This window comes from Empedobacter sedimenti, assembly GCF_030005555.1.
Taxonomy (GTDB): Bacteria; Bacteroidota; Bacteroidia; order Flavobacteriales; family Weeksellaceae; genus Empedobacter; species Empedobacter sedimenti.
The window spans coordinates 1-115,343 of record NZ_JASCQG010000006.1 but is presented as its reverse complement, the minus strand read 5'-3'; the positions used below and the strand labels follow the sequence as shown (position 1 = coordinate 115,343).

General features: G+C 31.4%; 107 protein-coding genes and 1 other RNA gene (1 of these 108 running past the window's edge). 63 read left to right on the top strand and 45 right to left on the bottom strand.

The window, feature by feature from the left end; translation table 11 throughout:
• The 8 genes from QHG34_RS07695 to ssrA form a co-directional block, all read right to left on the bottom strand.
• Positions 1-1,877, bottom strand: partial view of an SNF2-related protein gene (locus QHG34_RS07695; protein WP_282629628.1) — the 5' portion only. The gene continues 961 nt to the left of window position 1, outside the view; 1,877 of the gene's 2,838 nt are visible here — the first part of the coding sequence; it begins with the start codon at positions 1,875-1,877; the stop codon falls past the left edge of the window.
• Between the two features lie 52 nt (positions 1,878-1,929).
• Positions 1,930-2,178 (bottom strand): hypothetical protein, encoded by a 249-nt coding sequence (locus tag QHG34_RS07690; protein WP_282629627.1) that lies wholly within the window; start codon positions 2,176-2,178, stop codon positions 1,930-1,932.
• 59 nt (positions 2,179-2,237) lie between these two features.
• A complete protein-coding gene (locus QHG34_RS07685) occupies positions 2,238-2,402 on the bottom strand; it encodes a hypothetical protein (protein ID WP_282629626.1) in 165 nt (54 codons plus the stop codon).
• Positions 2,395-2,982 (bottom strand): hypothetical protein, encoded by a 588-nt coding sequence (locus tag QHG34_RS07680; protein WP_282629625.1) that lies wholly within the window; start codon positions 2,980-2,982, stop codon positions 2,395-2,397. The genes QHG34_RS07685 and QHG34_RS07680 overlap by 8 nt, the downstream gene beginning before the upstream one ends.
• Positions 2,983-3,536: 554 nt before the next feature.
• Positions 3,537-3,812: a helix-turn-helix domain-containing protein gene (locus tag QHG34_RS07675; protein WP_282629624.1), complete on the bottom strand. Its 276-nt coding sequence runs from the start codon at positions 3,810-3,812 to the stop codon at positions 3,537-3,539.
• 59 nt (positions 3,813-3,871) lie between these two features.
• Positions 3,872-4,582, bottom strand: coding sequence for a hypothetical protein (locus QHG34_RS07670; protein WP_282629623.1), 711 nt, complete (start codon positions 4,580-4,582; stop codon positions 3,872-3,874).
• On the bottom strand, positions 4,579-5,811 hold the full coding sequence (locus tag QHG34_RS07665; RefSeq protein WP_282629622.1) for a site-specific integrase: 1,233 nt from the start codon (positions 5,809-5,811) through the stop codon (positions 4,579-4,581). The genes QHG34_RS07670 and QHG34_RS07665 overlap by 4 nt, the downstream gene beginning before the upstream one ends.
• A 148-nt stretch (positions 5,812-5,959) precedes the next feature.
• Positions 5,960-6,357, bottom strand: a transfer-messenger RNA (tmRNA) gene (ssrA, locus tag QHG34_RS07660).
• A 133-nt stretch (positions 6,358-6,490) separates the two neighbouring features.
• On the opposite strand from ssrA, the gene QHG34_RS07655 reads away from it, so the two are divergent.
• Together QHG34_RS07655 and QHG34_RS07650 are read left to right on the top strand one after the other, a co-directional pair.
• The gene (locus QHG34_RS07655; RefSeq protein ID WP_282629621.1) at positions 6,491-7,996 is read left to right on the top strand and encodes an aldehyde dehydrogenase family protein; all 1,506 of its coding nucleotides are present in this window, start codon (positions 6,491-6,493) and stop codon (positions 7,994-7,996) included.
• A gap of 27 nt (positions 7,997-8,023) precedes the next feature.
• Entirely contained in the window at positions 8,024-8,395 is a 372-nt protein-coding gene (locus tag QHG34_RS07650; RefSeq protein WP_282629620.1) for a DUF779 domain-containing protein, read from the top strand.
• Between the two features lie 53 nt (positions 8,396-8,448).
• Here the strand turns inward: QHG34_RS07650 and gltX are convergent, their stop codons facing one another.
• The gene (gene gltX / locus QHG34_RS07645; RefSeq protein ID WP_282629619.1) at positions 8,449-9,957 is read right to left on the bottom strand and encodes a glutamate--tRNA ligase; all 1,509 of its coding nucleotides are present in this window, start codon (positions 9,955-9,957) and stop codon (positions 8,449-8,451) included.
• A 118-nt stretch (positions 9,958-10,075) separates the two neighbouring features.
• Between gltX and QHG34_RS07640 the strand changes: the two genes are divergently transcribed.
• From QHG34_RS07640 to QHG34_RS07625, 4 genes are all read left to right on the top strand, one after another.
• Positions 10,076-10,945 (top strand): MBL fold metallo-hydrolase, encoded by an 870-nt coding sequence (locus QHG34_RS07640; RefSeq protein WP_282629618.1) that lies wholly within the window; start codon positions 10,076-10,078, stop codon positions 10,943-10,945.
• Positions 10,946-11,031: 86 nt separating this feature from the next.
• Positions 11,032-12,684 (top strand): PSP1 domain-containing protein, encoded by a 1,653-nt coding sequence (gene ricT / locus QHG34_RS07635; RefSeq protein ID WP_282629617.1) that lies wholly within the window; start codon positions 11,032-11,034, stop codon positions 12,682-12,684.
• Position 12,685: 1 nt separating this feature from the next.
• Positions 12,686-13,129 carry a gliding motility lipoprotein GldH gene (locus QHG34_RS07630; RefSeq protein WP_282629616.1) on the top strand — a complete coding sequence of 148 codons (444 nt, stop codon included), beginning with the start codon at positions 12,686-12,688 and terminating at the stop codon, positions 13,127-13,129.
• A 6-nt stretch (positions 13,130-13,135) separates the two neighbouring features.
• The gene (locus QHG34_RS07625) at positions 13,136-15,472 is read left to right on the top strand and encodes a transglycosylase domain-containing protein (RefSeq protein WP_282629615.1); all 2,337 of its coding nucleotides are present in this window, start codon (positions 13,136-13,138) and stop codon (positions 15,470-15,472) included.
• 117 nt (positions 15,473-15,589) lie between these two features.
• Here the strand turns inward: QHG34_RS07625 and QHG34_RS07620 are convergent, their stop codons facing one another.
• The gene (locus tag QHG34_RS07620; protein WP_282629614.1) at positions 15,590-18,607 is read right to left on the bottom strand and encodes a leucine--tRNA ligase; all 3,018 of its coding nucleotides are present in this window, start codon (positions 18,605-18,607) and stop codon (positions 15,590-15,592) included.
• 109 nt (positions 18,608-18,716) lie between these two features.
• Between QHG34_RS07620 and QHG34_RS07615 the strand changes: the two genes are divergently transcribed.
• Positions 18,717-19,124 carry a hypothetical protein gene (locus QHG34_RS07615; protein ID WP_282629613.1) on the top strand — a complete coding sequence of 136 codons (408 nt, stop codon included), beginning with the start codon at positions 18,717-18,719 and terminating at the stop codon, positions 19,122-19,124.
• Here the strand turns inward: QHG34_RS07615 and QHG34_RS07610 are convergent.
• On the bottom strand, positions 19,121-19,888 hold the full coding sequence (locus tag QHG34_RS07610; protein WP_282629612.1) for a sensor histidine kinase: 768 nt from the start codon (positions 19,886-19,888) through the stop codon (positions 19,121-19,123). The two genes, QHG34_RS07615 and QHG34_RS07610, sit on opposite strands and share 4 nt — an antisense overlap.
• 270 nt (positions 19,889-20,158) lie before the next feature.
• The gene (locus QHG34_RS07605) at positions 20,159-20,839 is read right to left on the bottom strand and encodes a response regulator transcription factor (protein WP_282629611.1); all 681 of its coding nucleotides are present in this window, start codon (positions 20,837-20,839) and stop codon (positions 20,159-20,161) included.
• Between the two features lie 208 nt (positions 20,840-21,047).
• On the opposite strand from QHG34_RS07605, the gene QHG34_RS07600 reads away from it, so the two are divergent.
• The 5 genes from QHG34_RS07600 (at position 21,048) to QHG34_RS07580 (ending at position 26,953) form a co-directional block, all read left to right on the top strand.
• Positions 21,048-23,795, top strand: coding sequence for a TonB-dependent receptor domain-containing protein (locus QHG34_RS07600; RefSeq protein ID WP_282629610.1), 2,748 nt, complete (start codon positions 21,048-21,050; stop codon positions 23,793-23,795).
• A 33-nt stretch (positions 23,796-23,828) separates the two neighbouring features.
• Positions 23,829-24,998, top strand: coding sequence for a hypothetical protein (locus tag QHG34_RS07595; protein ID WP_282629609.1), 1,170 nt, complete (start codon positions 23,829-23,831; stop codon positions 24,996-24,998).
• Between the two features lie 194 nt (positions 24,999-25,192).
• Positions 25,193-25,519, top strand: coding sequence for a DUF59 domain-containing protein (locus QHG34_RS07590; protein WP_282629608.1), 327 nt, complete (start codon positions 25,193-25,195; stop codon positions 25,517-25,519).
• 57 nt (positions 25,520-25,576) lie between these two features.
• Entirely contained in the window at positions 25,577-26,554 is a 978-nt protein-coding gene (locus tag QHG34_RS07585; protein ID WP_282629607.1) for an SPFH domain-containing protein, read from the top strand.
• 9 nt (positions 26,555-26,563) lie between these two features.
• Positions 26,564-26,953: a hypothetical protein gene (locus tag QHG34_RS07580; RefSeq protein WP_282629606.1), complete on the top strand. Its 390-nt coding sequence runs from the start codon at positions 26,564-26,566 to the stop codon at positions 26,951-26,953.
• A 71-nt stretch (positions 26,954-27,024) separates the two neighbouring features.
• Here the strand turns inward: QHG34_RS07580 and metG are convergent, their stop codons facing one another.
• Positions 27,025-29,061 (bottom strand): methionine--tRNA ligase, encoded by a 2,037-nt coding sequence (metG, locus tag QHG34_RS07575; RefSeq protein ID WP_282629605.1) that lies wholly within the window; start codon positions 29,059-29,061, stop codon positions 27,025-27,027.
• Between the two features lie 85 nt (positions 29,062-29,146).
• On the opposite strand from metG, the gene QHG34_RS07570 reads away from it, so the two are divergent.
• Positions 29,147-29,371 carry a hypothetical protein gene (locus tag QHG34_RS07570; RefSeq protein WP_282629604.1) on the top strand — a complete coding sequence of 75 codons (225 nt, stop codon included), beginning with the start codon at positions 29,147-29,149 and terminating at the stop codon, positions 29,369-29,371.
• Between the two features lie 13 nt (positions 29,372-29,384).
• On the opposite strand, the gene QHG34_RS07565 is transcribed toward QHG34_RS07570, so the two are convergent.
• The 6 genes from QHG34_RS07565 to QHG34_RS07540 all read right to left on the bottom strand — a co-directional run bounded on the left by QHG34_RS07565 (position 29,385) and on the right by QHG34_RS07540 (position 36,545).
• A complete protein-coding gene (locus QHG34_RS07565) occupies positions 29,385-30,089 on the bottom strand; it encodes a tRNA1(Val) (adenine(37)-N6)-methyltransferase (protein ID WP_282629603.1) in 705 nt (234 codons plus the stop codon).
• Positions 30,082-31,530 carry a sensor histidine kinase gene (locus QHG34_RS07560; protein WP_282629602.1) on the bottom strand — a complete coding sequence of 483 codons (1,449 nt, stop codon included), beginning with the start codon at positions 31,528-31,530 and terminating at the stop codon, positions 30,082-30,084. Before QHG34_RS07560 ends, QHG34_RS07565 begins: the two co-directional genes overlap by 8 nt.
• A gap of 1 nt (position 31,531) precedes the next feature.
• Positions 31,532-32,119 carry a riboflavin synthase gene (locus QHG34_RS07555; protein ID WP_282629601.1) on the bottom strand — a complete coding sequence of 196 codons (588 nt, stop codon included), beginning with the start codon at positions 32,117-32,119 and terminating at the stop codon, positions 31,532-31,534.
• A 105-nt stretch (positions 32,120-32,224) separates the two neighbouring features.
• On the bottom strand, positions 32,225-34,072 hold the full coding sequence (glmS, locus tag QHG34_RS07550; RefSeq protein ID WP_282629600.1) for a glutamine--fructose-6-phosphate transaminase (isomerizing): 1,848 nt from the start codon (positions 34,070-34,072) through the stop codon (positions 32,225-32,227).
• Between the two features lie 37 nt (positions 34,073-34,109).
• Positions 34,110-35,717: a DUF4270 domain-containing protein gene (locus QHG34_RS07545; RefSeq protein WP_282629599.1), complete on the bottom strand. Its 1,608-nt coding sequence runs from the start codon at positions 35,715-35,717 to the stop codon at positions 34,110-34,112.
• Between the two features lie 15 nt (positions 35,718-35,732).
• Positions 35,733-36,545 (bottom strand): glycogen/starch synthase, encoded by an 813-nt coding sequence (locus QHG34_RS07540; RefSeq protein WP_282629598.1) that lies wholly within the window; start codon positions 36,543-36,545, stop codon positions 35,733-35,735.
• Between the two features lie 119 nt (positions 36,546-36,664).
• Between QHG34_RS07540 and panC the strand changes: the two genes are divergently transcribed.
• The 4 genes from panC (at position 36,665) to QHG34_RS07520 (ending at position 39,355) form a co-directional block, all read left to right on the top strand.
• Positions 36,665-37,507, top strand: coding sequence for a pantoate--beta-alanine ligase (gene panC / locus QHG34_RS07535; protein ID WP_282629597.1), 843 nt, complete (start codon positions 36,665-36,667; stop codon positions 37,505-37,507).
• Between the two features lie 85 nt (positions 37,508-37,592).
• A complete protein-coding gene (gene panD / locus QHG34_RS07530) occupies positions 37,593-37,940 on the top strand; it encodes an aspartate 1-decarboxylase (RefSeq protein ID WP_125349140.1) in 348 nt (115 codons plus the stop codon).
• Between the two features lie 23 nt (positions 37,941-37,963).
• Positions 37,964-38,983, top strand: a complete 1,020-nt coding sequence (locus QHG34_RS07525) for a lysylphosphatidylglycerol synthase transmembrane domain-containing protein (RefSeq protein ID WP_282629596.1) — start codon at positions 37,964-37,966, stop codon at positions 38,981-38,983.
• 12 nt (positions 38,984-38,995) lie between these two features.
• Complete coding sequence (locus QHG34_RS07520) at positions 38,996-39,355, top strand: hypothetical protein (protein ID WP_282629595.1); 360 nt, start codon at positions 38,996-38,998, stop codon at positions 39,353-39,355.
• A gap of 148 nt (positions 39,356-39,503) precedes the next feature.
• Here QHG34_RS07520 and QHG34_RS07515 read toward each other — a convergent pair whose 3' ends face one another.
• Genes QHG34_RS07515 through QHG34_RS07505 form a run of 3 tightly spaced genes read right to left on the bottom strand, consistent with a single transcriptional unit; the run spans position 39,504 to position 41,860 of the window.
• Entirely contained in the window at positions 39,504-40,280 is a 777-nt protein-coding gene (locus QHG34_RS07515; RefSeq protein WP_282629594.1) for a hypothetical protein, read from the bottom strand.
• Positions 40,273-41,061 carry a hypothetical protein gene (locus QHG34_RS07510; RefSeq protein WP_282629593.1) on the bottom strand — a complete coding sequence of 263 codons (789 nt, stop codon included), beginning with the start codon at positions 41,059-41,061 and terminating at the stop codon, positions 40,273-40,275. The genes QHG34_RS07515 and QHG34_RS07510 overlap by 8 nt, the downstream gene beginning before the upstream one ends.
• On the bottom strand, positions 41,054-41,860 hold the full coding sequence (locus QHG34_RS07505; RefSeq protein WP_282629592.1) for a hypothetical protein: 807 nt from the start codon (positions 41,858-41,860) through the stop codon (positions 41,054-41,056). The genes QHG34_RS07510 and QHG34_RS07505 overlap by 8 nt, the downstream gene beginning before the upstream one ends.
• Positions 41,861-42,058: 198 nt before the next feature.
• Here QHG34_RS07505 and radA point away from each other — a divergent pair, with 198 nt between their 5' ends.
• The 3 genes from radA (at position 42,059) to QHG34_RS07490 (ending at position 44,322) form a co-directional block, all read left to right on the top strand.
• Positions 42,059-43,423, top strand: a complete 1,365-nt coding sequence (radA, locus tag QHG34_RS07500; RefSeq protein ID WP_282629591.1) for a DNA repair protein RadA — start codon at positions 42,059-42,061, stop codon at positions 43,421-43,423.
• Between the two features lie 87 nt (positions 43,424-43,510).
• A complete protein-coding gene (locus QHG34_RS07495; RefSeq protein WP_282629590.1) occupies positions 43,511-43,900 on the top strand; it encodes a CD225/dispanin family protein in 390 nt (129 codons plus the stop codon).
• Positions 43,901-43,911: 11 nt separating this feature from the next.
• The gene (locus QHG34_RS07490) at positions 43,912-44,322 is read left to right on the top strand and encodes a DUF2752 domain-containing protein (protein WP_282629589.1); all 411 of its coding nucleotides are present in this window, start codon (positions 43,912-43,914) and stop codon (positions 44,320-44,322) included.
• A gap of 3 nt (positions 44,323-44,325) precedes the next feature.
• On the opposite strand, the gene QHG34_RS07485 is transcribed toward QHG34_RS07490, so the two are convergent.
• Positions 44,326-46,086, bottom strand: a complete 1,761-nt coding sequence (locus tag QHG34_RS07485; RefSeq protein WP_282629588.1) for an Ig-like domain-containing protein — start codon at positions 46,084-46,086, stop codon at positions 44,326-44,328.
• Positions 46,087-46,113: 27 nt separating this feature from the next.
• Positions 46,114-46,779 (bottom strand): ComF family protein, encoded by a 666-nt coding sequence (locus tag QHG34_RS07480; RefSeq protein ID WP_282629587.1) that lies wholly within the window; start codon positions 46,777-46,779, stop codon positions 46,114-46,116.
• Positions 46,780-46,819: 40 nt separating this feature from the next.
• On the opposite strand from QHG34_RS07480, the gene QHG34_RS07475 reads away from it, so the two are divergent.
• Positions 46,820-47,266: a 6-pyruvoyl trahydropterin synthase family protein gene (locus tag QHG34_RS07475; RefSeq protein ID WP_282629663.1), complete on the top strand. Its 447-nt coding sequence runs from the start codon at positions 46,820-46,822 to the stop codon at positions 47,264-47,266.
• Positions 47,242-48,069, top strand: coding sequence for a UDP-2,3-diacylglucosamine diphosphatase (locus QHG34_RS07470; protein ID WP_282629586.1), 828 nt, complete (start codon positions 47,242-47,244; stop codon positions 48,067-48,069). The genes QHG34_RS07475 and QHG34_RS07470 overlap by 25 nt, the downstream gene beginning before the upstream one ends.
• Here the strand turns inward: QHG34_RS07470 and QHG34_RS07465 are convergent.
• Entirely contained in the window at positions 48,004-48,948 is a 945-nt protein-coding gene (locus QHG34_RS07465) for a DUF6427 family protein (RefSeq protein WP_282629585.1), read from the bottom strand. The genes QHG34_RS07470 and QHG34_RS07465 overlap by 66 nt on opposite strands.
• Positions 48,949-48,988: 40 nt before the next feature.
• On the opposite strand from QHG34_RS07465, the gene QHG34_RS07460 reads away from it, so the two are divergent.
• Positions 48,989-49,177, top strand: coding sequence for a hypothetical protein (locus tag QHG34_RS07460; protein WP_282629584.1), 189 nt, complete (start codon positions 48,989-48,991; stop codon positions 49,175-49,177).
• Positions 49,178-49,254: 77 nt separating this feature from the next.
• On the opposite strand, the gene QHG34_RS07455 is transcribed toward QHG34_RS07460, so the two are convergent.
• Positions 49,255-50,643 carry an exopolysaccharide biosynthesis polyprenyl glycosylphosphotransferase gene (locus QHG34_RS07455; RefSeq protein WP_282629583.1) on the bottom strand — a complete coding sequence of 463 codons (1,389 nt, stop codon included), beginning with the start codon at positions 50,641-50,643 and terminating at the stop codon, positions 49,255-49,257.
• Between the two features lie 149 nt (positions 50,644-50,792).
• On the opposite strand from QHG34_RS07455, the gene QHG34_RS07450 reads away from it, so the two are divergent.
• Positions 50,793-51,905, top strand: coding sequence for a glycosyltransferase (locus tag QHG34_RS07450; RefSeq protein WP_282629582.1), 1,113 nt, complete (start codon positions 50,793-50,795; stop codon positions 51,903-51,905).
• Here QHG34_RS07450 and QHG34_RS07445 read toward each other — a convergent pair.
• The 7 genes from QHG34_RS07445 to QHG34_RS07415 form a co-directional block, all read right to left on the bottom strand.
• Positions 51,847-52,806, bottom strand: coding sequence for an O-antigen ligase family protein (locus tag QHG34_RS07445; RefSeq protein WP_282629581.1), 960 nt, complete (start codon positions 52,804-52,806; stop codon positions 51,847-51,849). The genes QHG34_RS07450 and QHG34_RS07445 overlap by 59 nt on opposite strands.
• Positions 52,807-53,095: 289 nt before the next feature.
• On the bottom strand, positions 53,096-54,145 hold the full coding sequence (locus QHG34_RS07440) for a hypothetical protein (protein WP_282629580.1): 1,050 nt from the start codon (positions 54,143-54,145) through the stop codon (positions 53,096-53,098).
• Positions 54,138-55,136, bottom strand: a complete 999-nt coding sequence (locus QHG34_RS07435; protein ID WP_282629579.1) for a glycosyltransferase family 2 protein — start codon at positions 55,134-55,136, stop codon at positions 54,138-54,140. Before QHG34_RS07435 ends, QHG34_RS07440 begins: the two co-directional genes overlap by 8 nt.
• A 2-nt stretch (positions 55,137-55,138) precedes the next feature.
• A complete protein-coding gene (locus tag QHG34_RS07430) occupies positions 55,139-55,999 on the bottom strand; it encodes a glycosyltransferase family 2 protein (protein ID WP_282629578.1) in 861 nt (286 codons plus the stop codon).
• 15 nt (positions 56,000-56,014) lie between these two features.
• A complete protein-coding gene (locus QHG34_RS07425; protein WP_282629577.1) occupies positions 56,015-56,959 on the bottom strand; it encodes a hypothetical protein in 945 nt (314 codons plus the stop codon).
• Between the two features lie 6 nt (positions 56,960-56,965).
• On the bottom strand, positions 56,966-57,796 hold the full coding sequence (locus QHG34_RS07420; RefSeq protein ID WP_282629576.1) for a glycosyltransferase family 2 protein: 831 nt from the start codon (positions 57,794-57,796) through the stop codon (positions 56,966-56,968).
• Positions 57,797-57,799: 3 nt separating this feature from the next.
• The gene (locus QHG34_RS07415; protein ID WP_282629575.1) at positions 57,800-59,257 is read right to left on the bottom strand and encodes a flippase; all 1,458 of its coding nucleotides are present in this window, start codon (positions 59,255-59,257) and stop codon (positions 57,800-57,802) included.
• 184 nt (positions 59,258-59,441) lie between these two features.
• On the opposite strand from QHG34_RS07415, the gene QHG34_RS07410 reads away from it, so the two are divergent.
• From QHG34_RS07410 to QHG34_RS07375, 8 genes are all read left to right on the top strand, one after another.
• Positions 59,442-60,038, top strand: a complete 597-nt coding sequence (locus tag QHG34_RS07410; RefSeq protein ID WP_282629574.1) for a thymidine kinase — start codon at positions 59,442-59,444, stop codon at positions 60,036-60,038.
• The gene (locus QHG34_RS07405) at positions 60,025-62,490 is read left to right on the top strand and encodes a bifunctional UDP-N-acetylmuramoyl-tripeptide:D-alanyl-D-alanine ligase/alanine racemase (protein ID WP_282629573.1); all 2,466 of its coding nucleotides are present in this window, start codon (positions 60,025-60,027) and stop codon (positions 62,488-62,490) included. The genes QHG34_RS07410 and QHG34_RS07405 overlap by 14 nt, the downstream gene beginning before the upstream one ends.
• Before the next feature lie 123 nt (positions 62,491-62,613).
• Entirely contained in the window at positions 62,614-64,818 is a 2,205-nt protein-coding gene (locus QHG34_RS07400; RefSeq protein ID WP_282629572.1) for a patatin-like phospholipase family protein, read from the top strand.
• Between the two features lie 4 nt (positions 64,819-64,822).
• The gene (gene ybeY / locus QHG34_RS07395) at positions 64,823-65,248 is read left to right on the top strand and encodes an rRNA maturation RNase YbeY (protein WP_282629571.1); all 426 of its coding nucleotides are present in this window, start codon (positions 64,823-64,825) and stop codon (positions 65,246-65,248) included.
• Between the two features lie 54 nt (positions 65,249-65,302).
• Positions 65,303-67,174, top strand: coding sequence for a tRNA uridine-5-carboxymethylaminomethyl(34) synthesis enzyme MnmG (gene mnmG / locus QHG34_RS07390; RefSeq protein ID WP_282629570.1), 1,872 nt, complete (start codon positions 65,303-65,305; stop codon positions 67,172-67,174).
• Between the two features lies 1 nt (position 67,175).
• Complete coding sequence (locus tag QHG34_RS07385; protein WP_282629569.1) at positions 67,176-68,069, top strand: class I SAM-dependent methyltransferase; 894 nt, start codon at positions 67,176-67,178, stop codon at positions 68,067-68,069.
• A 129-nt stretch (positions 68,070-68,198) separates the two neighbouring features.
• Positions 68,199-68,714, top strand: coding sequence for a lipocalin family protein (locus tag QHG34_RS07380; protein WP_282629568.1), 516 nt, complete (start codon positions 68,199-68,201; stop codon positions 68,712-68,714).
• Positions 68,715-68,733: 19 nt separating this feature from the next.
• On the top strand, positions 68,734-69,432 hold the full coding sequence (locus QHG34_RS07375) for an OmpA family protein (protein WP_282629567.1): 699 nt from the start codon (positions 68,734-68,736) through the stop codon (positions 69,430-69,432).
• Positions 69,433-69,505: 73 nt separating this feature from the next.
• Here the strand turns inward: QHG34_RS07375 and QHG34_RS07370 are convergent, their stop codons facing one another.
• The 4 genes from QHG34_RS07370 to QHG34_RS07355 form a co-directional block, all read right to left on the bottom strand.
• Entirely contained in the window at positions 69,506-70,600 is a 1,095-nt protein-coding gene (locus QHG34_RS07370) for a hypothetical protein (protein ID WP_282629566.1), read from the bottom strand.
• 164 nt (positions 70,601-70,764) lie between these two features.
• Positions 70,765-71,478 carry a pirin family protein gene (locus tag QHG34_RS07365; protein ID WP_282629565.1) on the bottom strand — a complete coding sequence of 238 codons (714 nt, stop codon included), beginning with the start codon at positions 71,476-71,478 and terminating at the stop codon, positions 70,765-70,767.
• A gap of 331 nt (positions 71,479-71,809) precedes the next feature.
• Positions 71,810-72,763 carry a 2-hydroxyacid dehydrogenase gene (locus QHG34_RS07360; RefSeq protein WP_282629564.1) on the bottom strand — a complete coding sequence of 318 codons (954 nt, stop codon included), beginning with the start codon at positions 72,761-72,763 and terminating at the stop codon, positions 71,810-71,812.
• A gap of 137 nt (positions 72,764-72,900) precedes the next feature.
• Positions 72,901-73,773 (bottom strand): diacylglycerol/lipid kinase family protein, encoded by an 873-nt coding sequence (locus QHG34_RS07355; protein ID WP_282629563.1) that lies wholly within the window; start codon positions 73,771-73,773, stop codon positions 72,901-72,903.
• A 111-nt stretch (positions 73,774-73,884) separates the two neighbouring features.
• Here QHG34_RS07355 and QHG34_RS07350 point away from each other — a divergent pair, with 111 nt between their 5' ends.
• From QHG34_RS07350 to QHG34_RS07335, 4 genes are read left to right on the top strand one after another with little or no spacing between them, the layout of a single operon-like run.
• On the top strand, positions 73,885-74,313 hold the full coding sequence (locus QHG34_RS07350) for a SufE family protein (RefSeq protein WP_282629562.1): 429 nt from the start codon (positions 73,885-73,887) through the stop codon (positions 74,311-74,313).
• 30 nt (positions 74,314-74,343) lie between these two features.
• The gene (locus QHG34_RS07345; protein ID WP_282629561.1) at positions 74,344-76,191 is read left to right on the top strand and encodes a monovalent cation:proton antiporter-2 (CPA2) family protein; all 1,848 of its coding nucleotides are present in this window, start codon (positions 74,344-74,346) and stop codon (positions 76,189-76,191) included.
• Positions 76,175-77,179, top strand: coding sequence for a glycosyltransferase family 9 protein (locus QHG34_RS07340; RefSeq protein ID WP_282629560.1), 1,005 nt, complete (start codon positions 76,175-76,177; stop codon positions 77,177-77,179). Before QHG34_RS07345 ends, QHG34_RS07340 begins: the two co-directional genes overlap by 17 nt.
• Before the next feature lie 54 nt (positions 77,180-77,233).
• Entirely contained in the window at positions 77,234-78,289 is a 1,056-nt protein-coding gene (locus QHG34_RS07335; RefSeq protein WP_282629559.1) for an alkaline phosphatase family protein, read from the top strand.
• Positions 78,290-78,566: 277 nt separating this feature from the next.
• Here the strand turns inward: QHG34_RS07335 and QHG34_RS07330 are convergent, their stop codons facing one another.
• Positions 78,567-79,250: a LysE family translocator gene (locus tag QHG34_RS07330; RefSeq protein ID WP_282629558.1), complete on the bottom strand. Its 684-nt coding sequence runs from the start codon at positions 79,248-79,250 to the stop codon at positions 78,567-78,569.
• 41 nt (positions 79,251-79,291) lie between these two features.
• Positions 79,292-81,451, bottom strand: a complete 2,160-nt coding sequence (gene rnr, locus QHG34_RS07325) for a ribonuclease R (RefSeq protein ID WP_282629557.1) — start codon at positions 81,449-81,451, stop codon at positions 79,292-79,294.
• 313 nt (positions 81,452-81,764) lie between these two features.
• On the opposite strand from rnr, the gene QHG34_RS07320 reads away from it, so the two are divergent.
• Positions 81,765-82,562: a glycosyltransferase family 25 protein gene (locus QHG34_RS07320; RefSeq protein ID WP_282629556.1), complete on the top strand. Its 798-nt coding sequence runs from the start codon at positions 81,765-81,767 to the stop codon at positions 82,560-82,562.
• A gap of 135 nt (positions 82,563-82,697) precedes the next feature.
• Here the strand turns inward: QHG34_RS07320 and asnA are convergent, their stop codons facing one another.
• Positions 82,698-83,702, bottom strand: coding sequence for an aspartate--ammonia ligase (asnA, locus tag QHG34_RS07315; RefSeq protein ID WP_282629555.1), 1,005 nt, complete (start codon positions 83,700-83,702; stop codon positions 82,698-82,700).
• A gap of 232 nt (positions 83,703-83,934) precedes the next feature.
• Positions 83,935-84,375, bottom strand: a complete 441-nt coding sequence (rpiB, locus tag QHG34_RS07310; protein ID WP_180905532.1) for a ribose 5-phosphate isomerase B — start codon at positions 84,373-84,375, stop codon at positions 83,935-83,937.
• A gap of 540 nt (positions 84,376-84,915) precedes the next feature.
• Between rpiB and QHG34_RS07305 the strand changes: the two genes are divergently transcribed.
• The 3 genes from QHG34_RS07305 to QHG34_RS07295 all read left to right on the top strand — a co-directional run bounded on the left by QHG34_RS07305 (position 84,916) and on the right by QHG34_RS07295 (position 89,487).
• Positions 84,916-86,106, top strand: coding sequence for a phosphoglycerate kinase (locus QHG34_RS07305; RefSeq protein ID WP_282629554.1), 1,191 nt, complete (start codon positions 84,916-84,918; stop codon positions 86,104-86,106).
• A gap of 477 nt (positions 86,107-86,583) precedes the next feature.
• Entirely contained in the window at positions 86,584-87,735 is a 1,152-nt protein-coding gene (locus tag QHG34_RS07300) for an ABC transporter ATP-binding protein (RefSeq protein ID WP_282629553.1), read from the top strand.
• Between the two features lie 12 nt (positions 87,736-87,747).
• Positions 87,748-89,487 (top strand): hypothetical protein, encoded by a 1,740-nt coding sequence (locus QHG34_RS07295; RefSeq protein ID WP_282629552.1) that lies wholly within the window; start codon positions 87,748-87,750, stop codon positions 89,485-89,487.
• A gap of 35 nt (positions 89,488-89,522) precedes the next feature.
• Here QHG34_RS07295 and QHG34_RS07290 read toward each other — a convergent pair whose 3' ends face one another.
• Positions 89,523-90,113: a hypothetical protein gene (locus tag QHG34_RS07290; protein WP_282629551.1), complete on the bottom strand. Its 591-nt coding sequence runs from the start codon at positions 90,111-90,113 to the stop codon at positions 89,523-89,525.
• Positions 90,114-90,329: 216 nt separating this feature from the next.
• Here QHG34_RS07290 and QHG34_RS07285 point away from each other — a divergent pair, with 216 nt between their 5' ends.
• Genes QHG34_RS07285 through QHG34_RS07255 form a run of 7 tightly spaced genes read left to right on the top strand, consistent with a single transcriptional unit; the run spans position 90,330 to position 97,879 of the window.
• A complete protein-coding gene (locus QHG34_RS07285) occupies positions 90,330-91,313 on the top strand; it encodes an AAA family ATPase (protein WP_282629550.1) in 984 nt (327 codons plus the stop codon).
• Positions 91,314-91,338: 25 nt separating this feature from the next.
• Complete coding sequence (locus QHG34_RS07280) at positions 91,339-92,211, top strand: DUF58 domain-containing protein (protein ID WP_282629549.1); 873 nt, start codon at positions 91,339-91,341, stop codon at positions 92,209-92,211.
• Positions 92,211-93,176: a BatD family protein gene (locus tag QHG34_RS07275; protein ID WP_282629548.1), complete on the top strand. Its 966-nt coding sequence runs from the start codon at positions 92,211-92,213 to the stop codon at positions 93,174-93,176. The genes QHG34_RS07280 and QHG34_RS07275 overlap by 1 nt, the downstream gene beginning before the upstream one ends.
• Positions 93,177-93,178: 2 nt before the next feature.
• Positions 93,179-94,195 carry a vWA domain-containing protein gene (locus QHG34_RS07270; protein ID WP_282629547.1) on the top strand — a complete coding sequence of 339 codons (1,017 nt, stop codon included), beginning with the start codon at positions 93,179-93,181 and terminating at the stop codon, positions 94,193-94,195.
• Entirely contained in the window at positions 94,195-95,205 is a 1,011-nt protein-coding gene (locus QHG34_RS07265) for a vWA domain-containing protein (RefSeq protein WP_282629546.1), read from the top strand. Before QHG34_RS07270 ends, QHG34_RS07265 begins: the two co-directional genes overlap by 1 nt.
• 17 nt (positions 95,206-95,222) lie before the next feature.
• Positions 95,223-96,074: a tetratricopeptide repeat protein gene (locus QHG34_RS07260; protein ID WP_282629545.1), complete on the top strand. Its 852-nt coding sequence runs from the start codon at positions 95,223-95,225 to the stop codon at positions 96,072-96,074.
• Positions 96,074-97,879, top strand: coding sequence for a BatD family protein (locus tag QHG34_RS07255; protein WP_282629544.1), 1,806 nt, complete (start codon positions 96,074-96,076; stop codon positions 97,877-97,879). Before QHG34_RS07260 ends, QHG34_RS07255 begins: the two co-directional genes overlap by 1 nt.
• Positions 97,880-97,937: 58 nt before the next feature.
• Here the strand turns inward: QHG34_RS07255 and QHG34_RS07250 are convergent, their stop codons facing one another.
• Positions 97,938-98,468, bottom strand: a complete 531-nt coding sequence (locus tag QHG34_RS07250; RefSeq protein ID WP_282629543.1) for a hypothetical protein — start codon at positions 98,466-98,468, stop codon at positions 97,938-97,940.
• A gap of 145 nt (positions 98,469-98,613) precedes the next feature.
• On the opposite strand from QHG34_RS07250, the gene QHG34_RS07245 reads away from it, so the two are divergent.
• From QHG34_RS07245 to QHG34_RS07225, 5 genes are all read left to right on the top strand, one after another.
• Positions 98,614-99,243, top strand: coding sequence for a hypothetical protein (locus tag QHG34_RS07245; protein WP_282629542.1), 630 nt, complete (start codon positions 98,614-98,616; stop codon positions 99,241-99,243).
• Between the two features lie 63 nt (positions 99,244-99,306).
• On the top strand, positions 99,307-100,830 hold the full coding sequence (locus tag QHG34_RS07240) for a histidine kinase (RefSeq protein WP_282629541.1): 1,524 nt from the start codon (positions 99,307-99,309) through the stop codon (positions 100,828-100,830).
• Between the two features lie 4 nt (positions 100,831-100,834).
• Positions 100,835-101,581 carry a LytR/AlgR family response regulator transcription factor gene (locus tag QHG34_RS07235; protein ID WP_282629540.1) on the top strand — a complete coding sequence of 249 codons (747 nt, stop codon included), beginning with the start codon at positions 100,835-100,837 and terminating at the stop codon, positions 101,579-101,581.
• 106 nt (positions 101,582-101,687) lie between these two features.
• A complete protein-coding gene (locus QHG34_RS07230; protein WP_282629539.1) occupies positions 101,688-102,302 on the top strand; it encodes a MarC family protein in 615 nt (204 codons plus the stop codon).
• Positions 102,303-102,316: 14 nt separating this feature from the next.
• Positions 102,317-102,517, top strand: coding sequence for a hypothetical protein (locus tag QHG34_RS07225; protein ID WP_282629538.1), 201 nt, complete (start codon positions 102,317-102,319; stop codon positions 102,515-102,517).
• 44 nt (positions 102,518-102,561) lie between these two features.
• On the opposite strand, the gene rnpA is transcribed toward QHG34_RS07225, so the two are convergent.
• The gene (gene rnpA / locus QHG34_RS07220; protein WP_282629537.1) at positions 102,562-102,942 is read right to left on the bottom strand and encodes a ribonuclease P protein component; all 381 of its coding nucleotides are present in this window, start codon (positions 102,940-102,942) and stop codon (positions 102,562-102,564) included.
• A 111-nt stretch (positions 102,943-103,053) separates the two neighbouring features.
• On the opposite strand from rnpA, the gene QHG34_RS07215 reads away from it, so the two are divergent.
• From QHG34_RS07215 to QHG34_RS07200, 4 genes are all read left to right on the top strand, one after another.
• Positions 103,054-103,464, top strand: coding sequence for a BrxA/BrxB family bacilliredoxin (locus QHG34_RS07215; protein ID WP_282629536.1), 411 nt, complete (start codon positions 103,054-103,056; stop codon positions 103,462-103,464).
• Positions 103,465-103,718: 254 nt separating this feature from the next.
• Positions 103,719-104,714: an aspartate-semialdehyde dehydrogenase gene (locus QHG34_RS07210; protein ID WP_282629535.1), complete on the top strand. Its 996-nt coding sequence runs from the start codon at positions 103,719-103,721 to the stop codon at positions 104,712-104,714.
• 154 nt (positions 104,715-104,868) lie between these two features.
• The gene (locus QHG34_RS07205; protein WP_282629534.1) at positions 104,869-105,411 is read left to right on the top strand and encodes an RNA polymerase sigma factor; all 543 of its coding nucleotides are present in this window, start codon (positions 104,869-104,871) and stop codon (positions 105,409-105,411) included.
• On the top strand, positions 105,408-106,436 hold the full coding sequence (locus QHG34_RS07200; RefSeq protein WP_282629533.1) for a hypothetical protein: 1,029 nt from the start codon (positions 105,408-105,410) through the stop codon (positions 106,434-106,436). Before QHG34_RS07205 ends, QHG34_RS07200 begins: the two co-directional genes overlap by 4 nt.
• 243 nt (positions 106,437-106,679) lie before the next feature.
• Here the strand turns inward: QHG34_RS07200 and QHG34_RS07195 are convergent, their stop codons facing one another.
• Positions 106,680-107,609, bottom strand: coding sequence for a bifunctional riboflavin kinase/FAD synthetase (locus QHG34_RS07195; protein WP_282629532.1), 930 nt, complete (start codon positions 107,607-107,609; stop codon positions 106,680-106,682).
• Between the two features lie 182 nt (positions 107,610-107,791).
• Here QHG34_RS07195 and QHG34_RS07190 point away from each other — a divergent pair, with 182 nt between their 5' ends.
• The 7 genes from QHG34_RS07190 (at position 107,792) to QHG34_RS07160 (ending at position 114,412) form a co-directional block, all read left to right on the top strand.
• Positions 107,792-108,034 (top strand): hypothetical protein, encoded by a 243-nt coding sequence (locus QHG34_RS07190; RefSeq protein WP_282629531.1) that lies wholly within the window; start codon positions 107,792-107,794, stop codon positions 108,032-108,034.
• Between the two features lie 76 nt (positions 108,035-108,110).
• Positions 108,111-108,866, top strand: a complete 756-nt coding sequence (locus QHG34_RS07185) for a GLPGLI family protein (protein WP_282629530.1) — start codon at positions 108,111-108,113, stop codon at positions 108,864-108,866.
• Positions 108,867-108,868: 2 nt separating this feature from the next.
• Complete coding sequence (locus QHG34_RS07180) at positions 108,869-109,582, top strand: GLPGLI family protein (RefSeq protein WP_282629529.1); 714 nt, start codon at positions 108,869-108,871, stop codon at positions 109,580-109,582.
• A gap of 145 nt (positions 109,583-109,727) precedes the next feature.
• On the top strand, positions 109,728-111,236 hold the full coding sequence (atpD, locus tag QHG34_RS07175; protein ID WP_282629528.1) for a F0F1 ATP synthase subunit beta: 1,509 nt from the start codon (positions 109,728-109,730) through the stop codon (positions 111,234-111,236).
• Between the two features lie 87 nt (positions 111,237-111,323).
• Positions 111,324-111,617: a FoF1 ATP synthase subunit delta/epsilon gene (locus QHG34_RS07170; protein ID WP_282629527.1), complete on the top strand. Its 294-nt coding sequence runs from the start codon at positions 111,324-111,326 to the stop codon at positions 111,615-111,617.
• Positions 111,618-112,067: 450 nt separating this feature from the next.
• Positions 112,068-113,375, top strand: coding sequence for an O-acetylhomoserine aminocarboxypropyltransferase/cysteine synthase family protein (locus QHG34_RS07165; RefSeq protein WP_282629526.1), 1,308 nt, complete (start codon positions 112,068-112,070; stop codon positions 113,373-113,375).
• Between the two features lie 29 nt (positions 113,376-113,404).
• Complete coding sequence (locus tag QHG34_RS07160) at positions 113,405-114,412, top strand: homoserine O-acetyltransferase family protein (protein WP_282629525.1); 1,008 nt, start codon at positions 113,405-113,407, stop codon at positions 114,410-114,412.
• Positions 114,413-115,343 lie beyond the last annotated feature (931 nt).

Below are 115,343 nucleotides of genomic sequence, written 5' to 3'. Positions count from 1 at the left end.
TCACTTTGCAGCTGGTTGAAATAGTTTTCTATCTCTTCTTTTGTTCGACACATTTTGTAAACTTCAATGATTCGTTTTTCAAAATCAACACCACTTTCAATTGAACCTAAAACCTCATCTGAAGAACCAAAAACACCATCGAATAAACGGAATTTATTTTCTAGTAATTCGTATACTCTAGTTTCTACTGCATTCGCTGCATTAATGAAATTTACAACCACCACATCATACTCTTGTCCATAGCGATGACAACGGCCAATGCGTTGTTCTACACGCTGTGGATTCCAAGGTAAATCGTAATTGACAATCATACTACAGAACTGTAAATTGATCCCCTCAGCAGCAGCTTCTGTCGCAATCATTATATCATATTGATCACTTCTGAAAGCATCTACTAAGGCTTGTCTGATATCAACGGCTTTAGAACCCGTTACTTTTCCTACATTTTTATCATCTGCAATCCAATCACGATAAATTTGATTTGATATAGGATCAGAATTATTCCCATTAAAGATTAAAATTCTTCCTGCATATTTTTCTTTCGATAAACGCTCTAATAAATATTGCTGTGTTCTAGTTGATTCTGTAAATATCAATGCTTTTTGCTTTGCACCTAACTCATTCAATTTTGTAAAGCCTTGTTCTAAAGCAATTAATAATTTTTCACCCTTTTCATTATGTTGTATGCTATTCGCAAGAATTAAAAATTCTTCTAGCTGCTTGATCTCCTCTTCTATTGCAATTTTATCATCTAAGGTAATTTCATTAAAATCATCATCATCAATAATTTCACCTTCATCAAATTCATCATCTAGATTTTCATATTCTTCTAGAAACATTTCATACAAATCATCTTCTACTACTTTAGATGATTCTAAAAGTATTCTTAACCTTTTTAATAAAGATTCTAGTGTTCTACTAATTGCGAAAGAAGATGAACCTAGTAATTTAAAAATTACTGACTGCATCAAATGTTTTTGAGCTGGCGGAAAAGCATAGGTTCTTTCTTGTCTTAGATATTCTAAAACCTTTTCATATAACTCCTGTTCTTTTTCTGTAGGAATAAATTGTTGAGTAATTGGGATACGTTCTCTATAATTGATGAATTCCTTAACATCACGACGTAACGTCCGATGTACAATTGAATTTAACCTGTTTTTTAACCCTTCAATATCTCGGTTACCAGATTCTAAAATATAATTGCGTCTAAAACTTTTAATGTCACCAAAAATCTCAGGATCGATAAAAGAAACTAAACCATACAATTCATCTAATCTATTTTGCAAAGGTGTGGCAGTAAGTAACACTTTTTTATAATCACGGATTGCATTTTGAATGGTTTGAGCAGTCACGTTACCATATTTGTATGCATTTCTTAAATAGTGTGCTTCGTCTAATACAACCAAATCCCACGAAGTCAATTGTATTTCTTCCGCGCATTTTCGAGCAAATTGATAACTACAAATTTTTATTGTATGGCCATTATCAAATGGATTTTTAATTCCAGATTTAGCTTTTTTATTGTAAGATATATTATCTAATACTTCAGCTTTTAAATAAAATTTATCTTCTAATTCGTTTACCCATTGTTTACGTAGAGAGGAAGGACAAATAATTAAAATTTTCTTTTTCCCTTCTGCCCACTTTTGGCTTAATAAAATTCCTGCTTCAATGGTTTTACCTAAACCAACCTCGTCTGCAAGAATAGCACCTTTAGAATAAGGAGATTTAAAAGCAAACAAAGCAGCTTCAACTTGGTGAGGATTTAATTCTACTTTTGCATCCATCAAGGTAGCTCCGAACTTTTCAGGACTATCTGATGTTGCTTTTTTAGACAATTCGTATGCGTAATATTTAGCTTGGTATTGGTTGATCATATTATAATCAATAATGTAATTCGGTTATGAATATACAAAAAAACCACATCAATTATGATGTGGTTTTTTTACAACTTGTTAACCAATTCAAGAATTTTTGGTTAGTTTTAATTTTGAATACTTTTTGCTTATCCGTCAATTTCTTTTTGTTCTTACGGTCCAAATAAAATTGATACTCGTAATGATTTATGATACTGATTTCCTTTAAACGATGAATAACATCGCCATTAAGACTTTTTGAAATATCTTTTCTCAACTTACTTCCTGATGTAAAGATCTTGTTACTTATAGGCAAATCCATGAATTTTGTGACGCAGCAGTTTCCTACAATCAATGTTTTTCCCGACAACTTATGCTTTATCACACATATATATTCATTGTTGGTAACTTACTATACGAACAACCTATTACACCAGAATTATCACAATAAAAGTCAAACGGAACCCATTCTTTCTTTGCTTCTAACCAATCTTCAGCAATACTTTGTTGGGTAATTACCTCAACTAATTTATATATATTATCCATCTACAAATAATTCTAAATTATTCTTCTTTAATAAGAATTCTATTGTCGATCCTTTCTTCAGGTAGTCCAGGTAAGCATTGTGATTACGGATAACGGCAACATTTGTTTGTTTTGAAAATATTTTGTTTTTATCACCATCGTAATCATGCAAATGAAGGTAATCATACGTATGTCGTAAAATTAATTTGAGTTCTTGCGTATCATCACCTTTTATTCCAACGTGCAAATGATTAAAACCAATAGAATCTTCCTCTATTACATAAAACATATCAAAACAGGATCGCAGAAATAAATCCTTTACTATATATTCATAATAATCCTTATCGTAATCGTCTTTGAAGTTTATACTCATTTCAATGTTATATTTATCAATGTCAACTGGTACAATAAAAGTGGATTTTACTTTTCTTACCTTCTTTTCCATCTTCTGGTTAAAATCATCAATATTAGATTTTAACTTTCTTTTTCTTTGAAAATACTCTGGAATGAATTTGTAATTGATTAACCAAGTTTCTGATCCATTGATTACTTTCTTTTTTACTACATCATTTACACCATATATTTTTCCAATTTGTCTCATAAGTGTTCTATACGAGACATCTATTATATTAGTTCTCCTATAAAATTCTATTGTATTCCACATTCTTAATTTTTTAAAATATTATTATTCACCATATTCTATTATTATATAATAAGATATAATGAGCCCCATTACTCATTTATTATAAATAGTCGCTTATGTCAGATAAGACATTAAAATTTTTAAATATTTACAATTAAATGAAATAGAGTTAATTAACCTTGTTTTATTCTACAAATAGTGACATCAAATTCTTGTAGTTATGTCACATCAATTTCTGGTAATTTCTTTTTTTCGCTCTTTTATGAGAAAACACTAACTAAAATCCAGATCATTTAACTGAAATCCAATCCGTAAAATGTCACTTTATAAACTAATAACGTGACATTTAGGCAATACAAAATACTGCCTAGTATGTACACATTAAGACTTTAAACCTATTTAATGAAAAATTTTAGAAATTTTTTTGGAGCGACCTGCTCGATAAGAAATTTATTGCGGAGGTACCCCTTATCTAAGCGGATACGGAGATACCCCTCCCCGTAGGGAGGTTGTTATCTACTTTTACCTTTCTTTTGGAGAATTATTGAGTTCTTCAAATCGTGAAGAGTAAAACGTACTGCTCGACCGATTTTGGTATACGGGATTAGACCATTACGTTTGTAATTATCTACGGAAGAAACTGAAATACCAAACATTGATGCAGCTTCTTCTTTTGTTAAGTAGGTATCCTTTTCCTTTAGTTCTTGTTTATTCTTTTCAAGTTCTTTTGCTACTTGTTCTTTTACGATTTGTTGAACGAAAGCCTCGTTCATAATTAAGTTGTTCATGCGTTTTAATTTTCTACTCCAAAACTACCATGAACTAAAATTAGGGATTCCCTAATTCGTCATTCCTTAATTATTTTAGCTCCGATTTTGTTAAGAATTACGTCTACTTCATTACAACTCTTAGTGGAGTTTAGTGGATTATTTTTACCAATATTTCCTTTAACCATCGCATTTAATGCCGATTGAATTGTAGTAACATTATCTCCTGTTATTAAACTAACAATCCTAGCTTTCGCATTTGTCGATACCACTAATTTATTATTATTATCCAAATGATCTAAAATACCCAGCTTGTACAATGCAATTATTTTTTTAGCGATAGAATCAAATTTCGGATCATCAGCGTCAAAATTGTTTGGATCGTTAGCTGCTGCATCGATTCGATCTAATTTCCCCTTCAAATACTGAAGTTTCTTATATTGCTGAAGCTTTACATTATCAACCATTTTTGTATCAATCCAATCAAAGAAGAGATCGTTAAAAATAATCGTTTGAAAAGATCCACCATCATAAGATAATCTATCAAGTATTTTTTCTTGCTCCGCCTGGATCAAATTTTTTTCTTCGATGAGATCTTTACCCTTTAATTTGTTATTTAAAAGTAATTCAAACGTTTCAAAATGATTAAAGTCCCAATCAATACTTTCTTCCTCCCCTGAAGTAATTAATCTTTTGAATAGCTCTGTATAATCAACTGAATCTTTAAAGTCCTTTTCTATTGATATTTCTAATAATCCATCAAAAACCTCCCAATATTCTAAAAATTTCATTCGTTTGATATATTAATTTCTACATCTTTTAATACCATTTCCAGCAATCTAGCTTCTTGGTTTTTATTCATTTTAATGTAACCTTTCACCGTCTTCTCTTGTTTATGACCAGTTGCTAGCATAATAACATCTAATGGAACCCCTTTAGAATAATAAATGGTAACAAAAGATCGACGTGCTGTATGTGATGAAATCTTATCCATTCTCTTAATATTCTCATTATTTATTAATGGACGCTCTAACAAACTACATTTCTTAGCTATAGCTTGTAGTTTTTTATTAAACTTTTGATTCGAATATCGAATTGGCCAACCCAAAGGATATTTGTCTAAAATTTGTTTCAAATTTTTCATCAACGGAAAATGAACTGATATTTTGGTTTTCTCTTGAATAAATTTAAGTGATCCATCATCATCAACATAATTAGAAGTAATCTTATTTAAATCTGAAAACCTCTGTCCAGTAATTACTAAGGCTAAAAATTGATCTCGAACTAATTCAAGTGAACTATCATAATTCAAATCTAGGTTAATAAACTCATTCAACTCTTCTTCCGTTAAAGCAATTTGATAAGACTCCTCGTCCTTAGTTAAGAATGAATTAACTTTATAGTAAGGATGTACAGAATATCCTAATTCTTCAGCAAACTTCAAAACTGTCCTTATATATTTTAAACGACGATAAATAGTTGGTCCTTTATAATCTAATTCAAAAAATAAATCAATAAGGCTATTCCTTATATTAACATCAAAATTATCTAATGTAACTATTTCTTTATTTAGAAGTTCATAATTCACAATATTTGTCTTTGTTTGATTGATCGTTTGAATAGATGATTCTTTTAAATACGTTTTAGTTTTGATATACAAATTGAATGCTTCTACCAATGTTGTAATTTTAGGTTTTGAATCAATTTTACCACCACCAAAAAAATAATTCTTAAATTTCACTTTAAATTCTTCTTTCAGCGGAGGTCTTCCAAACCCATTAGTTAAAAAAATATATACATCCGTAGCTGATGATTTCATCTTCTCTAGATGAGAGTTAATTTCTAGACCAGTTTTATTAAAATTAGAGTCCTTAACTTTCATTTTTAAAGGATTCCAATTTTTTGGCAATATTTTCTTTTTAGAGCTTATTCTAATTTGTTGCGAATCCCATCTCACTACCATTTCTATTGTCGTTTCTAAGTTTGAAGATGGTTTTGCTAATACGAAAGTTACATTCATAATACTAAGCGTTTTTATAAAAATACAAAAACGGATGGAAAAACGGATGGAAAATTTAATAGTTGTTAATAGAAGAATTTTTATAAAAATATAAAACCTCCTAAAATTGAAGGTTTTATAATGGTTACATAACTAGTAACATTTAAAGTTGTGGAGCTGGCGGGATTCGAACCCGCGTCCAAACAAGCAACAAATAAGCTTTCTACATGCTTAGTTTATTATTAATTTTCGACGATATCCTGAGAATAAACACTCTGTCAACCGCTTATCATCTTAAATCTCGAAACCTATCCGATGCACTAAGGTTCCTATTCTTACTTTCCCGTGTCCCTGTATCAAACGCCGTAAGTCAAGGCTTTTGAGGGACATTCAGCTTCTATACCTAGTATAGACGTGGCGTATTCTTACTAAAATTCAGAATTATGCAGCTAAAGCGTACTCTTCGTTGCCAGTTAAAAAGTTGAAGTGCCTGATTAAAGTGAGTACACAACCTATCACTGCATGCTTACTTACCCATTGGCCCTGCTGTCAAAACCAGTCAGCCCCTTAAAGTAAGTTGTCAATCAATTATTAACGGATGCCAAATGTACAAATATTATACCAATTAGAATTAACTTTTCTTAAACATATTTGCTGGTTTAAAAGAAGTATCTTAGAAAAAATCAAAAATTTTAAAATCATGGCAAACTTAGTTAACGTACCTACTTTCAAAAATCAGTACTACAATTACATTAATGGTCAATTTACTCCTCCTACTCAAGGAAAATATTTTGATGTAATTACTCCTCTTACAGGAAAAGTTTTTACAAAAGCTGCTCATTCAACTGAAGAAGATTTGACTAAAGCTGTTGACGCAGCTCATGAAGCATTCAAGACGTGGAGTCAAACATCAGCAACAGAGCGTAGTATTATTCTGAATAGAATCGCGGATCGTATGGAGCAAAATTTACAAGATATTGCTGCTGTAGAAACTTACGACAATGGTAAACCAGTTCGCGAAACCTTAAATGCTGATATTCCTTTGGCAATAGATCATTTCAGATATTTTGCTTCGGTAATTCGTGCAGAAGAAGGGTCTATTAACGAGTTAGATAAAGATACTGTATCTATCATTGTTCACGAACCAATTGGTGTTGTGGCGCAAATTATTCCTTGGAACTTCCCAATTTTGATGGCTGTTTGGAAATTAGCTCCTGCTTTGGCTGCTGGAAACTGTGTAGTTTTAAAACCTGCTGAATCTACTCCTATCTCGATTTTATATTTATTCGAATTAATTGGAGATTTATTACCTCCAGGAGTTGTTAATATTGTAAATGGTTTCGGTGGAGAATTAGGTCGCGCATTGGTGACAAATCCTAAAGTATCGAAAGCTGCATTTACAGGATCTACAGCTACAGGGCGTTTCGTGATGCAATATGCAACAGAAAATATTATTCCAGTAACGTTAGAATTGGGAGGAAAATCGCCTAATGTATTCTTCGAATCTGTAATGGATCATGATGATGATTTCTTAGACAAAGCAATTGAAGGTGCAGTATTATTTGCTCTTAATCAAGGAGAAATTTGTACATGTCCTTCACGTTTATTGATTCAAGAATCTATTTATGATAAATTTATTGCGCGAGTTGTAGAGCGTGTAAATGCAATAAAAGCAGGTAACCCTCTTGATCCTGAAACAATGATTGGTGCACAAGCTTCTCAAATTCAATATGACAAAATTTTAAGTTATATTAATTTAGGAAAAGAAGAAGGTGCCGAATTATTAACTGGTGGAGATGCAAATCATTTGGAAGGAGACATCGAAAACGGATATTACATCAAACCAACGTTATTTAAAGGACATAACAAAATGCGTGTTTTCCAAGAAGAAATTTTTGGACCTGTATTAGCTGTTACAACTTTCAAAGATGAAGCAGAAGCAATAGAAATCGCAAATGACACAATTTATGGTTTAGGAGCTGGTGTTTGGACGCGTGATGCTCATCAGTTGTATCAAGTTCCACGTGCTATTCAGGCTGGTCGTGTTTGGGTTAATCAATATCATAGTTATCCTGCTGGAGCGCCTTTCGGAGGTTATAAACAATCTGGTATCGGACGTGAAAACCACAAAATGATGTTAGACCATTACCGTCAAACTAAAAATATGTTAGTTTCTTACAGCAAAAAGAAATTAGGTTTCTTCTAAATCAATAATTAATTAAAATCTCAAAAAATGAAACGTGTTGATGCAACAGAAAAAGCAATTAATTTATTGAATGAATTAAAAGCAAAACATGGCGATTTAATGCTTTATCAAGCAGGAGGTTGCTGTGAAGGAACGCAACCGCAATGTTTCAGAAAAGGAGAATTTTATCTTCGATACAAAGATGTTTGCATTGGAGAAATTGATGGAGTTGAATTTTGGATTGACAAAGATTTGTTCGAATATTGGAAACATGCACATTTCGAATTAGATGTGATTGATGCAATTGGCGCAGGAGGTTTTTCGTTAGAAGTTCCACTTGGCAAAACATTTAAAGTCAATTATCGAATATTCTCTCAAGATGAAGTTAATCAATTAGACGAAGTCAAAATCAATTTATAACAGAAAAGCCATTTGCAATGCAAATGGCTTTCTTATTTATGATAGAAATAATTTTATCCTAAAACTTCAATCGCTTTGTTGATACGCGCAATCGTTTCCTCTTTTCCTAAAGTTGCCATAATTACAGGAACATCTGGTCCTTGTAAAGCACCAACTAAACTAAGACGTAAAGGCATTCCGATTTTTCCAAATCCAATTTCTTGCGTTGTAACAAATTCTGCCATTGCATCGTGTAAAATTTCTGACGTAAACTCTGATGAATTTAAAACGTCAACAAATTTTCCTAAAATCTCTTTAGAATCATCTTTCCAAGCTTTTTTAGCTGCTTTTTCGTCGTAAGTAGAAGGAGCTATATAAAAGAATTGACCTTGTTCGAAAATATCTTTTACAAAGTTTGCTCTTTCTTTTAACAATTCAACCACTTTTACATCTAAAGCTGGATTCGCTTCGATTCCGTTTTCTTTTAAAACTTCTTCGAAAGATGGTAATAATTCTTCAACAGATTTTTGTTGTAAATATTGATGATTAAACCAAGTTGCTTTTTCTGGAGAAAAACGTGCTCCTGATTTTGAAACTTTTTCTAATGAAAATAATTGAATCAATTCTTCCATTGTAAAAATCTCTTGATCAGTTCCAGAATTCCACCCCAATAAAGCTAACATATTCAATACTGCATCTGGGAAATAACCTTCTTGTTTGTATCCTTTTGCAATTCCTTCTTCTGTTTTCCATTCCATTGGGAAAACTGGAAATCCGTGTTTATCTCCATCACGTTTGCTTAATTTTCCTTTTCCTTCTGGTTTTAGGATTAATGGTAAATGTGCGAAACGAGGCGCTTCCCAACCAAATGCATCATACAATAATTCGTGTAAAGCCATTGATGGTAACCATTCTTCTCCACGAATTACGTGAGAAATTCCCATCAAATGATCGTCTACAATATTAGCTAAGTGATACGTCGGCATTCCATCAGATTTAAACAAAACTTTATCATCTAAAGTTGCTGCATCAATCGTGATTTTTCCACGAATCATATCATCCAATAAAACCGTACGAGAATCATCAATTTTGAAACGAATCACATAAGGCGTTCCATTCTCAATTAAAGCTTTTGTTTCATCTTCCGTCAATGATAAAGAGTTTTTCAACTTTCCTCTTGTTGACCAGTTATAAATAAATGTTTCTTTATTTTCTTCTGCTTTTGCACGCGCAGCATCTAATTCTTCTGCTGTATCAAACGCATAATATGCATTTCCAAAAGCTAATAATTCGTCTACATATTGTTGGTAGATTTCTTTACGCTCTGATTGACGGTAAGAACCTAAATCTCCACCAAAACCAACACCTTCATCAGGAGTTAAGCCTAACCATTTTAACGAATCGATAATATATTGTTCAGCACCTTCCACATAACGTGTTTGGTCTGTATCCTCTATTCTTAATAAGAATTTTCCGTTATTATGTTTTGCGAAAAGATAATTGTATAACGCAGTACGGACTCCTCCGATGTGTAACGCACCTGTTGGACTTGGCGCAAATCTTACACGAACTTCTTTTGCCATTGTATCAAAATTTTTGCAAATTTAAGTCGTTCAATTCTATAATAGATATTTATTTTAAATAATATTCTATTTTTTATCTTCGTAAAACAAAAATTCAACAAAATAAAACCACATAAAAATGAAATTATATACAATAGAAACAGGAAGTTTTAAATTAGATGGCGGTGCCATGTTCGGAATTGTACCAAAATCGATTTGGAATAAAACCAATCCTGCTGATGATAGAAATTTAATAGATCTTGCCATGAGATGTCTATTAATCGAAGATAGCGAAAGATTAATATTGATTGATACAGGAATAGGAACTAAACAAGATGCAAAATTCTTTGGTTTTTATTATTTATGGGGCGATGCTACTTTGGATAATTCTTTAGCCAAACATGGTTTTCATCGCGATGATATTACAGATGTTTTCTTGACGCATTTACATTTTGATCATTGTGGTGGCGCAATTCAATACAACAAAGAGAAAGATTATTTAGAAGCTTCATTCAAAAACGCAAAATTTTGGTCAAATGCGAATCATTGGGATTGGGCAGTGAATCCAAATCCTCGTGAAAAAGCATCTTTCCTGAAAGAAAATATTTTACCTCTACAAGAAAGTGGACAACTTAATTTGATTGATTTACCTCAAAATGGAACAATTTTAGAAAATTCTCCACTCGGTTTTGATATTTTATTTGTAGACGGACATACCGAAAAACAAATGTTGCCAATCATTACATATAAAGGCAAAAAAATTGTTTACATCGCAGATTTAATCCCTACTGTAGGACATATCCCACTAATTTATGTAATTGGATATGATACTCGTCCTTTAATAACTTTAGAAGAAAAAGGAGATTTTTTACAAAAAGCCGTAGAAAATGAGTATATTTTATTTTTCGAACACGATCATGTGAACGAATTAGCAACATTAAAAATGACCGAAAAAGGTGTAAGATTAGATCAAACTTATTCATTTTCAGAAGTTTTTGATTCAATATAAAATCGTAATCTTAACAAAAATGATTTCACAAATTCAGAAAAATATTTTCATACCTTTGTGTTGTCATTTAAAAAAATTATAGAAGCATGGGATGTGGATCTTGTGGAACTTCTAGTGGCCTTCCGAAAGGATGTAACAATAATGGTGCTTGTGGCACTGATGGTTGTGGAAAATTATCAGTTTTTGATTGGTTATCGAATATGCAACTTCCAAATGGACAAGAAAAGTTCAATTTTGTGGAAGTTCGTTTCAAAAACGATCGAAAGTTTTATTATAAAAACGAAAACAACATATCTCTAAATATTGGCGATGTAATCGCTGTTGAAGGAACACCTGGTCATGATATTGGGGTTGTTACACTTACGGGTGAGCTTGTTAGAATCCAGATGAAAAAGAAGAATCTTTCGTGGACTGCGGAAGATGTCAAAAAGGTTTATCGCAAAGCGAACCAAAAAGATATCGAAACTTGGCAAGAGTTTCGTGACAGAGAAAAACAAACAATGGTTGATTCTCGAATTATGGCTAAAAATCTTAATTTGGAAATGAAAATTTGTGATGTTGAGTACCAAGGAGATGGAGCGAAAGTTACATTTTATTATACAGCAGAAGGACGTGTCGATTTCCGTCAATTAATCAAAGAATACGCAGGTAAGTTTGGCGTAAGAATTGAGATGAAACAAATCGGATATCGTCAAGAAGCAGCAAAAGTTGGAGGAATTGGATCATGTGGACGCGAATTGTGTTGTTCAACTTGGTTAACAGATTTCCGCTCTGTGAGCACTGCTGCGGCACGTTATCAACAATTGTCAATTAACTCTCAAAAGTTAGCTGGACAATGTGGTAAGTTAAAATGTTGTTTAAATTTTGAATTAGATTCATATTTAGATGCATTAAATAGTTTTCCGTCAATGGAAAGCCGTTTCGAAACTGAAAAAGGTTGGGCACATTGTGTCAAAATCGACGTTTTCAAGAAAGAAATGTGGTTTGCTTATGATAAAGGAGGAATTGTTTGGTACAAATTTTCGGTAGACGATATTCAAGAATTTTTAGCGATAACAGCTAAAGGTCAAAAAACTGAACCTTTAGAGGACTTGGCTAAAAATGTAGAAGAATCTAAACCAGATTTTACAGATGTAATTGGCGAAGATTCTTTAGAGCGTTTTGAACGTAAAGAAAAGCAAAACAAAAAACGTAAAAGAATTAAAAACAATACTAATTCTGGAAACGAAAAAGTTGCAGCGAATGCGAATAATCAACGACCTCAACAGGCTAAACCAAAGCAGCCAAATGAGCGAAAAGATCAAGCAAGTCGTCCTGAAAATAAACAAGGAAAGAATCCTAATCAGTCTAAAAAGAATAATCAAAATAGACCGAATAAAAATTCGAATCAGAATCAACAAAATCAGCCTAGAGAAAAGCAACAGCCAACTCAGGCAAAAGAGCAACAAGCTCAACCAAATACTGATCAGCAAAAGCCGCAAGGAAATAATCGCAATCGTAATCAGCAAAAACGAAAACCGAATAATCCGAACAACAATAGCCAACAAAATAATCAGGCTAATCAGTCAAGTCAACAACCAAAAAAACAACCTCAGCAGAATAATAATCAACCTGCTGAACCAAAAGCAAATGCTTCGGGAGAGAATCCAAATAATGCTCAACCGAATCCAAATAAATCGAAGAATCGAAATAAAAAAAGATTTAATCGTGGGCCAAAACCAGATAATACGCAAGAGTAGCTTGCTTTTTATTTTTGTCGTTTTATTGTTTAGCTGCGAAGCAAAACATTATTATCAAGACACAAAAAATGTAAAAGACCAATGGAAAAGTAATCAACCTCAAACCTTTACGTTTGATGTAAAAGATCCTAAACCTGCGGCTGTTAACATTGGATTTGTCTTAAGAAATAATACGTCGTATGAATATAGTAACTTATATTTGTTCACAAAATTCATCGATCCTAAAGGAAATGAAATGATTGATACCTTACAGTATTACATCGCAAATCCTGATGGAAGTTCGATTGGTAAAGGAATGACTACAAAAGAAATGATGTTGGTTTATCGAGAAAAATTACCGATTAAAGATTCTGGTCGCTATCAGCTAAAGATTTGGCAAGGTATGCGAACTAAAAATTTAAAAGGAATCGAAGACATTAGTTTGATTGTTGATAAAGCTGAATAATAAAAAATGGAAAACAATAACAATCCTAAAACAAGCACTACTTCTAAAGCAAAAAAGAAGTTCAATAGCTTTTCATTAGTTAAAAAAATAATCGTCACTATTTGGGTATTATTTTTTGCTGGTATATTGGGTATTTTCGGAATTTTTTGGGCTACATCTAACGGATGGTTAGGTGAAATACCTAATGTTCGCGACTTAGAAAACCCTGATATTTATGTTTCATCAGAAATTATTTCTTCTGATGGTGTTTTACTTGACCGTTTTGAAGCAGAGCGTAGAACACCAGTAGACTATAAAGATTTACCTCCGCATTTGGTAGATGCTTTGTTAGCAAAAGAAGATGTTCGTTATTTTGAACACTCAGGAGTCGACATCAAAGCTGCATTCCGTGCAATTTCTTCAGGTGGTGAGTCAGGTGGTGGTTCTACTATTACACAGCAATTAGCAAAACAATTGTATACAAAAGATCCTTCTTCTAACAAAGTAAAACGTGGTTTACAGAAGTTAAAAGAATGGGTAACATCTGTTCAATTAGAAAAATTATATACAAAAGAAGAAATTATTGCAATGTATTTCAATAAATTCGACTTTATATATGGCGCAAAAGGTATCGAATCTGCATCAAAAGTTTATTTCAATAAAACAACAAAAGAATTAAACCTTGATGAAGCTGCAACATTGGTTTCTATGTTTCAAAACCCTGTGAAATTTAATCCAATAAAAAATCCTGCATTATCTACAGAAAAAAGAAATCTTGTATTGGATCAAATGATGAAATACAATAAAATTTCTCAGGCTGAAGGAGAAGCTGCTAAAGCAACTCCATTGGTTACAGATAAGCAAGACATCATGAAAACTGATGATTCGCATTCAGCTTATTTCAAGACAGCTTTACGTAAAGAAATCACGGATTGGATGGTTGAATACGAAAAAGAAACTGGAAAATCATATAATTTAGAGAAAGATGGTCTTAAAATCTATGTAACATTAGACTCTAGAATGCAAACTCTTGCAGAAGAAGCTGTAAAAAAACAATTAAAAGTTTTACAAGATCAATTTTTTGGAGAGCAACGTGGTCGTAGTTTAGCACCATTTTACAATGTATCTGCTGATAAAAGAACAAGAATCTTTAAACAAGCAATGCAACGTACTGATTTGTTTAAGAAAATGAAGGCAGAAGGAAAATCAGAAGCCGAAATCGAGACTATTTTCAATACACCTCGTGATTCTGTACAATTCTTTACTTGGAATGGTATTCAATACAAAAAAGGAAAAACGTTAATGGACTCTATTGAGTACCACAAACATATTTTACAAGCTGGTTTAATGTCGATGGACCCTAAAGATGGTACGATTAAAGCTTGGGTTGGCGGAATAGATTGGAATTATTTCAAATTTGACCACGTAAAACAAGCGCGTCGTCAGGTTGGTTCTACTTTCAAGCCATTTGTTTATGCAACAGCAATTAATCAATTAGGATTAACGCCTTGTCATACTGTATCTAATGAGAGAATACCAGGTAAATGGTCTCCTCGTAATGCTAATGGTCGATATGGTGGATCTCAAGATTTGAGAACAGCTTTAGCTTATTCTACTAATATTGTTGCAGCTCGTTTGATTATGCAAACAGGTACAGAACCTGTTATTCAAATGACTCGAGATCTAGGAGTTGAATCTCCAATTATAAACGACCCTACAATTGCTTTAGGTTCTGCTGATTTATCATTATATGAAATGGTTGGAGCAATGAGCGCTTTTGCAAATGGTGGTATTTATATTAAACCTCAGTTAATTTTAAGAATAGAAGATAAACAAGGTAAAGTAATTCGTGACTATACGCCAAAAACACGCGAAGTTGTAAACGAAAATGTTGCTTATACAATGATTGATTTAATGAAAGGTGTTGTAGACAGAGGTTCTGGTGCACGTCTTAGAAATCGTTATGGTATGACAGCAGAAATCGCTGGTAAAACAGGTACAACAAACGAAAACTCCGATGGTTGGTTTATGGGACTTACTCCAAACTTGGTAACAGGTGTTTGGGTTGGTGCAGAAGACCGTTTTGCTCACTTCGAAAGTACAGCAACAGGACAGGGAGCTAATACAGCTATGCCTATTTGGGCTTACTATATGCAAGGCGTATACAAAGAAGGAGGTAAATTTGGCGTAACACAAAGTGATAAGTTTGAGAAGCCAAAAGATATTGAGAAACATTGGGATTGTTCAAATACATATGGATTCCATCAATATGATCAAATCTACGATCCAGGTCCAATTATAGAAGGTAGCGGAAGCGAAAGCGTCGGTGAAAACTATGAAATACCTGAAGAAGAAGGTCAATAATAATTTAAAACCACTCAACATTGAGTGGTTTTTATATGCATCAATTTCTCAAAATAAGGAAATAAAAAAATCCGTTTAGTCTTGCTAAACGGATTCTAGTATATATCTTAATAAGAACTATCCTACGATATTAATAATCTTTCCTGGAACAATAATGACGTTCTTTGGAGTACGATCACCTAATTGTTTGATTGTTCGTTCATCTTTCATTACAATATCCTGAATTTCATCTTTCGATAACGATAAAGGTAATTCTAACAAGAATTTCATTTTACCATTGAAAGAAACTGGATATTCTTTTGCATCTGCAACCAACCATTTTTCTTCGAAAGCAGGGAAATCTGCATTTGCAATAGAAGTTTCATGTCCTAATTTCGCCCATAATTCTTCTGCAATATGTGGCGCATAAGGCGAAATAATAATTGCCAAAGGCTCTAAAATTGCTCGTTTAGTTGTTTTTAATTTTCCTAATTCGTTTGCAGCAATCATAAAAGTAGAAACAGACGTATTGAAAGAGAAATTATTTACATCTTCATCCACCTTTTTGATAGTTTGATGCAACACTTTCATTTCTTCTTTAGTTGGCTCTTCATCAGAAATGAAGAATGTTTCTTCTGCTCCTGAATGATACAATTTCCAGAATTTCTTTAAGAATGAATAAACTCCAGAAATTCCTTGCGTATTCCATGGTTTTGATTGTTCAACTGGACCTAAGAACATTTCATATAGACGCAATGAATCTGCTCCGTATTGTTCACAAATATCATCTGGATTCAAGACATTGTAGTAAGATTTTGACATCTTTTCAACTTCGCGTCCTGTGATGTATTTACCATCTTCTAAGATAAATTCTGCATTTGCGAAATCTTCTCTCCATGCTTTGAATTTCTCTGTATCTAATTCGTCTCCTCCATCTTTCAACATATTAACATCGACATGTATTCCAGAAAAAGTGATAGAATCATTCATTATTCCATATTTATTATTTATTCTGGAATTTATAATAGTTGAAATTTTTTCACCCAAAATACTAAAATCTCTACGTAAAGGATTATCTCTATTCGAATCTATATATTTATCTATTATGTTTTTTGAAATGAAAAAAGTTGGAAATGGTCCATCGTTAAGAAGATTTGCTCCATTTGGATCAAATTTTAAGTTTATACGATAAGCAAACGCACTCATTCCCAAAATCATTCCTTGGTTAATCAGTTTTTTTGCATACTCATCAGTCGGAACTAAACCTTTATCGAACAAGAATTTTTGCCAAAAACGAGAATACAACAAGTGACCAGTTGCATGCTCAGATCCACCCATGTACAAATCGACATTTTGCCAATAATCAACTGCTTCCTTAGACACAAATTCGTTGTCATTTTTCGCATCCATATAACGTAACCAATACCAAGAAGAACCTGCCCAACCTGGCATAGTATTCAATTCGATAGGGAAAATCGTTTCATTGTTGATTAAACTATTGTCTACAACTTCGTTTGTTGTTGTATCAAAAGCCCATTTTGTCGCACGTCCCAATGGTGGTTCACCATCTTTCGTTGGTAAATATTCGTCAACTTCTGGTAAAATAATTGGTAATGCAGCAGTTGGAATTGTATATGGCATTTCATCTTTGAAATAAACCGGAACTGGTTCTCCCCAATAACGTTGACGAGAGAAAACAGCTTCGCGTAAACGGAAGTTTGTTTTTCCTTGTCCAAAACCTTTTTCTTCTAACGCTTCAATTGCTTTTGCAACTGCTTGTTTATAATCTAATCCATTTAAGAAATCAGAATCTTGTAATTCGAAACCGCCTTTTTCTGTAAAAGCAGTTTCAGAAATATCTTGTCCTTTGAAAATATTAATAATTGGTAAGTTGAAATGATTCGCAAAAGCAAAATCACGCTCATCACCAGCAGGAACAGCCATTACAGCACCCGTTCCGTAAGAAGCTAAGACATAATCACCAATCCAAATCGGAACTTGTTTTCCTGTGAAAGGATGAATAGCATAAGCGCCTGTAAATTCACCTGTAATATTTTTTGCATCAGCCAAACGATCTCTTTCTGAACGTTTTGAAGTATAATCGACATAAGCATCAACTTTCGCTTTGTGCTCAGCTGTTGTAATTTGAGAAACCAAAGGATGTTCTGGTGCTAAAGTAACATAAGAAACGCCGAAAACAGTATCAGGACGAGTTGTAAAAACCTCAATTTTATCTGCATATCCATCAACATCAAAAAAGATTGAAGCTCCTTGCGATTTACCAATCCAGTTTTTTTGCGATTCTTTGATTGGATCTGGCCAATCTAATTTATCCAAACCAGTTAACAAACGATCTGCATAAGCCGTGATACGCATCATCCATTGTGTCATTTTTTTGCGCACAACAGGGAAACCTCCACGCTCTGATAATCCATTAATCACCTCATCATTCGCTAAAACAGTTCCTAAATCTGGACACCAGTTTACTTCTGCTTCTGCTAAGAATGTTAAACGATATTTTAATAAAATAGCTTGTTGTTCTTTTTCTGAATAAGCATTCCATTGTTCAGCTGTAAAGATTTCGATATCATCGTCAGCAACAACGTCTACGTTAGCATTACCTTCAGTTTTGAAAGTTTCAACTAATTTAGAAATTGATTCAGCTTTATCAGTTGAATTATCATAATATGAATCAAATAATTGATTAAAAATCCATTGAGTCCATTTATAATATTCAGGCTCAGAAGTTCTGATTTCGCGATCCCAATCGTATCCCAAACCAATTTTTTTCATTTGGTTTTCGTAACCTGCAATTTCATTTCCTTGCTTATCAACACCACCTTCAATATTCGTAGTTGTTGTAATCGCAGGATGCTGGCCAGTCTGTATTGCATACTGCTCTGCAGGTAATCCAAACGAATCGTAACCCATTGGATGTAAAACATTAAATCCTTTTAAACGTTTGTAACGAGAATAAATATCTGACGCGATATACCCAAGTGGATGACCTACGTGTAAGCCAGCACCAGATGGATAAGGAAACATATCTAATACGTAAAATTTCGGTTTTTCTGATTGATTATCAGCCTTGAACGTCTTGTCTTCGATCCAAAATTTTTGCCATTTTGGTTCGATTTCATTCGGATTGTATTGCATTACTGAGGGTTATATTAAAATTAAATTAATGCAAATTTACATTTTTTATGTATCTTTTAGGTTAGATTAGCGATATTTGTACATTAATACACAACCCCTAAACTAATCCATGAAAAAAGAATTAATCATTTACTACCTTGGTGTAGTCGTCTTTTTTGTTGCGTTACTCCTTTCTGTTCGCCATTTGGTCAACACTACACGTGTTTTTGTTGGATATGAAGATAGTTTTAGCCCAACTTTAATCAAATGGAATTTGGATGAAAAAGATTCTACTTTGCGTATAAAAGATCCGTTATATTTAAAGAAAGAATATTTTTTGATTGATTATAAAAATGATAAATTCATCAAAAATGATACAATTTTGTATGCCGATTTGATGGCAGACTCTTTAACAGATAAAGGTTGTATTTTGAATGTGAAGCCTCCTTATTATATTTGGAAAGAGGCTAAAAATGATACTTTGAAAGTCTTTAAACACAATGTAACCCTAAAGTTTACGAAGAAAAAAGTTTATTAAACTTTCTGTAAATAGAAAGAAAAGGTAGATCCTTTTCCTACTTTACTACTTACATATATTTTTTGTTTATGTGCCTCTAAGATGTGTTTTACGATTGCTAAACCAAGTCCAGAACCACCATTGTTACGATTTCTAGATTTATCAACACGATAAAAACGTTCAAAAACACGGTCAAGATCTTCTTGTTTTATTCCAACACCTTGATCTTTGATTGAGACTTGTATTTTATCATCAAAATCATCAAAATCAATCACAACTTCAGTATTTGGATTAGAGTAATTAATCGCATTAACGATTAAATTAATCAGCACTTGTTGTATTTTCTGAATATCACCAACCACTTTTATAGGTTGATGAATAGGATAATTAAGAGAAAGTCTGATGTTATTTTTTTCTGCTTTAATTTCAAGTAAATCGATAACATCTTGCACCAAAGCAGTCAAATTAAACGTTGTAAACTCTATGTTTATACGACCACGCTCTAGCTCTGCAATCATGTCCAAATCTTTTACCAGATAAATCAAACGATCAACCGATTTATTGATTCGGTTTAAATACTTATCACGAATAGACTCATCTTCCACTCCACCTTCTATCAATGTTAATAAATAACCTTGTACAGAAAAAAGAGGTGTTTTTAATTCGTGCGAAATATTACCCAAAAAATCTCTTCGGTAATTTTCTCTTTCGTTTAAAACATCAATTTCTTTGGATTGATCTTCTGTAATTGTGGAAATTTTTTGGGATAATTCCTCAAAATCCATATTATTCGATTGAAATTGAGGAATGTTTTTTGAGATTTCAGTAAAATCTCGACGTCGTTGATTTTTTAAAAAAAACCAATACATTGCAGTTAAACCAATTAAAAGAAAAAGGAATAATCCGCAAAAAAATATTTTTTCTTGGAGAATAAAATTAATATTTCCAAACCATAAAAAAGAGAACAAAACAAAACCTAAAGCTAAAAAAAGTGTGCTTAAAAGAGCATAAAGGAATATATTTTGGACTTTGAACGTTGAAGCCATTAGCAGCTTTTAATCATTTATTTTGTAACCAATACCTTTGATAGTAGAAAAGCGATCGTTTCCAAATTTTTCTCGAAGTTTACGCATATGTACGTCAATTGTACGTCCGCCAACAACAACTTCATTTCCCCAAACTTTCTCTAAAATTTCTTCACGTTTGAAAACACGTTCTGGATTAGAAGCTAAAAGAGCGATTAATTCAAATTCTTTACGTGGTAATAAGAAATCTTCACCTTGATAGTTTACTTTATATGTTTCGCGATTAATTTCGAAATTATTCAGTTTAATAAACTCGTCTTTTGGTGTTTCGTTTGGTTGTTTTAATTTAAGTAAGGCATTTAGTTTACAAATTAAAACTTTTGGTTTGATTGGTTTTAAAATATAATCATTTGCACCAGCATCGTAACCTGCTAATTGAGAAAAATCTTCGGCACGTGCAGAAAGAAAAACAACTAAAGTATCTTTAAAAGAATCTAATTTTCTCAGCTCAGCACACATCTCCATCCCGTCCATTTGTGGCATCATGACATCTAATAGAATTAAGTCTGGGCGAAAAATTTTGGCTTGTTTTAGTCCTTCGATACCGTTTTGAGCTGTTTCGATCTCAAAACCTTCTTTTTTTAAGTTGTATCCAATAAACTCTAAGATATCTGGTTCATCGTCTACTAATAAAATCTTAATGTTCTTCATAATTGTTTGTAATAACTAAAAAAATTTAGCTGATGTAAAATTAAGCTTAAATCTTACGAGAATACAGCTGAAATCATTTCTTAACATTCATTTAAAATTACGACAATTTGATAACAATTCTCTAACAAAACCTTTACAATTTATAAAAATCATTCTCATCCGATTGCCACAACTTTGCAAGCAAACAAACACGAATTATTTTATAGCAATGAAACGCAATTTAACTTTACTTTTATTATTAGGATCAGCAGCATTATTTGCGCAAACTGATATTAAATTAGAAGGAACATTATTTGATCAAAAATCAAACCAACCAATCGCTGGTAAAACATTTACAGTAGAAGGTTTAAATATTACTGCTAAAACAGATGAAAAAGGTCATTACGAAATCTCAGTTCCAGATGATACTTACCAATTAGATATTAAGGTTGATGGATATCAAACAATCACACAAAGTTTAACTGACTCTAATACGTATAATCTTTATTTACAGCCAGCTGATATTAGTAATATTGATTTATCTACAGCTGTTGTAACTGCAACAAAAAACAAATCATCTGAAGCGAATTTATTGAGCATGCAGAAAAAATCTGTTAAGATGGTTGAGAATATTGGATCTGTAGAATTAGAGCGTAAAGGTGTAAGTGATGCGGCTTCTGCTGTTGCAAAAATGGCCGGAGTTACAAAACAAGAAGGTACAGGTGATGTATTTGTTCGCGGTTTAGGAGATCGTTATAACTATACTTCTTTAAATGGTTTACCAATACCATCAGAAAATCCGAGTAATAAAAACATTAAGTTAGATTTATTTCCTACAGATGTGATCGATTATATCTCGTTAAGTAAAACATTTAACGTACGTATGATGGCAGATTTTGGAGGTGCGAATATTGACATTGCTTCAAAATTATACGAAGGAAAAGGTTTATTTGAAATTGGAACTAATTTGAATTTAAATTCAAACGCAATTACAAGTAAAAACTACAATTTACAAGCTGGTCCAAACTGGTTTGGTTTCCAAAAAACAAACATTCCTGCAAACGCAATTTCTGGATATAACTTCAAAAATAGTTTCAATCCACAATCTAAATCAGCTGTAGCTGGTGGATTTAATGTAAAAGGAGGAAAAAGTTTCAAATTTGATAATGGATCTAAATTTGGATTCTTTGCAACAGCTTCTTTTGATAATTCGGCTCAAAGCATCGAAAATGGTTTAGCTCGTTCAGTTGATGCACAAGGAAATAACTTAAAAGGATTTAATGATTATACAAAAAACAGCTATACAACAAATACTACAGGTATGGTGAATTTGTATTATGATTTCAATCCAAACAATAGATTAAGAGCAAACAGTATTTTTATTAACAATACAACTCAATCTTTACAAGAATATAAAGGATTTATTCGTGATTTAGCAGAAGATAACAACGGGTTTATTCGTCGTGGAACATACGAGAAAAACCAAGTTTTTGTTAATCAATTGTTAGGTGACCACAAATTAAATGATACATCTGAATTTCATTGGGGTGTTTCTTACAACACAGTGAAACAAGATATGCCAGATCGTTTACAAAACACGATGCGTTTAGATAGAACGACTGGTCAATACACATTAGCTTCTCAGGATGCTTCGTTAAGTAACCGTTACTTCCAAAACTTAAATGAGAACGAAATTTCTGCAAACTTAGAGTATAACTTCGTTTTAGGTGGTGATTTAAAAGATTACAAAGCAAGAATCTCTATTGGTTACCAAGGTCGTCATAAAGAAAGAGATTTTGAAGCAAATCAATTTAACTTAAAACTTACGAGAAGTGGTGTTCAAGTAGATCCTAACAATTTGGATGCTGTTTTCAATCAATCAAACTTTGGATTAGATCGATTATTTACAATCGAAACATTTGATATGGATGGTAGAGGTGGTTACCGCTCTCAGACTTATAACGGACAAAAAGATATACAAGTTGGTTTTGCAGAAGTTGAATATAACTTTACAGATCGCTTAACTGCAGTTTTAGGAGTTCGTGCAGAATACCTTAAACAAAGTATTGATTGGTACACAGCTTTATCTCAAGGAGAAAATTCTTTTGATCAATTCGAATTATTACCAAGTTTAGCGTTACGTTACAAAGTAACAGAAAATCAAAACTTACGTTTCGCAACGTCAAAAACATATACTTTACCACAGTTTAAAGAAACAGCGATGTTTGTTTACGAAGATGTAACTGAAACTTTCCGCGGAAATCCAATGTTATATCCATCTACAAACTATAATGCAGATATTAAATGGGAATGGTTTCCTAAAAATGGAGAAGTTTTATCGTTAGGAGGTTTCGGAAAATATATTCAAGATCCGATCAATACAACTACAATTGCTTCATCATCAAATGATATTTCTTATGTAAATAGTGGTGATTGGGGATACGCTGTTGGAGCTGAGTTAGAGGTAAGAAAAGCAATTATCGATAACAAAACAACTAATCCAGAGCAGTTAACTTTTGGTCTTAATGCAGCCTACATGTATTCTAATCAAGAGTTAAACGATGAGAAAGTGTACAACGAAACATTGTTCAACGGACAACGTATCAATACGAACTTTACAAATGCAGAAGATTCGTTTACAGGAGCTTCAAAATTCATTACAAATGCAGATTTATCTTACTCTAAAAAATGGAGTAATGGTGCAAGTATTATGACAACGGTTGCTTACAACTATTTCTCTGATCGTATTTACGCTTTAGGAACTGAAACAAGAGGTAATCAAGTTGATAAAGGATTTAGCACATTAGACTTCATTTTACGTTCAAAATTGAACAAAAATATCGGAATCAATTTCTCTGCTAAAAACCTTTTAAATCCAACGATTGATCGCGTTCAAGAAAACTTAAACGGTGACGTAAAAACATTAAGCTATAAAAAAGGGATGAACTTCGGTTTATCTGTTAACTATCAATTTTAATTAAAAACAAACACAATAAAACAATTTTAAATTATGAAAAAATCAATTTCTAGATTATTCTTAGTAGGAGCTATTTCTTCATTAGCTTTAGTAAGCTGTAACAATGATGACGATAACAAAGGTAATGGAAACACAAATCCTTCTGGATTTGTTGCTAACCCAGCTGATTTCAAAGGAGAGTTAAAAAGTGGTGATAAAATTACTTTAGATGCAACTAAAACGTACTATTTAACTGGTAAAATCCAAGTAAATGATGGTGCTGTTTTAACTATCCCTGCAGGAACTAAAATCATTGCAAATGGAGGAACTTCATCTTTTATCGCAGTAGCACAAGGAGGTCAAATTTACTCTAATGGTACAGCAGAAAAACCAGTTGTATTTACATCAGAAAAAGGAACTCCAGGTTCTTGGGGAGGTGTAGTATTATGTGGTAAAGCACCAATTAACAAAGCTAAAACAGCAACTGCAGAGGTTTCTGAATTAACTTATGGTGGTGATGTAGCTACAGATAACTCTGGGTCAATTACATATACTCGTATCGAATTTGCAGGTGCTATTTATAACTCTGAGAAAGAATTTAATGGTCTTTCATTATTCGGTGTTGGTAGCGGAACAAAAATCGAGTACGTACAATTATACGCAGGATCTGATGATGGTGTAGAATTCTTCGGAGGAACTGTAAACACAAAATATATCGTATCTAACGAAAACGAAGATGATCAATTTGACTGGACAGAAGGTTGGGTTGGTATCAACGAATACTGGTACGGAAAAGAAGGTCGTAACAAAGGAAATAGAGGTATCGAAGCTGATAATAACTCAAGCAACCATACTTTAACTCCAATCGCTAATCCATCTATCAAAAATGCTACTTTAATTGGTTTAGGAGCAACTTATACAGGAGAAGGTGAAAACCAAGCAATGAAATTACGTGTTGGTACAAAAGGTAAATTTGAAAACTTTGTATTAGCTAACTGGGCAAAAGGTATCGATATCGAGCATGATGCTACTTTAGCTTGGATTCCTAACGATTTATTCCTTAAAAATGTACAATTCGTAAATGTAACGACAGAAGCTACAGGTAAAACTTCTGCTGGTTTAGCAGTTGATGTATCTAAAGCATATGCTAAAGCAAATAATAATGGTGCAGGTGCAGGTATAGAAGTACCTACTTGGGCTAAAGGATGGACAAGAGGTCTATAATAATCATTATATAAAGAAAAACTTTTCTTATAAAAAAGTTCTTCGTGTTTGTAAATCGCTTTTTCGGATTCTCCGAGGGAGCGATTTTCTTCTATTATAACTATTTTATTTTAAGTCATTAAAAATAGTTATTTAGAAAAATTCCACATAAAATAAACTATTCGTACATTTGCAAATAATTAGAGTTGATAACAATGGCATTAACAGAACAACAATTAGATTCGATTGGAGAAAAATTGGTTGAAAAATTCAAAACAGTTTACGATCCAGAGATTCCAGTTGATATATACGAATTAGGATTAGTTTACGATGCACAGGTAAATGCAGATGGTGAAGTAAAAGTTACCATGACCCTTACATCTCCAAACTGTCCAGTAGCTGAAAGTTTACCACGAGAGGTAGAACAGCGTGTTGAAGAGATAGAATATGTAACGAAATGTTATGTAGAAATCACATTTGATCCTCCTTGGGATAGAGATATGATGAGCGAAGAAGCAAAATTTGAATTAGGAATGTTATAAGAACATTCCTAATTTTTTTTGTACCTTAATCCAACAAAATTCAAAACACTAAAACTTATGGGAAATTTCGGACTAATAATATTTATCTTCTTATTTGCGATAATATTTATCTTCTTATTCATTTTTACAGTCAAGCAACAAACTGCGATTATTATAGAACGTTTCGGAAAATTTAATAGTATTCGTAATCCAGGATTGCAATTCAAAATTCCGATTGTAGACAGAATTGCGGGAAAAATGTCACTTAAAATTCAGCAATTAGATGTTGTTGTCGAAACGAAAACCAAAGATGATGTATTTGTTCGATTAAAAATTTCTGTTCAATATCAAGTCATCAAAACGCAAGTTTATGACGCATTTTACAAATTAGATAATCCTTATACACAAATTACCTCTTTCGTATTTGATGTTGTTCGAGCTGAAGTTCCAAAACTTCGTTTGGATGATGTTTTCGAGAAAAAAGATGATATTGCCGTTGCTGTAAAAAGTGAATTACAAGAAGCGATGAATTCGTATGGATATGAAATTGTGAAAACGTTAGTAACTGATATCGATCCAGATGAACAAGTAAAACATGCGATGAACCGTATTAATGCTGCGGAACGCGAAAAATTAGCTGCGCAATATGAAGGTGATGCTGCTCGTATTTTGATTGTAGAAAAAGCAAGAGCCGAAGCAGAATCGAAGCGTTTACAAGGACAAGGTATTGCGGATCAACGTCGCGAAATTGCAAAAGGTTTATTGGAATCTGTAGATGTATTGAATGGAGCGGGAATTACGTCGCAAGAAGCTTCAGCATTAATTGTAGTAACGCAACATTATGATACATTGCAAGCGATTGGAGAAAAATCTGGAAGTAAACTAGTTTTATTACCAAACTCACCAACCGCCGCTTCGGAAATGCTGAACACAATGGTCACTTCATTTACAGCAGCACATGAACTGAATGAGCATCAAATAACAAAGGAACAGCTAACTCAACAGAAAAATAAACCAAATCAAGATGATTCGTTTACTTTTCCAGAGCATCCTTAGAAAAATGTAATGAGTAAAATTCTTAATAGTAAAGTAATAATATTTGTTTTCTTATTAATAGTTTTCTATTTGTACTTTTTTAAAAGTGATTTTACAAATGGACAAAATCAAACTGAATTAGATTATTCTGTAAATATTATTTCTAATAATAATTATAAAGAAGATAAAGTAAAATCAGCATCTTTTACAATTATTGGAAATAATCCCGAAACGAATAAAATTGATTCTTTTAAAGATGGTAGATGGTTTTCTAACGTGAGTGATTCAATCGAAAAAGGAGATACCGTTTTTAAAATGAAAGGAAAAGACTATTTTTTAATTAAAAAGAAGAATTACATCTTAAAAATTAATTTAGAAAAGAATCAACAAGGAAAATTTATAGAAGTTTTAAAGAGATAATTATCAAAAGTAAAAGCCACTTCGATGAAGTGGCTTTCTAATATCTCAATACTTATATCTAAAATCTAAGTCTATCCAACCTGAACACCATTTGGCGTTTCAGCTTCTGGATTTACGAACGTTAATTTTCCGTCTGCTTTATCAGCGAATAATAACATTCCGTTCGATTCGATTCCACGAATTTTACGAGGCGCTAAATTTGCTAAAACCATTGCTTGTTTTCCTACGATTTCTTCTAACGTAAAATGTTCTGCAATACCAGAAACAATCGTACGAACGTCCATTCCTGTATCTACTTTTAGTTCGAATAATTTGTCTGCTTTTTCAACTTTTTTCGCTTCTAAAATAGTTCCGATACGGATATCCATTTTTTGAAAATCATCAAAAGAAATCAATTCTTTTTGAGGTTCTGCGTTTGGATTTGTCATATTATTTTTGACTTTACTTTCGTTTAATTTATTGATTTGTGCTTCGATTGCTTCGTCCTCAATTTTTGCAAAGATTAATTCAGATTGACCTAATTGATGTCCAGCTTTTACAAATTCGTCTGTTGATTCTAAATCATCCCAACTCATTTTTTCTACATTCATCATAGCCAACATTTTCTCAGAAGCGAATGGAATAAATGGTTCTCCCAATTGTCCTAATGCAGCAGCAATTTGCGTCGCAGCGTACATAATTCCTTTTACAGCTTCTGGATCATCACCTTTTTTCCAAGGTTCTTGTGCTTGTAAAAATTGATTTCCAAGACGAGCCAAATTCATATATTCTGTTAATGCAGCACGGAATTCATATTTCTCTAAATGATCGCCAATACGCTTTGCAAAATATTTGATTTCAGTTAATTCTTCAAATTCAATTGTTTTTGAAGGAACAATTCCTTCGTAATATTTGTGAGAAAGTACCATTACGCGGTTGATAAAGTTTCCTAAAATTCCAACCAATTCAGAATTATTCTTCGTTTGGAAATCTTTCCACGTAAAGTTATTGTCTTTATTTTCAGGCATATTTGCCGTCAACACATAACGCAATGTATCTTGTTGATTCGGGAAATCTTCTAAATATTCATGTGCCCAAACTGCCCAATTACGAGAAGTTGAGATTTTATCATCTTCTAAATTTAGGAACTCGTTTGCAGGAACATTATCAGGCATAATGTAATCGCCATGCGCTTTCATCATTGTTGGGAAAATGATACAGTGGAAAACAATATTATCTTTTCCGATGAAATGGACCAATTTCGTTTCTTCATTTTGCCAATAATCTTTCCAGTTTTTACCATTTTGCTCCGCCCATTCTTGCGTGAAAGAAATATAACCAATCGGTGCATCGAACCAAACATACATTACTTTTCCTTCAGCTCCATCAACAGGAACAGGAATTCCCCAGTTCAAATCGCGTGTCATTGCACGAGGTTTCAAACCATCGTCTAACCAAGATTTTACTTGACCATAAACACTCGATTTCCAATCATTTTTGTGACCTTCTAAAATCCATTTTGATAAGAAATCTTGGTATTGATCTAATGGTAAATACCAGTTTTTTGTTTCTTTTCTGATTGGAGTATTTCCAGATAAAGCAGAACGAGGATTAATCAATTCTTCTGGGCTTAATGTTGAGCCACATTTTTCACATTGATCTCCGTAAGCGTCTGGATTTCCACATTTCGGACATTCACCACGAATGTATCGATCCGCTAAAAATTCGTGCGCATCTTCATCGTAAAATTGTTCCGTAACATCTTCTGTAAACTTGTTGTTATCATACAACGTTTTGAAGAAATCTTGCGCAACTTCTCTGTGTTTATCTGATGTTGTACGAGAATAAATATCAAACGTAACACCAAAATTAGCCAATGTATTTTTGATATTTTCGTGGTAACGATCAACAATGTCTTGAGGCGTAACGCCTTCTTTTTTGGCACGAATTGTAATTGGAATACCATGTTCGTCAGAACCTCCAATAAATGCTACATCTTTTCCTTTTCTTCGTAAAAAACGCGCATAAATATCAGAAGGAACGTAAACACCTGCCATGTGACCAATGTGCAAAGGTCCGTTAGCATAAGGTAAAGCCGCTGTAATTGTATATCTTTTTGGTTGACTCATTTACTTAAAATCTATAAGTTACAAAGATACGATTTGTTGTTTGTTTTGTTAAAACCTTTTTCTAATTTTATAATCTTAATACAAGATGATGAAAGAACAACCTATTGAAACTACTCCTACCGAAGTTGTAAATGATACTATTACCAATCTTTTTACTTACGCAAATTACTTTTTGGTAGCCGGTTTGGTTGTCTTATTAACGTATATGACGATTCGCGATTTTAGAAAAAAACAACGTGAAAAAAGATTAGCTAAAGAACGCGAAGAATATAATCGATTTGAAGAGAAAGAAGAAAAAATTGACCAATAAGGATATTTGCGGTTTACATTTTTAAGTAAAACTCTTTCGTTAAATTGATATAATCTTGGGTGTATTGATGTCTTCCCAATTCAATTATTAAATGACTTTCTTGTAATTGTTTCTCTTGAAAACTAAACTCAAGAAGCACACGTTTTATAGCAGATTGTTCATTCCCTTTTATATACACCACTCGACCTAATTTTAACTCATTTTGAGAAGCCGTAGCACAAAAGTCGTTTATTTGATCGTACGGAATTATAAAACTTGCCAAACCATTTTGATCAAGTAATTGACTTGTTTTTGAAATTAAATCCGAAAACGTTAAGGTTTCTTGTTGACGCGCTTGCTTTCTTGAATCAAAACTCACCAAATCGTTAACGGTAAAAAAAGGTGGATTACTAACAATTAAATCATACTTTTTGGTTGAATTGTAATTTTGTAAGGAAGTATGAAAAAGTGACAGGCGATTATTGAACTTTGAATTTCCGAAGTTTTCTTTGGCTTGTAAAAATGCATCAATATCAATTTCTAAAGCATCAATGTTAACTTTAGGAAAACGTTGCGCAATCATCAAAGAAATTAATCCTGTTCCTGTTCCTATATCCAATACATTTTGCCCAACAACATTAGCCCAAGCTCCTAATAGAACACCATCTGTTCCTACTTTCATCGCAGTTTGGTCTTGAAAAATAGAAAATTGTTTGAACTGAAAAGGTTTTCTATTCATGATATGGAATCAGAATGTAAAACGTTGTTCCAACCGAGATTTCTGATTCGAAACGAATCGTTCCATCATAATCATCAATAATTTTCTTAACCATTGGTAAACCAATTCCCATTCCACTATTTTTAGTTGTAAATTTTGGAATAAAAATAGAATCTTGCGCTTCTACAGGTATTCCATCTCCGTTATCTTGTATGGTAAGATGTAAAAAATCTCCTGTTAATAACACATCAACTTTTACTTTTGCTTTTCGTGATTTTGGAATAGATTGAAATGCATTCTTCGTAATATTTGTAATGATTCGATTCAAATATTGTTTATCAAAATGCATTAAAATAGCCTCTGGAGAGTAATTAAACTCGATAAAATCCATCGGAAAAACATAAAGCGAGTTTTTAATCACTTCTACAATGTCTATTTTTTCGTCTTTACGAGAAGGCATTTTAGCAAAATCTGAGAAAGCTTCTGCAATTGCAGAAATGGTATCAATTTGTTGCAAAAGGATATTTCCTGTTCGCATTGTTTTTTCTTTAATATCAGGATCATTCGCATCAAACTTTCGCATATGATTCTGGAGCATCAATCGCATTGGTGTTAATGGATTTTTTACTTCGTGCGCTACTTGTCTAGCAAAATCTCTCCAAGCCTCTTCCCTTTCTTGCTTCGCTAATAAATCTGATTGTTCTCTTAACTTAAATAACATGTCGTTATAAGAATCGACCAAAACTCTTATTTCATCGCTACCATCGTATCGAATTGGCATATTATTTACAATTACTTCTGTTTCTCGAATACGATCTGCAAAAGACCAAAGCTTGTTTAATGTACGCTTTGTTACAAAATAAACGGCCAACGTACCAAACAATAAAATAACACCAAAAGCAAGTCCGTAACTTCCTATTAATGTAAACATGTCTTGTTGAAGAAAGTCTTGATTTGATTGATATGGTAAGCAAAGAATAGCAATATTTTCGTTGTAATAATTCTTGATATAGCTATAAGATGAAAATACTTTTGCATCTAAATCACTATCTTTATTTGTAATGATTAACTCATTTGTAGATTGTAATTTATCTAAAATATTTTGAGGTAAAACACTATATGTTGTAGGAACAGCTTGTGTTGTTAACACTTTATTACCTCTCAAATCATAAATAACAATATCCGTTTTATTGATATCTCCAATTCTCAAAAAACTTTCTTCGAGGATGGATGTCACATTATCTTTTGTTGCAATTCCTGGATAATTATCCATTTCATAATCAATTGCAGACTCTACAGCTTTTACTTTTCTTTTCAGAATATCTTCGTGATATTGCTTCGTTTGATCGTTAAAATGACTTGCTGTAATTAATAATATCGACCCTGCTGTAAACAGAAGAATTGTTACCATATAGATGATAATACGAACAGGAAGCGATAAATTATTTTTTCTTCTAATCATTTTATTTTTGGAATAATCTCTTTACGTATTTTCCGATAATATCAAATTCAAGATTTAGTGTATCTCCAGTTTTTACACGATTAAGATTTGTAAACTCCCAAGTATACGGAATAATAGCAACAGAAAATTGTCCTACTTTACTATCAACAACAGTCAAACTTATTCCGTTTAAACATACAGATCCTTTTTCTACTGTAACATTTCCTGTAGATGCTTCATCATAGTTAATCGTAACAATATAACTACCTTCATGATTATCTATTGATTCAACGTTCCCTACTTGATCTACATGTCCTTGAACGATATGACCATCAATACGACCATTAAACATCAAACATCGTTCTAAATTGATCAAATCACCTTCATTTAAAGTGTTAAAGTTCGTTTTTAACAATGTTTCATCAATTGCAGTGACCTTATAAAGACCATCTTTAAAATCAACAACTGTTAAACAAACTCCGTTATGAGCCACACTTTGATCGATTTTTAATTCGTCTACAAAGTCTGCTTCAATCCATAAATGAAGATTAGTTTGTTCTTTTTCTATTTTGATAAGTTTTCCAACTCCTTCTACAATTCCCGTAAACATGGTAATATTTTTTGTGAAATTAATGATAAAAATAAAGTAAATACAATGAAAAAGGGATGATTTTTACATCATCCCACTAAATTTATCTAAAAATAATTTAATTTATTATTCTACTGTAACTGATTTTGCTAAGTTACGAGGTTGATCTACGTTTTTACCTAATTTAACAGCAATCCAATACGATAATAATTGTAATGGAATAGCAGTTAAGATTGGAGAAAACTCTTCTGCAGTTTCAGGAATTACTACGTAATCATCTGCCATTGCAGTTACTTGCTCGTCACCTTCGTTTACAATTGCAATTACTTTTGCACTACGAGATTTAATTTCTTGAATATTAGAAACCACTTTTTCGTAATAACCTTTTTTAGTTGCAATAACTATAACTGGCATATTTTCGTCTAACAATGCAATAGGACCATGCTTCATTTCTGCTGCTGGATATCCTTCTGCATGGATATAAGAAATTTCTTTCAATTTTAATGCACCTTCTAAAGCTGATGGGAAATTATATCCACGCCCTAAATAGATTGCATTTTTATTATCCTTGTACTTATCTGCAATTTGATCAATTACACCTTCGCAATTATCTAAAATTTGTTGAACTAATTCAGGAATACGTTCTAACTCACGCGTTAATAAGTTGAATTTTTCTGTTGATAATTCACCATTTTGTTTTCCTAATTTTAAAGCGATTAATGCTAAGATTGTTAACTGAGCTGTAAAGGCTTTAGTAGATGCAACACCAATTTCTGGACCTGCGTGTGTATATGCACCAGCATCTGTAATACGAGCAATAGAAGAACCTACAACGTTGTTGATTCCGAAGATAAATGCTCCATTTTCTTTTGCTAATTTAAGTGCAGCTAATGTATCTGCTGTTTCTCCTGATTGAGAAATTGCAATAACCACATCGTGTTTGTTGATAATTGGGTTACGGTAACGGAACTCAGATGCATATTCTACTTCTACAGGAATACGAGCAAAATCTTCGATCATATATTCTGCTACTAAACCTGCGTGGTAAGACGTACCACACGCAACAATAATAATACGTTTAGCGTTTAAGAATTTTTCATGATGATCCCAAATACCTGCCATTTTGATAACGCCTTCGTCTACTAATAAACGTCCACGCATTGTATCACGAATAGAACGAGGTTGTTCGTTAATTTCTTTTAACATGAAATGCTCATAACCACCTTTTTCAATCGCTTCGATATTTAATTGTAATTCTTGAACATCTAAAGAAACCGCTTCGTTATTTTGAATAGTACGTACATCAACTTCTTTATCTAAAGTAATTGTTGCCATGTCACCGTCTTCTAAATAAACGGCATCTTTTGTAAATTCAATAAATGGAGAAGCATCAGAAGCAACAAAAAATTCATTTTCTCCGATACCAATTGCCAATGGTGATCCTAAACGACCAACAACAATTGTATTTGGTTGTTCTTTGTCTAATACTGCAATTGCATATGCTCCTACTACTTCGTTTAAGGCTAAACGAACGGCATCTGTTAGATTTAAATTTTGTTCTTCTTGAAATAACTGAATAAAGTTAACTAAAACTTCAGTATCAGTATCACTATGAAAAACATAACCTTTATCCGTTAATAATTGTTTGATTGCTTCATAATTTTCAATAATTCCATTATGAACCAACACTATACGACCGTTATTAGATAAATGAGGATGAGAGTTAACATCATTTGGTACACCATGTGTAGCCCAACGTGTATGTCCTATTCCTAAATGAGGTGTTTTATCAATATTTGCTGATTTATCTTCTAAATCAGAAACTTTTCCTTTCGTTTTAACCAATTCAAAATCTGAACCAGATGAAAGAACTAAACCAGCACTATCATATCCACGATATTCTAGCCTTTTTAATCCATTAATAATGATTGGGTACGCCTCGCGATGACCAATGTATCCTACAATTCCACACATTGTTTTTTATAGTATTTAAGTTTATTAAAATTATATTCTATTTTGTAGCGTAATATACTAAAAGTTTTAATTTTTTCGCTTCTACTTCAGATTTATTTCCGTGTAAAACGATTCTATAAGGATTGTAAGCTCTATTGTTTTGATAAGGGTTTGTACTGTTAATAGTCGTTGCATCAGAAATAGATGTAATAAAATTACCCATTGTTACGACCATTTCTTGATTTTCGAAAGCATTTCCTTTCTCAAGCATACTTTTCAGATGTTTTGTAATATCAATTGTATAATAATCTGTTTTACCAGTTACAATTGGATTAAAATGAACTGATGTTGGGTACGAATTATAAAACTCTAAAACATCCGAATACAGCTCATTGATACTTTTTCCATCTTTTGTATAACTATTCCAAGCAACTAAATAAGGCGGCTTTGGAAAACTGTATGCATCATCTATAAAAAACTTCAACTTAGCACCTGTAATAACTGCTCCTTTTGCTACATCGCTTTTAAGAAGGTCTATTTGAGATTGATTGAATTTAACTTTTACATTACTTCCGCTCATTCCACTTAAAAATAAACGTGTATCCCCAGCTGTTTTATTAGGGTTAGCAACTGCGTTACCAAAAGTTGTTCCTGCAAATTCATTCTTAATTTGATTCACTAAAACATTCGATCCTATTGTAGCATTCCATTGATTTTTAAACTCAAAACCATATGTTCCCGAAAGTCTTTCTTTGTAAGCTGTATCTGTCGGTTTCTTATCTGTCGGATTTTTATACGAATAATACATGTTTAGACTAATATTATTCGGATTGAAATTGATGATGAATCCATCACCCTCACCTACCGAAAACTCAAAACCTTTAATGTTTTCACGTATAAAAGTCGCATGATCCGCTAATAATCCAGTATTTCCGTTTTTTACAATTTTATCATAAAAGTAATTATTATCTAAACTTACTTTATAACCAACTGTTTCTGCAAAAATATTTGAAGTTCCTGACTTTACTTTTACAACTTTATTTGTTACTGTTTTACCTATAGTTGCTGTTCCAATTACTGGAGAATTTACTGAGATTGGAGATTGAGATCCGTCTAATTTTGAAAAGTATTTAGTATCTCTATACAACACAGTATTGATATCACGAACGTTTAATGTCATCGTAGCATCTTTATTTCCGTAAAGAGAATCTACTGCATATTTTGTCGTAATCATGATTGTATCTGTATCAATCGATTTTTTTCCTGGATTAGTCAAATTGATTGTATCTCTTGAAACAGGTGTTTTTGATGAACTATAATAAACTGGTAAATACAAATTTACAGAGTCCACTTTTACTTCTTTACCAAAATCTTTATTTCCAATTCCTTCTGGTCTTAATTGACCATAAAATTTAGAAGAAGTTGATCCAAAAACAGGCTCTTTATATACACCTAATGTAGCATTTTGTAAAACAAATCGGTCCGTTCTTATCGTATCTACTGTATCATTATACGCAATAACATCTAATGATTTTGCATTACCAATTGCTTCTCCACCAATTACATTATTTCCTAAGCCTATTGCTTCATCTTCACAAGAAGCTAACGCTCCCATTCCAATCATCGTTGCAACAGAGACAGAAAGGACATTCAAAAATTTTTTCATTAATCTAAACAGATTTTAGTTTGAGTTCATTACTTCCTCTAGATAAAAGTTATTGTAAACTTCTTTTGCATCATCTTTTGTGCAATAATCTAATAAAGGAATATTTTGTTGGTTGATATAGTTTTTTACATCTTCTGGTATAATTTCTTCTCCTTTCGCAACTGCATCTGCGTACTGTAAAGAAGCTTGTATCATACCTAAGTGTGTAGGTTTTTCCAAAAATTGTTTTACATCAGCTTCTACTTCATCAAAAGCTAATTTATTAACCAATTCTTTATCTAATTCTCCATCAAAAGCATTGTCAAATAATGACACAACAACTTTTGCATCTTGGAAAAATGGATCGTCTGAGTAATATTTTTTAAGATATAAAGGTACTAAACTAGACATCCAACCCATAACATGAACTACGTCTGGTTTCCAATTTAATTTTTTTACAGTTTCTAAAACTCCTTTCGCAAAGAAAATAGATCGCTCATCGTTATCAGAAAATAATGCGTTATCTTCTCCATAAACCTCTTTGCGTTTAAAATATTCTTCGTTATCAATAAAATACACTTGTAATCTCTCGCCTGGAACAGATGCTACTTTAATGATTAAGGGTTGATCCAAATCATTAATGATCATGTTCATACCTGAAAGTCGTATTACCTCATGTAATTGGTGTCTTCTTTCGTTGATTGCTCCAAAACGTGGCATAAAGATGCGAACATCCGCACCGTTGCTCTGCATAAGTTTAGGCAAATCTAATGCTTGTGAAGACATCGGATTTTCAGGAAAGTAAGGTACCATTTCTGTTGTTACATACAATATGCGCTTTCCTTCCATAATTTTTTATTCTCTTTTCCTAATGATAATAAGGCACAAAATTACAAAAAATTGTTGATATATTATTTGCTTATAGTAGCTTTGCGCTTATATTAGTTTTTTTTTAACAAATCCACGTTATGGATATATTTAACGAAAAGGAAAAATTAACTCCCGTTATCGTCGAGTTAAAAAAGCAAAACAAAACCATTGGTTTTATCCCTACAATGGGCGCTTTGCACGAAGGACATATGTCTTTGGTAAAAGCATCAAAAGCTCAAAATGATTACACAATCGTTAGTATTTTTGTCAATCCGACACAATTTAACAATCCAGAAGATTTAAAAAAATATCCCCGAACAGAAGAAAAAGATAAAGAATTGTTAACAAAAAACGGTTGCGATTTTGTCTATTTACCTACAGTAGAGGATTTATATGAAGCTGGAGAAGGTGCAAAACACTACGATTTTGGCACAATAGACAAAGTAATGGAAGGTGCGTCTCGTCCTGGTCATTTTGATGGTGTTGCAACAATTGTCTCTAAATTATTTAGAGTGGTACAACCTACAAGAGCATATTTTGGCGAAAAAGATTTTCAACAAATTCGTATCATTCAAGAAATGGTAAGCCAAGAAAGTTTAGATGTAGAAATTGTTCCAATGCCAATTCACCGTGCAGATTCTGGTTTAGCATTTAGCTCGAGAAATGCACGTTTAACAGAGCAACAAACTTCTGATGCACCTCAAATATATTCGATTTTATCACAAGCTGTAAAGCTTAAGAATGAAGGAAAAGATGTGGCTGATGTAAAAGCTTTCGTCGAAAATGAATTCAAAAATTCTCCTTTCGAATTAGAATATTTTGAAATCACAAATGAAGAAACGTTGTTGTCTATCGAACATTTTTCTGATGCAGAAAAAATTCGAGGATTTGTCGTTGCGTATGCAGGCGATGTTCGCTTAATCGATAATATTCAGTTTTAATAAAATAGATCAAATCCTTCAACCCAATTGAAAAATATTGGAACGGGTTTTGAAATTTATAAGTTCAGTGTAACTTTGCAAAATTATGATGGTAGAAGTTTTTCACTCTAAGATACATAGAGTTAAGGTAACAGACGCAAAATTAAACTATATCGGAAGTATCACAATCGACGAAGATTTGATAGATGCTGCGAATATGGTAGTGGGTCAAAAAGTACAAATCGTTGTTCAAGAGAACGGAGAGCGATTTGAGACGTATATTATTAAAGGAAAACGTGGAAGTGGAGAAATTTGTTTGAATGGACCTGCTGCACGTAAAGTACAAGTAGGTGATACCGTAATTATTATCACGTATGCAATGATGGATTTCGAAGAAGCCAAAACCTACGAACCTACAATTGTTTTCCCTAACGAGAACAATCGTTTAGATTAAGAAATTAATTTTCAAAAACTTATATGAAGAGTAAGATCAAACAATCGCTCTTCTTAATCATTGCTTCATTGTTAGCACTTTTTTTCGTAGTGATTACAGTGAAGCAAATTGATTTCGAACGAGTTGCAAACGTTTTAAAAGAAACCAATTACTTTTGGATTTTTGCATCTATGGCAATCAGTATTCTGACTTATTGGATACGCGCCGCTCGTTGGAATCTACTTTTAAAGCCTATGGGCTACAACACCCAAACCTCATCTGGTTTTTGGGCTATTGCTTTTGCATATTTCATGAATTTGACCATTCCAAGAAGTGGTGAAGTTGCTCGCGCAACAAGTTTCTATAAAATGGAAAAAGTACCATTCGAAAAATCTTTCGGAACTGTTGTATTAGAACGTGTTATTGATCTTTTATTTTTAGGATTATGTTTCGGCTTAACGCTTATTTTCAATTACGAAACTTTCATCAAATTTGTCGAAATTGGGAACAAAGAAAAAGCGCATCAACCTACAGCAGAACCTTCTTACTTAAAATATTACATCGCAATTGGGGTTTTTGTTTTAGGAATTGGACTAATCGCTATCTTCTGGAAAAAAATTAGTCAATTAAAGTTTTTCGAAAAGATTAAAACCTTTCTATTTGGACTTTGGGAAGGAATAAAATCAATCTCAAAATTAGAGAAAAGAGGTTTATTTATCTTTTATTCTTTTGCCCTTTGGATTTGTTATTTCCTAATGACTTACCTTGTTTTCTTTGCTTTTCCAGACACCAAAAATTTTGGAGTATCGGAGGGATTATTTCTTTTAATTGCAGGTTCTTTGGGAATGATTTTGCCTGTTTCGGGTGGTTTAGCTTATCCGTATGTGATGTCAATCGCATTTTCGGCAGTTTATCTTGCAAAAGGTGGAAATCAGCACGAAGGACGAGCAATTGGCGATTATTTTGGTTTAATACTTTATCTAGCCCAGGTTATTTCGATGATTACTTTTGGATTAATTGCAATTTACAAAATCGCACGAATTCGTCGAGATTCTACGAAATAGTTTTTTATAAAAATGTTAGACGAAAGAGATTATTTTTCACGTTTTGTAAATGCTTTATTAGAAAGTATAGAACGTTATTTACATAATCCTAAAAGTATTTCCGAAGAAGAAATTCAATTCGATTTAGCTAAAATAGCTGCGTATTTTGAAAAAGAACATCAAATTAATCTTCTTTCAAATCCTAATCTCACAAATAAAGAATTTTCTGTTGAAGAATTGGAATTATTGATTTCCTTCTATTATTTACAAAATACTCATTTTCAATTAGAGTCAAAAGAAATTGTATTAAAATTGATTCAACAATATAATCATCAATCTCAAGTTTTTTGTTTGAAAATAAATGAAATTCAAGCTTATTTTGAAAAATTATAATCCAAACTTTCTATTCCAAAGTTTTAGCATTTTACTGATTTCCCAAGGATTTATTTTATAAAATATTTTCATCACAACAAAGAAAATAAGATTGACTAACAATACAAAAAGTAATTCCATAGCAAGTAAGTTTTATTAAATATACATTTTATTTCTTTATCATTTCCAAATATTTAGGCGCTTGTTCCTCTAAAATTTCAGTTATTTTATCGTAATTATTTTCCTTTACCAATTTTTCAAACTCAAAATTTGCGTAGCAATACGTTACAAAATCATTTACTTTATTTTCAGGAATATGCAGGTTTTCAATAAAATAATTTTTGGTAAAATAATTCTCTAAATCTTTTATTCTTTCTACTTTATTGAAATACTCTTGTTGTTTCTTTTCTCTTTTTCTTTGACCTGAAATTGTCGCAATCCAAGCTACCGGATTTAACAATCCTACACTACCGGTCATCGAGGTTGCATTAGGATCAATTTTTCTGAAACGTAAATTAGGATCAATTCCCAGATTCAATCCTTTATACAGCTCATCTATTTTATCATATTTCAGCTTAATATTATTCTTTAAGTTTTTATCTAATGTAATTACATTAGCTTGCGCCAACTCAATCGTTTCAATATTTAAATGCACAGTTATCATTCCTTGCCCCATTAAATCTGATGTAATTTTAAGCGTTCGTTCTTTGTAAAAATCATGACTAAAATGCAATTCGTCTCCCACAGAAACCTTTATAGAAAACATTCCTCTATCATTGGTAAAGGCTTTCGCATTTGTCGCTTGATTGGTAATTAATATATGATCTAAAGCATCTTGCCCAGCAACGCCATCATCAATAATTATTTTTCCTGTAATCATAGTATTTTGTGCAAAAGCTAGCATACCTAATACTAAAAAGCAGATGGTTAAGATATATTTATTCATTTTCTTTCTCTTTAATTTTATTTAAATAAATTGGCGCTTGCTCTTTCAAGATGAGTTTAATTTTTGAAAAATCTTTCTTTCTCATCAATTTATCAATATTATTCGTTTCGTAGCAACTCCCAATAAAATCTACAATGTTTTCCCTCGCAATATTCAGATCAATGATAAAAAACGTTTCTCCAATTATACTTTTCAAATTTTGTACTTGCTCGTAAGCAGAAACCCTTTTTTTCAGCATCGTTCCTTTCTCATTGGATGATTTAAAAAGTTTTACAGCTTCTAATAAATTCCCTGCATACGGATTGGCTTTTCTGTGAAATGCAGCCCAATTATGTTTCTCTACTACAGTTTTCTTAAAAGCTTCATCGTTTACTCCTGTTGCATCAAGTATTTCTTTAGAAATCATTTTTTTCTTTCCAACATCCTTTAATAGATCTTTATTTAGTTTAGATACTTTAGTTTCATCCAACTCTATCACTTCAACATTTACATGAACTTCGACAAAACCTTTGTTTATCATCGATTTCGAAATTTTGAGATGACGTTCAGAAATTCCATTTTGCTTAAAAAATAAAACATCTCCTTCGTTCACATTAAGAGAAAACAAGCCTTCCGTATTCGCTTTTGTACGAGAATTCGTTGCTAAATTCTCTATCGAGAAACCATCCAAATTAATGATTTCATCCGCATCATCTACAATTATCTTTCCTGAAATTAAAGTACTTTGTGCATGAAGTGAAAATGCAGAAATGATGAATATAAAACATAGAATTTTAGTCATTTGTCATAGATTTTGAATTGATTTTACTTAGATAAATAGGCGCTTGTTCTTCTAAAATCAAAACAATTTGATCAAACTGATTCGCTTTTAATAATTCTTCAATTTTTGTTTCTACGTAGCAATAATTAAGAAACTCAAATATGTTTCCTTTCGGTATTTTTAAATCATTGGTAAAGTAATAGTCTGTAAAATAACTGATCAAAAACTCAATGTTCTCGTATTTCTTTTTCGGAACAAATGCTCTCAAATCTTTATGCGATTTTGCGTCTTTTGTAAACATATCCATCAACGCCAAAACATTTTCGTAACGATAAGCTCCACCCAATCCTTTCAAATAATTTGCGGCATAAAATGCTTTCACCACATCTAACTTAAATTCTTTGTTTATTCCAATACTTTTATTGAATTTCTCTGACTCCGTTTCTTCTTTACTTATATTATCTTTCCAAAACTTTTTCAGTGGTTTTATTTTTGTCTCAGCTAATTCGATCACTTCAATATTCACATGAACTTCAATAAAACCTTTGTTTATCATCGATTGCGAAACCTTTATCCTTCTTTGAACAATTCCTAATTGATTAAAAAGTAACTCATCGCCTTCATTTACTTTGATTGAGAATAAACCTTTCGCATTTGCAAAAGTTTTCGCGTTTGTTGTAGAATTTTCAATAGAAAATCCATCCAAATTAATGATCTCATCCGCATCATCCACAATAATTTTCCCAGAAATTAAAGTAGATTGAGCTTGTAACGAAATACAAAAAAGTAGTGATAAATTATAAAGTAGAATTCTATTCATTCACATGTAATTAATTGCTTAAAAGTAATCGAGAAAATGATTGAAAATCAATATTTAACTCAATTTTATCTAAAGCTTTAAATTTGTTAAAAAACGAATTTATTGTTAACGTTTTTTGATTGTTGTATTAAAATTTTTCACAATTACGACACCTTATCTTGTCGCGATAAAACATTATTTTTGTCTAAATTTGAAACTATGGCTAAAACAAAAACTACATATTTCTGCCAAAACTGTGGCACGCAAACCGCGCAATGGATGGGACAATGCAAAAGTTGTGGCGAGTGGAATACCATTGTTGAAGAAATTGTGGACAAAGGTGACGAAAAGAAATCGTGGAAAGATAAATCGGACAAAAAAGAGAAAACTTTTGCGCTAAATATTCGCGAAATAAATCCGTTGGGTGAAATCCGAATTTCGACAAAAAACCAAGAATTAGACAGAGTTTTAGGAGGCGGAATTGTTCCTGGATCAGTGATTTTAGTTGGTGGAGAACCGGGAGTTGGAAAATCGACATTGATGTTGCAAGTTGCCTTAAAGCTAGATACGATTAAAATCTTATATGTATCTGGAGAAGAATCTGTTTCGCAAGTAAAACTTCGTGCCGAACGAATTGGAATTGAATCAGATCAATGTTTTATTTTACCAGAAACTAATACGCAGAAAATATTTGCACACGCCAAAGAAATTCAACCTCAATTGATTGTAGTCGATTCTGTACAAACACTACAAACAACTTATGTAGAGTCATCTCCAGGTAGTATTTCTCAGATTAGAGAAACAACTTTTGAGCTGATTCAGTACGCAAAAGAAACCAATACTCCGATTATTTTAATTGGTCATATAACAAAAGAAGGTGTAATTGCTGGACCAAAAATTTTGGAACATATGGTAGATGTTGTGCTACAATTTGAAGGCGATCGCAACCATATTTACCGAATTTTACGTGCAAATAAAAACCGTTTTGGCTCTACTGCCGAGATTGGAATTTATGAAATGCAAGGAGCCGGTTTGCGTGAAGTTACAAATCCATCCGAAGTATTAATTACAAAAAAAGATGAGTTACTGAGCGGAAATGCGATTGCAGCAACGTTGGAAGGTGTTCGACCGATGTTAATTGAAATTCAAGCTTTAGTTTCTACTGCTGTTTATGGAACACCACAACGTACGGCGACTGGTTTTGATGCCAAACGACTGAATATGTTATTGGCCGTTTTAGAAAAACGTGCTGGTTTCCGATTGAATATGAAAGATGTTTTCTTGAATATTACAGGTGGAATTCGTGTAGATGATCCTGCGATTGATTTGGCTGTTATTGCTGCAATTCTTTCTTCGAGCGAGGATTCTGCTGTTCCTGATAATTGTTGTTTTGCGGGAGAAGTTGGTTTGAGTGGAGAAATAAGAGCTGTAAACCGTGTTGAACAGCGCATTATAGAAGCTGAAAAATTAGGTTTTGATGCTATTTTCATCTCAAAATACAATAAAATAAAAGATACAGATTTCGGAATTCGAATCGTTCGTATATCCAAAGTTGAAGATATTTACCGAATGTTATTTCAATAATCCGTTAAATTTTCAATTTTAAGTATTTAATATTTTTTCTATCGAGTCAAAATTTCATACTTTTAAATTCATTCTAAAAAAACTAATATGGATTTTGAAAACCAACCAACAAACGAATTCAACTCAAGTACGACTTCGTCATTTGAAAACACAGCTCCAAAGCCCGAAAACAATCTCGTTTTAGCAATTATTGCAACTGTACTAGGTCTATGTTCACCTTGTTGCATTGGGTTAATATTAGGTGTTGTAGCTATCGTATTTGCAAATCAAGTTAATACAAAATATGATGTTGGCGATTACGCTGGAGCAGAACAAGCTGCAAAAAATTCAAAAATATTAAGTTATGTTGCTTTTGGTTTAGTCGCATTAAATTTAATTTATGTGATTTTTGTATTTATTACACAAGGTAGTGATGCAATTCTTAACCAATACCAAGGTGTTTTAGATAGCACTGGAGGAGGAAGTATTGACGACTAAATAATATGATAATGAAACGGATTTTGGTTTACGGAATAGCTATTATTCTTCCGATATTAATTGTTATTTACTTTTATAGTTTTTATCACAACCAAAGTCCGTTTACAATAAAATGCATGTTTCACTCTGTTACTGGATTTTGGTGTCCTGGTTGTGGAGGGCAACGTGCATTTTCTTTATTGCTACACGGGCAAATTCTTCAATCGTTACGATATAATATTATGCTTCCGTTTGCTTTATTTTTATGTGGATATGTTTACTATATTCTTATTGAAGTTTGGATTTTAGGCAACAAAAAAGCAAATTCAGGACTAAGTATTCCGCCCAAATTTGCTTCTTATTTTTTAATTTTTTTACTAGTTTATTCAATCCTAAGAAACATACCTGTTTCTCCTTTTATTTACTTAGCACCAGAATATTAAGAATTAATTCTTTTTATTTTCAGTAGTTTGATTACGTCTGATCGATCTCTCTTCATCTTCTTTCAAATCTCCTCGACGAATTCTATTTTTGTCTGAATCTTTTTCATCACTAGGTAAAGTTACGGGCTGATTAGCCTCTCCTAAAACCCAAGTTTCTGAAGCATCCCACATCGCTCTAATTTTGATTGGTGCCGGATATAGATAAATTGGTTCTGGTTGAATTGCAGTTAAGAAATCTCCAGAATCCCACTTTCCGTTTCCATTTTCATCTACTAATAATCGGAATAAATATTCTCCTGGTTCAATAAAATTGAACTCAAAATAATTTTTACCAGGCTGATTATAAGATTCATCTAAAACTGTAAAATCTTTATCTGTCTTTAGTAATTGTAAAATAAATGGCTTTGTTGGTACATTCTGAACTGCTAATTTTAAATGACCAAAATCTCCGCGCGTGCCCATTTTTATTGGATAAGCTAACGTATCATTTTTTTCTCCTAAAATATCAGTTAATGCTTTAGGATAAATATTGACTTCAAGTTTATCATCCAATGCTTTGTCAAAACTAAATAACACATTTTGATTATTTGTCGAATCTATTTTTGCTTTAAAAGGAATTTCTGTTGTGTCTTTAAAAACATGAATTTTAGAAGCATCAATAGAAACAATCGGTGCAGAAGCTTGTAAAATAAAAGCTTTATTTGGTGCTAATTTTTGATCATTCATTGGTTTAAATTCCAACTTATATTCTTCTGTTGGTTTGTTGTACAAAACCGTTACTTCATCTTCTTTATCTTTGTGTTGAACTTTAAATTTCAAACGAGTTGATTTAGCCATTATCGTATCAACTTTAGGATTGAACCAAAAATTAATTGAATCTTTTTCGGGAAAAGCCTGAATTTTAGCTGTTGTAAAATCTTTCGTAATCGATGTTATATTAACTTTGTCCGTTGCTCCTATTGTTTTGAAAACAATCAATCCATTTCCTTTAAAAGTAGCTTCTGGTTTACGATAACTTGGTTTTTGATTGTATAAGTTCAAATTAATTTGTTTGTTTTCAGATAACTCAACTGGGTCATTAATAAACGCAAATTTTTCTTTCCCGTAATCAAACTGTACATTTTCTACTTTATCTTCAAATGCAATCAATTTATACTTACCAGCAGCTAAATAGTTCAGTTGATATTCACCTTTCTCATTAGCTCTGGCAATGTAATAAGGCTTTTTTTGCATCACAATACTATCTTTGTACGTATCGTCCATTTTATATAATCCTACTAAAACTTTCTCCGGAATTGTAAAATCGTAAGAAGAATTTACATGTCCTGAAACTTTCAACGAATCGATAAAATTTCCTGTAGAAAAGACATATTGATAATTTGATAACTTATTGTTTTCATTAAAATCTTGAACTGCATCTCCAAAATTGAAACTATACGTTGTATTTGGTAGCAATGGTTCTTGAAACTTTATCGAAATGTATTTCTTTGCCAATGCTTGTGGAGAAACAATTGGCGGAGTCTGAAACGATGGAGAAACTACAACATTTTTGCTGTAATCTTTCAGTACAATATATTCGTCAAAATTGATAATTGCCTCTTGCAAATTAACATCAACATTTGTTGCAAGTGTATCTGGATCAGCTTTTATAAAAACTGGTGGCGTTTCGTCCTTTGGTCCTCCTGTTGGTGTTCCTTGTCTTGCACAAGAAATAACAACAAAAATGGTTAATAGTAAAAGCGATAAACGAGTCGTCTTATTCATGCGTGCAAGTTAAGAAAAAGCTTGTTATTAAGCACAAGCAATGGTTATTACACTTATCTTAAAATTTTCTGAAAGATTAAATTGTTTAACAGCCGAAGCAATTGTAGCACCAGTGGTTAAGACATCATCAATCAAAATATAGTGCCCTTGTTTTAGATTTGGATTGATTTGAAACGAATCTTTCAAATTCTCTAATCGATGCTTTTTATCTTCATTCACTTGCGAATGATTATATTTTGTTCTAATTAAACCATCCGAATAATAATTAATTTGATTGATTTCTGCCAATGTTCGCGCAAAGTCTTCAACTTGATTATAACCTCTTATTTTTAATCGTTTTGGATGCAAAGGAATTGGAATTATTCCGTCATAATCACTCAAATTAAACTTAATTAACTGCGCTAAATCGATCCCAATTTCTGGACGATTTCTATATTTCATCTCATGCAAAATCATTTGTGTTGCGTTATGACTCTTAAAATGAAGCAATGAAAAAGCTTCTTCTACTCCACAAAGATTTTTTAATTGACTAAATGCATGATTATTTTGATCGAACTGCCAATGTGTAAAAGGCAACTTAGAACTGCACGAAACACACAGAAACTGCGAAGGTTGAATGATGTCTTGACAATCCAAACAACGCATCGGAAAAAATAAATCAACCAAAGAATTTACGATTGTTTTGATTTCCATTACCTTTGCAAATTAAAGTTTAGTACTAAATTTAATGAAAATCATTCGACTTACAAAAGCTTTTACGTTCGAAACTGCACATGCCTTATATGGTTACGACGGAAAGTGTAAAAATATACACGGACATTCTTACAAATTATTTGTTACAATAAAGGGAATCCCATCAGAAGATATAAACGATGTGAAACTTGGAATGGTAATGGATTTTGGTGACTTGAAGAAGATTATTAACAAAGAAATTGTCAATCTTTTTGATCACGCTATTTTATTGAACGAAAATTCGCCTCATAAAAGTTTAGGTGAAAAATTATTGTCAGAAGGGCACAATGTTGTGTTTACAAATTATCAACCATCTGCAGAAAATATGATTTTGTGGATTGTAGATAAAATAAAGCCATTATTACCCGAGAATATCGAATTAGTGGCCTTGAAATTACATGAAACTGATAATTCTTACGCAGAATGGTTAGCGGAGGACAACCAATAAAAATTCAATTAGAAGCTGGCAAAAAAGCCTATTTTTCTTCGGATCATCATTTTGGTGCGCCAAACGAGAAAGATAGCTTGGTACGCGAAAAATTGTTTGTACAATGGCTTGATGAAATAAAAGACGATTGTGGTGTTTTATTTCTGATTGGCGATTTGTTCGATTTTTGGTTTGAATATAAACATGTTGTTCCGAAAGGTTTTGTTCGTGTTTTAGGTAAACTATCTGAAATTTCGGATCGTGGTATTCCAATTTATTTTTTTGTTGGAAATCATGATTTGTGGATGAAAGATTATTTGGAAGAACAAATCAATGCAATTGTTTTTCGTGATAAGCAAGATTTTATTATTAATGAAAAAGAGTTTTTCATTGTTCATGGCGATGGAAAAGGTCCTGGTGATAAAGGCTACAAACGCATGAAAAAGGTGTTTACAAACAAAGTTTGTCAATTCCTTTTTTATCTACTTCATCCAGATTTAGCGATGTGGTTAGGTATTACTGTTTCTCGAAAAAATAAAATGATTTCGGGCGACGAAGATGTCAATTTTCTTGGTGTTGAAAACGAGTGGTTAATTATGTATAGCCGCAAACAATTGAACAGAAAATATTACGATTATCTTGTTTACGGACATCGCCATTTACCAATGGAAATTGCCATTGGTAAAGCGCGTCATATTAATTTGGGCGATTGGATCAATTACTTTACTTACGGTGTTTTTGATGGAAATAATTTCGAATTAAAAACTTACCTCCGTAATCAGGGAGAAGAATCGAGGGATTCTATCATAAAAATTATAGAGTAACAAACAAATCATATAAACCCAAAGTAGAGCTTCGTTTAACCACTCTATTTTGGGTTTACTTTCGCTAAAATATCTTGTTAGCATAATCATTACACTAAATGCTAAGAATGCTAAATAAGTATCATTATTTCCTCCGTATAAAACAAATGTTATAAGTATCGCTAAAAACATTAAATGTACTAATACAAAAGCTCTTTTTTTCTGCGCTGTTAATTTATTTATATTCTTGAAATGATGAATTGAAGAAATAATCAATATAATGAACAATGGAGCTAAAAAAAGTTGTTTCAACTCAAAATGAACCATTGTCAACATTAATTGTTCTTTGTAAAAGTTGAACATAAAATAATAGTCCAACAAATAACTTACTTGTGCTACAATAAGAATTGGCACTAAAAATCCTAAAAATCCTAAAATTGGAATTTTCGGTTCTACTGCTCTTAATGTTAAAAAGTACGTAAATACAACTAATCCTAAAAAAATTAAGGGAGGACTTAATAATATTGCGAAACTCATGAAAAGCCCAATGTCAAATGCATTGAATATCTCATTCTTTTCTGATTCAAAGTATAATAATTTAGCCGTTACATAAGTTACAAGTAACAAACTACCTGCTATTCTGTAATCCAGTAATCCTCCAATAAAAGGCATTAACCATAATATATAAAAATAGGTAGGATAGGATGATTTACTTATTAATTCGTTTGTATTGTCGATATATCCTACAAAACCAATTGTAAGTAAAGTAAGAAATACACCTGTTTTTTCTAAATTGCTCAGATTAATACTGTTAAAATTTGTTGCTCCTAGCACAAAAAACAGTACAATGATAAAAATCTGTATAAAAAAATTTCGTTTGTCAAGTAGATTAACCAACATTTTAATTAACTTTGATGCAAATTAAGCAATAAACTAGAATATGGGAGTTATAACTGATTTATTTTTTGCGATTGGTGATATTTTCAAATGGACTTTTGAAAATTTATTATCTCCGGTTGGTGTTATCTTCGGATGGTTATTTACATTCGTTGGATGTGCATTAATGGGATGGTGGTTAATGAAAATCGCTAGTTTTGGAACCGAAAATGAAAAAAGATACGACAGATAATTTATCCATGTCTGTATAAAAATATATTTTTCGAATTATTTCGGGAAACCCTTTGTCAAATGATGAAGGGTTTTTTATTATATAGCATTTTCATCTCCTTTGAGAATTAAAATCATTGTTTGATATATAATCTGAAAATCTAATAAAATAGACCAATTTCTGACATAAAAAATATCAGTTTCTATCCTACCCTCCATGTCTTTATCACAATCTACAGCTCCTCTAAAGCCCTTTACTTGTGCTAAACCTGTAATTCCTGGTTTTACGTAATTACGAAGATTATATTTTTTTATGATATCACTATAATAATTATCTTGAGAAATCATATGCGGTCGAGGTCCTACAATAGACATATCTCCATTCAGGACGTTAATAAATTGTGGTAATTCGTCTAGACTTGTTTTTCTTAAAAAATGACCAACTTTTGTAATTCTTTTATCATTAACAATAGTTGCTTTTATAGAATTTGTACCGTCATTTCGCATCGTTCTAAATTTATAGCAATCAAAAACTTCTCCATTCAACCCTCTTCTTTTTTGTTTAAAAATGACCGAACCTTTAGAATCTAACTTGATTAATAATGCTAAAACCGGGAACAACCAACTTAATAAAAAAACGCAGATAAATAATGAAAAAGTTACATCAAAAAAAGATTTCAGAAACTGATTATTGATCTCTTCCAAAGGAAATTTCTTGATTTTAAAAATAGGAAGCGTGTCTATATAATCTATCTCCAAACTCACTAAATCATTGTTTAAGGAATAAGGAATATAATTAACAACAATATGATTATTTTCGCAGAAATGAATAATTTCTAATTCATCATTATTTGAACTAATTCCGTTTTGTGAAATAAAAACTTCTTTTATTTCATTACTCAATACAATATCCTGAAAGGTTTCGATATTAAATTCATTAGAAACTTCATAAATTTTATATCCAAAATGTTTTCTTCCTTGCAAAATGCGTTTCAAACGTTTTGTATTAGTATTTTGCCCAACAATGAGTATATTTTTTAGATTTCTTCCTCTATCAAAATTGTAACGAGTGATAAAAAATGTAGCAAATCTTGAGATTAAGAGGTAAAAAAAGACACTTACAGCAAGAAATAAAATCAATTTATTCGAAAATAATTCACTCTTCTTTAAACCAGAAATCGTCACAACAATTATTGTAAAAAAAAAGGTTTGATAAATTATTTTTTTTAAAATAATTCGAAGATAATTGAGTCTTTTGATGGAATAAAGTTTAATGTAATCTGCAATAATAAACCACGTTATCAACAAAAGAAATATGGCTTTAAAATGCGCGTCAAACAACTGAGAAATAGTTGGAAGACTAACTAAATTTACACTATAAAAATACTTATATTGCAGTTTCAAAAAAAGATAAAAAAGTAACAATAAGATTGAAATGTCAAGTACAATCAATATATTTTTTACATGAATAAATCTAAATTTGAACATTCTATAAGTTTAACAATACAAAATCTTTTTCTCCTAATTAAACTCGATTTTAATCATTTTAGTATATTGAGTCTTGATAATATCGATATAATTTTATCAGAGAATTATCGTTTTAAAAAGAAGTCTTACAAATACAAGTCTATTAAATTTTGAAAATCTTACATGTTGTTGAAGCTTTGGGTGGTGGTGTTTACACTTATTTTAATGGATTGAGTTCTTTTTTTAGTCAAGACGAAATAACGAAAGAGCACGAGACAATTATCATCTACAACGATAAACGAAACGAAATAATACCTGAAAAAATAAAAGAAGATTTTGGTAGCAAAGTTGAGTTAATAAAAGTTGAAATGGTCAAAAACTTGAATCCAATTAAAGACTTAAAATCAACTTATCAATTAGCTAAACTTATTAGACAAATAAACCCTGATGTAGTGCATTTACATTCATCAAAAGCTGGTGTAATTGGACGATGGGCAAGTTTTATTTCTTTCAAAAAACACAAATTATTTTATACACCACATGGCTATTCATTTTTAAGAAAAGACTTATCTAAAAACTCAAAATCTATTCTAAAAAACATCGAGAAATACACGCAAACTTTCTTCGGAGGAACAACAATTGCATGCGGTGATACAGAATTTGAAATAGCTAAAACCTTAGGCAAAGCTCTAATGATTCGAAACGGAATCAATCTTTCCGAATTAGAGAAAAAAAGCAAGGGATCTACGAATAAAACGTTGACTTTTGGACTTGTTGGTCGTATTACATTTGCCAGAAATCCTACTCTATTCAATGAAATTGCCCTTCGATTTCCTGATTATAATTTTATATGGATTGGTGATGGTGACTTAAATGCTCAGATTACTGCTCCAAATATAGAAATTACTGGTTGGATGTTTAACAGCGACGAAGTTTACGAACAATTGAATAGAATAGATGCTATTTTGCAAACTTCGCTATGGGAAGGTTTGCCTATCGCTTTACTTGAAGCTTTGGCGTTCCGAAAACCAATTGTTGCAACCAATATCATTGGAAACAAAGATATTGTAGTACATGGTGTAAATGGTTTTTTGTTTGAAAATATTGAAGAATTAAAACCTTATTTCAAACAACTTGAAAATGAAAAAACACGATTTGAAATGGGCGAAAATGCTTTTGAAATTTGCAAAAGCAAATTCGATAACGAAAAAAACTTCAACTCGCTTATCCAAATTTATTCTTCTTTAAATGAACTAAATAATAAGCGTAAAACAACGATATAAATACTGTACAAAAGACTATTCCATCAAAACGCAGGAGAAAATCATCAAATAAATTTGAGAAGAAAAAATTGAGAGTAAAACAAAATGCAATAGCATTTTTAGATAGAATTGAAATTCTGAAAACATCTCCAAAAAAATAAAGCAACGCCATAAATCCTATTATTCCAAACCTCAAATAATAATCAATAAACTGATTATGAACTGGAAATTGATATTTTGTTAAAAATTGTTGATTCGTTTCTTCATAATAACGAAACAACTCATCTTTTGCTTTGGCAGAACCATATCCAAAAATAGCTTCTTTATTTCCCAATTCAATAGCAGTTTTCCAAATTGTAACTCTTGTTACCAATGCATTGTGTAATACGCCATCTGGATTTTCGACCTCATCTAATTTCCCAATTTTATCCATATTGGCAAAAGTTACTTTAGTATACTTTTCCTTCATATACGGATTAACAGTAAAAAAAACAGCTAGAATTACTCCAATCAAAACCGTGAAAATTCCAACAAAATAAACAGCTTTTGCTTTATACTTTTTCACAGCAAAAGCAATAAATAAACATAAGCAACAAACTATACAACTTCCCAAAGAAAGTCTTGTATTAATGATTAATAAAGCGATTATACTTCCTGTTAAATACAAAAAGTTCGCTACTTTTTTGGATGGAAACTGAGTTAACGCAAAATATAGATTTAATATGACTAAAAAAGCAACTTTCATATTAACACCTGGTGCATGATTACCAAAACTGTTTGTAAAAACATACCCCATTTCCCAAAGATCATTTCCATTCAAATACTTTGCTACAAAATCTGGCGCAATAATTACGAAACGAATCATTAAAAAGATAATTAAAACTGTCGTGATTTTTCGGTAATAATCTGCTATTTTATACAAATTGTAGCTTTTGTAACTTAGTAGTATAAACAAAGGAAAAATAAGGAAAGACAATACTTTTTCTATTGGTTTAAAGAGATTTGAGGCTCCAATATTATTCCAAAGAAAAATAATTTCTAAAGCGAATGGAATAATCAACACAAAAAAATAAGGAAGAATTTTCTTCTCAAATTTTAGATGTTTTAAATTAACTAGATTAAAAAGTGCATAAACAAAGATAAGTATCGTACAAATTGGGCGAAAAAAAATCGTTGATAATACACTAACTATTAAGATGTTGTTGATTACATCAAACTTCTTTTTTGAAATCATCGTAATAAAATAAATAATATATTAACGGCAAAATCCCGATTTTATGACGAACAGCTGAACCTAAATCTGGCTCAAAAACACCTTGACTAATAAAATAAGCCAATAATAAACACATTAACCAGAGATCTTTCTTTTGATTGGGATAAGCTTTTAGTAAATATCCGAAGCGAATAATCACAATCCAAGTCAATAAAATTTGCCAAACAACAAAGGCCATTACTTGAGGTTTGTAAAAAAACCGCAGAGCATTAACGGGAAAATTCACCGTAACAAAACCATAAAATGTAGCAAAAGCTTCGGTGAAAAAATTGGTAACAGGTATTGGAGATACAATCATAGTATCTGCATTTTCGTCTCCAGAATTTATTCTAATTTCATTGATAAATTCACGAGACATTTCAGAAAAATATTCTCCTTTTCCAATTTTATAAACAAGTGAAAAGAGTATTATCGTAAAAATACCGAACGTTAAGGATAAAATCCAACGATTCGTAAACCTAATCTGAGTTATTAAATAAATAGCAAATGCGACAAAAGGTATAAAGGCAAAATATGGTCGGAAAAAACCTCCGAAAACGATAAAAAATAGCGTTGAAAATAAGATGGAAACACCTAATGAAAAGTGTTTGTATTGAAAAATATAGACTATTATTGCGGCAAAAATAAATGTAATAAACTCTTTTGATGGCTGACCTATAAAAATAACAACCATAATAAAGGATAAATAGATAAGTAGGTTTTTAATATTAAACTGAGCAAACTTATTAGGGATTCCAATAATCCAAAGTAATAAAAACAAAAAAGGTAATTGAATTAGAGCAACTAACCCGAAAGGTAATTTGCCTAAACCCGTTATCCAATAAAAAAACATGGTAAACGGATAACTTCCTAATAGACCTTTTTCATTATAAGGATCTGTAATAATATGTTTTGCATCAAAATAAAATTTTTCTGGTAAAATAGATGGAAAAAATAATCCAAATAAAATACAGACTACAACTAGTAATATAAATTGTATTTTATTCATGAATTAATTGATGTTTTCTATTAAAATTATTGACGATTCTAAACAAAACAAGCAATTTCGTCGTGATTTTAAAACCGACTATTTCTTTAAATTTATACACTTTATTCACGTTTTTGGTGTAATCTTTTTGAATTAAAAATTTATTCTCTTTAATAAATTCCCAGAACTCATTTTTATTCAGTTTAATGCAATCAGAATTCATCAAAAGAAAAACGTAATGCTCAGCCCAAAAAGCTTCATACACGTGATCATTTGAAGGTATTTGCTTTACTAAAACACCTTTTAGCATAAAGACAATATCCATCAAATGTTGCTCATTGATTGATTTAGTAATTGAATCTGAAACGTTTTTTCTGTAACCATAAATTGAGCGTTCAAAACAACTATAATTACAAATAAACGGTATCAAATTACTTGTCCAAATCATATCTTCTGATTTTAAACCTTCAGGAAAAAAAAGTTGATTATTAAGTAAAATTTCTCTTTTTATGATTTTATCCCACGGGCTTGCTACAAATAGTTCATTAAAGATCAAAACTCTCAAATCTTTAATAAAATCACCTGATCGGATAGATTTTGTATCATTAATATTATTCTCGTAATGTATAACTTCATTATTATAAATACGCGTTTCTTCGTGCAAAACTAAATCAGGAAAGTTATTGTTTTCGATGTGCTTTACTAATAATTTTAAATCGTCGTTACTTAATAAAAAATCATCGCTATCAATAAAAAATATATATTTTCCTTTCGCTTTTTGTAAACCAAGATTTCGGGCAACAGATTGTCCTTTATTTTCTTGATGAAGGATACCAACCTGTTCTCTATTTATTAATAATTTTTCAGCAATTTGAATTGAGTTATCTTTACTTCCATCGTTTACAAGAATAAGTTCAAAGTCTTGAAAAGATTGATCAATAATGCTTAAAATACATTTTTCAATATACTTTTCTACATTATAAACAGGAACGATGATAGATAAAAAACACATTGCTACTTGATTATTTTCTTTTTAAAAACATGAAATACAAAATCGAAAGGTCCAATCAATCCAAGAAAATGAGCATGTTTTCTATAAATTTTTAGAATATCGCTCAATTTTTCTTCTTTTCTGACAACCAAAAAGATTGAATTTGAAATCAAACGTTTGTAATATTTTTTTTGATGATTTAATACAATATTTTCTGTGTTTAATGTAAAAGTGTGTGTATTATTTAGATCGTGATGTCTATAAATCGCTTTATTTTCAGCATCATCTATATACAACGATGTTATATCTGATATAAAATAAAACATCTCTTCTTTTCCTAAGTTTTCCCAAAATCGTGTATCCTCTCCTTTTGTCAATTTTTCATCAAAATAAAAATCTTGAAATCTCTTTTTATTGAAAAATATTGCTGAACTATTTGTTGCGAAATCAATCTCTAAACTTGCTTCAAAAAAATCATAGAACCCATCTTTATCGACATGAAATTTTTTGAAAATATTTCTATCCTTCTTCGCTCTACCAAAACCTGTCGAAATAACAAAAACATTATTCAAATTTTTGATAACTTTTGCAGCATTTGCTAAATGGTCATTAAACCAATAATCATCAGCATCTAAAAAGGCTATCCAATCGTACTTTGCTTTTTGTATTCCTAAGTTTCTTGCAGACGAAACTCCTCCGTTTTCCTTGTCTATTAATCTAATTCTTGTATCTGCAATACTTTTAACAACATTAGCACTATTATCTGTAGAACCATCATTGATCACTAAAATCTCAAAATTTTCAAAACTTTGATGCAGGACAGAATCTAATGTGTTTTCTATACTTTTTTCCTTGTTATATAATGGAATAACGACAGATATCATGGATCTTAATTTCCTTTAAATGTATTGGTGATATTTATTTTTTAAGAATCGATACCAGTTGAATAAAGCAAAGCAAAGTAATAGTATTGTTGGAAAAATCAATTTATAATTGTTAGATAAACTAGTAACTTTTTCGATGTTAAGAGATTCTTTTATCAAATAAATTGTCGATTTTGATTGTAAAATTTGTGTATCAACATCAGATAATTGATCTACATATAAACTCTTTGTATCAACTAACTTACTTAACTCACTATAAGTGTTAATATTAACTCCTTTTTCATCTTTTAAAGTTGTATTTCCTAGACTATTTAATAGATTATTAATTTGATCTATAGACACAGCCAACTGTTTTTTCTTCTCAATTAAATTTTTCTGTTCAAACTGTTTTTTTTGATCGAAGTAAGAACTTCTATTTAATTTTTGAAGAATATAATCGCCTACTCTTTTTGACGATTCATTATTATTTGTTTCAAAACTGATTATATGATAATTAAAAAGGGATTTTAAATTATCATCTGACATTTCTTTTTTGATTTTTTCACTATTTTCAAAATAAGAATTCACAAAGAGTTGCTTTTGTTCACTATCAGAACCAGAATGTAAAAGCAAATCATCAATTGAATAAACTGGTTTTACACTTACCTTTACCAAACCTTCTAACTCTTTATAAGCATGTTTAGTACTATTGATTATTTCTATTTCTTTGTACAAATAATCAACACTTTTAAAGTTTGGAGCCACTAAAAGTTCAGAATTTTCATGATGAGAAAATGACCTTTCTACAAAATATCCTATGGCATAACCAATGATTATTAAACCTGAAATAATGATAAAATTCTTTTTTAAGAAACGGATAGATTTATAAATCAATAAACCTATATTAAAAAATAATTCTTTAATCTTTCGAAATAAGTAAACTAAATCAATTTCTTGATTTTTATCTTGATTATTGTTCATTGTAAATTATCTTTTTATACTATTTTTTAATTTTTTCTTAAAATTAATCAACTTGTCTACAACTACAACAGCTTTATAATATTTCTGTTTTGTTTTTTGAAAATATAATTTTTGACTTTCTCTCTGCCAATTAGCTTTATTTTCTGTAAAAGTTGACCCACCTTCTAAATGAATAATTTTAACAGAAGGTAAGATAAATGATTTATAATTAAGCTTTTCTATTCGATGTGTTAACTCAACTTCTTCAAAATACATAAAAAAGTCCTCATCAAATCCACCTACTTGATCAAAAAGCGCTTTTTTTACAAAAAAATCTGCTCCAGAAACGAATCCATTTATTTCTAAAACCTGTTCTTGATGTGCAAAACTCCAATTATCTATATAAATAAATCTTAATATTAAACCGAAAAAAAGTTCATTTATTTTAACTAACAAGCTTGGTTTTATACGAAGAAATGACATATTTGGTTGTAAATCTTTTGTCAATAAATTTCCTCCACAAATTCCTGCATCAGGTTTTTTTTCCATAAACTGAAAGAAATCAAAAATCGCATTACTAATCAGCAATGTATCCGAGTTCAATAAAAACAAATATTTACCAATTGCATACTTATTTCCTAGATTATTTGCTGCTCCGAAACCACTATTTTTATCATTTAAAATCAATTTAACATAAGGAAAAATATCATTTAATTTCTCTATTGAACGGTTTGGTGAATTATTATCTACAACAATAATTTCAAAATTAACGTCTTTTGTATGTTCATAAATAGTTTCAATACAATCAATAATTAATTGAGTTGTGTTATAGTTCACTATAATTACTGAAACATCCATAAGTTATACTTTTTTTATTCGTTTTGATAGATCATTCATTAACTCTAACACAATTTGATCTTTCAGTAAATATAAAGAGATTAAATAACCTAAACCTCCGAACAATAGAGAGAAAACTATTGTTAAAAAATTTGTAATATCAAGTTGCGTAACTAAATATATTATACCAGTTAAAACTCCTCCAGCAAAGAAATAATTTAAGTTTGTTCGATTAAAAGCCCTCGTTTCTACTAAAAATTTTCTAGTCAAAATTAACATCAATACAACTCCAAAAATCTCTACTAATAACGCAATTAAAGACGTTGAAATCTCTTGGTATTTTGGAATAAAAATAAGGTTTAAACCAAAACTTATCAAGGCAGAAATAAATACAATTATTGTGTAATATTTTTCTTTTCCCTGCGGATATAACACCATAAAAGCTAAATAGTAAGCTATACCTACAATAAAAACTAAAAATGATAATATTTGCATGGGAAGAATGGCTTCAACAAATTCATTCCCTGCCATTATAAATATAATTTCTTTAGATAAACTAAAAATGATTAAACTTGCCGGAACTGAGAAGAATAGAATATATTTTAGTGTTTTATCTAAATAAATTCTATAATTATCGTATTGTTTATTCTCATACAAATAAGATAATCTTGGTAACATGACCGAGCCAAGTGTTGTGACGAAAAGTATTGCAAAACGAACCAATTTATTTGCTGTCGAATAAACTCCCACATGTTTATCTCCTGCAAAATATCCTAACAAAGTATTATCTAATTGTAGATAAATACTAATTGATATTGTTGCCAAAAAAATAGTTAATATCCCTTGTAAATGTGCTTTATACTTTAAATCCTTAAATTTTACAGAACTTAAGTCGATATATTTTCTGAGATAAAACAAATTAAAAATATTAGATACAACAATAGATAATGTTATAATTAAACCATAAAGAATGTAATCTTCCTTTGATGTAACTAAAAGAAAAACAAGTAATAACATAATCAGTTTCACAACAATAGTTCTGATTGTTATATACTTCTGATCTTCAACACCTTGATAAAACCACTCAACACCTAAATTTGTAAATAAAATTGAAGGAGACAATACCAAAATAATATATTGATAAACAGATAATATTGGTAAAAAATACATTAAAGTAAAAAGCGCCATATATGAAATCAAAGTAACAATTATCAAAATAATCATTAACTCTACCAATACTTTTGTGCGTTGCTCCAAATTATCTCTCACTTTTGCTATTGCTCTAATCCCATACATTGGAATTCCTAGAGCCGAAAAAAGTAAAAAATAAGTTATAATAGAATTTGCATACTCATACTTCCCAATATTCTGAACACCTAAAACTCTGTTTATATAGGGGAAAATTATTAAGCCAATCAAAGTCGTCACAAGAGTTCTTGTGATATTCAACAAATAATTAACCTTAATATTTCTAACTTTCATTCTGCAAATTAACTCAACTTTTTATGAAATTTATTTTTAACAATATAATCTATTCGCATTTATACTATTTCCAAAACGCAACTTTCTTCCTTTTCTTATAAAAACATCTTCATATATTTTTACATTTCTCATCTAATTTATTCCGTAAATTTGTTTTTACATTTTAAACCAAATTATTTGAATTATGTTCCTCGAAAATACCTTTAATCATCATCAAAAAAGTGGATGGATAGAAGTCATCTGTGGCTCAATGTTTTCTGGTAAAACTGAAGAACTTATACGCCGCCTAAAACGTGCTGAATTTGCCAAGCAACGTGTCGAAATCTTCAAACCTACTGTTGATACACGTTATGCAGATCGCGAAGTTGTTTCGCACAATCAAAATTCTATCAATTCTACTCCTGTCGAGTATTCTTCTGCCATTTTACTATTAGCAGACGATTGTGATGTTGTGGGAATTGATGAAGCTCAATTTTTTGATGACGGAATCGTAGAAGTTGCCAACGAATTAGCTAATCAAGGAAAACGTGTTATTGTTGCAGGATTAGATATGGACTTTAAAGGTCGTCCTTTTGGACCAATGCCTAACCTATTAGCAACAGCAGAATACATTACAAAAGTTCATGCAATCTGCGTTCGTACAGGAAATTTAGCCAATTATTCGCACCGTAAAATAGACAGTGATCGCCTTGTAGAACTTGGCGAAGTACTAGAATATGAACCTTTAAGCCGTGCGGCTTTTTGGGAAGAACACAACAAACAAAAAGTTGAAAAGTTATAATCTACATCAAATAGCAAGTATCATCAATGGTACTTTGATTGGAAATGAAAACGAAATCATTGACCAAATATTCTTTGATTCTCGGATGATCGTCAATCCAACGCACGGAATTTTCTTTGCTTTTCACGGAAACCAAAAAGATGGACATTTGTATTTACAAGATGCTTATCAAAGAGGAATTCGAAACTTCGTGGTCGAAAAAGCGTTGACTAATTTTCCGAATGCAAATTTTATCGAAGTCGAAAATCCACTTCTTGCATTGCAAAATTGGGCAAAAATTCATCGTAAACAATTTCATTTTCCAGTGATCGGAATTACCGGTTCCAATGGAAAAACGATTGTCAAAGAATGGTTGAATCAATTGTTATGGAAAAAATTCTCGATTGTTCGTAGTCCAAAAAGTTACAATTCTCAATTCGGAGCAGCGCTTTCTGTTTTGCAAATGGAGGAGAAAAACGATTTGGGTATTTTCGAAGCTGGAATTTCTTTACCAAATGAAATGCAAAATCTCGAAGAAATTATTCAGCCCACAATTGGTGTGTTAACAAAAATTGGAGAAGCGCATTTAGAAAATTTCAAAAATCAAGATGAATTGATTCAGGAAAAACTAAAATTATTTTCGAACGTAGAAAAATTAGTTTTCAATATCGACAATGAAAAAGTTCTTCAAGCTATTCTTGAAACTCAACATTTAGCAAAAATAGATAAATATACATATGGTTACTCCAATTCTGCCACTGTACAAATCAAGCAAATACTAAGTAATCAGACCAATACACAAATTTCTATTTTACATAATCAAGAAGAATTTACCTATTCGATTCCTTTTATCGATGATGCTTCGATTAAAAATAGTTTAATTTGCTTAACGACTTTAATCAGTTTAAATATTGATTACAAGCAGCTTAAAAACGAATTCAATCAGCTTCTACCAATCGAAATGCGTTTGGAAATTAAAGAAGCGATTAATCATTCAATTTTAATTAATGATACCTTCAATTCTGATCTAAATTCATTAAAAATTGGTCTAAATGTGTTAAATCAACAACCTCGCGATAAAAAATCGTTGGTGTTGACGGACATTTTACAAAGTAACTTGTCTGACGAAGATTTATATCAACAAGCAGCCGATTTAGTCAACCCTTATCATTTTGATGAAATTGTTTTGATTGGAGAAAAAATTTCTCAGTTCAAGCATTTATTCGAATCTTATGTTCGTTCATTCAATTCGACTGAAGAATTTTTAGAACAATTCAAACATCAGCATGTCGACAACGAAGCTATTTTATTAAAAGGCGCTCGTCCGTTCAAATTAGAAAAAATTTCGAATGAATTAGAAACTCGTTCCAACGATTCTGTTCTCGAAATTAATTTGCAACACCTAATCGAGAATATAAATGTGTATCGCTCATTGCTAAAACCTACCACAAAATTGATGTGCATGGTGAAAGCGAACAGTTATGGAACAGGAAGTTTTGAAGTGGCAAATACCTTACAAAATAACGGTGTAGATTTCTTGGGCGTAGCAATTGCAGACGAAGGAAAAGAATTGCGCGAGGCTGGAATTACTGTTCCAATCATCGTCATGAATCCAGAGCAAAGTAGTTATTCTACGGTTATCGATTATCAATTAGAGCCAGAGATCTATAGTTTGCGTGTCTTGAAATTATTTATTCAGAAACTACAAGAAAAACAGATTTCTTCGCCTTATCCAATTCACTTAAAAATGGAAACAGGTATGAATCGTCTTGGCTTTCACGAAGATGATTTCGAAGAATTAATTGCCATTCTAAAAGATAATTCGCATGTCTATATTCGCTCAATTTTCACGCATTTAGCAACTGCCGATATGCCAGAAGAAGAAGATTATGCGAGATATCAATTGAATCGTTTTGATAACAGTTATGCGGCAATTACAACTGCGTTAAACATAAAACCTATCAAACATGCATTAAATTCTCCTGGAATTGTGGCGTATGGTGAGCATCAATATGACATGGTTCGTTTAGGAATCGGGATGTATGGCTACTCTGAATATACTGATTTTATGGAGAAATATTTGAAACCTGTTGTGCGTTTCAAAACGGTAATTTCTCAGATTTCAGAGATTGAGAAAGGCGAAACTGTAAGTTACGGTCGCCGTTTTACAGCGGAGCGTCATACCAAAATTGCAACTTTACCTGTTGGTTATGCAGACGGAATTCGCCGTTCGCTTGGTTACGGAAAAGGAAAAGTGGGAATTAATGGACATTTGGCTACAATTACCGGAACTATTTGTATGGATATGATGATGGTTGATGTAACCGATATTCCGTGCAAAGAAGGTGACGAAGTAACTATTTTTGGAAACTCGCCAACTTTAGCTGATGTTACCGAGTGGTTGGGAACAATTCCTTATGAAGTCTTGACTTCGGTTTCCCAACGTATAAAACGCGTTTATTACAAAGAATAATATACAGATAGAGTTACTGAAAAGTAGCTCTTTTTATTTTAGTTTAAACTTCCATCAAATTAATTATCATTCATTCATACGCAAAATAAATCCTTATCTTTATTCCACAATTAAGATAAACTTATGCGCAAATTTTTCGCTCTTTTACTATTCATTTCAAGTCTTTCTTTCGCTCAAGAAGTTAAGAATGATTCGACACGATTAAAAGTCGGTGTTGTGTTGAGCGGTGGTGGAGCAAAGGGTTATGCACACGTTGGTGCTTTAAAAAAAATTGAAGAAGCAGGAATTAAGATTGATTACATTGGCGGAACAAGTATGGGCGCTATTATTGGTGGTTTATACGCTGCGGGTTACACGCCTGATGAATTGGAGAAGATAATGCATCAATTGGATATTTCTTCACTTATAACGCAAAATAAAGATCGTGCTGAAATTCCCTTTTTTGAGAAATCATACAAAGAAAAATACATTTTAGAATTACCTTTTGATAAATTCAGATTAACGATTCCAAACGCTATATCTAAAGGGCAAGGTCCGCTAGATTTATTAACATATTTGTTCCGTCCAGTTCATGACATTGATGATTTTAACAAACTTCCTACACCATTTGTTTGTATCGGAACTGATATCGAAACGGGGGAAGAAAAAGTTTTTCGTTCAGGCTTTTTGCCGCGTGTTGTTTTGGCTTCGGGTGCTTATCCTACAATGTTAGATCCTGTAACAATTGATGGCAGAATGTATGTAGATGGTGGTGTTGTAAACAATTTTCCTGTAAAAGAGGTGAAAGAAATGGGTGCTGACATTATCATCGGAGTCGAGTTAGGTGATGGATTACAAAAGCGTGACGAACTAAATTCTGCAATTGATATTTTGAGTCAAATTATGACAATGAGTATCGTTAAAAAGACAAATGAACAAATGAAAATGGTTGATTTGTTGATTAAACCTCAATTAAAAGAATATGCTGTAACAAGTTTTGAGGATGTTGATTCTATCTACAAAAAAGGATTAATTGCAGGTGATAAAGTTTCGGATCAATTAAAAGAAATTGCAAAAAAACAAAACGCAATTAACAAGACGAGAAATGAAATAAAGTTGGATGATTATGTTTTGGTGAAAGATATAAAAGTTGATGGTTTAAAAAATTATAACGAAAATTATATTGAAGGAAAATTAGGGATTCGAACTCCTGAACTAATCAGATATGACGATTTAAAGAATGGAATTTCGAAGTTATACGCTTCTGGAAACTTCAATAATATCACCTATAAAATTTCTGAACTTGACGAAAATGAGAATATTTTAACCTTAAATGTTCAAGAAAATAAGACCAAACAATCCATTCGTTTTGGCTTGCATTACGACGACTTATTCAAAACTGGGCTTCTTTTGAATTTCACTTCAAAGAATTTATTTCTTAAAAACTCTATTTTATCAGCAGATGTTGTTGTAGGTGATTATGCTCGATATAATGTCAATTTTTTCATTGATAATGGTTACTATCCAAGTATAGGGTTCAACTCGTTTTCACACTATTTTGATAAAGAAATTGACTTAAGAAACTTCTTTCAACAAGATAATATTTATAAAAAAGTAAACTACAATTTCCGAGAGTACATCAATCAATTGTACATTCAGTCTACTTTGAAAGAAAAATATGCTATCGGAGTTGGATTAGAACATCAATACACCAAAGTTTTCACCAATAATTATATTCAAGCAAATGATGATTTTCCTGCAAAAACGGAAGGTTATTATTGGAAAGCTTATGGATATATAAAGGCTGATAATCGTAATAATGCCAATTTTGCACGAAGTGGTTTAAAATTTGATGGAACTTTCAAGTATATATTTGATTCTAATGTAAATGGATTCGAAAATAACTATTTGTTAGAATCTAGTTTAGAAGCAAATTTTCCGTTAAATAATTTCCTAAGTTACAGATTTACTGCTAACTTTGGAACCTTTTTTAATGATAATGTAACAATGCCTCAAAAGTATTTTTTAGGAGGTTATGTTGAACAAGATTTTTTTAATTATTCTAAGTTTTATGGTCTTCCATTTGGTTCTGCTATTGGCGATAATCAATTAATTTTTGGATCACATTTACAAGCTCGAATTTTGAAAAATCATTACACAAGTCTTTTTATGAATATTGCAAATATTACAGATCGATTTGAGCAACTAAGTTTAACAGATTACAAATATCTTGGATATGGCGTTACCTATGGTTATGATAGTCCATTAGGTCCTTTAAATTTCATTTGGAGTTATTCGCCTTACACAAAAAAAGGATTATTTAATTTAAGTTTAGGTTACTGGTTTTAGAGCAATGATAGAATTATTTTACGAAACAGATTTTGAGCTAAAAGATGCTCAAACATGGATAGATTGGATCGTAGAAAGTATGAAGAACGAAGGAAAAACGATAGAAGAATTAAACTATATTTTCTGTGATGATGAATACTTACTTCAAATTAATCGTCAATATTTAGATCACGATTATTATACAGATGTTATCGGTTTTGATAATTCTGTAAAAGATGAATTGATGGGAGATATCTTTATAAGTATAGAACGAATTAAAGATAATGCAGAGCAAAACAAGGTAACTTTTGAAAATGAATTAGCACGTGTTATCATTCATGGAACGTTACATTTCGCAGGCTATTTAGATAAAGAGCCAGACGAGAAAGAATTAATGACTTCTAAAGAAGATCAGTATTTAGCAACATTTAGTCATTATCTAAATGCATAATGTTCCACGTGGAACATTTATTATTTTAACAAGAAAAATAAGTTTACAAATCAAATGATATTTCAATCAGAATATGATGTAATTGTAGTTGGTGGCGGACATGCTGGTGCAGAAGCAACAGCCGCAGCAGCCAATTTAGGAGCAAAAACACTTCTAGTTACAATGAACTTACAAACAATCGGGCAAATGTCTTGTAATCCTGCTATGGGTGGAATTGCAAAAGGACAAATTGTTCGCGAGATTGACGCTTTAGGTGGATACTCTGGTATAATTACCGACAAAACTGCGATTCAATTCAAGATGTTGAATCTTTCAAAAGGTCCTGCCATGTGGTCACCGCGTGCGCAGTCCGATCGTATGCGTTTTGCAGAAGAGTGGAGACTATCTTTAGAAAGAACAGAAAATGTTGACTTCTTCCAAGATATGGTGAAAAACCTAATCATTGAGAATGGTAAAGTTTGTGGTGTAATTACTGCTATGGGAATGAAAATCCGTTCAAAAGCTGTTGTACTTACAAATGGTACATTCTTAAATGGTTTGATTCATATTGGAGAAAAACAATTTGGTGGTGGTCGTATGGGAGAATCAGCTGCATTCGGAATTACGGAACAATTAGTAGATTTAGGCTTCGAAGCTGGACGAATGAAAACTGGAACTCCTCCGCGAGTTGATGGTCGTTCTATTGATTATACGAAAATGGTTGAACAACCAGGTGATGAAAATCCTTCGAAATTCTCATATACAAATACACCAAAATTAACCAAACAACGTTCTTGCTGGATTACTTATACAAATCAAGAAGTTCACGATTTATTACGTGAAGGTTTTGATCGTTCTCCAATGTTTAACGGAACAATTAAATCAACTGGACCAAGATATTGTCCATCTATCGAAGATAAGATTAATCGTTTTGCAGATAAAGATCGTCATCAAATTTTTGCTGAACCTGAAGGTTGGCACACGATGGAATTCTACATCAATGGTTTCTCAACTTCTTTGCCAGATGATATTCAAGCAAGAGCTTTACGTTCTGTTCCAGGTTTTGAAAATGCAAAAATATTACGTCCTGGTTATGCTATAGAATATGATTTCTTCCCACCTACACAACTTAAACATACATTAGAAACTAAAATAGTTGACAACTTGTATTGTGCTGGTCAAATTAATGGAACAACAGGTTATGAAGAAGCTGCTTCCCAAGGTTTAATGGCTGGTATAAATGCAGTTTTAAAAATTCAAGGAAAAGAACCGTTTATCTTAAATCGCAACGAAGCTTATATTGGTGTTTTAATCGATGATTTAATTACAAAAGGTACAGAAGAACCTTATCGAATGTTTACGTCTCGTGCAGAATATCGTATCTTATTGAGACAAGATAATGCAGACGAACGTTTAACAAGAAAGAGTTTTGAACTTGGTTTAGCATCTGAAGATCGTTTAAAAAGAATGGAAGAAAAGTTTGACAAGGCTGAAAAGCTTGTGAACTATTTTGAAGAAAATTCAGTAAAACCACAAGAGATCAATGACGTTATTGAAGAACGAGAAGGTACACTTTTGAAACAACCAAACAAAATGATTTCGGTTATTACTCGTCCAGAATTAAAACTTACAGACTTTACAAGATTGAATCGTGTAAAAGAATTTGTAGAAGAAAATAACTATGATCAGGAAGAGCTGGAACAAACAGAAATCCAGATTAAATACAAAGGTTATATCAAAAAAGAACAACAGAATGCTGATAAATTACACCGATTAGAGAATTTAAAAATTCCGACAAATATTGATTATAATACATTTGGATCGATGTCAATTGAAGCAAGACAAAAATTAACCAAAATAAGACCTGCTACTGTAGCGCAAGCATCACGTATAAGTGGAGTTTCGCCGGCAGATATTAGTGTATTATTAATTTACATGGGAAGATAATATGGAAAATGTTCCACGTGAAACATCTCAAGAAAATCCTTCTTTTGAAGGATTTTCTGGTGTTAAGAAATTAAGTTTAAAAGATTATTTTTTGACAGGTGAAAACTTCGAGATCTTTGAAGATTCGAAAACAGGAGTTTTATACACTCTCCCCCAACCTATCGAAAATTTAGGTAAATATTACGAAAGTAAAAATTACATTTCGCACACCGATGGAAAAAAATCTGTCTTTGAACGTTTTTATCAAATTGCAAAATCAATTAATTTAAATGATAAATTAAACTTGATTAATAAGATTGCAAAAGGTAAAAAAGTATTAGACTATGGTTGTGGTGTTGGTGATTTTTTAGAACATCTACAAAAAAATGGTTACGATGTTTTGGGAATGGAGCCAAATGATTCAGCACGAAGAATTGCACAAAGTAAAATTGGTATAGAAAAAGTTACTTCTACAGAATTAGAACAAACAAATGAAAAATTTGATGTAATTACGCTGTGGCATGTTTTAGAACATATTCCAAATTTGAATGAAATAATTACTCAACTTAAGAATCATTTAACAAAAAGTGGTACCTTAGTAATAGCTGTTCCAAATCATCAATCGTATGATGCTAATTATTATGGTGAACATTGGGCAGCATATGATGTACCTCGTCATTTATGGCATTTCACAGAGACCAGCATGCACAAGTTATTTAGCAACTTTGGTATGAAAATTGAATCTATACATCCCATGAAGTTAGATTCGTTTTATGTGAGTCTACTATCTGAAAAATATAAGGGAAATAAATTGGGATTTTTGAATGCAATTCGAGTTGGATTAAAATCAAACTCATTAGCAAAGAAAACTGGTCAATATTCATCTTTAATCTATACAATCAAAGTCGAAAACTAAAATAAAGCGTTTTAAAAGACTTTTTTGATCAGAAATGAATCTTTGTATTGATTTTTAAAAATATTGATTTAAAACTAATTTATAGAAGCCATTTTTTAGACGAAAAGTATAATAAATAAGGTAAAAGCTATGAAAAAAGGTATTTTATTATTTGGAATTTGCGCAACAGCATTATTAAGTTCTTGTGCATCTACAACAACTGCTAAACAAACAATAGAAACAGGAAAAGAAGTACGTGGTGCTTGGACATTAACTACTGTTGACTATTCGGGGTTATCAAATAACGAAGTTCAAGGAAATGTAAAAGTGAACGAAACTGTTGCAAAAGTTTTTGATACTGCAAATCCAGAATGTTTTGAAGGTTCTACATGGAATTTAGTACAAAACAATAAAAAAGGAACATACACTTTCAATAATGGTGGTGGTGACTGTCCTGCTGGAACGGCAAACATTATTTGGAACTTAGTTCAAGATGGTTCAACAACATACTTTACATTTAAGGATGTTACTGGAATCAAAGCAAAGCAAAATACTGCTGGATACAAAATGAGAGTTGATCAAGTTGATGCGAATTCAATGCGATTAGTTCAAGATGTAAATGCGAATGGTAAAATTGCTCAAGTAATTTATACATTCCAACGTTAATCAATTAAACTTAAAAATTATGAAAAAATTAAATACAAAAATAGCTGCAATCGTATTAGGTGGATCATTTATTATGTCTTCTTGTACGGCGGTACAGAATGCAAATAACACACAAAAAGGTGCTGGTATTGGTGCTGTTGCTGGAGGTGTTATTGGTGGTATCTTAGGTAATAACATTGGTAAAGGTGGAAACACTGCTTTAGGTGCTGTTATTGGTGCTGCAGTAGGTGGAGCTGCCGGTGGTGTTATTGGTAACAAAATGGATAAGCAAGCTCAGAAAATTGAGGAAGTTTTACCAGGTGCAGAAGTTGTACGTACTGAAGAAGGAATTAACTTAATTTTAGATGAAAATTCAAGAGTTACATTTGATTATAACAAAGCTTCATTAACTTCTGTTGCTAAAACAAATTTAGATAAGTTAGTAGAAGTTTTCAACGAATATCCTGATACAGATTTATTAATTGTAGGACATACTGACAATGTAGGTTCACAAGGTTACAACTTACCTTTATCTCAGAAACGTGCTCAATCTGTTAAAGATTATTTAGTAGGAAAAGGAATTTCTTCTTCTCGTTTAACATCTAAAGGAAAAGGTTTAGAAGAACCAATTGCTGATAATACAACTGCAGAAGGACGCGCTCAAAACCGTCGTGTAGAGATTGCAATTACTGCAAATGAAAAAATGAAAGCTGACGCTGCAAAAGAAGCTGGTCAGTAAGAATCATTTACATTATAAAAAAAGAAAAGCGTTCATTTACTGAACGCTTTTTTTATTTGGAATGATTTTGAAATTATTTAAAATTAACTACAAACCATTTATTATTTATCTTTTCTAAAGTTACTTGATAGCTCTTTGATGTTTGATCTTTCAAACTTGTGCTAACTTCAACAAGCGCAACTTTTTCATCAGCATCTAATACTTTTGCTTCGTTAATAGAAGCTTGTTCTAAAGCCTTTATAGCATCATCTCCAGAGAATTTTTGATACGTAGACCATTCTCCACTTCTTGTTAAAGCAAAAGCTCCAGAATAATTCTTTTTAGCAATATTATTCATAAAACGATTTGAAAGAGATTTTACCATTCCAGCTTCTTTGCTTACATGCGCAGGAGCAGTTGTAACAACAGAAGTAGAATCTACAATTGTTGCTCCACCAATCAATTCCGTCGGTACTTTTATTGCTTTACGATTCGTTAAATAACGCTCAGAATTAGGTACGCGAACCAAAATATCTAAACGATCATTCTTAATCTTAGATGCATCTAGCGAAGAATAATTAAACTTAATGGCACTTTTACGATACAAATCATCCATAGAATTAGGATCTATCGTAGATCTAAAACTATATACAATATTACCAGAATTAAAAACCTCAATTGTTGCAGTAACTGCTTCTTGCAATTGAATTTCTTGTCCTTCTGCATTATAGAAAAAAGGAGAAATTGAAACACCTTGATCATCTTGTTTCAAACTAAAATCAAAACGTTGAACAGCAGAAGTAGCCTCAGTAGAAACTTCTTCAGGTTTTATTGAACCAACTTTAGGAATACCATTTGCCAAAGGCACTTGATTACGATTCCACGTTAATTTATTCTCCAAAGCGGTTTTCTCTGCAATATCAAAAACCTCATCTACAGTTTTTCCATCTAACAAAGTACGAACCGCAGACCAACGTCCTTCCTCATCCATAGTAGGACTTGTTTTATATTCAAAAACAATCTGCAATGCTTCTTTAAACTTATCTTGTTGCATAACAGGTAATGCTTTTGAAATTTTATCTACCGTTTCGCTAAAAGTTTGCGGAGTTGAAGAATCAATTTCAATATTATCATTTTTACAACTGATAATCATTAAAGCTAACGAAGCAATGATGAATAAACGTTTCATAATCTATGAATTAAAGCGGTTTAAATTAAAGTTTTATAAGCAGTAAATATACTAAATACTTGTATTGATAAAGAAAATATTTTGAATAAAAATAAAAAAGTAGGTTGAAAAAATCAACCTACTTTCTATATATAAAACAACTAAAAACTGAAAAAAATTCTATTTTAAATTTCCATAGGAACTTCGATTAACATTAGCTGAGAACCAGCTTTTACGTTAAACGAAAGTTCATTTGTATTTGTAATTTCGATTACATCACGACGAGAAATTGTTTGACCATCAAACTCTACTTCACCGTCTACAACCATAAAGAAAACACCATTACCTTCTTTCTGTACTTTATATGTTTCTTGTTTATCTTCTGTATAATTACCTAAGAAAATCCAAGCGTCTTGATAAATCCAAACTCCTTGATCATCTGCATTTGGAGAAAGAACTTGATATAATTCATTCTCTTTAGCAACTTCACGAACAGAAATTTGTTGATAACGAGGTTCTACATTCATTTTATTTGGGATAATCCAAATCTGGAAGAAATGTCCTTCTTGATTCTCGTAAGCATTCATTTCACTATGAAAAACTCCAGTACCAGCACTCATAACTTGTACATCCCCAGACTCAATAACAGAACCTGTTCCCATTGAATCTTCGTGAGAAATTCCTCCTTTTGTCGGAATTGTAATAATCTCCATATTATCATGAGGATGTTTTCCAAATCCCATACCTCCTGTAATAATATCATCATTTACGACACGTAAAGCACCAAAATGAATACGCTCAGGGTCGTAATAATTAGCAAAACTATATGAATGTTTTGAGTTTAACCAACCATGGTTTCCTCCTCCTCTTGATTCTGATTTAAATATTTGATATTGCATAGTTTAAATTTTTATTCAAAGTTAAGTGTATGAAAATAATATGATGTTGATCTGTGTTAATTAATAATATAAATTACAAAAAATTATCAATTAGATAAAAATAATTTTACAAATATTAATGAAATGTTAAAGATAATTTCTATTTTAGCATTCTATTAACACATGAGTCACATATATGATATCTAACATTAACGGTTCTACTTTCGATTTAATTCTATGGATTATCGTACCTATCGTTATTGTGATATTAATTGCAGTTCTTTTGTATAAAGTATATAAAAGGCTAACAAAATAAAAAAAGGTTCCGAAATTTTCGGAACCTTTTTAATATCTAATTATTCTTTGACCAATCTATAATCTTATCACGAATAAATTCGGCTAATTTTACTTTACTTTGATGTGTCCAACCTGCAATGTGCGGCGCTAAAACAGCATTATCAGCATTAATCAAATACTGAAATTCTACTGGTAATTCTGAAGCAACCAATTTTTCAAAACTTGATTTTTCAAACTCTAAAACATCTAAAGCTACACCAAGAACGCGTCCATCTTTCATAGCATCAACCAAATCTTTTGTCACCACAGATTTTCCTCTTGCTGTATTCACAAAATAAAATGGCTTTTTGAATTTAGAAATGAACTCAGCATTAATCATTCTTGTAGTCTCAAGAGTTTGAGGTGTATGTAAACTAACTACTTCAGCACGCTCAAAAAAATCTTTCAGAGAAACTTGTTCAGCAAATTGATTTCCTTTATTTGGCAAAATATCATAACAAATTACATTAACATCAAAACCTTGCAAACGTTTCGCAAAAGCGTTACCCATATTTCCATAACCAATAATACCAACTGTTTTACCTTTTAACTCATCACCACGATTTTCTTCTCGCTTCCAAATTCCATTACGCACTTCGATATCGGCTCTGCGTAAATGATGCATCAACATTAACAACATACCTACAGCATGTTCACCGACAGAATCGCGATTACCTTCTGGTGAATTAAACAAAATAATTTTTCGCTTAGCAGCATAATCTTCGTCTATATTCTCAAGTCCTGCCCCTACTCTACCGATAAACTTTAAATTAATTGCTTTACTTAAAAAATCTTTATCTATTGGAAAACGGCTTCTTACAATTAATCCATCGTAATTGGCAATTTTCTCTTCAATACTTTCTTTAGACGAAACATAATCTTCATCAACAATAAATCCAGCATCACGAAGACCATTGTTTAAACATTCGTGATTAGAATCTATTGCCAAGATTTTATAAGGTAAGTTCATGATAAATTTTTATCAAATTTACGACGAAACAAGATGCTAAAAGAAGAAATAGTGAAATAAAATCACTATTAACAAATGGTTGAAAACGTAGTTAACAACAAGTTAACTAATTAATATACAATAAAATAATTTGTTAATTAATAAATGATATTCAGTGCACTTGGAATGACTTTAACTTTTACTTGAAGTGAACTAGATTTAAAAATCTCACCATCAATTTGATAAGTAATTGGTTCTCCATCTAAACTTTCAATCTTGAATTTCTTAACCTTCTTGTAATTAGCCTTTTCCAATAAATCAATCTTTTTGGCTAAAACTAAAACCGAGAAATAGAACTGTTCAAAAACATCCAAGTCCTCAATCATCAATAAATCAAGCTCTCCATCAGCTAAATCAGCTTTTGGAGTAAAAGAAATGCCGTATCCTGCAATGTTAGAATTAGAGCAGAATAAATAATAAAAACTCTTCTCGATAATAACATCATCTATATAAAGACGGAACAATTTAGATTTATAATTGAGTAACGTTTTAATCGAAGCATCAAAATATCCTGTAATGGTTCGCTTTTGATTTTCCTCATATGTTTTGATAACTTCTGCATCAATACCAAAACCAAGATTACTAAAAAAATACTTATCCTCTACTCTACCAACATCAATTGTATGAATCGTATTCTTCTTGATAATTTCGATTGCTTTGTTAATATCTTTTGGAATTGCAAGATTTGAAGCCAAACCATTACCTGATCCGGCAGGTATAATTCCGAGAGGAATTTTAGTATTTACCAAAGCGTTTGCAACCTCATTTATAGTACCATCGCCACCACAAGCTACAATAACGTCTGCATTTTCTGCAATAGCTTCCGCAACCAACTGTTTTGCGTGAAACTGAAACTGCGTTTCTTTCACAACAATCTCATCAGAAGAATCAAAATTAGCTTGTAAAAAATCAAGAGTGATTTCATGTTTTGCACTTCCTGAATTAGGATTAACGATGAAAATATATTTCATAATCTATAATTTGAAAATTATCAAACAACAAAATTAAGAAATCTAAAAGAATCAAATAGTTTAACGTCTTTTTTTGAGGAAAAACTATCAAAATCTTTCTAACTTTGTGCTATGAAAATTAAAGAAATTCAAAACGAAATAGTAGAAGAATTCTCATTTTTTGATGATTGGGAACAACGATATGAATATTTAATCGAGTTAGGAAAAAGCTTAAATACTTTAGCAGAAGAAGAAAAAACAGATGATAAAATTATCAAGGGTTGTCAATCTTCTGTTTGGTTAGATGCAGAATTAAAAGATAACACAATTGAATTTAAAGCTGATTCTAACGCTATTTTACCAAAAGGAATTGCAGCATTATTAGTACGAATGTACAATCACCAAACACCTAAAGATATTTTAGAATCTGATACAGATTTTATCAATGAAATTGGTTTATCAGAATTTTTATCTCCAACTCGCGCAAATGGATTATTAGCAATGGTAAAACAATTCAAATTTTATGCAATTGCTTTTCAATCAAAACAAAATAATGCTTAAAAAGCAACATAATTCATCAACCATAACAAAATGAACGACTTTTTAGGACAAGCATTTATATTCCTATTCTCTGCAGTAATTTGTGTTCCTATCTCCAAAAAGTTAGGAATGGGCTCAGTTTTGGGCTATTTAATTGCTGGAGTTTTGATAGGTCCTTATGTATTAGAGTTTGTTGGTAAAGATGGTACAGACATTATGCACGCCACAGAGTTTGGTGTTGTAATGATGTTATTTTTAGTTGGATTAGAACTTGATCCAAAAGAATTCTGGAAGATGAAAAATAAAATCATCAACCTTGGAGGAATACAAGTTTTAGGAACAATCGTTATTGCAACATTGATCGGAATGTTTGCCTTGGATATGAAATTATCTCGAGCAGCATCTATTGCTTTTGCTGTAACGATGTCGTCTACTGCCATTATTATGCAAACCTTAAACGAAAAAGGTTTGACGAAAACTAGCATTGGTAAATCTACCTTCTCTGTATTATTATTCCAAGATATCATGGTGATTCCAATATTAGCAATTATTCCGCTGTTAGTTGGTGATTCGCTAATTCAATCTATTGGAGACGATTCTAAAAGTTTATTAGTTGGTGGACCAGCTTTTATGAAAACTTTGGTAATCATCGGAGCATTAGCATCAATCTATTTTATTGGAAAGTATATCATTACACCCTATTTTAAATATGTAGGACAATTACAGGTAAGAGAAATCTATACTGCTTCTGCCCTACTATTAGTGATTGGTGTTTCTGTATTGATGCAAAAAGTTGGAATTTCTCCCGCATTAGGTGCTTTTATTGCTGGAGTTGTTTTGGCAAATAACGAATACAAACATCAATTAGAAAGTGATATAGAACCTTTCAAATCATTACTTTTAGGTATATTTTTTATTGCAGTAGGATCTACAATTAACTTCAAATTGATTGCTGATAAACCAATGATGATTCTTGGATTAACATTTGGTATTATGGCAGTTAAATCTTTAGTATTATGGTTTATTGGGATAAGATTTAAATTTAATTTCGATCAAAAAATACTATTCGTTCTACTTTTATCACAAGTAGGAGAATTTGCCTTTGTTATTTTGTCTTTAACAAGAAACCTTGAAATCTTAAACAAAGAATGGTACGATATGATGTTAGCAACAACTGCTATCACAATGGTTATCACTCCATTATTACTTGTTTTGAATGAAAAATTAATACTAAAATACTTTGGAGTCAAAACCAAAGCTGAACCAATTATTGAAAACGATAAAATAAATCCAAACTCTGCAGATGGGCAAATTATTATCGCTGGTTTCGGAGATTTCGGAAATACAATATGTCGTGTCTTAAAAAGCTCTGGAATCAAAGCTATTGTTCTTGATAACGACAGCGAACGAGTAGAAAAAATGCGCAAACAAGGTTTTAATGTTTTCTATGGTGATGCAACAAACGTAAATCTGTTAAAATCAGCAGGTGCAGAAAATGCAAAATATTTTGTTGCAGCACTTGATCCTCCAGATATTAATCAAAAATTAGTGTATATCGTCAGAAAAAACTTTCCTAATTTAGAGATTATTGTTCGTGCTAAAAACAGAAGTTATGCCTACAATTATATAAAAGATGGTTTGAATGAAGTTTACAGAGAAAATTTCTTTTCGTCGGTTTATGTTGGACGTCAGATTTTAATTAAATATGGTTTTTCTTACGAAGAAGCCTCTAAAATTGGAGAAATTTTTATCAAAAGCGATCGAAAATCGTTGCGAAGAATTGCAAAACACGCCGAAAACTCTGATGAATATTTTGAAGCATCAAAAGATGAATTTGAAAAGCAAATGAAAATGGTTGCAAAAGAAATCAATAGTAGAAATAATGTCGACAACGAATAAAAAAAAGTTATTAGTTATACGTTTTTCTGCATTAGGAGATGTCACAATGATTGCGCCTGTATTACAGGAATTTATTGAACAAAACCCTGATATAGAGGTTTATGTAGTGTCGAGACCGTTTATGCAAGCTATTTTCAAACAGTTTCCTCAAATCAACTTTATTCCTGTTGATATTGATAAGAAGTACAAAGGAATTTTCGGTTTGTATCAATTATATAGAGAATTAAAAAAACATAATTTTGATTACGTTGCTGATTTACATAGTGTAATTCGTTCTAAAATTATTACTAAATTCTTTCAATTTAATAAGACTAAAACTGCTGCACTTGATAAAGGGCACAAAGAGAAAAAAGCTCTAATAAGAGAAAAAAATCGAGTTTTTAAACAACTAAAGTTAACAACAGAACGTTATGCAGATGTTTTTCGCGAATTAGGTTTTAAAATCAATCTAAGTCATCAATTAGTATCCAAAGTTAATAAAGAAGACAAATCGATAGGAATAGCTCCCTTTGCAGCATATTCAAGTAAAATGTTTCCGTTAGAAAAGATGAAAATCGTTGCAAATAAATTAGCCGAAAATGGTTATAAAGTTTACTTATTCGGAGGAAAAAATGAAGCGAGCGAACTACAATCTTGGGAAAAGTTAAACGCCAACATACACTCATTAGCTGGTAAAACTACTTTTGAAGAAGAAATGAATCAAATAGCAAAACTACAAGCGATGATTTCTATGGATAGCGCTAATATGCATTTAGCCTCGTTAATGGGAACAAAAACCATCTCTATTTGGGGAGGAACACATCCTTATGCAGGATTCTTAGGTTATGGACAATCGATGAATGATGTAATACAAGATGAAACAATGACAATTCGACCAACATCCATCTTTGGAAAAGATCCTAAAAAGTTTAAAAATTATGATTATTTTCAAAATCTCAGCGCAGAGGATGTTTATCATCAAGTTATTAAAAAACTAGAAAATCAATAAAATATGAAGCATCTATTAGATGCTTTTTTTTATTTTTATACAAAACTACAAAACATGAAATCGAAACTTTTTTCACTAATTCTTTTACTTTCAACTACACTATTTGCGCAAGAACCAAAGGTAATTTTAGTTACATTAGATGGTGTACGTTGGAAAGAAGTTTTTCGAGGAATTGAAAAATCAATCCTTAATGACAAAAAATATACATCTACTATAAAGCAAACAACAGTAGATTTTTGGAACGAAGATTCTATTAAACGACGCGAAATTTTAATGCCTTTTACGTGGAAAACGATCAAAGACAAAGGCATTATTTTAGGAAATCGTGACGCCGAAAATTTTGTTAATCTAAGTAATAAACATCTTTGGTCTTATCCTGGATACAACGAGATTATCACAGGAAAAGCAGATGATATTAACATTGTAAACAATAAACCTGTTAAAAATCCAAATGTATCTGTTTTTGAAATAGCAAATCAACAAAAAGAATTAAATGGAAAAGTAATGGTTGTGGGAAGTTGGATGATGTATCCAAATATTTTTAATCAAGAACGTTCTAAAATTCTGATTAATGCAGGTTATCAACAAAGTTTCAATCCTAATAAAACTGAAAAAGAACTACTTATTGAACGTTTTCAACAAGAAACTCCACGCGAATGGAGTGGAACAAGATTCGATATTTTCACGCACGAATTTGCTTTAGAGGCAATGAAAAATCAAAAACCTAGATTACTTTTTATCGGTTATGGAGAAGCTGACGATTTTGGACATGATGAAGACTATGATCAATACATAAATGCGATTAATAGAAACGACAGAATGATTGAAGAGTTATGGAACTATGTGCAAAGTGATCCGTTTTATAAAGATCAAACAACAATAATTATCACAACAGATCATGGACGTGGAAATGGAAACGAATGGACGGATCACAATGATAAAGTTACAGGCTCAGACGAAGGTTTTATCTTGATGATTGGAAATGGCATTAAACCTAATAAAATTAAGCAAAAACAAACTTCTGTTAATCAAATTGCTTCTACTATTGCTGATTTATTGAAACTAAAAACATGGAATTATAAGGATTCTGGGAAGTCGATATTGAAGTAAAATAATAAGTTTATGATAAAATACAATTAAATATTTAAATCACTTTAAAATTTATTACTATGAAAAATTTAAAAGAATTAAGAATTAAAAAAATGAAAAATATTAATATTTATTTAATCATTTTCACCTTTTCTATCTTGTTTTTATTTATCTACTTTTTCAATGAAGGTTCTGAATTAGGAAAACTATTAGCAAATAGATATTAAAACTAAAAAGTAACTAATTTTTACATATAAAAAAGAACCCCTCTAAGAAGTTTTAGAGGGGTTAATATATTTTAATGTATTTGTTCTTGATTTATCAGTTGATTTTCTATCTTCTGATCAATTTCTTTAAAGAAACCAAAACCTTTCAGAATAATGATTAATCCGAAGATTAAAAGGCAAATTCCGACTCCTTTTCGTACCATATATACTTTCTGATCTGTAAAGCGTTTTTGTAGCTTTCCCGCAAGAAAAATCTTCCCTAAATCGATTACAAAGTAAGTGAGTAATACAATTCCCATATACAGCATAAAATCGCTTGGACGAGGATATTGAATCATGATCGAAGAAACAATTACAAACCAAAAAACAATCACACCTATGTTCAATAAATTCATGATAAAACCATTGATAAATGTGCGCAAATAATTGTTGCTTATCATAGTAGCTTCACCTTCAATATGTAGTTTTGGTTTAGAGAAATACATAAAAATTCCATAAATCAAAACAAAGAATCCTGCGATAATGTATATGCGATAAAATCTGGGATGATTGGTTACATAATCTGTAAAATCTTTACTCCCAAAGTATGCCGCTGCAATACATAAAATATCAGCAACTATTACTCCTAGATCTAGTACTACTGCAGTTTTCCAACTTCTACGTAGACTGGTTTCAATCAGTAGAAAAAATACAGGTCCAATTAAAATAGTACTTAATAAGAAACCTATTAGTATGGCCGAAAAAATTATTTCCATAACTCAATTAAGGTCTGCAAGATAAGTCTAAAATATGAAAATTAAGCATCAACCAATTCAAAATCTAATTGCTTCTTGATTAAATCAGCATTTAAAACTTTGATTCTAACCGGACTACCTAATTGATACTTCACGCCAGTTCTTTTACCAACTAACGCGTGATTCTTCTCATCAAAAACAAAATGATCACTTTTCATGGCACGAGAACGAATCAAACCTTCGCAACGCGTTTCTGGAATTTCAACAAAAATACCATAATCTTGTACACCTGTAATAAATGCATCAAACGTCTGTCCAACAAACTGTTCCATGTATTTTACTTGCATATATTTGATTGATTCGCGTTCTGCCTCTGCAGCAATTTTTTCGCGAGAAGAACAATGTTTTGCTTTATCCTCGTAAATTGATGCTGCAGGAGATTTTTTTCCGTCCAAATAATCTTGTAACAAACGATGCGCAATCATGTCTGGATATCGACGAATTGGAGAAGTAAAATGTGTATAATGATCAAACGCTAATCCGTAATGTCCTATATTTTCTGTTGTATATTTTGCTTTTGCCATTGTACGCATTGCTAAAGTTTCTACCATGTTTTCTTCTGGTTTTCCTTTTACTTCTGCTAACAATTTGTTCATTGATTGAATGGTTGTTTTACGATCTCCAATCTCTAATTCATAACCAAATTGACGAATAAAGTTCTTAAGATCTAATAATTTATCTGGATTCGGATCATCGTGAACACGGTAGATATACGTATTATCGTTCTCTTTTCCATGTTTATCTAAACTAATAAATTCTGAAACTTTTTTGTTGCACAACAACATAAATTCTTCAATTAATTTATTCGAATCTTTTCCAATTTTGAAATAAATTCCAGTAGGATTATGAACTTCATCAAGATTAAATTTAACCTCAACTTTATCAAAATTAACTGCACCAACCTTCATGCGATGAGCACGCATATTTTTTGCTAAACGATCTAAAGTCAAGATTTCTTCTTTATAATCACCATCTTTTCCTTCGATAATTTCTTGTGCTTCTTCGTATGTAAAGCGTCTATCCGAATGGATTGCTGTTCTACCAAACCATGATTTTTTTACTTTTCCGTTGTCATCTAATTCAAAAACACCCGAAAAAGTATACTTATCTTCATTTGGACGTAACGAACACGCTACATTAGATAGTACTTCTGGTAGCATTGGTACAACACGGTCTACTAAATAAACAGATGTTGCACGTTTATAAGCCTCCTGTTCTATCAACATTCCTGGACGTACATAATGTGTGACATCCGCAATATGAACACCAATTTCCCAATTACCATTCTCTAATCTCTGAATAGATAAGGCATCATCAAAATCTTTTGCATCTTTCGGATCTATGGTAAAAGTTGGTACTTTACGCATATCACGACGTTTTGCAACTTCTCTCTCATCAATAGAAGTATCTAAATGATTTGCTTCAGCTTCTACATCTTCAGGAAATTTCTCTGGTAAATCATATTCTAACAAAATAGCATGAATTTCTACATCCGTATCATCTGGACTACCCAAAACTTGCGTAATTTCTCCGAATGGTGAATTAGATCCTTCTGGCCAATTTGTTAAACGAACAACAACTTTCTCGCCTGGTTGAGCATTGTTAATCTTCTCTTTTGGGATAAAGAAATCATGGTTACCATTTTGCATCGAAACAAAACCAAAATTTCCGTTCTTTCCTAACTCGAAAATACCTGTAAATTCAGTTTTATTACGTTCTATAATTTCGACAATTTCTCCTTCTGCTTTCGTTTGATTGGCGTGTTTTTTTGGATAAACATACACACGAACCGTATCGCCCATTAATGCATTTCTGGTTTTTCCTTTTTGTACAAAGACATCTTGTTCAAGACCATCAATAATAATGTAAGCACTTCCAGAAGAAGTTAAATCTGCAATACCAACCATATAATCGTTGGTTGCATTTATTTTATACTTACCACGTTCTACTTCAGAAATCTTTTTGTCTGCTAACAAGACATTTAGATTCTTCACCAATAATTCTACATCAATACGATTTGTTAATTGTAATGCTGATGCGATCTGCTTATAGTTTAAAGGTTTATTTGGGTTTTGAAATAAAACTTCGATGATAGACTTCGTAAACTTTGTTATGTTTTTGTCCTTTTTCGCCTTTGTATTTTTAAAATTTTTTCTTGGCATAATTTGATTTGTATCAAAATCTCAGGAATAAACTGAGATCGATTTATAAAAATAGTTAATAAATAAACATCTTAAGTTATTGAAAATCAAATAATTTTTAATAACTATTGATAAGATGTTAATAAACAACATAACCACTGCAAAGATAACATATCCTTTTTCTAAAATAACAATTAACAGCCAATTCTATGTTACGTTAAGGATAAGAATATTTGTAACGCTTTGAGTTATTGCGAAAATTGAGCCAAAAGAGTAAAACAATCAAGAACAGCTGAATAAATATTTATACTTTTGCTATGCTAATTATACAAAGATGACAGCAAAAAATAACTATCAAACTTACTTGATTAATTTAGATCGTGCGAAGGAACGATTAGATTTGATGCAAAACGAATTTGAGAAATGTAATTTATCATACGAAAGAATTTCTGCTGTTGATGCCAAAACACTTGATTCAAAATCATATAAAGTAAACAACAAATATGATCGTGATTTAGTTCCTGGAGAAATCGGTTGCTATTTGAGTCATGTGAAAACGCTAGAAACTTTTTTGGCTTCTGAAAATGAGTTTGCTGTAATTATAGAGGATGATGCTATTTTGGTTGATGATTTTAAATCTTCTATCGAGAAAGCGATGAATCAATATGATGATTTAGAAGGAAAAGATCATTGGGATGTTTTGAAGTTATTTAATGGAAAACGAAAGCATATCAAAATTGCTGATGTTGACCAAAAATATATTATTGCAGCTTGCGGAACAAGTATTCCGATCACTACAATTGCCGCAATTTGGACACGAAAGGCTGCGGAGAAGTTTTTAAATAAAGTTAAAACTCCACTTCCTACAATTCAGCGACCAATTGATTGTGATTTACAACATGCTTGGGAATTTGATTTGAGAATTTACAATCTTCTTCCATCACTTGTGAAACCAGCGCCAGTAGAAACGCAAATTCAGATTGATCGAAATCTAAAAAAAGCTAAATTATTAAAACAAATTAGCTATGAAGTCAATCGTGTGTTTCCGAAATATTTCTATTTAATCAATCATCATGGTTTCAAAAAATTCTATGATAGTTTTATTGCAAAGAAAAACGAACGTATTTCTTAGTTAACAATTTAAAAACTAAATAAATTACTGAATACAAACAAATTAACAACCTTTATCAACAGTTATAAACAATGTTAATTTCGATATAAAATACAAAAAAAAGCAGTTTCAAAAATTTTGAAACTGCTTTTTTACTTATAATAATTCGATACTTTCTTCTTTTAATTTCTCTTTTACTTTTCCGTCCCAAATACTCGCTTGTACTTCACCAATGTGTCTCGATTTCAACATAAACATACACATACGCGATTGCCCAATTCCACCTCCAATAGATTCTGTTAACTGATCATCTAACAACATCGAATGAAATAATAAGTTTTTACGATCCAAAGAATCTCTAATTTCTAATTGTTTCGTCAACGCTTCTTTATCCACACGAATTCCCATCGAGGATAATTCAAAAGCAGATTCCAAAACTGGATTCCAAACTAAAATATCACCATTCAAACCTCTAAAACCAGCACTATTTTCTGTACTCCAATCATCATAATCAGCGGCGCGTGCATCATGTAATTCTCCGTTACTCAATTCTCCTCCAATTCCATAAATAAAAACGGCTCCAAATTCTTTACAAATTGCATTTTCACGTTCTTTAGATGTAAATGTTGGATACTTTTGTAATAAATCTTCAGATGAAATAAAGGTAATTTGTTCTGGTAAAACAGCTTTCAATTGCGGATATTTCGCCTCTACATTTTGCTCCGTTTGTTTGATTACTTCATAAATTGATTTTACTGTCGAAAAAAGATAATCCAATTGGCGATCTTGTGGAACAATTACTTTTTCCCAATCCCACTGATCCACATAAATAGAGTGAATTGGCGAATAATCTTCGTCCGGACGCAAAGCGCGCATATCTGTTATAATTCCTTCGCCTGGTTCAATTTCTAATTCTTTCAAACGAATACGTTTCCATTTCGCCAAAGAATGTACAACCACCGCATTTTTATCATTCAAAGATTTTATAGGGAACTTTACAGGTCTTTCGATACTATTCAAATCATCATTAATACCTGTTCCATCCAAAACTACCAATGGTCCAGAAACTGGAATAATGTTTAATTCTTTTTGTAATCCTTTCGAAAATTCTTCTTTTACAAAAGAGATTGCTTGTTCTCTACGTAATAATGCTCTGCTCATCTTTTAATCTTTAAATGATTTGTTTTTTTAACTGATGTAAAAGTAGAACAGCTTCTATCAATAAATTTACTATTGACTTAAATTGGTTTAAAAATAGTTAATTTTAAATACAAAATATTATTTATAATTAAATATTTAAACTTTATAAGTGATTTAAATTTAATTTTTAAAATAAAAATCGATCAACTCTTACGAATTGACCGATTTTGTATCTTATATTAGATTTATAAAATTATCCGTTATATGAACAAGCAATTTTATCTACGCGCCCTTGGTGACGACCACCTTCAAATTCTGTTGCTAAAAATGTATTTACAATTTCCTCTGCATATTCATACGCAATAAAGCGTGCAGGTAAAGTTAACACATTTGCATTATTGTGTTGACGAGCTAACTTGGCAATATCCGTCATCCAACATAATGCAGCACGAATTCCTTGGTGTTTATTTGCAGTCATTGTAACGCCTTGCGCACTACCACAAATCAAAATTCCGAAATCTGCTTTTCCATCTTCTACAGCTTGTGCCGTTGGGTGTGCAAAATCAGGGTAATCAACACTCGCTGTTGAGAACGTGCCAAAATCCTCAACCTCAAACCCTTGACTTGTTAAAAAGGGTACTAATTTCTCCTTATAATCGAACCCAGCATGGTCCGCTCCGATTGCAATTTTCATTTAATTAACAGGTGTTTTTGTTGTTTTTGTTTAAATAATTGTAAATCAAATGTTAAGTAAAAGTAACAAGTTGTTAAAAGATGATTGAATAAATCTAATAACTTTTCGATAGAAAAATTTGGAAATCTGATTCAAAAAATCAATTAGAAATAAATCAATACAAGTCAAGTAAAAGTTTTCATTTTGGCATAAAAGATTTACACACCGTTATGAATAGTTTTCACAAAACTTCTTTTTAACAAAAGTTGTTTATCAACTAAAATGATAAATTGTTGATAGCATATCTAACTCTTTCATTACAAAACAAAATTACAAATAATAGCTTGTTAATTGCTATTAAATAAAATTTATCTCACTTTAGTTATCCACATATTAACAGTGCTAATAATAATAACATATTTTTCTTTTTTTAAAATTTAAAAATTAATTAAACTATATATATTATTATGAATTGTTAATAGTTGAAAATTGTGTTGAATGATTTTGAGATCAAAAATGAAACTTTGATTACTTTTGTGAAGTACAAATTTCAAACAAACTATGAAAACAATCAACGACTACAATTTTGAAAACAAGAAAGCATTAATTCGTGTTGACTTCAATGTTCCGCAAGATGAAAACTTAAATGTGACAGATGATACACGTATTAGAGCTGCAAAACCAACGATTGACAAAATATTGAAGGATGGTGGCGCTGTTGTTTTAATGAGTCATTTGGGACGTCCTAAAGGCGAATTTAATGACAAATATTCATTAAAACATATTGCATCAAAAGTTTCAGAAATTCTTGGCGTTGATGTAATCGTTGCAAATGATGTTATTGGCGATGATGCGAAACAAAAAGTTAGTAATCTAAAATCAGGCCAAGTTTTGTTATTGGAGAATGTTCGTTTCCATAATGAGGAAGAAGCTGGAGACAAAGACTTTGCAAAAGAATTGGCTCAATTTGGAGATATTTATGTGAACGATGCTTTCGGAACTGCGCACCGTGCACATGCTTCGACTGCAATTATTGCTGAGTTTTTTCCAGAAAATAAAGCTTTTGGTTTGTTAATGGAGCAAGAGTTAACAGCTATTAACAAAGTGTTAGCTGATGGAGAAAAACCTGTAACAGCGATACTTGGAGGTGCAAAGGTGTCTTCTAAAATTACAATTATCAACAATATTTTACCAGTTATTGATAACTTGATTATTGGTGGTGGAATGACGTATACATTTGTAAAAGCAAATGGAGGAAAAATAGGTAATTCGTTGGTGGAAGATGATAAATTAGATTTAGCGAAAGAAATTTTAGCTGAATGTGAAAAACATAATGTAAAAGTTTACTTACCAATTGATAATTTGATCGCAGATAATTTCAGTAATGATGCAAATACGCAAGTAACAAATGTTGGTGAAATTCCTGACGGTTGGATGGGAATGGATGTTGCTGATGAAACAATCAAACAAAATGCAGAAGTGATTAAAAATTCAAAAACAATTCTTTGGAATGGTCCATTAGGTGTTTTTGAAATGTCAAATTTTGCGAAAGGAACTGTTGCCTTAGGTGATGCAATTGCAGAAGCTACTGCAAACGGTGCTTTTTCACTTGTTGGTGGTGGAGATTCGGTTGCATTCGTAAAACAATTTGGTTACGACGACAAAGTAAGCTACGTTTCTACAGGAGGTGGAGCTATGTTAGAATCGTTGGAAGGAAAAGAATTACCAGGAGTTGCTGCAATTTTAAAATAAGACAACAATTTTTTAAGATAAATGAAGCTGAGCATTTGCTCGGCTTTTTTTGTGAATTTTAAAGTCATACTGAACTCGTTTCAGGATCACACTTTATGAGAAACTGAATTTATTTCTATTTGGTAATTGTTAATAGTAATAAATTGTTATTTAATGAATTAACTTCTTTTCAACCGAGTTATAAAAAGAATGTTCATAGCTTGGTTTATTACTCAAATTGTTAATAGTAAATTATTCAAAATAAATGAATTAAGAAGTTATGAATAGACTTTATTAAAGTTTGTGAATAATGATAAATTTAAGTTTGAATAAGGTAATTTGAAACAAAATTGTTAATTATAAAAGACTGATAAATAATAAATTAAAAAGTAATTAAGATAGTTTATCAAAAATTGTTGAAACTGAAATCTCCCTACAATTAGCCATTTTATTTGTAGAAAAGGATTGTTATATTCGTAATGATTTAATAATCAATCTATGAATGAATTTAACCAACGACTAAACGAAGTAGAAAGTCATTTGCAGCATAATGATCTTGATTTAGGCTATCGCCGATTAATTGATTGTGTGTTGGATTTGGGTGAGAAATCTTTTTACAAAGAGATTATTTCCTATTCGGATCTTTATTACACCGAAAATTCTACGAACGAAAATAAAACAAAGCAGGCTTTACAATTGGTAGAAAAGTTGAAACAAGCTTCTCCTCCGCCCTTTCAGAAAGAAGAAACGTTGATATCAACAAACAATATTGAAAAAGCTTATCATCGTCGAAATTTTAAACTTCATCCGATTACTTTTGATTTGAAATCACGCGAAGTTGTTGGACTAGTTGGAGAAAATGGAAATGGAAAAACAACTTTATTACGTTTGATTTGTGGTGAATTGAAACCAACTTCTGGCGAAATAAATTATCATTTTTCTAAAGCAAAACCGTTTAGTTTCGAGCTGAAAACTAAATTGGTTTATGTACCGCAACGAATAGAAGTTTTATATGGTTCGTTGATGGAAAATCTACAGTTTACCTTGACATGTTATGATATTTACAGCGAAGAAAATTGGTTGTTGGCAAATGTGATGTTAGCGCGTTTGGGGCTTTGGCCGTACAAGGATTTGCAATGGCGACAATTGTCGTCTGGTTATAAAATGCGATTCGAATTGGCACGAACGTTATTGCGTCGTCCAAAAGTCTTGTTATTAGACGAACCTTTGGCGAATTTGGATATTTTGGCGCAACAAATTATTCTCGAAGATTTGAAATTTTTATCACAATCTATTCGCAATCCTTTTGGAGTTATTTTGAGTTCTCAACAATTGTATGAAGTTGAAAAGGTATCGACAGAAGTTCTCTTTTTGGAGCAAGGAAAGCTTAAAATACAAGGAGATACAAATGAGTTGGAAGGTGATTTTACAATTGTTGAAATTGATGTTGAAAACACAAAAGAAGAGTTATTAACAGCTTTATCTAACATCGAAATTAAGCAAATAAAATTCAATGGAGGTTCGTATATCGCGTATTTTGATGATGAAATTTCGATGAATAAGATTCTGTCCGAAATAGGAAAATCATCATTGAACGTAAAATATATTCGAGATATTTCGAAATCAAGTCGTCGCTTTTTTGTCAATTAAAACCACCTAACTATGTTTAAAAAAATAAATCAAACTTTAATTACAAAATATCCACTGATTTGGAATCTGAAATTTATTTGGATTTTGTTGACGGTTTTAATTTTCAACTTGATTGCATTTATCAATGGTTTTTTGTTTTTTTCTAAAAAATCTCAGCTGCAAGAAAGTGGACTTTATGAAGTGTTTTTTAACTCAGGAATTGCAATTTATTATGTGTTAATTGGTGTAATTATAGGTGTGATTTGGCTTTATTTTTATATTAAAAATAATCGTTTCAAATCCAATTATCCAACCTCAATAAATTATTTGTTCAAAGAATTCTTAGCTGTATTCTTTATATTCTTTTTAATGTTTTATGTGCCAAATTCGTTCAAAGCTGGTCTGAAATTACGAGTTTCAAATTATATGAGCGAAGAACAATATTTGAAAGATATTGACATTATTAACAGAACGCAAGGTTTTACGCTTCAATCAGGTTTTGGGTACGATAATTATTCGAGAAATTTACCTGTTCCAGCTTTTGATTCGTTGGTTTCGGAAAAGGAAACAAGAGAGTTATATGATAAAAATAAAAAAGAATATTTAATAACAAATCCACATGATTCGTATGATGTTTTTTTGGAGCCGTATTTCCGAAATCCTGAATATGAAACGTTATTAAGAGATTATTTTCCCGAAAGATTTAGTTATTCTAAAATTTATTTTAATCAAACTTATCAACCTTTAAAAAAGAATAATTCATCTACAGAGTCATTTCAAGAAGAAACTACTTATGCTTTAGATTCTGTTGCAATAGGTATAGATTCTGTTGCGTATGCAAGTCCTGTAAATGCTTCAGAAAAACCACAAACGTATTTTAACTTAGCAAGTTTGTATAATTATAGTTTTTTGGCTTTTCAAAATCCAAAAGATTCTGCTTTAAATCATCAATTTTATGATAAACAATGGATTGCTTTGTTGCAAAAAAATGATCGAAAAGCTATTGAAATTTTATTGAATAATTATACCGATTTACTAAAAAAACAAGAAATTGGTTATCAGTTCAAACATAAAAATTGGATTGATTATTTGCCTCAATATCCGTATTATTTTATTGATCATAAACTAATTTATTTAGATGATAAACAAGCTCCAGATAACAAACTGAATGATTATATCAACCAAGATAGTTTGAACAAGGTGTATGAAAATATCGAGTTTGCGAAATACAATTCCACATGGTTAGAGTATATTCAATACTATTTATTAATTGCTTTAATCATTACAGTTTTGATTATTACGTTCAGATTTAGTTCGTTCAAAGTTTGGTTAATTTCGTTGATTGGTGCAGGAATTTTGGCAATTTTAGGAAGCGTTTTCGGCATTTCTATCGAAGCAAGTATTGGCTATACAAGATTTTCACCTTACATAATTTTATTTGTTTTTTACATTGCATTTATAGCGATTACACTAGTTGGTTTACGTTCCAAAAAATATAAAGTATTAACAGGTGTTAATCTTAATTGGTTTGTTGCAACTAATATTTTTATAGGAATAGTGATGCTTAGTTTTTACACAGATTTGCGAACAGAAATGTTGTATGATCCTAAAGCTGTAACAAGTGTTTATGATTTAAAACAAACAAATGAAGAATTATTAATGTTACAACAGTTTGCAGAATTTTATCTCTACATCAATCCAATTTTATATTTAATAAGTTTTTATTTCATCATCAATCTTTACAAAAAATGGCAAGCAATGCCAGAAGAATAGTTAAAAAAATCCACTCAATTTTGAGTGGATTTTTTTTAATTTAATTCTTTTCCCAATAATTTTCCAGTTGATTCGTAAGCCGAAGCAATACGACCATACTCCATCACAAAATCATTTTTACCAGAAGTTCCTCTTACTTTATCAGATTTTATAGAAAGTAAAACATTAGAAGGATTTGCAGTTTCTACAAAGTTTAATGTAGTACTTAATTTTGCAGGTTCTATAACTATACCTGCATGATAACCAGGATAAATCCATTCTGAATTAACGATTAAAGTATATTTAGCTGATGAATCTTTTACAAAACTATATTTTTTTGATTTAGATGTACCTTTTATAAATTTATCCAGATAATCAACATCTTTACTTTCATTCCAGCTAGTAATCCATTCTTTCCAATATTTTTCGCCTCTTTTAGGATTTTCTAAAACATCTTTTTCGCGCTTTTCTAGATATTCAGCTTCTGTCTTATTTTCATCATAAAACTTAACATTATCAAAGATAAGTTTGACATTAATCTCTTTTTGATCTTTTAGAAAATCTGTATTTCCAGATAAAATTTGAATTTTTTGTCCGAAAGATAGAATGCCTAACATTAAGCAAATAGCCAATAAATAATTCTTCATAGTGTATTTTTTTTTTGTTAGAATAAAAATATATTATTTTTAAATAGCTGTTATATAAATTATTAAAATAAATAGTTATAAGTAGTATTACGTACTACATTTGTCTTAACAAAGTTTAACAATATTGTATGAAAGTTTTAAAGTCTAATACAATTGTAATTGTTAATTTTAGAGGAAATTTGAATCAAAACTATAAAAACTAATTTCAACGAAATTTTGGATATACAACTTTTAAACCAACAGATTGAAGCGAAAAGCGAAAGTATTGCTCGCTTAACTTCGGAAATTAATAAAACGATTATTGGACAAGAAAAAATGATCGAAAGTCTTTTGATTGGCTTGTTAGGTAATGGACATGTTTTATTAGAAGGTGTTCCTGGATTAGCAAAAACATTAGCTATCAAAACATTATCTGATGCTGTTGACGGATCTTTTTCTCGTATTCAGTTTACACCAGATTTACTTCCAGCAGATGTTGTGGGAACATTAATTTATAATGTAAAAGAAAACGATTTTCGTATCAAAAAAGGACCAATTTTCGCTAATTTCGTTTTAGCAGATGAGATTAACCGCTCGCCAGCAAAAGTGCAATCTGCGTTGTTAGAGGCAATGCAAGAGCGTCAAGTAACAATTGGTGACGAAACATATCCATTGCAAAAACCTTTCTTAGTTTTAGCAACACAAAATCCTGTTGAACAAGAAGGAACTTATCCTTTACCAGAAGCTCAAGTTGACCGTTTTATGATCAAAACGGTGATTACTTATCCAGAATTTGAAGCAGAGCGTTTGATTTTGAGAAACTCAATCAATCAAACTTTTCCAAAAATTGAAAAAGTGATTACCATTCAAGAATTATTGGATGCGCGCGAAATGGTGAAACAAGTTTACATGGACGAAAAAATTGAAAAATATATTTTGGATATTATTTTCGCAACTCGTTTTCCAGATAAAGTTGGATTAGAAAAATTAGTACCAATGATTTCTTTCGGTTCTTCGCCTCGTGGATCTATCAATTTAGCACAAGCTGCAAAGGTGTACGCTTTTTTACGCAAACGTGCTTACGTAATACCAGACGATGTACGTGCAATGGCAAAAGATGTGTTGCGCCACCGTATCGGAATTAGTTACGAAGCAGAAGCAGAAAATGTAACGCCAGAAGAAATTATCGATAATATTCTGAACGTAGTTCCAGTTCCTTAGATCAATCTCAAAAATTAATTAAATTTTGGATGCAAAAGAAATCATCAAACGTGTAAAACGTATTGAGCTAAAAAGCAAGCGCAAAGCAAGCAACCTTTTTATGGGTGAATATCAAAGTTCATTCAAAGGAAGAGGTATGATTTTTAGTGAGATTCGTCCTTATCAATACGGAGATGATGTTCGTAATATTGACTGGAATAAAACTGCACGATATAGCGAACCATATGTAAAAGTTTTTGAAGAAGAACGTGAATTAACCATGTATTTGTTGGTTGATGTTTCAAATTCTGAAAACTTCGGAACGCGCAAGCAAATTAAAATGGAAACAATTGCTGAATTAAGTGCAACTTTAGCATTTTCAGCAACAACATATAATGATAAAGTAGGTTTGATTTTATATTCGGATCAGATTGAAAAATTTATACCACCAAAAAAAGGAAAACAACACGTTTTGCGAATGGTGAGAGAAATTGTTTCGTACGAACCAAAAAGTAAAAAAACAGATTTAGCTGCAACGCTAGAAACTTTTATGAATTTAGCTCGTCGAAAATCCAATGTTTTTATCTTATCAGATTTTATTGATTCTTCTGATTACGAAAAAGCGCTACGAATTGTGGCAAAAAAACATGATGTAACAGCAATTAGAGTGTATGACGAAAAAGAACAATCTTTTCCAGACATAGGGTTGGTTCATGTACAAGATAATGAAACGGGAGAAATTCGTTTGATTGACACTTCTTCCAAAAAATTGCGTCAACAATATGCACAATATTACCGCGATTTGGATCAACGTTATCAATCCATATTCAAAAAAAATAATTCTGGCGCATTAAGTATTCGCACCGACGAAGATTACATTCGCCCATTGTTAAATTACTTTAAAAGTCATAAAGCCTAATGAAGAATTTATTGCTTTTAGTAAGTTTTTTCATCTTTCAATTTTCTTTTGGACAAACTTTAACGCCAAAAGTAGATCGTACGTCAATCAAAATTGGCGAACCGATTAAATACGAAGTAAAAGTAGATTACAAAGAAGGAGATAAAATTATTTTTCCAACGATTACAGATTCTCTAAGTCATCACATTGAAGTTTTAGGGAATAAAATTGATACTGTAAAAACAGACGGAAAATCAGAAATTGTTCAACATTTAGAATTGACTGGATACGATGCCGGAAAATTTAATATTCCGTCAATTTCTATCCAAAAAAACGGAGAAGTTTTAACTACAAAACAGCTTGAGATTGATATTCAGGATATTGCAGTTGATACCACAAAAAATGCAATTTTTCCAATAAAACCAGTCATGGAAGAAGAATATTCTATGCGCGATTATTGGAACAAATATTGGATTTACGGAATTGTAGCATTGGCTCTTTTTATCATCGCAATAGTATTAATTATCTTATATATTCGTGCAAAATCTAAAATTTCAGGTGAAAAAGGGTATAAAACACCTTATGATGAAGCAAAAGCAAGCTTAAAAGCTTTAGATGCTAAAAAATACTTGAAACGTGGTGAGCAAAAAGAATATTATACACAGTTATCATTTATTGTAAGAAGGTATTTAGGTAGAATTTATCACTTTTCTGCTTTAGAAATATTATCAGATGATTTGGTGAGATATGTTGCAACAAAACCAGATATTTTACCAGAAGATGTACAGAAATTTAAACAATTTTTGTTTGATGCAGATTTAGTCAAATTTGCGAAACAACAATTTGACGATCCAACAAATGAAACACATCGAAAATGGGTAGAAGAATTTGTAGATCGTGTAAAACCTTTAGAAATTCCGGAAAACGAAGATCTAAAGAAAGATCAAGTAACAGGAGAAAAATATAAACAGTTTAATAATAATTAGGAATGCTAAATTTTGAGTTTCAAAATCCTTGGATCTTGCTCTTATTGCTTGCTTTACCATTTTTCATATTCAGAGAAATTCGTAAAACAAGCCAGAAAAAAGCATCCTTAAAATTACCTTCGTTAGTAGCATTTGGTGGGGCTAAAAGTTCGTTAGCAACTTACAAACCTTTGTTATTTTTGATGCGAATAATTGCAATAGCTTTGTGCATCGTAGCCTTAGCAAGACCGCGTTATGTGGATGTAACTACAAAAGTAAAATCAGACGAAGGAGTAGATATTTTATTAACTGTAGATACATCATTGAGTATGTTAGCGCGTGACTTGAAACCAGATCGTTTAACTGCGCTGAAAGATGTGGCTAAAGATTTTGCAGCTGGTCGTAAAACGGATAGAGTTGGTTTAGTAGAGTATTCTGGAGAAGCGTTGACAAGAGTTCCATTAACAACAGATCGTGATGTATTGACCCAAGAAATTGAATTATTACATTCGGGTAGTTTATCAGACGGAACTGCAATTGGAGTTGGTTTAGCAACAGCAGTTAATCATCTTAAAAATAGTAAAGCAAAATCTAAAGTAGTTATTCTAATTACAGATGGTGTAGAAAGTATTAACCCTTCAGGAGATTTGATGTATGTTTCGCCAAGACAAGCAGCAGAAATTGCTGAACAAAAAGGAATAAAAGTATATACAATAGGTATCGGAACTAATGGAATGGCACCAATGCCAGTTGGGTACGATATGTTGGGAGACTACATGTTTGAGCCGCGTCCTGTAGAAATTGATGAAAAATTATTGACAGAGATTGCAGATAAAACAGGAGGATTATATTTCCGAGCTACAAACAATAAAAGTTTAAAAGACATTTACCAAGAGATTGATAAGTTAGAAAAATCAGAAATTAACGAAGTCAAATATTATAATTATACCGAATTGTTTGCACATTTTTTATTACCTGCATTTATTTTATTGGTGTTAGAAGCAATTTTACGTCGAACAGTTTTTAAAGAATTAATCTAATGCAGTGGGGAGATTTAAATAATATTTGGTTAATGATTTTACTAGTTGTCGTTATTTATTTATCGATGGCAGTTTATCAGTGGCGCGAAAGAGTAAAGAAAACCTTTGCAGACAAAGAGTTGTTTCCTTTTGTTTTTCCTATCACTTCCTCTAAACGATATGGATTCAAAATCGTAGCATTTTGTATTGCCTTGTTTTTAATGGTAATCGCTTTGATGGATCCTTTGTATGGTAATCGAGATGTGCAAGTAAAACGGGAAGGAATTGATATGGTTTTCTTATTAGATCTTTCTAGCTCTATGAATGCGCAAGATGTAGCTCCTTCTCGCTTAGAAAAAGCAACTAAATTAATTACAGAAACTTTAGGACAATTAGGCGGCGATCGTGCTTCGTTGGTTGCGTTTGCAGCAAATGCTTACACAATTTCTCCATTGACAAATGATTATGCTGCGATAGAAAGTTATTTGCAAAATGTTAATACTGAGTTAATTTCGAGTCAAGGAACAAATTACTTAAATGCAATTCAAGAAGTGGCAAAAACGTTCAAAGGTTCTGCAAATACAAGTAAATTAATTGTCTTAATTTCGGATGGTGAAGATAATGAAGACACTGTAAATCAAGCTTCAAAAATAGCAAAAGATAACGGAATTCATATTGTAACAATTGGTGTTGGAACAGAGAAAGGAGGACCAATTCCTGTTTACTACAATGGCTATGCAGAGGATTATAAAAAGGATGAAACGGGAAGTACTGTTATTTCTAAACTTGAAGATAAAAATCTGCGCGAATTGGCGAGAACAACAAATGGAACTTATATTCATTTAGATAATACGCAAGATGCTTTATCCGAACTTTCTATGTATAAAGCAAAGTTGGATAAAAACGAAATTGCTAACTCTACAACGCGTGATATGAACCACATTTATCAATGGTTTTTAGCTGTTGCAGTAGCGCTACTTTTTGTGGAATTATTAACATCTGAATATAAGATTTTTAACAAAAAGAAATAGTAAGTTTGTATGGTAAAATGATGTACTTTTTAAAACAAATAGGATTTTTAGGAATAATGCTTTTATCTGTTTTTGGTTTTAGTCAATCAAAAGCGAAAAGCTACATTATCGAGGGCAACGAATATTATCAGAAAGGAAAATTTGATAATGCCGAATATGCCTACAAAAAAGCTGCAATAGAGGATCCTACTTCTGTTAAAGCAAACTACAATTTAGGAAATGCGTTGTTCCAACAAAAACGCTACAAAGAAAGTATCACACATTACAAACGTTCTGCTGAAATTTCAAAAACAAATGGTGATAAACATTTAGCTTATCACAATTTGGGGAATGCATTTATGCAAGAAAAAGATTATCAAAATGCTGTTGATAATTATAAAGAAGCCTTGAAAAGTGATCCAAAGGATGATGCAACTCGATACAATTATGCTTTAGCAAAGAAAATGTTAGAGAAAGAAAAAGAGAAGCAGAAAGACCCAAAAAACAAGGATAATAAGAAAGATCAGAATCAACAGAATAAAAACGATCAGAAAAATCAACAACAAAATAAACAGAATCAACAAAACCAAAATAACCAACAGAATAAGCAAAATCAGTCGCAACAGCAACAATCTGATCAGCAAAAACAACAAAATCAAGGAGGAAATCCTAAATCTGGTGGCGAAAATGGAAATGATAAAGGTCAAGGAAGTAATCAATCTCCTGAAATAAAACAAGGAAATAAAGGAGGTGATGACCAAAATAATGCTAAGAATAGTATGGGAGATGGTTTACTGAAAGCATTACAAGATCAGGAAGCCAAAACTCAACGTAAAATTATTCAGCAAAAAGCAGAAAAACAACGAACAACAACATCTAAGGATTGGTAATGACAACAGCAAGAGTTTATCATAGCTTTTTATTGTTAGCCTTAACGTCTATCACGGCGTTAGCACAACAAATTTCTTTTAAATCTGAATGTGATAAAAAACAAGTCAGTTTAGGAGAAGCATTTAGTGTGGCTTTTTATATCGAATCTAATACAGATGGTTATTCGATTGATAAACCTATGAAATATCCAAGTCATAATGGTTTACAAATTGTGGGCGAACAACGCTCTCAAAACGTTTCTTACGTTAACGGAAAAGGAGTTATAGAAGACGGAATTATCTTAGCTTTTGTTGGAGAAAAAGAAGGTAAATACCGAATAGGAGCTGCTAAAATTGTGATTAATGGTAAAACGTATACATCGAAACCTGTAGATGTTGTCGTAAAAGGAACTGGACTGGCACATAGTAGCCTAAGAAGTAACAATAGTCAGCCTGTTTTTTTACAAAGTAATGTATCTAAATCAAATCCTTATGTAAATGAGCAAGTAGGATTATCTGTTAAATTATATGTAAAAGATTTATCTTATCTTAATCGTAAACAAAACTTTAGACAAGGTAATTTAGATGGATTAAGCCCAAAAATTGTAAAAAGTTCTCCCGAAAATATCAAACAAGAAATTGTAGGTGGAAAACAATATTTTTCTGAAGAAATTGCACGTTATTATGTTTTTCCTCAGAAACCAGGGAAAATAGAAATCGAACCTTTTTCGGTAGATGTTATTGTGCCAACAACATACGGAGCAGAGCCAGTTGAAGTGCGAAGTAACAAAGTTGTAATTAATGCAAAAGCATTACCAGAAGAAGGAAAACCAAAGAACTTTAGTGGTGCTGTTGGTCAATTTAAAATGAATACTTCGGTAGATAAAAAAGAAGTTTCTGCTAACGAAAGTGTAAATTTTGATGTAGAAATTGTAGGTTCAGGAAATTTTAATATCATCAATTTACCAGAAGTTAAAACCTCTAGTAATCTTGAGAAATTTGCGCCTAAAAAACGTGATGCTTACAAAACGTATGATACTGGAATGAAAGGGAAAGTAGCTGAACAAACCGTTTTAGTTCCTAATTTTGGAGGAGAATACACCATTTCGCCTGTAGAATTCTCTTATTTCGATCCAGTTAAAGAAAAATATTTTACCTTAAAATCAGACTCGATTAATTTATCCGTTTCAGGATCAAAGGCGCCAAAAGATTTAGCTTCGGATAATTCTGAATCTACTTCGGATAATATGATTACGGACAAAATCGAAGAGATGACGAATGACGTTAAGGAAGGAAAAAGTGGATGGCTTTGGTTAACAGGTGGTGTTATTGCTGCTAGTGCTGTTGGTTTGTTTGCAATGAGAAGAAAAAATAATTCTTTGCCAGAGAAACAACCAGAACTTGAACCTAAAATCAAACCTCTTAACGAGCAAAATAATTTTGATGCATATCAACCAAAAACTGAAACGCAGAAATTTACGTTAGTCGAGAAACCTGTTATAAATTCTAATTCAGTTACAACTGGATTAGCAGAGCTAAAACTGAAGGTTAATGAAGTTGATCAAAAAGATTTTTATCAATTACAAGAAAATATTTTGTGTAACGTGGCGATGTGTAAAACGAATACAGATTTGGCAAATTTCTCAGACCAAAGTATTGTAGATATTATGCTAAAAAATGGTACGCAGCAAGCTGTTGTTGAACAATGGCAGTTGTTGTTGAATAATGCAAGACAAGCAAAATATGCTTTTGGTGGATTAAACCAAAATCTAGATGAAGTTTATGAAGCGACAGTAAATGTTGCCGAAGAAATAATGAGGAAATAAATAATAATAAAATATAAAAACAACAAAGGCTAATCAAATTTGATTAGCCTTTGTTGTTTTAGTCTTTTCTCCCAACATATTGTATGCCAGAAAGTAATTTTTTTGTATTTACTTTTATCTCACTTCCATCAATGCTTACACCATCTGTACTAATTTTTCCGTTTGATCCTACTTTTGTTTTTCCGACAGAAACACCATCTTTTCCGACAGAAATATTTTCGTAATCTTTTTGACTGATTCCTACGCAATCAACCGGATTATTAGCCGAAACAATTACTTGTTCGTCTTCATAAGTTACGCAACCAACGTTAATTTGATATTTTCCGACCAACTGTTTCGGAATCGTATAAATAGATTTTCCATCACTATTTAAGTAAGAAATGGCGTATATTTTTTTGTTTGGAATCAAGTTTTCTATCCAAATTTTCTTCGAAGATTTAGTATCCTTCACAATGTTTACATCGTTCTCACTATCACGATATTCATCAGGAGCAGTTAACGCAACTTGGTTATATCTTCCTGTTACTTGGGCGTTCGTACTACTTGCAAAAGCCGTTACAAGTATAGTAGCTAAAAAGAGTTTTTTCATATTTGATTGATTTTGTTGTGTATTAAGATTATTCAAAAACAACTCCAAACTTCAATTCGTCTATCAAATTTGACAATTCGGTAACTTTTAATTCTTTTCTGATTGAGATTGAAAGACCTTTGACTCAACAAAAAACAAAACAATTATGAAAACAATTTTCTTAACAATCGCAACTTTATTATCTGTTTCAACTTTTGCACAAAAAAATGCTGAAACAGAATTAAGCAAAACATTAACAGAATGGAACAAAGGAAATCATTCTTCTGAAGCTAATTTTAAACAATTAGTAAATGATTATCCTAAAGAATGGTTGCCAAAATATTATTTAGCTTTATCAGAAACATTGAAAGTTTTTGAATCTACAGACAGAGAAGCAAATGATAAAATTTTGACTAACGTTAAAGAAATGGTGGAAATTTTGGAAGCTCAAAATCCACAAAATATAGAAATTTTAAATTTGAAAGCCTTGTATTTAACTGCAGAAATTGTTCAGAATCCGATGCAAAATGGCGCAATTTATTACCCAGAAGTATTGGCAACTTATCAAAAGGCAAAATTATTAAATCCTACTAATCCGAGAACTGTTCTTGGCTTGGCAGAGTTCAATATCAATGCTGCAAATTATAGTGGAATGGATATTAAACAAGATTGCGTGAATGTAAAAAAATCTTTAGCTTTATTTAACGCAGATAAGCCGAAAAAAAATGAACCAAATTGGGGAAAAGATCGTGCTGAAGCATTGTTGAATAATCAGTGTAAATCTGTTTTGAAATGATAGCTCTAATTTTTCAATTTGTAAACGAAGTTGTTTATTGGCTAATCAATTTAATAGCTTGATATGGATAAGACAAATAAAATATTAAACATTGCTTTTTCTACGATTATTACACTTGTAATTTTATTATTCGTGTTTAACAATCATGAATTGAATTTTAATATTCGGTCGTCTTATGATTTGGGATTGATTATAGGTTTTTTCGCTCAATTCTTTGTATTAGGCTTTGTCGTTTATCAATTCATTAAAGGATTGCTATTATCTGATCGAAAAACCATTCTAAGGAATGTTATAGTCTTGTTGTTAATGAATTTTATACTTTATTGTATACTATTTTTTACATCAGATAATGTATCGATAACAGATTTTTTCAAATCGGATGCGATAATTTATTTTATTGGTTATTCTGTTTTCAGTTTTTGTGCAGGATTCATTAATACAGGCGTTTTTAATCAGTTTAAAGCACAATATTTAACAATAGGAAATCCAGTAAAAGTTATTGCGATTCATTTCCTAAAAGCAATTATCTACACGCAATTATTGTATTTTGTTTTTGTAAAATTTGTGAATTCACTTTTTACCAAAGCTATTTTTTACGACAATTACATCAACTATATTTTAGTCGGCGTTATTACAATAATCTTACTTTTCTTTTTTTATTTTCTAGAGAAAAGACGTTACCGATTAGAGAAGAAAATTGATATAGAATCAGTAAAAGCTGAAACAGCAACAGCAAAATTCGAATCATTAAAAAATCAATTAGATCCGCATTTTTTGTTTAATAGTTTGAATGTTTTAACAGGTTTAATCGAAGAAAATCCAGATAATGCAATAGATTTTACAACATCACTTTCTAAGATTTATCGTTATGTTTTAGAGCAAAAAGACAAAGAAGTTGTCCCAGTACAAGAAGAAATAAATTTTGCTAAAACCTATGTGAGTTTACTAAAACTTCGTTTTGAGAATAGTATTGACTTCGAAATTGAGCAAACAACTTTCTCCGATCAAGAATATATTGTTCCGCTTTCGTTACAAATTTTATTAGAAAATACCATAAAACACAATGTGGTTTCGGAACAAAAACCATTAAAAATAAAAATTTATAAAAAAGATAACTTTCTAATTGTTGAAAACACTTTACAACCAAAAGAAACCATTAAAGATTCGACAGGAATTGGACTGAAGAATATTATCAATCGTTATCAATTAATTTCTAATCGTGAAGTTAACATAGAAAAAACTGAACAATTATTTTCAGTAAGAATACCAATATTAACACAAAAAATGACTATTATGAATACACAAAACAATACAGACGAACAACAAGCTTATCAACGAGCAATTGAAAGAGCAAAAGAATTGAAGAAATTTTATGCACATTTCGGAACTTACATTGTAATGAGTATCTTTTTCTTTGTATTAAATTATTTTACGAGCTACGGACATTGGTGGTTTTATTGGCCAATGTTAGGTTGGGGATTAGCAATTGCTTTACGTGCAATTAAAGTCTTTGGATTCGGAAGCGAATGGGAAGAACGAAAAGCCAAAGAAATTTACGAGAAAGAACAAAACAAAAAATGGCAATAATCGAATGAAGATCATTTTAATTGAAGACGAGAAACCAGCAGCACGTTTGTTAAAGAGACGTGTAGAGAAATTGGGTTACGAAATTGCAGAAATGTTACATTCCGTTGAAGAAAGCGTTGCTTGGCTGAAAACGAATCCACAACCAGATTTAATTTTTCTTGATATTCAATTATCAGACGGTTTATCGTTTGAGATTTTCAATCAAGTTGATGTTTCGTCAGCCATTATTTTTACGACGGCTTATGACGAATATGTATTAAAAGCCTTCAAATTAAATTCGGTTGATTATTTACTAAAACCTGTTGATGAAGAGGAATTGAAGTTTGCACTAGAAAAATTTCAGAAACAACATCAACCAAAATCTAGTTTAGATTTATTGGAGATAAAGAAGTTGTTCACAAATCAATCAGAAAGTTATAAAGAACGTTTTTCAGTGAAAATCGGGACGTCTATTAAGAGTATAGAAAGTGATAATATTGAATGTTTTTTTAGTGAAAACAAAGCATCTTACATACATACCAAAGAGAATAAAAACTATTTAATTGATTTTTCGCTAGATAAAATAGAAGAACTAATGGATCCGAAGAAATTCTTCAGAATTAACCGTAGCCAAATTATTCGAATAGACTCTATTAAAGAAATTACAATATACTCTAATTCAAGATTAAAAATAGTTTTAAATACTTATAACGAGCAAGACATGATTGTAAGTAGAGAAAAAGTGACAGATTTTAAGAATTGGTTAGAATAATTGATCAGAAACATGATTTTTTTCAGAAATCTTTAGAAAAGGTTCAATAATATTCATACAAATCGTTTATTTTTGCTTCAATCAATTAATTATCACGAATAAACGAATGGATAGTATTACATCTTTTTTCCAGAAATTCTCTATCAACCAAATAGGAACGACTTTTGCCGTACTTTTTGCGGTAATTGATATTGTTGGTAGCATACCAATTATTGTATCAATTCGTAGTAAAGTTGGGCATATACAATCAAGAAAAGCCTCTTTGGCAGCAGGAATTTTATTGATTTCGTTTTTATTTTTCGGAACCAAAATTCTGAAATTAATCGGTGTTGATGTACAATCGTTTGCCATAGCTGGTGCTTTTGTGATTTTTATCATCGCAGTAGAAATGATTTTAGGAATTGAGATTCAAAAAGGTGTCGAAGCCAAGTCTGCATCCATTGTCCCTATTGCTTTTCCGTTAGTTGCAGGAGCAGGATCTTTAACAACAGTACTTTCGCTTCGCTCGCAGTTTGCAGATATTAACATTGTGATAGCGATTATTTTAAATATGTTAATCGTATATTTGGTGCTGAAATTTGCAGGTACATTAGAAAAATGGATGGGACCTGGAGTTTTATCGGTACTGAAAAAAGTATTTGGAGTAATTTTATTGTCAATTGCAATCAAATTATTTACGTCAAATATTGGTGCATTGTTTATGAACGAAATTAAAATTTAAAAATTCATTATCTAATGAAAACATATATTTATATCGCGACAATCGTTTTGTTGATAGGATTAGGTTATAACCTATATGAGATGGATTACAAGGCTGGATTTATGGCTGAAGAAAACTTTCGTAGCGTTTTAGGAATTGGAGCTTCTGTTTGTGGATTGATTTTAGTATCAGTTTACTTTAGCTTTTTTAAATTGCAAACTAATCTTAAAAAGTAAACTACTTTTAGTAGAAATAAAACAAAAAAAGATTAACTATTTGGTTAATCTTTTTTTGTTTGTATCGCTTCGTTCAATTTTGGAAGTAAAGTTTTTATTGCCTCTTCTATTTTCTCAAAAGGTTGATGTTTAGTCGAAGTATAAATCATCACCAAATCAACCGAATAGTTTTCGTTAGGTTCAACTAACAATTTATTTAATCTGTAAGCTTCTTTCGCACGACGCTTCAATAAATTTCTATCAACTGCGTGTTTGAATTTTTTCTTACCAACACTTACTCCTACTTTTATGTTGTAATCTGCTTTCGGCTTGATTTTGTAAACAAATCTGATCGGATGAGAAACAAATGTTTTTCCATCAGAAAACAATTCATCGAACGCTTTTCTGCTTTTAAGTTTCTCATTCTTACCAAAAGTCAATTTCATATTGCTAAATTCTACGTAAATTTGTAACTGCAAAAGTAAGTATTCTAAAAGTTTTAGAATTACGTAACTTTGAAAAATAATTAATATTTATAAAAACAAAAAAAGAACAATATGTATCCAGCAGAAATAGTAATGCCAATGAAGGCACAGTTAACTTCTAACGGTTTTGAAGATTTAACAACTCCAGAACAAGTAGAAGCTGCAGTAAAACAAGAAGGAACAACTTTGGTAATGGTAAATAGCGTTTGTGGTTGTGCTGCAGGAGCTGCAAGACCAGGAGTTGTAATGTCGTTGAATAATGATAAAGTTCCTACACATTTAACAACAGTTTTCGCAGGATTTGATAAAGATGCTGTAGCAAAAGCACGTGAGTTTTTTGCACCATTTCCTCCAAGTTCTCCAGCTGTAGCTTTATTCAAAGATGGTGAATTAGTACATATGTTAGAGCGTCACCACATCGAAGGACACTCTGCAGAAGCTATCGCAGAAAATTTAAAAGCAGCTTACAACGAGTTTGCTTAAGTCAAAATTTGAAGATTATTTCAAAAATATCTAAAAGTGGAGCAATTAGTTCCACTTTTTTTGTGTCCTAAATTCTATAAAAAATAGGTTTGAAGAATTTTAATTCAACAAAAACTTAGAATAACCGAATTAACATCATATCATTATAAAAGTCATATAAATGAACGAGTTAAAACAATGAAATGGAAGAAATAGTATCAAAATAATCTGTAAATTAGCATTTCGAAATTTTTAATACATTATTTAATAAACAAATGAGAATAGCAGTCGTAGGCGCTACCGGAATGGTCGGCAGAGTTATGCTCCAAGTTTTGGAAGAAAGAAATTTTCCAATCACTGAAATTATCCCAGTAGCATCAGAAAGATCAATAGGAAAAACTATTGAGTACAAAGGAAAAGAATACAAAATTGTATCAATGCAGGATGCTGTAGAAATGCGAGCTGATATCGCAATCTTTTCAGCAGGTGGAGAAACTTCCAAACAGTGGGCGCCTAAGTTTGCAGAAGTCGGAACAACTGTAATTGACAATTCATCGGCTTGGAGAATGGATCCAGATCGTCCGTTGATTGTACCAGAAATCAATGCAGATATTTTAACAACAAATGATAAAATTATCGCAAATCCTAACTGTTCTACAATTCAGTTGGTAATGGTTCTTAATCCTTTACATAAAAAATACGGAATTAAACGTGTGGTTGTTTCTACTTATCAATCAGTTACAGGAACTGGTAAAGATGCAGTTGAACAATTGAATGGAGAAATTGAAGGACGTGATGTTGCAAAAGTTTATCCATATCAAATTTTCAAAAATGCATTGCCTCATTGTGATGTTTTTGATGAAGAAACAGGTTATACAAAAGAAGAATTGAAATTAACTCGTGAACCACGTAAAATTATGCGTGTGGACGAAATGAATATCACTGCTACTGCGGTTCGTGTACCTGTGCAAGGAGGGCATTCGGAGTCTGTGAATATTGAGTTTGAGAATGATTTTGATTTAGCCGAAGTTCGCAAATTATTAGCAGAACAAGAAGGTGTAACAGTACAAGATAATCCTGATACAAATACCTATCCAATGGCGTTCTATTCAGAAGGAAAAGATGATGTTTTTGTAGGACGTATTCGTCGTGATATGTCTCAACCAAACGCTTTAAACTGTTGGATTGTTGCGGATAATTTACGCAAAGGTGCTGCTACAAATGCAGTTCAGATTGCAGAGTATTTAGTAAAACATAATTTAGTTGGATAATATTTTCAATTAATAATATAGATTAAAGTCGCTCTTGTAGCGACTTTTTTTATGTTTAATGAATAAGTTTTCAGAACTTTAACAAATATTTTACGCTATCAAAGCAACCATAAGCGTAATTTTCGCATCTAAACAGTAAGAAAGAAAAAGTATTTTGGACGAAAAACAACTCATAAAAGCTTGTATCAACAATGATTCGAAAGCACAGCGACTGCTTTACGAAAAATATGATGCGCGATTTTTTGCAGTTTGTAAACGTTATTTTACCGATATACAACAAGCAGAAGATGCGTTGGTAAAAGGCTTTTTGAAGATTTTTCAGAATCTTGAAAATTATTCGTTCGAAGGAAGTTTTGAAGGATGGATGCGAAGAATTATGATTAATGAATGTTTGATGGAGTTGAGGAAAAATAAAATTTTTCATCTTAATGTTGACGATTACTCCTCTTCTATTTCATCTAACCAAGAAGCTTCGCAACAAATAGAAGAAGATGATGTGATGAAACTCCTCGATTATTTACCCGAAGGCTGTCGTCTCGTGTTCACCCTCTACGTTATAGAGGGTTATAAGCACAAAGAAATTGCCGAAAGTTTGGGCATTACTGAAGGAACATCGAAATCGCAACTCAATTTAGCGAAGACGAAATTGAAGGAAATGTTAAGTAAGAATGAAAATATAAAATCAAATTTATCGTGAACACAAACGATCCAATAGAAGATTTATTTCGATCAAGAAGCAGCGAAACTGTCGGTGAAAAACCGAGAGATTTGGTGTGGAAGCGTATTGAATCTGGGTTGAAAGACAAAGAAAAGAAACAAAAGCCAATGCGCGAGTTTGTTTCGAGTGTTTGGTTTTCAGCTGCTGTTTTCGCGTTGATTGCGATTCCTTATTTTGTGCTTTTTATCGAAAATTTGAATTCAGCGAATAATCAGGAAGATTCGGTTGAGTTTGTTAAAACAAGTTTTCCTGTTATAGAAAATGAGAGTTCTGACCAAGTAGAGCAAATAAAGAATATAGAGATTCAGGATAAATCGATTGAAGAACCAATTGAGGTTGCTAAACATACTGTAGTAAAAGAAAAACCAGTATATAGAATTGTAGAAGAAAAAGCAGCCAGTGGATCTGTTATTGAAGCGGAACCAGTTCCGTCTTATTCTGTTGCTTCGGCAGATGCGGCAAGAGTTTTAGCCGCTCCACCAGCAATGGAAGCTCGATCTAAGGTTTTGGATTCTATAGAAAAAGAAGGGCAATTTGCGAAAGCGAACAATCAAAATTTAGGAATTTTGAAAGATTCAGCTATTTCAGATAAATTAGCTAAAAAAGCTTCTGGTATTGTAATTAGAGGCGCGTCTAAAATAAAAGAAGACACTTCTGATGTAATGAAAATGAAGGTTGTTGCAGAAGAAAATTCTTCAAATGCATTGTTAGAAGCTGCTTCGGTAGCTGAAGTTTCTTCCAAAAAAGTAAACGTTAGAAAAGCTGAAATTGACTATAAACACGCTAAGTTTTCGGTTAAATCGGATATTTTACGTACCAATTTCACTCTCCAAAATAAATCGAAAAGCAAAGTGACATTTTTTAATAAAGAAATTGTAATTAACTTCGAAAAAATAAATGGAGTAATTGTTTTTACAACAAACGAACCTAAAATGGATGCAACACTTTTAGGTATTTTAGAATCGAATAAAGTAGAGATTTTTAATGCATATAAAATAAAATAAATAATTTTTTATTTTATTAAAAGTGAGTAAGTTTATAATTAATTACTCTAAATACTAAACAATGAATTTATCTATTAAACAAACGGATTATTTAAAAGCCTTATTGTATACATTTACTTTGTTGATATTACTTTGTGTTTTGTTTAAAACGAGTGAAAGATTATACGATATTTCATATGAATCTGGGAAAAATATATCTAATATGATTAAATAATAAAAGGTTCGCTAAAAGCGAACCTTTTATTATTTATTTCCAAACCGAAGTATTGCGGTTTCTTTATCATGATTCATTGCCAAAATCAATTCGTCTAACGAGTTAAATTTCTTTTCATCTCGTAAATGACCTAAAAATTCAAGGCGAATTGTTTTTCCATAAATATCTCGATCAAAATCCAAAATATTCACTTCTACTCGATGCTCGCGCGAATTGGTAACCGTTTCTCGAAATCCGATGCTTAATAATCCTAAATATTTTTGATCTTCCACAAAAACATCAACCACATAAACGCCATCTTTTGGAATCAATTTATTTGGATCAACTTGCAGATTCGCGGTAGGAAAACCAAGTGTACGCCCAATTTTATCTCCATGTACCACTTCTCCAGAAAGCGGATAATTGTAGTTTAAGGCTTTGTTTGCGTACGCAATATTTCCTTCGATTAAGGCATTTCTAATTTTTGTAGAACTCACCGCCACATCATTTTCTTCGACCGCTTGCAATTGAATCAAATTGAAACCATATTCTTTCGAAAGAACTTGTAATTGCTCAAAATTTCCTTCTCTATTTTTACCAAAATGATGATCGTAACCAATTACTAACGTATCAATATTGATTTTATCAACCAATAAATTCTTGACAAATTCGACAGAAGTTACTTGTGAAAAATCTTTTGTAAACGCTTGAATAATCAAATGTTCTAACCCAAATTGACGCAAAACATTTTCTTTTTCCTCTAAAGTGTTCAAAAATTTTAGATCACAATTTGGCTGTAAAACCATTCGAGGATGTGGATTAAACGTAATCAAAACACTTTCTCCATCAATTTCTTTTGCAATTGTATTGAGTTGTTTTAGAATAGATTGATGACCTATGTGCACACCATCAAACATGCCCAAAGTAAGGACGGGACGCTTGATAGGTTTGATTTCTTCTAAGGATTGATAAACGTTCACTAAAAATGATTTTGCACAAAATTAAGGCTTTCAAATTGAACTTCAAATCTATTTTTTGGAGTGCTTAATTTTAATTGATTGATTTTTAGACAAAAAGATTAAAATAAATTTGGAATTATTAAATTCTTTTATTAAATTCTTTTATTAAATTCAACCTAATATTAACCATAAAAATATTAATTATGAAAAACTTATTCTTATTAGCTACTTTATTAGTAAGCTCATTTTCTTTAGCAAACACTTCTGAAAAAGAAGAATCTATTACACAAAATTATACAATTGAGTATAAATTTATAGATAATACATGTTATGCAAGGTTTTGTTGGAATAAAACTGAGACAACTAGAGAGTGTGGTGAATGGCAAGAAGTGCCTTGTAACACAACAATTGAAGTAGAAGCTAAAGTTGAAGAGCAACCAAAATAAACTCTTTTGGTTATTTAATTGATAATATAAAGACTCATTATTTATGGGTCTTTAATTTTTAAAATAAACTGATATTATGAAAACTAAACTCAAATATAAAATATTATTTACACTTATTTTTTGTTGTATAATAACTTATGCCCAAAATTATCATGTGATCTATTCACAAAAAATAAATTTTGACAATTTGAATTTTGAACATGTAAATGCTAAGTATTATGATTTGTACGCTAATAACAAAGAATCTCTATATATTGAAAATAAAGAATTAAAAGATTCTATTAAACTTAAAAAAGTTGATGGTGAAGTTAATTTAACAAAACCGAGAAATAAAACTCAAAATATTTATTATTTCTATAATGGTAAAGATTTTTATATTAATGATTATGTCAATAATGAAGATAATTATTTAGTTAGAGATATTTTTCAGCATAATTGGAAGATAGAGAATGAAACCAAAATGATTTTAAATCAAAAATGTCAAAAAGCAACAACAACTTTCAGAGGACGAAATTATACAGCATGGTTTTCTACTAAAATAAAATATCCTTTCGGACCTTGGAAGATGAATGGATTGCCAGGTTTAGTTTTAGAAGTAAATGATAATCAAAATTTTTTTAGAATTGATGCAGTTAAAATATCAAAAGAAAATTTTGATTTTGAATCATTTACAAATAAAATTAATTTGTTTCAGAGTATAACAATTGAAGAATTTAATATAAAAGGGGACCAAAAATCACAAGAAATTGTTGAAGATTTAAAGAAAAAATATCCAAATTTTAAGTTAGACAAAAACTGTGATACTTGTAACAAAAGTTTAGAAATATTTTAATTATGAAAGCATTAATATTGTTCCTAATACCAATTTATTCACTATTTGCTCAAAGCTATAAAGTAGAATACGAAAATAGAAGTTTACTGTCTGATCAATCAAAAAAGAAGTTATCAGAAATGATAATTGAAGATTACGAATCTCCTAAAACGTACGATTTGTTTATTAATCAAGAAGATTTATGTTTATATAAAAAAAGAGAAAACTTGCGTAACTCTAGTATAGAAACAAGAGGTAATTATATTCAGAATTATGTGATAACAAATCCTATGGAGAAGATTATATATCAAGATATAAATATCGAAAATAGAAATTATAAGGTAAAATCTCCTCTTAAATTGAATGATAGATGGGTTATGCAAAGAGAAACTAAAATGATAAATGGTATTGAAGCTACAAAAGCTACGATGGAGACTTCTAAAAATAATACAGAAGTGTGGTTTGCCAAAAGTATAAAATCAAAATGCGGACCTAGTAATTTTGTAGGTTTTCCTGGATTAGTATTAGAAATATTGATAAAACCTAAAGATGAAAATGAAGCAACAGGTATTGTTAGAATGAAAAGTATTGAAACACTTAAAGATGATTCAACAATAAAGTCTTATTTCAATAATATTTCTGATAAAACAATTTCGATGGAAGAATTTAAGAAAGAGTACGAAGAATATCAAAAAAAGGTACAAGAAATGTACGGAAAAAAAGTTGATAGAGATTAATATTTTCTATTTTGAGATTCATTATTTATAAAAATCTGATTACTAATCAAAATATTATGACAAAAATCTTAAAAAGTATATAAATAATACAATGTTTTTAACTTACCTTTGCACCCAAATAAAATAAACTAAATCATTTCATATAATGGCAAATCAAAAGAAAGGTAAGATTGCACAGGTTATTGGACCTGTAATTGACGTTATTTTTGATAACGCAGAAGGCCTTCCAAATATTTATGATGCATTAGAAGTTCCTCGTCCTGGAAAAGAAACATTAATCCTTGAAGTTGAGCAACACATCGGTGAAGATACTGTACGTTGTATCGCAATGGATAGTTCTGATGGTTTACAAAGAGGGCAAGAGGTTTTCGCTGGTAACGGACCAATTATGGTTCCTATTGGAGGAGATATTAACGGACGTGTATTCAACGTAGTTGGAGATGCTATTGATGGTTTAGGAAATTTGGATAAAGAAAATGGATTACCAATTCACCGTCCAGCTCCAAAATTCGAAGATTTATCAACAGCAACAGAAGTATTATTCACAGGTATTAAAGTAATTGACTTAATTGAGCCTTACGCAAAAGGGGGTAAAATTGGTTTATTCGGTGGTGCCGGAGTTGGTAAAACAGTATTAATTCAGGAGTTAATTAACAACATTGCAAAAGGACACGGAGGTTTATCTGTATTCGCAGGTGTTGGTGAGCGTACTCGTGAAGGAAATGACTTAATTCGTGAGATGATCGAATCTAACATTATCAAATATGGTGATGAGTTCGTTCATTCTATGGAAGAAGGTGGATGGGATTTATCTAAAGTTGATCGTGAAGTGATGAAAGATTCGAAAGCTACTTTCGTATTCGGACAAATGAACGAACCTCCAGGAGCACGTGCTCGTGTTGCCTTATCAGGTTTAACTTTAGCTGAGTATTTCCGTGATGGTGATGGACAAGGTCAAGGACGTGATGTATTATTCTTCGTAGATAATATCTTCCGTTTTACACAAGCAGGTTCTGAGGTTTCTGCCTTATTAGGACGTATGCCATCTGCCGTAGGTTATCAACCAACATTAGCAACAGAAATGGGTGCTATGCAAGAGCGTATTACATCTACTAAAAACGGATCTATTACATCTGTACAAGCAGTATATGTACCAGCCGATGATTTAACTGACCCTGCGCCAGCTACAACATTCGCGCACTTAGATGCTACAACGGTATTAGATCGTAAAATTGCTTCATTAGGTATTTACCCAGCGGTAGATCCATTGAACTCTACATCTCGTATCTTAACACCAGCAATTATTGGTAAAGAACATTACGAAACAGCACAACGTGTAAAAGAAATCTTACAACGTTACAATGCTTTACAAGATATCATCGCGATTTTAGGTATGGAAGAGTTATCGGAAGAGGATAAATTAGTTGTACACCGTGCACGTCGTATCCAACGTTTCTTATCTCAACCATTCCACGTTGCAGAACAGTTTACAGGTATCCCAGGTGTTTTAGTTGACATTAAAGATACAATTAAAGGATTCAACATGATCTTAGACGGAGAAGTTGATCAATATCCTGAAGCTGCATTCAACTTACGCGGAACAATCGAAGAAGCGATTGAGGCTGGAGAAAAAATGTTAGCAGAAGTTAAATAATATTTTTATATAACAAATATAGAAGAGTGCTTACGTTTCTTTTACTCTAAAAGTTACTAAGTACTCTTTTTTTTAAACAATAGGATTATGTACTTACAAATTATTACTCCAGAACACGTAGTTTTTGACTGTGAAGTAGATGCTGTTACATTACCAGGAAAAGATGGTGAATTTCAGTTATTAAACAACCACGCTCCTATCGTTGCAACTTTAGGTGAAGGAACAATCAAAATTAAAGTTCACACAAAAACTTTCGAAGATTTCGATAATCAATCAGGTAAAGTTTACACATCTCCATCAAACGAATCTACATTATTGTTAGATATCAAAGGTGGAACAATAGAAATGAACAATAATAAAGTAATCGTTTTAGCGAACTAATACTTTTTTAGAAAGACAATATTACGAAGGAGATCAATTTTGATCTCCTTTTTTTGTTTTCTTACCAAATATTTCGCAAATCTTCATAAAAAATATTCTATAAAAACGATTTTAAAAAGTTTTTGACTGAATATTATGGGCTTAAAAGATATTTTATTCTTTATAAATTGATTTTATAGATTTATTTTCTAAAAACTAATTATAAATTTTATTATTTAGAAAATTATTCTAATTTCACATTAAATATAAAACTACAAAGTGTAGTTAGAAATGAATAATTTTTTTAAAGATGAAGTACAATTCTAAAAAACATTCTTTTGGACACGGCGTCCTGCTTCAGAGCATCTATAATTGCATCAATAGTAAAATTCGAATGTGCAGCTGCTAATTTCAGCTAACTAACCTACCCTACAATTTATTAATAGTAGTCACATTCAACACAATTTTATTATGTCAACAGAAAAACAATTACATTTCGATACTTTACAAGTACACGCAGGTCAAGAAGTAGACCCAACAACAGGCTCTCGCGCTGTTCCAATTTATCAAACATCTTCTTATGTATTTAATGATGCCGAACACGGAGCAAATTTATTTGCTTTGAAAGAATTTGGTAACATTTACACAAGAATTCAGAATCCAACAACCGATGTTTTCGAGAAACGTATTGCTGCGCTCGAAGGTGGTGTTGCGGCATTAGCTGTTTCTTCAGGACAAGCGGCTCAATTTATTGCCCTGAATAATATTTTAGAATCAGGTGATAATTTTGTTTCAGCTTCTAACCTTTATGGCGGAACGTATAATCAATTCAAAGTTGGTTTTAAGCGTTTAGGAGTTGAAGTTCGCTTTGCTGAAGATGCAGATCCAGCTAAAATTGAATCATTAATTGATGACAATACAAAAGCGATTTATGCAGAAACCATAGGAAACCCAAGTTTCAACGTTCCAGATTTTGAAGCAATCGCTGCAATTGCAAAAAAATACAATCTTCCATTAATTGTAGATAATACGTTTGGTGCAGGTGGTTATATTTTCAAACCTTTAGAACATGGAGCAAATGTTGTCGTAGAATCTGCAACAAAATGGATCGGTGGACACGGAACTTCGATCGGTGGAGTTATTGTGGATGGTGGAAATTATGATTGGGGTAATGGTAAATTTCCACAATTTTCTGAACCATCAGAAGGTTATCATGGTTTAGTTTTTTCTGATGTTTTCGGAGTTAACGGACCTTTTGGGAATATTCAGTTTATTATTCGTGCCCGCGTAGAAGGTTTGCGTGATTTTGGTCCTGCAATTTCTCCTTTCAATTCTTTTTTATTGTTACAAGGTTTAGAAACGTTGTCGTTAAGAGTTCAGAAACATTTGGACAATACGTTAGAAATTGCGCGTTGGTTAGAACTTCATCCGCAAGTAGAAAAAGTGAATTATCCTGGATTAATTACTTCTCCAAGTCATCATTTGGCAAAAAAATATTTAAAAAATGGTTTCGGAGCTGTTTTATCATTCCAAATTAAAGGAAATGCAGACAAAGCGAATCAATTTATTGATAGTTTAGAATTGATAAGTCATTTGGCAAATGTTGGCGATGCAAAATCATTAATTATTCATCCTTCTGCAACAACTCATCAACAATTAAGCGATGATGAACAAAAATCTGCTGGAGTTTTTCCAGGATTATTGCGTCTTTCTGTCGGAATCGAATATATTGATGATATCAAAAATGATCTTCAGCAAGCTTTTGATAAAATTAAGTAAACAAAGTATTTTAGCTATAAATTAATTCAGTGAATTTTCATCAATATAATTATACAAAGCCATTTCAATTAGAAAATGGTCAAATTCTCGAAAATTTAACCATTGCTTATCATGCAGCGGGAACATTGAATCCCGAAAAAAACAATATCATCTGGGTTTGTCATGCTTTAACGGCAAACTCAGATGTTTTTGATTGGTGGGCTGGTCTTTTTGGAGAAAATGAATTGTTTAATCCAAAAGATCATTATATTATTTGTGCCAATGTGATTGGTTCTAATTACGGAACGACAAATCCGTTGTCTACAAATCCTGAAACAAATTCGCCTTATTACCGAGATTTTCCTACAATTACGATAAAAGATATGGCAAATGCGCATCAATTGTTAGCAGATCATTTAGGAATTTCGACTATTCATTTGTTAATTGGTGGTTCACTCGGTGGTCAACAAGCGTTAGAGTTTACGTTGCTTGATCAAGTTAAAGTGGATAATTTGGTTTTGTTAGCGACAAATGCAGTACATTCTCCTTGGGGAATTGCGTTTAACGAATCGCAGCGTTTGGCTATCGAAGCCGATTCAACTTTTGAAGATAAAACTGAAGATGGAGGAAGAAATGGATTGATTGCGGCGCGCACAATTGCGATGCTTTCCTACAGAACTTACGAGATTTATGAAAACTCGCAGAAAGACGAGAATTCTGTTTACAATGATTTCAAAGCGTCTTCTTATCAAAAATATCAAGGTCAAAAATTAGCAAACAGATTCAATGCACATTCCTATTGGACACTTTCGAAAGCCATGGATTCACAAAATCTGGCTCGAAATAGAGAATCTTTAGAGAAATCTTTGGCTCAAATTTCTTCGAACACTTTAGTGATTGGAATTTCTTCGGATATTTTGTTTCCGCCAAGTGAGCAAAAATTTATTGCGAATTATATTCCAAATGCTGAATACATCGAAATAGATTCCATTTTTGGACACGATGGTTTCTTGGTCGAATTACAAGAATTAAACATAATTTTGAAAGATTTTGTATAATAATATTGGATTAATAACTATATGAAGCTCGATTTATTCGAGCTTTTTTATTTATAAATAGATTCTACTCCGTAGAATTTCTCCCGAGCAGTTAACCACAAAGTATCCGCTGTTGGTTAGCTTGAAACAGCAAACCATCACCGTCTAATCATTTCTTGCAGTAAAATTGATGTAATTTAAGGAAGCTGTCCCCTCGAGGGGACTACAGGGGTGTTCACAAGTTCTAAGTATTAAGTAATAAGTTTTAATTTAAAAAATTCTTCATTCACCCATACTTGCTGAACTTGTTTCGGTATCACAACTTAAGAATATACATAAAATGTCATTGCAGAAAAGTCGAGAGTCAAATCGGCGTAATGAGCGTTAAAAATGATTTACTGTTCGCATTTTATATGCGAATGATCTAAATCATTTAGCGAACAGCCGTTTTTGACCGACTTGTAAGCATAGACTTGATTTTTTTGTTTCGTTTTTTCATCAAGGAAAAAATGAAAGTAAATCTCTAAAAGACTCCATTTTTTCATATAAAACACTCTTTCATTAGTAATGTTATAAAAAACTTTCAAAAATATTTCCCATCGTACCAGTAACTTAAGGAAATAATGTAAAATAAATGTAAAGTTGGTTTGGAAAAACGAAAAAATGGGTTGTATATTTGCAATCCCAATACGAAAGACGAGTAGTATTGAAGTTGACATAAGGACTTAAAAATACCGCCAAAATTATTTAAAAATAAATTTGCGAGTTTATAAATAAGTTTTACCTTTGCAAACCAATTCCGAGAGGAGTTTGGGAGTGAAGTTAAAATTGACTTATTAAAATAAAATTTTCAAATTTTTTAAAATAAAATTTGGTAGTTAAAAAATAAGTTTTACCTTTGCAACCGCTTACAGAAACAGAGAAACGCAGTAAGTTTGAAACTGAGAAGTTC

Excerpts from the sequence above, each read along its gene's own strand:
- QHG34_RS07690 (WP_282629627.1), bottom strand. The coding sequence starts at position 2,178 with ATGGATTTGCCTATAAGTAACAAGATCTTTACATCAGGAAGTAAGTTG.
- QHG34_RS07685 (WP_282629626.1), bottom strand. The coding sequence starts at position 2,402 with ATGGATAATATATATAAATTAGTTGAGGTAATTACCCAACAAAGTATT.
- QHG34_RS07680 (WP_282629625.1), bottom strand. The coding sequence starts at position 2,982 with ATGAGACAAATTGGAAAAATATATGGTGTAAATGATGTAGTAAAAAAG.
- QHG34_RS07675 (WP_282629624.1), bottom strand. The coding sequence starts at position 3,812 with ATGAACAACTTAATTATGAACGAGGCTTTCGTTCAACAAATCGTAAAA.
- QHG34_RS07670 (WP_282629623.1), bottom strand. The coding sequence starts at position 4,582 with ATGAAATTTTTAGAATATTGGGAGGTTTTTGATGGATTATTAGAAATA.
- QHG34_RS07665 (WP_282629622.1), bottom strand. The coding sequence starts at position 5,811 with ATGAATGTAACTTTCGTATTAGCAAAACCATCTTCAAACTTAGAAACG.
- QHG34_RS07655 (WP_282629621.1), top strand. The coding sequence starts at position 6,491 with ATGGCAAACTTAGTTAACGTACCTACTTTCAAAAATCAGTACTACAAT.
- QHG34_RS07650 (WP_282629620.1), top strand. The coding sequence starts at position 8,024 with ATGAAACGTGTTGATGCAACAGAAAAAGCAATTAATTTATTGAATGAA.
- gltX (WP_282629619.1), bottom strand. The coding sequence starts at position 9,957 with ATGGCAAAAGAAGTTCGTGTAAGATTTGCGCCAAGTCCAACAGGTGCG.
- QHG34_RS07640 (WP_282629618.1), top strand. The coding sequence starts at position 10,076 with ATGAAATTATATACAATAGAAACAGGAAGTTTTAAATTAGATGGCGGT.
- ricT (WP_282629617.1), top strand. The coding sequence starts at position 11,032 with ATGGGATGTGGATCTTGTGGAACTTCTAGTGGCCTTCCGAAAGGATGT.
- QHG34_RS07625 (WP_282629615.1), top strand. The coding sequence starts at position 13,136 with ATGGAAAACAATAACAATCCTAAAACAAGCACTACTTCTAAAGCAAAA.
- QHG34_RS07620 (WP_282629614.1), bottom strand. The coding sequence starts at position 18,607 with ATGCAATACAATCCGAATGAAATCGAACCAAAATGGCAAAAATTTTGG.
- QHG34_RS07615 (WP_282629613.1), top strand. The coding sequence starts at position 18,717 with ATGAAAAAAGAATTAATCATTTACTACCTTGGTGTAGTCGTCTTTTTT.
- QHG34_RS07610 (WP_282629612.1), bottom strand. The coding sequence starts at position 19,888 with ATGGATTTTGAGGAATTATCCCAAAAAATTTCCACAATTACAGAAGAT.
- QHG34_RS07605 (WP_282629611.1), bottom strand. The coding sequence starts at position 20,839 with ATGAAGAACATTAAGATTTTATTAGTAGACGATGAACCAGATATCTTA.
- QHG34_RS07600 (WP_282629610.1), top strand. The coding sequence starts at position 21,048 with ATGAAACGCAATTTAACTTTACTTTTATTATTAGGATCAGCAGCATTA.
- QHG34_RS07595 (WP_282629609.1), top strand. The coding sequence starts at position 23,829 with ATGAAAAAATCAATTTCTAGATTATTCTTAGTAGGAGCTATTTCTTCA.
- QHG34_RS07590 (WP_282629608.1), top strand. The coding sequence starts at position 25,193 with ATGGCATTAACAGAACAACAATTAGATTCGATTGGAGAAAAATTGGTT.
- QHG34_RS07585 (WP_282629607.1), top strand. The coding sequence starts at position 25,577 with ATGGGAAATTTCGGACTAATAATATTTATCTTCTTATTTGCGATAATA.
- QHG34_RS07580 (WP_282629606.1), top strand. The coding sequence starts at position 26,564 with ATGAGTAAAATTCTTAATAGTAAAGTAATAATATTTGTTTTCTTATTA.
- metG (WP_282629605.1), bottom strand. The coding sequence starts at position 29,061 with ATGAGTCAACCAAAAAGATATACAATTACAGCGGCTTTACCTTATGCT.
- QHG34_RS07570 (WP_282629604.1), top strand. The coding sequence starts at position 29,147 with ATGATGAAAGAACAACCTATTGAAACTACTCCTACCGAAGTTGTAAAT.
- QHG34_RS07565 (WP_282629603.1), bottom strand. The coding sequence starts at position 30,089 with ATGAATAGAAAACCTTTTCAGTTCAAACAATTTTCTATTTTTCAAGAC.
- QHG34_RS07560 (WP_282629602.1), bottom strand. The coding sequence starts at position 31,530 with ATGATTAGAAGAAAAAATAATTTATCGCTTCCTGTTCGTATTATCATC.
- QHG34_RS07555 (WP_282629601.1), bottom strand. The coding sequence starts at position 32,119 with ATGTTTACGGGAATTGTAGAAGGAGTTGGAAAACTTATCAAAATAGAA.
- glmS (WP_282629600.1), bottom strand. The coding sequence starts at position 34,072 with ATGTGTGGAATTGTAGGATACATTGGTCATCGCGAGGCGTACCCAATC.
- QHG34_RS07545 (WP_282629599.1), bottom strand. The coding sequence starts at position 35,717 with ATGAAAAAATTTTTGAATGTCCTTTCTGTCTCTGTTGCAACGATGATT.
- QHG34_RS07540 (WP_282629598.1), bottom strand. The coding sequence starts at position 36,545 with ATGGAAGGAAAGCGCATATTGTATGTAACAACAGAAATGGTACCTTAC.
- panC (WP_282629597.1), top strand. The coding sequence starts at position 36,665 with ATGGATATATTTAACGAAAAGGAAAAATTAACTCCCGTTATCGTCGAG.
- panD (WP_125349140.1), top strand. The coding sequence starts at position 37,593 with ATGATGGTAGAAGTTTTTCACTCTAAGATACATAGAGTTAAGGTAACA.
- QHG34_RS07525 (WP_282629596.1), top strand. The coding sequence starts at position 37,964 with ATGAAGAGTAAGATCAAACAATCGCTCTTCTTAATCATTGCTTCATTG.
- QHG34_RS07520 (WP_282629595.1), top strand. The coding sequence starts at position 38,996 with ATGTTAGACGAAAGAGATTATTTTTCACGTTTTGTAAATGCTTTATTA.
- QHG34_RS07515 (WP_282629594.1), bottom strand. The coding sequence starts at position 40,280 with ATGAATAAATATATCTTAACCATCTGCTTTTTAGTATTAGGTATGCTA.
- QHG34_RS07510 (WP_282629593.1), bottom strand. The coding sequence starts at position 41,061 with ATGACTAAAATTCTATGTTTTATATTCATCATTTCTGCATTTTCACTT.
- QHG34_RS07505 (WP_282629592.1), bottom strand. The coding sequence starts at position 41,860 with ATGAATAGAATTCTACTTTATAATTTATCACTACTTTTTTGTATTTCG.
- radA (WP_282629591.1), top strand. The coding sequence starts at position 42,059 with ATGGCTAAAACAAAAACTACATATTTCTGCCAAAACTGTGGCACGCAA.
- QHG34_RS07495 (WP_282629590.1), top strand. The coding sequence starts at position 43,511 with ATGGATTTTGAAAACCAACCAACAAACGAATTCAACTCAAGTACGACT.
- QHG34_RS07490 (WP_282629589.1), top strand. The coding sequence starts at position 43,912 with ATGAAACGGATTTTGGTTTACGGAATAGCTATTATTCTTCCGATATTA.
- QHG34_RS07485 (WP_282629588.1), bottom strand. The coding sequence starts at position 46,086 with ATGAATAAGACGACTCGTTTATCGCTTTTACTATTAACCATTTTTGTT.
- QHG34_RS07480 (WP_282629587.1), bottom strand. The coding sequence starts at position 46,779 with ATGGAAATCAAAACAATCGTAAATTCTTTGGTTGATTTATTTTTTCCG.
- QHG34_RS07470 (WP_282629586.1), top strand. The coding sequence starts at position 47,242 with ATGGTTAGCGGAGGACAACCAATAAAAATTCAATTAGAAGCTGGCAAA.
- QHG34_RS07465 (WP_282629585.1), bottom strand. The coding sequence starts at position 48,948 with ATGTTGGTTAATCTACTTGACAAACGAAATTTTTTTATACAGATTTTT.
- QHG34_RS07460 (WP_282629584.1), top strand. The coding sequence starts at position 48,989 with ATGGGAGTTATAACTGATTTATTTTTTGCGATTGGTGATATTTTCAAA.
- QHG34_RS07455 (WP_282629583.1), bottom strand. The coding sequence starts at position 50,643 with ATGTTCAAATTTAGATTTATTCATGTAAAAAATATATTGATTGTACTT.
- QHG34_RS07440 (WP_282629580.1), bottom strand. The coding sequence starts at position 54,145 with ATGAATAAAATACAATTTATATTACTAGTTGTAGTCTGTATTTTATTT.
- QHG34_RS07435 (WP_282629579.1), bottom strand. The coding sequence starts at position 55,136 with ATGTGTTTTTTATCTATCATCGTTCCTGTTTATAATGTAGAAAAGTAT.
- QHG34_RS07430 (WP_282629578.1), bottom strand. The coding sequence starts at position 55,999 with ATGATATCTGTCGTTATTCCATTATATAACAAGGAAAAAAGTATAGAA.
- QHG34_RS07425 (WP_282629577.1), bottom strand. The coding sequence starts at position 56,959 with ATGAACAATAATCAAGATAAAAATCAAGAAATTGATTTAGTTTACTTA.
- QHG34_RS07420 (WP_282629576.1), bottom strand. The coding sequence starts at position 57,796 with ATGGATGTTTCAGTAATTATAGTGAACTATAACACAACTCAATTAATT.
- QHG34_RS07415 (WP_282629575.1), bottom strand. The coding sequence starts at position 59,257 with ATGAAAGTTAGAAATATTAAGGTTAATTATTTGTTGAATATCACAAGA.
- QHG34_RS07410 (WP_282629574.1), top strand. The coding sequence starts at position 59,442 with ATGTTCCTCGAAAATACCTTTAATCATCATCAAAAAAGTGGATGGATA.
- QHG34_RS07400 (WP_282629572.1), top strand. The coding sequence starts at position 62,614 with ATGCGCAAATTTTTCGCTCTTTTACTATTCATTTCAAGTCTTTCTTTC.
- ybeY (WP_282629571.1), top strand. The coding sequence starts at position 64,823 with ATGATAGAATTATTTTACGAAACAGATTTTGAGCTAAAAGATGCTCAA.
- mnmG (WP_282629570.1), top strand. The coding sequence starts at position 65,303 with ATGATATTTCAATCAGAATATGATGTAATTGTAGTTGGTGGCGGACAT.
- QHG34_RS07385 (WP_282629569.1), top strand. The coding sequence starts at position 67,176 with ATGGAAAATGTTCCACGTGAAACATCTCAAGAAAATCCTTCTTTTGAA.
- QHG34_RS07380 (WP_282629568.1), top strand. The coding sequence starts at position 68,199 with ATGAAAAAAGGTATTTTATTATTTGGAATTTGCGCAACAGCATTATTA.
- QHG34_RS07375 (WP_282629567.1), top strand. The coding sequence starts at position 68,734 with ATGAAAAAATTAAATACAAAAATAGCTGCAATCGTATTAGGTGGATCA.
- QHG34_RS07370 (WP_282629566.1), bottom strand. The coding sequence starts at position 70,600 with ATGAAACGTTTATTCATCATTGCTTCGTTAGCTTTAATGATTATCAGT.
- QHG34_RS07365 (WP_282629565.1), bottom strand. The coding sequence starts at position 71,478 with ATGCAATATCAAATATTTAAATCAGAATCAAGAGGAGGAGGAAACCAT.
- QHG34_RS07360 (WP_282629564.1), bottom strand. The coding sequence starts at position 72,763 with ATGAACTTACCTTATAAAATCTTGGCAATAGATTCTAATCACGAATGT.
- QHG34_RS07355 (WP_282629563.1), bottom strand. The coding sequence starts at position 73,773 with ATGAAATATATTTTCATCGTTAATCCTAATTCAGGAAGTGCAAAACAT.
- QHG34_RS07350 (WP_282629562.1), top strand. The coding sequence starts at position 73,885 with ATGAAAATTAAAGAAATTCAAAACGAAATAGTAGAAGAATTCTCATTT.
- QHG34_RS07345 (WP_282629561.1), top strand. The coding sequence starts at position 74,344 with ATGAACGACTTTTTAGGACAAGCATTTATATTCCTATTCTCTGCAGTA.
- QHG34_RS07340 (WP_282629560.1), top strand. The coding sequence starts at position 76,175 with ATGTCGACAACGAATAAAAAAAAGTTATTAGTTATACGTTTTTCTGCA.
- QHG34_RS07335 (WP_282629559.1), top strand. The coding sequence starts at position 77,234 with ATGAAATCGAAACTTTTTTCACTAATTCTTTTACTTTCAACTACACTA.
- QHG34_RS07330 (WP_282629558.1), bottom strand. The coding sequence starts at position 79,250 with ATGGAAATAATTTTTTCGGCCATACTAATAGGTTTCTTATTAAGTACT.
- rnr (WP_282629557.1), bottom strand. The coding sequence starts at position 81,451 with ATGCCAAGAAAAAATTTTAAAAATACAAAGGCGAAAAAGGACAAAAAC.
- QHG34_RS07320 (WP_282629556.1), top strand. The coding sequence starts at position 81,765 with ATGACAGCAAAAAATAACTATCAAACTTACTTGATTAATTTAGATCGT.
- asnA (WP_282629555.1), bottom strand. The coding sequence starts at position 83,702 with ATGAGCAGAGCATTATTACGTAGAGAACAAGCAATCTCTTTTGTAAAA.
- rpiB (WP_180905532.1), bottom strand. The coding sequence starts at position 84,375 with ATGAAAATTGCAATCGGAGCGGACCATGCTGGGTTCGATTATAAGGAG.
- QHG34_RS07305 (WP_282629554.1), top strand. The coding sequence starts at position 84,916 with ATGAAAACAATCAACGACTACAATTTTGAAAACAAGAAAGCATTAATT.
- QHG34_RS07300 (WP_282629553.1), top strand. The coding sequence starts at position 86,584 with ATGAATGAATTTAACCAACGACTAAACGAAGTAGAAAGTCATTTGCAG.
- QHG34_RS07295 (WP_282629552.1), top strand. The coding sequence starts at position 87,748 with ATGTTTAAAAAAATAAATCAAACTTTAATTACAAAATATCCACTGATT.
- QHG34_RS07290 (WP_282629551.1), bottom strand. The coding sequence starts at position 90,113 with ATGAAGAATTATTTATTGGCTATTTGCTTAATGTTAGGCATTCTATCT.
- QHG34_RS07275 (WP_282629548.1), top strand. The coding sequence starts at position 92,211 with ATGAAGAATTTATTGCTTTTAGTAAGTTTTTTCATCTTTCAATTTTCT.
- QHG34_RS07270 (WP_282629547.1), top strand. The coding sequence starts at position 93,179 with ATGCTAAATTTTGAGTTTCAAAATCCTTGGATCTTGCTCTTATTGCTT.
- QHG34_RS07265 (WP_282629546.1), top strand. The coding sequence starts at position 94,195 with ATGCAGTGGGGAGATTTAAATAATATTTGGTTAATGATTTTACTAGTT.
- QHG34_RS07260 (WP_282629545.1), top strand. The coding sequence starts at position 95,223 with ATGATGTACTTTTTAAAACAAATAGGATTTTTAGGAATAATGCTTTTA.
- QHG34_RS07255 (WP_282629544.1), top strand. The coding sequence starts at position 96,074 with ATGACAACAGCAAGAGTTTATCATAGCTTTTTATTGTTAGCCTTAACG.
- QHG34_RS07250 (WP_282629543.1), bottom strand. The coding sequence starts at position 98,468 with ATGAAAAAACTCTTTTTAGCTACTATACTTGTAACGGCTTTTGCAAGT.
- QHG34_RS07245 (WP_282629542.1), top strand. The coding sequence starts at position 98,614 with ATGAAAACAATTTTCTTAACAATCGCAACTTTATTATCTGTTTCAACT.
- QHG34_RS07240 (WP_282629541.1), top strand. The coding sequence starts at position 99,307 with ATGGATAAGACAAATAAAATATTAAACATTGCTTTTTCTACGATTATT.
- QHG34_RS07235 (WP_282629540.1), top strand. The coding sequence starts at position 100,835 with ATGAAGATCATTTTAATTGAAGACGAGAAACCAGCAGCACGTTTGTTA.
- QHG34_RS07230 (WP_282629539.1), top strand. The coding sequence starts at position 101,688 with ATGGATAGTATTACATCTTTTTTCCAGAAATTCTCTATCAACCAAATA.
- QHG34_RS07225 (WP_282629538.1), top strand. The coding sequence starts at position 102,317 with ATGAAAACATATATTTATATCGCGACAATCGTTTTGTTGATAGGATTA.
- rnpA (WP_282629537.1), bottom strand. The coding sequence starts at position 102,942 with ATGAAATTGACTTTTGGTAAGAATGAGAAACTTAAAAGCAGAAAAGCG.
- QHG34_RS07215 (WP_282629536.1), top strand. The coding sequence starts at position 103,054 with ATGTATCCAGCAGAAATAGTAATGCCAATGAAGGCACAGTTAACTTCT.
- QHG34_RS07210 (WP_282629535.1), top strand. The coding sequence starts at position 103,719 with ATGAGAATAGCAGTCGTAGGCGCTACCGGAATGGTCGGCAGAGTTATG.
- QHG34_RS07190 (WP_282629531.1), top strand. The coding sequence starts at position 107,792 with ATGAAAAACTTATTCTTATTAGCTACTTTATTAGTAAGCTCATTTTCT.
- QHG34_RS07185 (WP_282629530.1), top strand. The coding sequence starts at position 108,111 with ATGAAAACTAAACTCAAATATAAAATATTATTTACACTTATTTTTTGT.
- QHG34_RS07180 (WP_282629529.1), top strand. The coding sequence starts at position 108,869 with ATGAAAGCATTAATATTGTTCCTAATACCAATTTATTCACTATTTGCT.
- atpD (WP_282629528.1), top strand. The coding sequence starts at position 109,728 with ATGGCAAATCAAAAGAAAGGTAAGATTGCACAGGTTATTGGACCTGTA.
- QHG34_RS07170 (WP_282629527.1), top strand. The coding sequence starts at position 111,324 with ATGTACTTACAAATTATTACTCCAGAACACGTAGTTTTTGACTGTGAA.
- QHG34_RS07165 (WP_282629526.1), top strand. The coding sequence starts at position 112,068 with ATGTCAACAGAAAAACAATTACATTTCGATACTTTACAAGTACACGCA.